The organism is Novosphingobium taihuense, assembly GCF_007830315.1.
Taxonomy (GTDB): Bacteria; Pseudomonadota; Alphaproteobacteria; order Sphingomonadales; family Sphingomonadaceae; genus Novosphingobium; species Novosphingobium taihuense.
In genome coordinates this window covers 280938-393249 of record NZ_VLKJ01000004.1, presented here as the reverse complement: position 1 = coordinate 393249, position 112312 = coordinate 280938, and the positions used below count along the sequence as shown (strand labels likewise).

Genomic DNA, 112312 nt, shown 5'->3' with positions numbered 1-112312 from the left:
TCGTAACCGGCGCACCGTAACTCATTACACTCAAGCTACTTTTGGTGAGCGAAGCGCTGTTCTGCCACGCCTTCAGTTCGGTGACGCCGTTATGCGGCTCCAGCCGGTGAGAGCAGAATACCTTGGCGACGCTGTCGCGAACGTAGTCCACATCGTTCGAGGAGAGCCGACTGTAGGCCTGTAACGGGCTGGCGACCACTGTCATATCGTCTCCTGACAGGTGCGACGTTGGTTGGGCGCCGCACCTGCAATTCTGTCACTTCTGTTTCAGAAAGCAAATCCTTCTATCCAGATCCGCTGCTCGACTGGTTTCAGATCTTCCATTTCATCGTGACGTACCACTCGCGCGGACGGGCATAGAGAGTTTCATAGCTGCGGAACGAGGTTCCGTAGATCCCGCTGTCGAGATAGCGCTCGTCCGTCAGGTTGGTTGCGCCGGCGACGAGGCTCAGGTTCCTGCCCGGGAAATCGTAGGCAATGCTTGCGTTGACGAGGGAGTAGCCCGGCTGGAAGATTTCCCTGGTGTTGAGCGCATCCATGAACTGGCCCGCGCGGTAGGACCAATCGACACGCCCGGTCAGTTCGCCATCGCCGATCTTGACGCTCTTGAGCAAGGAGGCACTGAGCGTCCATTTCGAAATGCGCTCGAACCTTGAGGCCCGGGTGATCTCGGTCGCGGCAGGATCGATGCTGGTATAGCGCGGGTCCAGATAGCCGGCGCTGCCTTCCACAAACCAGCCCCCTCCCGGCGACAGGCGCACCTCGAGTTCCGCACCCTTTATCTCGGCCGCAGCGGCGTTCTTGGTGACCGGGGCCACGCCGGTAAATACCTGGACCTGCAGGTTGTCGTACTTGGTCAGGAACACCGCACCGTTGATGGTCAGCTTGCGATCCAGCAGCTGGGTCTTGAACCCGGCTTCATAGGCCGTCGCCTTCTCGGCGGCGAATTCGGGAGTTGCTGCCAGCGGCGGGAATACGCGCTGCACGAAACCGCCGGACTTGAAGCCCTGCGAGAACGAGGCATAGACCAGCGAATCCGCGGTGACATGCCACGCCAGATTGACCATCGGCGTGACGTCGCTCTCGCTGCGGTTCACCTGCACGAAGGGCAGGATGCGCGTCTTCGGAGTATTCGGGCTCCCGTTGATCAGTTGCTGCCCCGGTGTACGATCGGTGAAGATCGTCTGGTCGGGCAAGAACGACTTGTCATCCTTGGTATAGCGCAAGCCGGCAGTGATATCGAACACGTCGCCAAACGAATAGGTCGCCTGCCCGAACGCAGCATAGCTCTTGGTAGAGAACTTTCCGCCCGACTGGAAATAGACCGGGGTGAAGTCGAGGATGTTGACGTTGTTCCCGGTCTCGCTGAAGTAGTACAGGCCAGCAACGTACTTCAGGCTGCCTCCCATGCCACGGCCAAGCAGCTGCAGTTCCTGACTGAACTGCTTGTCGGTCAGCTCGTCATAGAATTGGCTGACGAGGATCGGCGAATGGTCGCCATCGCGCGAGAACTTGCCATCCAGGCGGCGATAGGCGGTGATCGACTTCAATTGGACCGCACCCAGGTCGAGATCGATATTGCCGCTCGCGCCCCAGATGCGGTTTCGCGAATATTGTGGCGCCGTGCCGAAGTCCTTGGTCGCGCTCGCGTAGCGATCGTCATAGCAAGCCGCAGCCGGACCAGTCGGGCGATAGGGGGCAAAGCCCAGACAGTTCTGCCCTCCAAGGAACGTGGCGACATAATTGTTCAGCAGTGCAAAGTTGTCTACCGGCGCGTCAAACGGCGGGTTGATGACGTAGCTGCCGGCGGTCGGCGGGCTGCCGGGGGGCAGCATCGGCAGATTGGCAGGGTTGAAAATGGCGGAACGCAGATCCACGCCCTTCAGCGTGAGCGCGGGACCGTTGTTGCGCTCCTCGGTTCCGTCGACCGAGAGGTTGATCTCGAGGTTGGGCGCAGCGTCCCAGCGCAGCTGGAGCCTGCCGGTCTTTGTGTTCACATTGCCCAGGTCCTTGTTGTCCACCACCCGCTGGACATAGCCGTCACGCATCATGCTCGCGCCCGAAACGCGAAGCGCCAGCGTATCGGCAAGCGGAATATTGGCCATGATCTTGGCGTCGATGCGATCGTACCGACCGACCGTGATCTGGCCCGAGATTTCGCGCCGGTTGCTTGGCTTCTTTGTCGTCAGGCTCAGCGCGCCGCCGATGGTGTTGCGGCCGAACAAGGTGCCTTGCGGTCCACGCAGAACTTCAACCCGGTCGACATCGACGAGATCGAGCATCGCCCCCACCGAGCGCGCCACATAGACACCATCCACATAGACACCCACGCCAGGTTCGGTGGTCGGCAGGAATTCCTTCTGCCCGATGCCACGAATGTAGATCGCGGCCGATGAGCTTGCGCCGCCGAAGCTGGGGTTGCTCTGGAAGGTCATGTTCGGGGTGAAGGTGGCAACGCCGTTGATGTTGTCCAGCCCACGCGCCTCGAGCGCCTTGCCCGAAAACGCGGAGATCGCCAGCGGGATCGCCTGCGCTTTCTCCTCGAACTTGCGCGCGGTCACGGTGATTTCGCCTGACAGCGCATCCACGCGGCTGCTACTTGCGTCATCCTGCTGCTGCTCGGACTCGGTGACGGGAGCCGCCCCGCCGCCTGCCTTGGCTTCCTGTGCATAGCCTGTGCCTGACACCGCACAAAGCGCGAGCGATACGGCCAGCATTGATACGTGCTTGAGATCTTGCATCACCGATTTCCCCTGAATGCATCCCGTCCTCAGTGGGCGGAAATTACGTGCAAGTAGAAGCAATCGGCGGGACGTGGACTATGCAGTGGCTGCGCGGCATATGCATAGGATGCGTGTTTCTGGTCACCCCAGAAGCTTGGCGACCATATAGCCGGACATGCCGCCAAGACCGGGTCCCGGGTGGGTGGAAGCGCCGATCTGAAAAAGTCCCGCAACGCTCGTGGCATGATTTGCCGGCGTCGCGCCGGGCCGCCACAACATGAACTGGTCCAGCGCGCAATCTCCGCCATAGGGATCACCGCCGACCAGGTTGATGTTCATACGCTGGAGGTCTGCAGGGCTGATCGCATGCCGCGCGAGGATGCTGTCACGCAGGTTCGGGATCAGCGTGCACAGCCGCTCGACAATGCGGTCGGCATAGGCCTCTCGCACGGCCTCGGTCCACCGTCCGTCATCTGGGATGGCGATCTCGCCCAGTGCATCACCGGCAAGGCAGCCGTCGCGAGGCAACTCTTGAAGCTGGATCCAGAAGATCCACTTTCCGTCGGGCGCGCGCGACGGGTCGACCGCAACAGGCTGCGCCACCACGATCGTCGCATCGGCTGGCAAAAGCCCACGCTCGGATTCATTCACAGCGCGGGACACGGCATCAAGCCCGGCCGTCAGGTGCAGCATCGCCACCTCTCGAAGCGCGGGGTCCGGCCATGCGGGCGGTTCCGATAGCGCCAGGTGTATCTGCATTTCGCCTCGGCCATAGCGGAAGGCGGCGGCCTCGTTGCGCGCCACTTCATCCACTGGCGCATCGGCCAACAGACGCTGGTAAAGCTGGGTCGGCGTGACCGAGGCTATCACCGCCTTGCCTGCGCGCACCACCTCGCCATTGCCTAGCCGTACGCCGCGCGCCCGCCCTCCCTCAACCAGTACCCGGTCGACGTCCGCGCAGGTCCGGATCCGGCCGCCTTTCTCGACGATAAGATCGGCAAACGCTTCGACGATGCGGGCACTTCCCCCTTCAACCATCGGACTGCCCACTGCCTCCAGCGAGAACAGCACCAGCCGGTTCATCAGCGCGGACGCCGTACTTTCGGGCGAAAGGCCCACGTGCAGCACCCACGGCGCAAACAGGCCACGCGAAAGGCCGGCGCGGAAATCCTGCTCAAGCCAGGCACGCGATGAACGCAGCATCTGCCCGAACGTGCGGGCAAGGCCGCGAATGCCTTGCCGGCGTGCCTCACCCAGTAGCAGCCTGATCGTCTGCCACGACCACAGACGCCCGCCCAGCAGCCCGAAGACCAGCGGCGCCATCCGCTCGACTTCGGCCATGGCGCGGGCATAGGCCTCCCCGTCGCCGGGCGAGCAGGCATTGAGGGCAGCCATGTTGGCCGCCCGGTCAGTATGGAAGATCAGGCTCGCGCCATCGGGCTGGACAACGGCAGTGGGCGTCGCACAATTGCGAAAAACAAGGCCGTGGCGCGCCAGTTCTGGCCCCAGCTCCGCATAGTGCGGCGCAGTCAGGAACAGGGGATAGAGCGTGGACAGCGTGTCGTGGAGAAAGCCCGGCAGGGTAAGCTCTTCGGTGCGGATACACCCACCCGGCCGTTCCTCGCGCTCCAGCAGCAGCACGCTGTGCCCGCGCAATGCCAGCGTGGCACCGCAGACCAAAGCATTGATGCCACTGCCAATGATGACGAAATCCGCGTCAGCCGCTCCCAGCGCGCCCACGACCGGCTTACCCCTGCCCTGCCAGAAGCGGCATCAGCGGAACGCGCCGCTCAGGCCCGAGCATGCCATAGCCGCCATCGACCGCAGTCTCGCTACCATTCATGTAGCTGGCCGCATCGGACGCGACGAATGCGACCACGTTGGCCACTTCCCCGGCATCTGCGACCCGGCCTAGCAGGTTGAGGTCGGCGGACACCTTGTCGGCATGGGCGCGATCTCCGGTTGTCAGGCCATCGAACGGGTCGGACCAGATATGGCCCAGCGTCACCATGTTCACCCGGATGCCGTCTGCCGCATAATCCATCGCCTGCGCGCGCGTGAGATGGGCAAGCGTCGCCTTCGAGACCGGATAGGCCCAGCGTCCGATGTGCGCGAAGCGGCCCGAGATCGAGCCGATGTTGACGATATTGCCCCGTGCTGCCGCGAGATGCGGCCGCGCCAGTTCGCCCAGGATCGCAGCAGAGACGGCATTGACGTTGAGCGTATCGAGCCAGACGGCACGCGATGTCGCCGGGCCATCATCTCCATACGAACAGGCGTTGTTGATCACGATATCGAGCCTGCCGAATGCGGATGCGGCCCTTGCTACGAGGTTTTGCAGCTCATTGTCGTCAGTGATGTCGGTCGGCACGAACAAGGCTCCCTCGCCCAGCTCGCTCTCGATGGCGCGCCCCTTAGCCTCAGACCGCGCGGCGATAACAACGCGCGCGCCTTCGCTATGCAGCTTGCGGCTGATCGCCGCGCCGATGGAGGCAGCTCCACCCGTGATGATGGCGACTTTGCCAGTCAATTGTCCCATGGTCATTCTCCTGTCAGGCGCGCGCGGTCTGGTGGGCGATGGATGCGGCCGGGCGCTTGGCCGAGACCCCGTGGCGCTTCATCAGGCGGGGCAGCAGGCCACCGTAGTCGGCGGCATCGATCGCCACGAACCAGTGCTTGAGCCGCATCAGCAGAGGAAGCTGCAGGTTCATTTCGTTCAGCAGTTCATCTATGTGGTGGATCGAGAACGGGATGATGTTGGTGCCCTTGCTGTGCTTGCCGTCGGTCCGGGCCTCCATCCATGCGAGACGGCTGTCGACATAGGCATTCTGCTCCGCCTCGCTTGGCAGCTTGATCCCGCCGCCGAGGAAGTCGGCGATCCAGAAGGCCCCGACTTCGGCGTTGAGCTGGCTGAAGAACGACGAATTGTATCCGTTGAAGAGCAGCCCCGGCACGCCGACCGGCACGACCGAGCGGTACAGGCGGAAGTTCCCGCTCTTGTCGGTCACCTTGGCAAGAACCTCGGGCGCCAGGAAATCGCAGCGCTGGTGCCAGCCGGTGCCGCAGACGATCACGTCTGCAGGAACCGTGCTGCCGTCGCTGAGCCGCGCCTTGCCGGGGGTCAGCTCGGCTATCTCGCCCTTGGAGAATGCAATCGATCCATCGGCGACACCTTCGTAGAAGCCATCGGTAACGAGGCTGACGGTCGAACGGGCGATCGTTTCCAGCTTGCCCGCCGGTTCAAGACCGATGCGCTTGAGGCCGAGTTGCCGACTGATGATGCCCTGCACCGTGCCGAGCATGCTGTTGCGCAAGGGCAGGCCCGGGCCGTGCAGGAAGCGTTCGAAACCGCGCACGTTGATGTAGCGGAAAAGCCCCTCGCCCAGCCGATTGAGGAAGAGATGCTTGAAATTGACGACGTTGCCGACCTTCTTCGGGATTTTCCAGATGAGGTGACGGGCTACAACGCGGGTGGAGGCCGCGGTCCGCGCAATGGCGACGGCAGCATCGCACGAGGACTTGCCATAACCGATCACCAGGGCGTGGCGGCGATTGACGAGATCGATGTCAGTGAATTCGCTCGTATGCAGGATCTGCCCGCCCGCGTCCTTGAAGGCGTTGCTCCCGGGGAACTGCGGTATCGACGGGATGGAGAAAATGCCGTTGCAGACGATCACGAGATCGACGATCTGGTCGCTCTCCGCACCGGTTTCCACATCTCGCACCGCAATGCGCCAGCGTTGCCCGGCAGGGGCGACATCGAGCACCTGCGACCCAAGCCGGATCGCGCTGCGGAAGCCGAAGTGATCCACGTAGGATTCAAGATAGGCCTGCATCTGCGTGCCCGAAGGCCATTCCGGATAGGACGACGGCATCGGGAAGTCGGCAAAGGCGTAGGTTTCACGCGGGTTCTGCGTGGTCAGGCCGGGATAGCGGCGCGACGAAGCCCACACGCCACCGACCTCACTTTCCTTTTCGAAGACAATGACGTCATGGCCAAACTGCCTGAGCGTCTTGGCGGTGACGAGACCCGCAATGCCGCCACCGATGATTCCGATTCTTCGAACCATTCTTCATCCCCAAAAGATCGTTATGAGGGGAGGATAGGTGTGGGAGGCTTTGCGGCGATATGCGGCCAGCGCTGCGATTGTTCGTCCAGCGCGGCACTTTTCAAGACGCCTGGCGCACCGGCGAGAGTTGCGAAACCGCGCAGCCCAGCGCCTTCCCTTCTTCATCCTGCAGCGCAGCATCGCGCAACGCGGCGATCCTTGCTGCAGCATCCGGCGTGCCGATAACATGGCTCTCGACAGCGGCGAGAATTGTCTCGAGATTGGCAATGCCGCGCTCGAAGGTGTCCGAATAACCCTTGACCAGCGCCTGGCAGCCGAGGATCTCGACCGCAGCATCGACATCGCTGCGCGCAACATCGCGGACAAGGTCCAGCCAGCGGCCGATACGCTCCTGTTCCATGGCATAGCGCAGGCTGCCGCGGCGAAATGGCCGCATGGCGGCAAGCAGGCGCAGCACAATAAACCAGCGCAGGCCGGTGGTCTCGACATGACGACCGCGCGCGAAGAACGGTTCGAGCCGGCGGCGCCAGCCTTCGCTGGCAAGGATGCGTGAGCCGATGCGGCGCGGCAACGTTTCGCACACTTCCTGCAAGCGAGGATGCATGTATTCGGTTACGCGGAGCAGTTGTCCGCTGCCCACTCGCACTTCGCGCGCGATATGTGCGCTGCGCGTCGCGCGGATCTTGAGATCGGCCACGCGGATCGGATCTTCGTAAGCCATCCACAGTGCGAGGTGCCGCGCCGCCGGGGCAGCCAGAGCCGGGGCGATCGCGGCCAGTTCCTCGACCCGGTCCACATAGACCTCGGCATAGCGCGCATCCTGCCATTCCATCAGCCGGGCGACGCCATCGGTGGCAAGCGCATGCGCCTCTTCGGGCAAGGAGCGGCAAAGACGATCGTGCAGTGCGCGCCCCGCTGCGGTCGTCGGGGCGCGTGGCCCTGCGGCTTCGGCTGGTGCCGGAAGGGCACGCCCAGCGGCATCGAATCCGGAAGCGAAGCCCTTGAGGTTGGCGGCTACCGCCTTGCCTCCATGTCGCACGGCGTCTTCGAAGGCTTCGCGCGGGAACGGCAGAGAGCCGCTGCCGGCCATGGCCCCGAACATGACCGAGCTGATGACGCTGCCCGCAGACTGCGCCGCTTCGGCCATGTCGAAGCCGATGAACCGGGCGGCACGGCGCTCTGCCGCATCGAGAATGCGCGCGTTTGCCCCGGTGCCGTCACCCAGGGCAGACTTTTCCGAAATGGCATAGACGCGGTGCGTCGAACCGATCAGCGTGGTGCGGTCCTTGCTGACAAAACCGCGCAGGATCGCCCTGCCCGCTTCCATCAGTTCCGAGGCTATGACGATGTCGACATCGCCCCGCACGGGCATCATCGCGAGCACAGGATCAGGCCGGTTTCCACCTGCTGCGCCGATACGGACGAGTTCGATATAATAGACTGTCGAGCCGGTGCGCTGGGCAACGCCGGGCACGGACGTGCCCTGTGCGACGTAACCATTCTGCCGGGCAACCACCTGTATCCAGTCGGCAAGGACGCCACCGCCTTCGCCCCCGAGGGCGAGAATGGCGATAGTGATGCGATCGCGGTGTTGATTGAAGATTTCCATCAGAATGCCCTTGCTGCCAAGGTACGCGCGTGACTGCGTTGCAGAGCTCCGATGATCCACTTGCGCGCCTTTGCTGCAACGCGTTCCCATCGGCGCGGATTGGTAATGATGCTGGCCTTCCAGAATGATGGACACAGCACCGCAGCATGGGCGACTTCGCCGCAGTTGCCGCATCCCACGCAACTGTTGTCGATATGGGTGACCGGATGCTGGCGTAGCGGATCCGGATTGGGCCGGATGCTGAGCGAGGGGCAACCTGACAGGCGGATACAGGCGTGATCGCCCGTGCAGGTATCGGCATCGACACCAAAGCGTTCACGCACCACGCGCTTGCCTTCACTGGCGGCCTTGGCCAGCTGCGGCTTGATCCGGCGCTGCTTGTTGAGCATGCATTCGGACTGCGCGACGATGACCTTGGGGCCTTTCTCCGGCGAGGTCAGGGCTTCACGCAGCGTATCGCGCATGCGGGCTACGTCGTATGTCCGGGTCAGGGTGCGCGCCCAGCGTACGCCCATGCCGCGCACAGCCTTTTCAATCGGATGCCGGGTGGTGCGGATATCGTTGTCCGCGCGCGAGGACAGGATGTCCTGCCCACCCGTCGCGGCGGAATAACCGTTATCCACGACGATCGTGACGGTATCGTCCTGGTTGAACACGGCGTTGCCGATGCCCGAGGTGAGGCCGTTGTGCCAGAAGCCGCCATCGCCCATCATCGCCACCGCGCGCTTGCCTCCGGCATTGGGCCTGAACGCCGAAGCGCCCGCCGTGCCGAGGCCATAGCCCATGGTGGTATTGCCGATGTGGAAGGGTGGCAGGATCGAAAAGAGGTGGCAGCCGATATCGGCAGAGACGTGCAGCTCCCCGAGTTCGCGCTGCACCAGCTTCATCGCAGAGAAGATTGGCCGCTCCGGACAACCGGTGCAGAACCCGGCCGGCCGCGCCGGCACATTCGCCGCGAGTTCGGGCTCCACCGGCACAGCCATCTGACGGGCTGGCGCGCGCTCGGGTGACCATTGTTCGAGAAACCGGGCAAGCCCGTCCCCGATCACCTGCCCTGAATACTCTCCAGCGCGCGGCAGAACATCCTTCCCGACGAGGCGCGTGTGCAGATCCGCCCGGCGCAGGATCGTGTTGAGTTCGTGCTCGATGAATTCGGGCTGGCCTTCCTCGAGGACGAGGACCGCCTTCTTGCCTGCGCAGAACTCCACGACCTCGTCGGCAATCAGCGGATAGACCACGTTGAGGCAATAGATCGGCAGCTTCGCGCCACCCCAGGCATCGGACAGGCCGGCAAGCTCGAGGGCGCGGTTGAGCGTGTTGAACAGTCCGCCCTGTACGATGATCCCGATATCATCGCGTTCCGGGCCGAACCATTCGTTGAGGCAGTTGTTGCGGACAAAGGCCTGCGCGGCGGGCCAGCGTTTCTCGACCTTCTCGATCTCGTGCAGGAAGATGGCCGGTGGCAAAACGATCCGGTCCAGATCGCGGGTCGGAGTCTGCGCTGCATCGCCCACGGTCATCGATGGACGGCGATTGTCCTTTGCGACGAAGCTTCCGGTCATGTGGCAGCTGCGCACGCGCATCTCGATCATCACCGGCGTGTTCGAGGCTTCCGAAAGTTCGAAGCCCTTTTCCACCATGTCGACCATCGTCGGCAGGTTCGGCCGGGGATCGAGCAGCCACATCTGCGACTTCATGGCAAAGGCGTGGGTGCGCTCCTGCATGATCGAGGAGCCCTCGCCGTAGTCCTCGCCAATGATGATGAGGGCACCGCCAGTGACGCCGCCCGAGGCCAGGTTGGACAGCGCATCGGAGGCGACATTGGTGCCGACGACAGACTTCCACGCCACCGCGCCTCGAAGCGGATAGTTGACCGAGGCGGCGAGCATTGCCCCTGCCGCAGCCTCGTTTGCGCTGGATTCGAAGTGCACGCCCAGTTCCCGCAGCAGGGGATCTGCATCGGCGAATACGTCCATAAGGTGGCTGATAGGTGAGCCTTGGTAGCCCCCGACATAAGCGACACCAGCCTGCAGCAGCGCCTTGGTGACGGCGAGGATGCCCTCGCCCTCGAAATGCTCACCCGCGCCGAGGCGCAGCTTCTCGACTTCCTTCTTGAACGACCGCTCAGCCATGGATCAGCCCTCGACGAACGCGAGAACGCGCACGGGGCTGCCGGAACCTCCCGCGATCTTGAGCGGCGCAGCAACGATGAAAGCACCGGTCGGCGGCAGGAGATCGAGGTTCTCGAGACACTGCAAGCCATAGAGACCCGCGCCGTGGAGCAGCGTGTGCGCAGGGTAAGGCGGGTCCATGAGGTGCGCCTGGCCAGCATCGGTGCCGATAGTCTCCACGCCGAAGCCGAGGATGCGGCGGGTCTCGATCAGGTAGCGGATGGCCTCGGGATCAGGCCCCGGCGTGTGGGCGCCGTCCTCGCGACGGTTGGTGTAGGCATGGCCGGAACGCTTGGACCAGTCGGTGCGCAGCAGCACCCAGCAGCCTGCGGGAATGGCACCGTGTGCTGCCTCCCAGGCCCGGATGAAATCGGCGGTCAGTATGAAGTCTGCGTCGGCGGTGGCTTCGGCCGAAGCGTCGATCACCACGGCAGGCCCCGTGAAGCGCACGGGCGCAATGGTATCGACTGTATTCTCGGGAAGATCCCTGCCCGTGACCCAGTGGACCGGCGCATCGAAATGGGTGCCTGTGTGTTCGCCGGTGGTAAAGTTGTTCCAGTGCCATGCGACGCCGCGCTCGTCGTAGCAGGAGATTTCCTGGCGGCTGAAGGCGGCGGTCTGGCCGAACGGCTCGGGCAGGACGAGAACCGGGGTGTCTTCCGACAGCGTCTGCGTGAGGTCGATGGTCTTGATTGCACCGCTGCCGACGGCGGCGGCGAATTGGGCGAGCGTGGTTCCCGACATGATTCTCTCCCTGAAGAGGCAAGGACCTGCGGACTGTGACATATTTACGTGCACTTGCAACCAAAAAAGTTGCACATGCACGTTGTATTCATCCCCGATGAAATGTAAGGAACGCGAAACCGGAGGAAATTTCGTTTTGGACAAGCGGCTTCTTGGCGACCCGGGGACCCCTGCTTTTCAGGTCGCCTCCTACCCGTTCTACCTCGTGAACCGGCTTGCCAGCCGCTACAACGCGGTGATCGAGGCGGCGCTGCGCGATATAGGACTGGATATCCCTTGCTGGCGCGTCCTGATGATCCTGGGCGAGGAAAACCCGCGCGGCGTGCGCGATATTGCCGATGCTGCAGTGATCCCGCTTTCGACCATGACGCGGATCGTGCAGCGCATGGCCGCAGCCAACCTCGTCCACTCTGCCCCCAGCCAGCGCGATGCGCGGGTGACTGAAGTCTTCCTGACCGAAGACGGTGAAGCCAAGCTGGCGCAGGCGCGTCAAGCGACGTCGCCCACCTATCACAAGGTCATCCGCAACCTCTCAGCCAAGGATTTCTCGCAACTGATCGACCTGCTCAACCTGCTCTACGATAACCTGGACGAGAGCTGAGCGAAGGGTGGGCAATGTTGCACTGGACAGCCGGTTCAAATTAGTTCAAGTTTAAAACGAATGCGTCCGAACGCGGGCAGCAACAGAATGCACAAGAGCGGGAAACGACGCCAGAACGGCAGTAGACCGGCCATATATTTTAAGTTTGAAATATAGGAGTGTGGTAGATGAGAGTCGCATGTCTCGGCGGTGGCCCAGCCGGCCTTTATTTCGCCATCTCGATGAAGCTGCGCGATCCCGGCCACGATATCGTGGTCCTGGAGCGCAACAAGGCAGGCGATACGTTCGGCTGGGGCGTGGTCTTTTCCGACCAGACCCTTGATAACCTGCGCAGCAATGACCCGGTCAGCGCCGCGACTATTCAGGCCGAATTCGCGCATTGGGACGACATCGAAGTCGTCGTGGGCGACCATGTTGAACGCTCGGGCGGCCACGGCTTCATCGGCATCGGGCGCAAGCGCCTGCTGAACATCCTGCAGGACCGCGCGCGCGAACTGGGTGTGCGGCTGGAGTTCGAGACCGAGTTCGACGCCGACCTTTCCCGATGGTCGGACTATGACCTGATCGTGGCTTCGGACGGGATCAACAGCCGCATCCGCACCCAATACGAAGACCGCTTCGACGTGGACATCCAGACCCGCGCGAACAAGTTCATGTGGCTCGGAACGGCCAAGCTGTTCGATGCCTTTGCCTTCATCTTCGAAAAGACCGAGGCCGGCTGGATCTGGGCCCACGCCTATCGCTTTGACGAGACACGATCGACCTTCATCGTGGAATGCTCGGAAGAGACCTGGCGCGGACTTGGCTTCGACACGATGGAGCAGGCCGATGCAATTGCGGCCTGCGAGCGGATCTTTGCCCGCCACCTCGACGGCGAACCTCTGTTGACGAACGCCGGTCACCTGCGTGGCTCTGCTGCATGGATCAACTTCCGCCGCATCCTGTGCGAGCGCTGGTCGTTCGACAACGTCGTGCTGCTGGGCGATGCTGCGCACACCGCTCATTTCTCGATCGGATCGGGCACCAAGCTGGCGCTGGAGGATGCGATCAAGCTTGCCGAAGTCATGAGCCGCCCGCACATTGCCCACAATCGCGAGAGCATGGCCGCCGCGCTCGAGGAATACCGTGCCGAGCGTCATACCGAGGTGCTCAAGATCCAGAATTCTGCACGTAACTCCACCGAATGGTTCGAGACTCTGGATCGCTACATCGATTTCGCGCCCAAGCAGTTTGCCTATTCGCTGCTGACCCGGTCCCAGCGCGTCAGTCATGAAAACCTGCGCCTGCGCGATCCGGCTTGGCTGGCAGAGGTGGAGCAGTGGTTCCAGCGCGAGTCGGGAGTCGAGCCAGGCAATCGCCCGGCCGAGCCCATGTTCGCGCCGCTGCTGTTGCGCGACCTGACAATTGCCAACCGCGTGGTGGTATCTCCGATACTGACCTATTCGGCAGGCGAGGATGGGGTGCCCGGCGATTTCCACATGGTCCATTACGGCGCAAGAGCCATGGGTGGTGCCGGACTGGTTGTGACCGAAATGACGGCGGTCAGCGAGACCGGACGGATCACACCACACTGTCCCGGACTGTGGAATGACGATCAGACCGAAGCCTGGCGGCGGATCGTCACGTTCGCTCACGCCAACTCGCAGGCAAAGATATGCGTCCAGCTCGGCCATGCCGGCGCGCGCGGCGCAACCGAAGCTGGCCACGTCCAGCCTGACCGGCCCCTGCAGGAAGCGAATTGGCCGCTGATTGCGGCATCAGCCCTGCCCTACAAGCCCGGCAGCCAGGTTCCGCGCGCGATGACCCGGACAGACATGGACGCGGTGAAGGCCGACTTCGTTGCTGCCACCACCCGGGCCAAGGAAGCAGGCTTCGACATGATCGAACTCCAGGCCGGCCACGGCTTCCTGCTGTCTAGCTTCATCTCACCGGTGCTGAACCACCGTGACGATGAATTCGGCGGTTCGCTGGATAACCGGCTTCGCTATCCGCTCGAGGTCTTTCGCGCGATGCGTCATGCATGGGGCGAAGAGCTCCCCTTGGCCGTCCGCATTTCGGCGAACGACTGGGTCGGCAGCGCCGGCGTTACGCCCGACGAGGCCGTACGGATCGCCGCAGCGTTCCGGGACGCCGGAGCCGATATCGTCGACGTCTCTGCTGGCGAAACGGCAGCTTCGGCACGCCCCGTCTATGGTCGCATGTTCCAGACGCCGTTTTCAGACCAGATCCGCAATGAGGCCGGTTGCGCGACGATCGCCGTGGGCAACATCTACGAGGCGGATCATGTCAATTCGATCCTGGCTGCAGGCCGTGCGGATCTTGTCGCGCTCGGCCGTCCGCATCTCGCCGATCCAGCCTGGACCATGCGCGCAGCCGCACGATCCGGGCAGGAGATTGCCGTGCCCCCTGCATATGCTCTAGGGCTCGCGCAAATGACACGCACTCTGCAGCCTCAGGCTCGGTGAGCGCCACGGCAGCCAGCAGGAGGAACCGGCCTTGTTCAGCGGCGACCAGAACGAATCCATTCCCGAAAAGCACGATGGGGAACTGATCGGCCGGCAGGACATCCGTGTCCTGCTGCGCCTGTTGAGCTGTTCGATGACGATCGAGAAGCGTCTGCGTCGTCGTTTCATCGAGCAGTTCAACACGACACTGCCTCGCTTCGATGTGCTGGCCGCGCTGGAACGCAATCCGGACGGCGTGACCATGAGCGAGCTTTCCCGCTTGCTGCTGGTTTCGAACGGCAACGTGACCGTGCTGGTTCGCCAGCTGGAGTCCGACGGCTACCTCAGCGCCGAGGCACCGCCCGAAGACAAGCGACGCACGATCGTGATGATGACCAGGAAGGGCCGGGAACATTTCAAGTTGCTGGCCGACGCGCACCATAAATGGATCGGCAGCATGTTCCGCCAGATGAGCCCTGCCGATATGCAATCACTCTATTTGCTGCTGGCGAACCTTAAGGTTTCGCTCGCTGCAGAGGAAGAGACGGACTGATGACGTTCATTTCTACCCAGTTGGTACGCTTCGCCCATGTCGATGCGGCCGGCATCGTTTTTTATCCGCGCTACTTCGAGATGCTCAACGCCGCGGTCGAGGATTACTTCGCGCAAGGGATCGGCGTGGATTTCGCCGAGATGCATATCCGCCGCGGTTTGGGCGTGCCCACCGTGACGATCCAGACCACCTTCTTCAGCCCGAGCAAACTCGGCGACCTGCTGGATTTCAGGCTCTCCGTCCCACGCGTGGGGCGCAGTTCCATGGAACTGGTCGCAGAAGTGCTCTGCGGTGACGAAAGGCGGCTTGAGGCCACGGCGACGCTGGTCTGCATGGACCTGGAGGCAGGACGTTCGGTGGCCTGGCCAGATGACATGAGGCCCAAGCCGATGACGGGTGAACATGCGGTAGCAGCCGCCTAGCAGCCGCGACCGCAGGCCTCTCCCCGGCAACACAACAGCACAGACGCGCAAGCAAAAGGCGGTGGCAGGCATACTGCTTCCGCCTTTCTGCATGGACAACAGCGCTACCCGGCGTCGCCTCCCTTGCATGACAAGGCCTCTCCCGAACAGGTCCGGGAGAGGCCGTCACACCCCTTTCATGGGAGCAGGGTTCTAGTGTCCAATTCAGCCCGCGACGACGGGGTGCCGCAGCTTGCCGATGCCGGTAGCCTCGGCTTCGATCACGTCTCCCGGCCACACCCATTCCTGCGGATTGCGGCCGGCGCCCACGCCCTCGGGCGTGCCGGTCGCGATGATGTCGCCCGGCTCCAGCGTGATGCCCTGGCTGATGTCGGCGATCAGTTCATCGACCTTGAACAGCATGTGGCTGGTGTTGTTGCGCTGCTTCTCAACTCCGTTGACGGTAAGCCAGAGGTCGAGCGTCTGCGGATCGGGGATCTCGTCGGCCGTGACGATGCAGGGCCCCATGGGGCAATAGCTGTCCTGCCCCTTGGAATAGATCCACTGCCCGGCCCGGCGACAATCGCGCGCGCTCATGTCGATCAGCACGGTATAGCCGAAGACGTGTGACAGCGCGTTCTCGCGCGTAACGCGTTGCGCCGTGGTGCCAATGATCGCCGCCAGTTCAACTTCCCAATCGAGTTGCTGCGTGATGTCTGCCCGGTGGACGATGGGTTCACCCGGCGCGATGACCGACGTTGGCGGCTTGGAGAAGATCACCGGCTGCTTGGGCAGATCGGGCGCGGTATCGAGCGCCGCCGCGCTTTCGGCCACGTGATCGATGTAGTTGAGCCCGATACCGAAGACGTTCTTGTCGGGACGCGGGATCGGCGCAAGCAGGATCACGCCCGCCAGCGGCAGCGCGCCATTGACCGGCCAGCGGCCGCCTGCTTCCTTGAGCAGGAAACCGAGCTCGCTGACGGCGACTGGCCCGAGCTTGATGAAATCGAGCATGCGCGATGGCAGGGGCGAGCCAGCGCGTTCACCCAGCGTGGCAACATCGATGACAAGATCATCGACAAGCACGCCCAGGCGCGCCTCTGCTTCGATGGAGCGGCGATAGGTAACAAGACGCATGGAATGTCCTTTCGGCAATGCGAGGATCAGGAGATGACCGGTTGGAAGCCGCCGTTTTCAGCAAGACCTTCGGCGCGATAGAGGCCGAGTGTGCGCATCGTTGGCAGGTCGTGGAACGAAAACAGGCATGCATCTTCGCTGTCCGAGCCGTTGACGTGCTCGTGCCACATCCATGATGGCACCACGAAGATGTCGCGCTCCTTCCAGTCGAAGCGCCTGCCGCCGATTATCGAATGGCCCGAACCCTTTGCGCACTGGTAGACGAAGCTGCCAACCTCGCGATGTGCCCTGGTATGTTCGCCAGGACGCAGCAGTTGCATCGATGCGCCCATCGTCTGCATCGGCGCGCCGCCCGTGAAGGGATTCACGTAATCCATGTGGATGCCGTCGTAAGGCGATCCGTCTGTGACCCGCGCATACTTCAGCAACGCCTCGTAGGTCGGCTCCCACTCGTATTTGAGCAGCGGCGAATATCGCTTCGACCATGTCTCTCCAGCAGGCCTGAGCGCGGGATTGCCCCAGGTCGCGGTGGAATCGTCGATCGGGAAACTTACCGCCTGCTGCAGATCGGGGTGCACTTCGTAGAAGTTTGCTTCGAGAGCATTCATCAGCGGAATGTCGAGCCCGTCCTGCCAGATGCAGACAGTGCCGTCCTCGGCAACGCCATGTTCGTGCCAGGTGCCGTTGGGCGTGAGCACGAAGTCGTTGCGGCCCAGCGTCATCTTATGCCCGTCGACGTTGGTGAAGGCGCCGCTTCCCTCCATGATGAAGCGCAGGGCTGAAGCGGAATGGCGGTGGCTGGACGCCAGCTCGCCTGGGCCCATGACCTGCAGGCCAGTGTAGAGCCAACCTACCGCGGCGGTCACGTCGCGGCGGCCGGGATTGGCCAGATAGACCACCCGGCGGCCCGCCTGTTCCGGGCTGACGAGTTCCAGAGCGCGCAGCACATGTTCGCGCAGGCGATCGAATTGCCACAGCACCGGCTGCGATTCGGTCACGGGCTCCCAGGGTTCGATCTTGTTTGCCACAGTCCACAAGGCACCGGCATGCTGGCTCTCAAGGTCCTTGTAGAACTCAACAAGCTCCTCGGTGTCGGCCACATTTGCACGGCCGAGCACTTCCTCGCGATATGCATCGTAAACGGCTTCGGCCATCGCCACGTCTCCTCGCCAAATTTGTTACAAGCTTAAAATATCTTGCATCGCAGTGTCAACATGAGGCAAGGGTCACGCAGCGAAAAACTTGCAGACGCACGCAACGACTCGTGCCGACTGGCAGGAAGGTGGATATCCAGATGCTGAACCTACCGAGTTTCAAGGCTGCGGCGGTGCAGACCAGCCCGGTGTTTCTCGATCCGATGGCAACTTGCGCGAAGGCCGCGTCGCTGATTCGCGAGGCGGCGGGCAACGGCGCATCCCTCGTCGTATTCCCCGAGGTCTTCGTTGCAGGATACCCCTACTGGAGCTGGATCGCAGACCCCGTCTCGTGCAGCCCGTGGTTCGAACGGCTGGTGCGCGCTTCGGTCCTGCTCCCGGGCCCCGAGATCGCGATCGTGTGCGAGGCTGCGCGCGAATGCGGCGTCCACGTGATAATCGGGGTCAACGAACGCAGCCCGGTTTCGCTGGGCACGCTGTTCAACACGCTGGTGTTCATCGGGCCCGACGGCGCGATCATGGGACGGCATCGCAAGCTGGTGCCGACCTGGGCGGAAAAGCTGACATGGGCACCGGGCGACGGCGCGGGCCTCGTGGTTTACGACACCGCGATCGGCCCTCTGGGCGGGCTCGCCTGCGGTGAGAACACCAACACGCTGGCGCGGTTCTCGCTGCTGGCGCAAGGAGAACTTGTGCACGCGGCAAGCTATATCTCGCTGCCGGTCGCCCCGCCCGACTATGACATGGCCGAGGCGATCAAGGTCCGCGCCATGGCCCATTCGTTCGAGGGGAAGGTCTTCACCATCGTCTCGTGCTCGACCATCTCTGACGAAATCATCGCAGCGATGGAAACACTCGTTCCCGATGCACGGTCGCGGCTCGAACGGAGCAACAGTGCGTTTTCAGGGGTGATCGGGCCGGACGGGCGCTTGGTGGGCGAGCCGCTCATTGATGCCGAAGGCATCGTCTACGCCGACATCGACCTATCGCGCTGCATCCAGCCCAAGCAGATGCATGACATCATCGGGCACTACAACCGTTTCGATATCTTCGAACTGACCGTGAACCGCAGCCCCCGCGCCCCGGTTACCCTGACCGGCCAGCAGGAAGCGCCCTCCGGCCCTGCCAGCGAGGCCGTAGCCGCGACGGACAAACCTTGATCAAGCATTGCAGGAACCAATCATGAGCATGACCCGGCCCTTCCGCGTGGGACAGATCGTCCCGTCCTCCAACACCACGATGGAAACCGAAATTCCGGCAATGCTGCGCGCTCGCGAAGCTATCCTGCCGGAGCGCTTCACCTTCCATTCCAGCCGCATGCGCATGAAGCACGTGGTAAAGGAGGAACTGGAGGCGATGGACCGCGACAGCGACCGCTGCGCGATCGAACTGTCTGATGCGCGTGTCGACGTGCTCGGCTATGCCTGCCTGGTCGCGATCATGAGCATGGGCAAGGGCTACCACAGGATTTCGGAAGCCCGGCTTCACCAGCGCACGGTCGATAACGATGCTCCTGCGCCGGTCGTCACCAGCGCAGGAGCGCTGATTGAGGGCCTGCACCGCCTGGGTGCCAGAACGATCTCGGTGATCTGCCCCTACATGAAGCCGCTGACGCAGCTGGTGGTTGACTACATCGAAAGCGAGGGAATTACCGTGCGCGACTTCACCGCATTGGAAATCCCGGACAATCTTGAAGTAGGCCGTCACGATCCGCAGCACCTGCTCGAAATCTACAAGCGCGTCGACCGGACGGGGATCGATGCCTTCGTGGCATCTGCCTGCGTGCAGATGCCGTCCCTACCGATCATCCAGAACCTGCAGGATCAGATCGGCGTACCGGTTGTTTCTGCAGCCGTTTGCACGACGCACCAGATGCTCGATAAGCTCGGACTCGAACGCAGGGTGCCCAACGCGGGCGCGTTGTTGGGCGGACAATACTGAGCGAAAGGCATACACGCGATGATCTGGGACATGGCTGAGCTCAAGGCGTCGGAACGATACCGGATCCTCGGATCGTGCATTGTTCCACGGCCCATCGCCTGGGTCAGCTCGCTTTCTCGTGATGGCGTTCAGAATCTTGCCCCGTTCAGCTTCTTCAACGCGATGGGAAACAGCCCGCCCGTGCTGGCAATTGGCATGGTAGAGTCGGCCTTTTCAGGTCTGAAGGACACGCCGGCCAACATCCGCGACACCGGTGAGTTCGTCGTCAATCTGGTGTCAGAGGATCTCGCCGAGACAATGAACCTGACCTCGGCTGACCATCCCCCGGAGATCGATGAGGCAGCGATCGCAAACGTCGCGCTTGCACCTTCGGTCAAGGTGAAGCCCCCTCGCGTGGCTTCGGCACCGGTCGCGTTCGAATGCCGGACCACGAACTTCATCGAAACCGGTCCGAACCAGGTCCTTGTGGTGGGCGAAGTCCTCGTCTCGCACGTGGATGATCGCTTTGTCCTTGATAGCGACACGATCCGCCTTGACATCGAGGCGATGCGGCTCGTCGCACGACTTCATGGCCGTGGCTGGTACAGCAGGCAAACAGATCTCTTCGAAATGCTCAGGCCGCGAAGCTGACGGACTGGTTCCGCAAACCCGATCCGGCAAAACATGTCATCCACCCACTAGGCGGACGAACCACACTCGTCCGCCGTTTTTTCCACGCCCCACCAGTCGCGCATCTGCGGGGGCAAGGAACAGCGGTTTGGCAGGGACGGTCAGGCCACCGCGATATCTCGTCACATCAAATCCGCTTGGCCAAGACCGCTTGAACGCACCTGCGTTCTGATCGACACTCCCACCTGCGCCCTCTCCAGCGAGCGGGCCGGGAGAGGGACATGCGCGTCTGTGTTGTCGGTGCGACAGGTACCATCGGTCGGGCGACCGTGGCAGCCCTCATGGCGCGCGGGCAATCTGTGACATGCCTTGTCCGGCGCGCCGATGCCGATCTGAGCCGCAGCGCAACCGTGGTTGCGGCCAATTTGGCGGACACAGGCAAGCTCGGCGAGGTCTTTGCCAACGGGCGCTTTGACGCGGTCGTGTCGTGCCTCGCTTCGCGCACCGGGGTGCCGACCGATGCCTGGGACGTCGATTATCGCGCCAACCTTAACGTGCTCGAAGCCGCGCAGGTTGCAGGTGTCACGCAGTTCGTGCTGCTCTCGGCGATCTGCGTGCAAAAGCCGCTGCTGGCCTTCCAGCATGCCAAACTGGCATTCGAAGCGGAGCTTGTCGCCTCGGGCCTGCGCTGGTCCATCGTCCGCCCAACCGCCTTCTTCAAATCGCTCTCAGGCCAGATCGAACGCGTCAAGGCAGGGCGGCCGTTCCTGATCTTCGGCAATGGTGAGTTGACCGCCTGCAAGCCGATCAGCGATGGCGATCTGGCGGCCTACATTGCCGATTGTCTGACGCAGGAGGACCGCTGGAACCGCATTCTCCCTATCGGTGGTCCCGGTGATGCAATTACGCCGCGCCAGCAGGGCGAAGCGCTGTTCGCCATGCTCGGCAAACGCCCAAGCTTCCGCTCGGTCCCGCTGGCCATGCTCGACATGATTGCAGGTGCGCTCGGCCTGTTCGGCCGCGTCATCCCCGGCCTTGCCACCAAGGCCGAACTTGCCCGCATCGGCCGTTATTACGCCAGCGAATCTATGCTCGTGCTTGATCCCGTGACCGGCCGATACGATGCCGCCGCCACCCCATCGACCGGCAGCGAGACGCTGTTCGACCATTACCGTGCCGTGCTCGAAGGCAGCGCTGAGGTCGATCGCGGCGATCATGCGGTGTTCTGAGCTTTCTGCTGGAAACGATCAGGATTGATTGCTATTGATCGTTTTCAAGCATTTTAACGGGAGAGCGCGCTTGGCTTCGGGCGCAACCGCCAAAGGCGCAACAATAGTCATCGATCTCGGCAAGACGCTGAGCAAGGTCAGCCTGTGGGACGCAGGCGGGACCATGCTCGATCGTCAGGTGCGCCCCAACGTGCCGCTCGAGATCGGTGGCATCCGCCGCCTTGATGCACCCGCCACGGCCAAGTGGCTGCTGGAAACACTCGCCTCCTACGCCCGCCAGCCGGTCGAGACGATCGTGCCCGTAGGCCACGGCGCAGGCATCGTCGCGCTGGTCAATGGCAAGCTCGCCTTTCCCCCGCTCGATTACGAACAGCCGATCCCGCCCGAGGTCATGGCCGCATACCGTGCGCAACGCGATCCCTTCGCGCTGACCGGCTCGCCCGCCCTCCCCGATGGCCTCAACTTCGGCAGCCAGCTGTGGTGGATGGAGCGGTTTGCGCCCGATGCCATGGCCCGCGCCACCTTGCTCCCTTGGGCGCAATACTGGGCGTGGTTCCTCACCGGCAATGCGGTGAGTGAAGTAACCAGCCTCGGCTGCCATTCCGACTTGTGGTGTCCGCAAGAAGCAGACTTCTCGCCCATGGCCAAGCGCCTGGGCTGGGCGCAGCGCTTCGCCCCGCTCGTCCGCGCAGGAGACACGGTGGGCACGCTCCTGCCCGAAATTGCCGCGCAGACCGGCCTTTCACCAGACGTTCGCGTCCTCGCGGGCCTGCACGATTCCAACGCCGCCCTGCTCGCCGCGCGCGGTTTTGCCGAGATCGCCGAGAACGAGGCAACCGTGTTGTCCACCGGCACCTGGTTCATCGGCATGCGGCTTCCAGCCACGCCGGTGAACACCGCCGACCTTCCCGAAGCGCGCGATTGCCTCGTCAATGTCGATGTCCATGGCCGCCCCATCCCCTCTGCCCGCTTCATGGGCGGGCGCGAGATCGAGACGCTGATCGAGATCGATACCCGCCGCGTCGATATCAAGCCAGACCAGCCCGCGCTTCTCGCGGCAGTGCCCGAAGTGTTGCGCAAGCCGGCCATGATGCTGCCGACGCTCATGCGCGGCTTCGGACCCTTTCCGGCCGGCCGGTTCGACTGGATCAACCGGCCCGAGGACTGGTACAAACGCCGCGCCGCCGCCTGCCTCTATGCCGCGCTGGTGGCCGACACCGCGCTGGACCTCATCGGCTCGTCCGAACGCCTTCTCGTCGAAGGCCGCTTTGCCGAGGCCGAAGTCTTCGTCCGCGCGCTTGCCGCCTTGCGCCCCGACACCGCCGTCTACACCGCCAACGCCCACAACGACGTCTCGTTCGGCGCGCTGCGCCTGATCGATCCCAAGCTCACCCCCCGTGGCGAACTGGTGCGCGTCGAACCGCTCGACGGCGATCTCGACACCTACCGCAACCGCTGGCACGCCGAGATCGACGCCTCGCTCAAGAGAACCGCCGCATGATTGCTGCTTCGATCCCCGATTTCCGCGAGCTCGCCCGCCGCCGCCTGCCGCACTTCCTGTTCGAATATATCGACGGCGGCTCCTACAGCGAGACGACGCTCAGGCGGAACGTCAAGGACCTGCGCGACATCGCCCTGCGCCAGCGCGTGCTGCGCGACGTTTCCGGCCTCGACCTCTCGACCGAACTGTTCGGCCAGAAGGTCAGGCTTCCAGTCGCCCTCGCCCCCATCGGCCTTGCCGGGATGAACGCCCGTCGCGGCGAGTGCCAGGCCGTGCGCGCAGCAGAAACGGCAGGCGTCCCCTTCACTCTCTCCACCGTCTCGGCCTGCTCGCTTTCCGAAGTCGCCAAGGCGGCAGCCAAGCCCTTCTGGTTCCAGCTCTACATGACCCGCGACCGCGGCTTCATGCGCGAACTGCTGCAGGAGGCAGTCGAACTGAACTGCTCGACCCTCGTCTTCACCGTCGACATGCCAGTGCCCGGCAGCCGCTATCGAGACTACCATTCCGGCCTCGCCGGTGCCTCGGGCATGAAAGGCGCGATCCGCCGCGCCCTGCAAGGCGCGATGAAGCCCGCGTGGGCATGGGATGTCGGCGTGATGGGTCGCCCGCACGGCCTCGGCAACGTGATCCGCAAGCTTCAGGGCAAGACCGGCATCGAAGACTTCTTCGCCTGGATGCGGGAGAACTTTGACAGCTCGATCTCGTGGAAGGACCTCGATTTCATCCGCTCGGAATGGAAGGGCCCGCTGGTAATCAAGGGCCTGCTCGATGCCGAGGACGCAGTCGAAGCCGCCAATCTTGGTGCGGACGGTATCGTCGTGTCCAACCACGGCGGGCGCCAGCTCGATGGCGTGCCCTCCACCGCCCGCGCCCTGCCCGCCATTGCCGATGCTGTGGGTGACCGGATGACCGTGCTCGCCGATGGCGGTGTACGCTCAGGCCTCGACGTGGTGCGCATGCTTGCGCTCGGCGCAAAAGGCGTGCTGCTCGGCCGCGCGTGGGTCTTCGCGCTCGCCGCCAACGGACAGCAGGGTGTCGAGCACATGCTCCGCCTGATCGAGGCCGAGATGCGCGTCGCCATGACGCTCACCGGCGTGAAGAACATCAGCGAGATCGACCGCTCGATCCTCGTAAAAACATAACAAAAATGGGACAGGAACCGATGGGCGCGAACCCGCTGCTGGGCGTACTCTTTCACTGGATCGGAGGCTTCTCCTCGGCCAGTTTCTACGTGCCGTACAAGCGCATCAAGCTGTGGTCGTGGGAAGTGTTCTGGCTGGCCGGCGGCCTGTTCTCTTGGGCAATCGCGCCCTGGCTCTTCGCCTCGATCCAGACGAAGGACCTGCTCGGCGTCCTCTCCGCCACCCCGCGCGATACGCTGATGTGGTGCTGGTTCTGGGGCGCGATGTGGGGCTTTGGCGGGCTGACCTTCGGCCTGACCATGCGCTACCTCGGCCTCTCGCTCGGCATGGCAGTAGCGCTCGGCCTCACCACGGTGATCGGCACGATGGGTCCGCCGATCTTCGATGGCACCCTTGGAGCGATCGCGGCGACCACCAGCGGAAAGCTCACCCTGCTCGGCATCCTGATCACGCTGGCCGGGATCGTGGTCGTCGCCCGAGCAGGCAATGCCAAGGAAGCCGATCTCGGCGGCGCGGCGTCCGAAGGCGTGGCCGAGTTCAACTTGCGCAAGGGCCTTCTGATCGCGACCTTCTCTGGCGTCATGTCGGGCTGCTTTGCCTGGGGCCTTGCCGCAGGCCAGCCGATCCGCGACCTGACGCTGGCCGCCGGCACCGATCCGCTTGCCCAAGGCCTTCCCGTCCTGTGCGTCGTCCTTGCCGGCGGCCTCACCACCAACGCGCTGTGGTGCGCCTACCTGATCGCGAAGAACAAGAGCTTCGGCCAGTTCTTCGGCGCGGCCTCGCCCGAGGCACAACCCGGCGAGCGCCCGAACCTCCTCGCCAACTGGCTCCTCGCGGCGCTTGGCGGCACGCTCTGGTACGGCCAGTTCTTCTTCTACACGATGGGCGAAAGCCAGATGGGCGAATACGGCTTCTCCTCCTGGACGCTGCACATGGCTTCGATCATCCTGTTCTCCACGCTCTGGGGCTTCGCGCTCAAGGAATGGAAGGGCGCATCCGCCCGCACCCGCACGCTGGTCTGGACCGGCATCGGCCTGCTTGTCGGCTCGACCATCGTCATCGGCCTTGGCAACATGCTGCAGGCGAGTGCATAAGCGCGGGCGGAAGGGACCCCAGCTCAAATGCACGCGGAAGAACGGGAACGGCGGATATTCGAGGCGCTGCGGCCGACCGGCTTTGTCAGCTATCGCGATCTCGAAGCCCTGCTCGATGCCTCGCCCGCCACGATCCGGCGCGATCTGACGCGGCTTGAGGAAGCAGGCCAGATCGTCCGCGTCCACGGCGGGGCCAAGCTGCCCGACGGGGAAGACGGCACCGGCCCGCGCCTGCTCGGCACCCCGTTCGAACAGAGCATCACCCGCAACCTCGCCGCCAAGCAGGCCATCGGCAAGGCCGCCGCCGCGCTGTGCTCGCCCGGCGAAGGCGTGATGATCGATGGCGGCACCACCACGCTGCAGATGTGCGCGCACCTCGATGGCCTGGGCCTTCAGGTGCTGACCAACTCACTGCACATCGTCACCGCGCTGCTGCCACAACCGACCACGCGCATCCTCGTGCCATCAGGCGCCGTGTTCCGCGAACAGAACATCATTCTTGCCGCAGCGGGCGAGGAATCGATGCCACGCTTTCACGCCCCGCGCCTGTTCATGGGTGCCGCCGCCGTCGGCCCCCAAGGCGCGATGCAGGCAGACGTCGTCCTCGTCGCCGCCGAACGCCGCCTGATCGACCGCGCCGAAGAAGTGATCCTGCTTGTCGACAGCAGCAAGTTCGAAACGCAATCGGGCACCATCGTCTGCGGGCTCGACGAGATCGACACAATCATCACCGACAGCGGGATTTCGCCGCAAGCCGCGCAGATGATCAGCGAGGCACAAGTCAGGCTGATCGTCGCCTGACATCCGGTTTACACCGCACCCGTCGTCAAGGCGATTAGGACGCACGGCGAATACATGGTAACCCACAAGAGTTCGCCAGCATCCTTGCCGACGGGCAACCGGAAATGGCTCTCGCCCTGCGGGTCACCGGCTTTCGGAAAGCCCGGGCCATGGAATTCCTTACGCCCATCCCTCCCCACGAGGCGAGCAGCCTCGGCATGGCGCTTGTCATGTCGTCGGCCACCCCCCTTGTCCTGCTCAGCGACAGTCTGGTCGTGCAGGCGGCCAGCGGCTCGTTCTGCCGCGCCTTCTCGATCAACTGCACCAACATCGTCGGCCGCGAACTTTTCGAACTGGGCGATGGCGAGTGGAACATCCCGCAGCTGCGCTCACTCCTCAAGGCCACGGCAGCCGGCCGCGCAGCGATCGAGGCCTATGAAATGGTTCTGCGTCGCCCCGGCGCAAAACCGCGCACCCTGATCCTCAACGCCCACGTTCTTGCCCATCCCGACAGCGAGCCCCTGCGGCTGGTGCTGGCCATCACCGACATCACGGAGTCTCGCGCCGCCGAAAACCGGGTCCGCCATGCAGAGCTGGAGAAGGAAGCCCTGCTCCGCGAAAAGGAAGTCCTGCTGCAGGAACTCCACCACCGCGTGGCCAACAGCCTGCAGATCATCGCCAGCGTGCTGATGCAGCGCGTGCGCAGCGTCCAGTCCGAAGAAACGCGCGAGCATTTGCGCGATGCCCACCACCGCGTGATGTCCATCGCCACCCTGCAGCGCCAGCTCGCCGCCACCGCCACCGGCGATGTCTATCTTAGGCCCTACCTCTCGGGCCTGTGCGCCAGCATCGGCGCATCGATGATCGCCGATCCGGCAGAACTGACGCTCGAAGTCGTGGTCGACGACAGCTTCACCTCGGCAGACAGGTCGGTCAGTATCGGCCTGATCGTGACCGAACTCGTGATCAACGCGCTCAAGCACGCCTTTCCGGGCGGGCCGAAGAACGGCAAGATCACGGTGGGCTTTGCAACCAACCCGCAAGGCTGGCTGCTGTTCGTGGGCGATAATGGCGTAGGCTTGCCCGGCAACTTCGCCCAGGCCAAGCCGGGCCTCGGCACCGGCATCGTCAACGCACTGGCCACCCAGCTGTCATCGACGGTAACAATCGCAAACGCCAATCCCGGCACGCTGGTCTCGGTCACCCACGTCGATGCCGAGCCTGTAGCAGACCTCAAACGGGTCTAGGGTCAGATTGGGGGGCGAGGACCGCTAATGCGGATCGCTGACAGCCGACCGAACGGCAGGAATGGGGTGGTTAGTTGCCTTTCCACTCGAAGCTTCGCATCAGATCCCGCACAGTCTCGTGGCCGGTCCACAAAGCAGCGGTCCAACCGCACTCTTTCGCCGCTGCGACATTTTCAATTTTGTCGTCGATGAAGAATATGGCGTCGGGCGAAAGCCGCGAGGCTGATTCCACAGCACCGTAAAAAGCATGATCGGGCTTAGAATAGCCGAGTGCCGCTGAATAGTGAATGCTGTCGAAAGTTTCCCGCAGACCCAAATTGTCCCAGATATACTTGGCGCGCTCATGTTCTTGGACAGTCGCGAGATGAAGTTCCAAACCCTCTCGGCGCAGATGCTGCAGCTCTGCGAGGAGGCGGTGATCGACGTGCGCGTCATTGCTGAACCAGTATGCGATCAGATCATCTGGCAATGCCGCTGGTGCAATCTCTGCGAGCGCAGGTGCCAGACGATCCCGAAGGGCAGCGCGTCCGTGCACGACATCGTCCCACTCGCGGCGGAAGAACCTCTCATGCAATGCTGCAGGGGATATGCCCAGATCGATCTCAAGGTTCACCGACCAGCCCTTGAGATGTGGATGCGCGATCAGCACGCCATCCACATCGACCATGATCGCCCTGCGCTGCATATCCGAGCGTGTCAGGCTGTCGGTGCAGGATTGGCAACGACCAACCTGTAGCCTGCGTCATATTCGGTTTCACCGCGAAGATACCCGAACTTGCGATCCCATTCGCCGCTCTCAAGATCTTTTGCCAATCGTGAGCAGCCTGCCTCCAGCCCGGGGAGCGACCAGAACGAAGAACTCCCTGACCTGATCCGCGCGTCCAGATAGGCCTCCGGTCGGCACCAATATGCGTACAGGAATCCGTCTGTGCAATCACGCGGGACCAAGACCGGCTCGATCGTCACTGAACCAAACCACTCTTGATATTGCGACATTTTCGGCATTTGGCCTTCGTCCAGCGACACGAGTTCGGGCAGGTAGTCGGTCAGCCACGGCCGGTGCGACGGGTCGAAGGTCAGCAGCACGAGCGGCCCGCGCGTCACTCTCCTCATTTCGCGCAAGCCCGCAGCCTTGTCGGGCCAATGGTGAATCGTCAGAATTGCCATCGCGGCATCAAAGGACTGATCTTCGAAGGGAAGGTGCTCGGCGCTTGCCTGAAGGACGGGAGCGGCCGACGGTTTTCGCTTACGGATCATTTCAATCGACGGCTCGACAGCTGTGACTTGCCTATCCGCAGGTTCATATGACCCGGTTCCGGCTCCGACGTTCAATACGGTCGAGGCTGATCCCAAAGCATGATTGATCTGCCTGGCGATGCGGGGATCCGGCAATCGTAGCTGGTCATAATTGATCCCGATCGTGTCGTAGCGCGCAGTCATCGGTCAAGGTTAGACCGGACTGCGATACCTCGGCAACAGCAATGGGAAAGCTTCAGAAGCACGACCACATCGGCGTCGTATCCGGAAGGTCCGCTTTCAGCGCGAATAGACAGATAGCTGACGCTGCCCCGCCAAGACGGAACCTGTCCTTCCCCACTAACGCAAGTACCGCTTCACCAGCGCCTGCGCCGCAGCATCGACGTCGGCCCACGCCTGCTCGAAATCGTCCTCGTCACCATAGTAGGGATCGATCACCGCCGTGCCCTTGCGGCCCGGCACAAGGTCCATCAGCAGCCGCACTTCGGCAATATGGCGCGAAGGTTCAATGCGGCGGAGGTCCTTGAGGTTCTGCTGGTCGAGCGCGAAAACGTGGCCGAACTTGTGGAAGTCCGCCTCGGTCACCTGCCGCGCGCGATAGCTCGAAATGTCGAGGCCATGGCGCATCGCGGTTTCCTGTGCGCGGGGATCGGGCGGGCGGCCGACGTGCCAGTCACCGGTTCCGGCGGAATCTATCGTCATCGCCACCCCTGCCTCCACCGCACGACGGCGCAACGCCGCCTCGGCGAGAGGCGATCGGCAGATGTTTCCTAGGCAGACGAACAATATCGACGGTTGACTCACGGGATCACGATACTCCGCTGGCTGGGTCTCCCCAGGCCAATCAGAAACGGATCCTCTCCCTGCCGCGCAGTGAACATGTTACGTGACGCGATGTCCAGCCATTTTCGAGCAATCAGGACCTGCCCAATAGCCCCGCCCAGCGTCTCCCCCGGCCCGAGCAGCACCACGCGGTCCGGCGCAAACTCGCGGATGCCCACGGTCATCGCGGCGGTGAAATCGTAAGGCTGCAGGATCTGGTGGCCGAAGGTGTAATCCCACAGCTCTTGGGCGTCGCTCTCGAACCGCCGCCACACCTTCCCCCGCCCGTCGATCAGCGGCACCTGCGGCTGGCCGAACCAGTCCACCGGAAACTGCGCCCGCGCGGCATCGCTGCTTGGCCACATCAGCGGCGTATGAAACGGCCCATGCCCCGCCAGCCGCATCGGCGAGCGAGAAAGCTGCGGCAGGTCCTTCTCGAACCCATCGAGCGCTGCCACTGATCCTGCCACCACCAGCATCCCGCCCAGCCGGATCGAAGGCAGCACCCCATGCCGCGCCATCGCCGCCTCGACAGTGGCAACGAGCGCCTGGTCGACCGTCCAGTCTTCCCCCGCCAGCACCAGCACCGCCTGCCCGCCCGGCTCATGGCGCTGCGAATTGACGCCCATCCCGTCGGCAATGGCAAAACCATGCTCGCCCGAAACCGCCCCGGCACAGGCCAGCGCAGTGTACCAGCCCATCGAATTCCCGGTCACTGCCACCACCTCGAACCGCTCGCGGTCGATGCTGAGGAAATCCAGATAAGCACAGGCATGGATCAGCGGCGCCGCATTGTCGCCCTTGAGCAAGGCCGGACCAAATTTCGCCGCCCCATCAAGCGCCGAAAGCGTCGCCTTCCCCGCCTCTGCCCGCATCGCATCGAACCGCGCCAGCCATTCAGACCCGCCATGATGCCGCGCCAGATACCCCAGCTCCGGCGCATTGTAGGTGCCGCGACCGGGGCAAACGACGAGGACTGTCTCCTTAGCCACGCACCATCTCCAGCACCTTGGCGACAATCCCGTCCCGGCTCGGCAGCGTATGCGTCGCCGCACGGGCGAGAGGAATGAAGCTGTCGGTCGCCGCCATCCGCGCAATCGCCTTTTCCGGCGCACGTTCGGCCAGCAACGCCATCAGCGCCTCGTTCTGCCCACCGGTAATCCGGCACTCGTCCACCACCAGCACGCGCGAACAGGACGCAACCGCTTCGATCACCGCGTCATCGTTGACCGGCCCCAGCCAGCGCAGATCGATCACCCGCACGTGGATTCCCCGCTCCGCCAGCAGCTTCTGCGCCTGAAGCGAAAGGTAGAACCCGTTGCCATAAGTCACCACGGCAAGGTCGGCCCCCTCACCCGCAACGCCAATCTGCCCGAAAGCAATCTCGCCCTCACCCGGCGGCTGATAGACGCTGGACCAGAGCCCATCGCCCGCCTCATGCAGGTCCCGCGTCATGTAGAGCGCAATCGGCTCCACAAACACCACCACGCGGCTCTCCTCATGCGCCAACCGCACACATTCGCGCAGCATCGCCACCGCATCGCGCCCGTTGGACGGCACCGCCAGCACCACGCCCGGAATGTCGCGGAATACGGCCAGCGAGTTGTCGTTGTGGAAGTGCCCGCCAAACCCCTTCTGGTAGGGCAGCCCGGCGATCCGCACGACCATCGGGTTGGTGTACTGCCCGTCCGAGAAGAACGAGAGCGTTGCCGCCTCACCCCGGATCTGGTCCTCGGCATTGTGGACATAGGCGAGGAACTGGATCTCGGGCATCGGCAAAAGCCCGTTATGCGCCGCGCCAATGGCCAGCCCCAGGATCGCCTGCTCGTCTAGCAGCGTGTTGATCACCCGAGCCGAGCCGAACCGCGAATGCAACTTCTGCGTCGCCGCATAGACCCCGCCTTTCGGCCCCACGTCTTCGCCGCACACGATCGCGTTCGGGTACTGCAGCAGCAGGTCCGCCATCGCCCAGCTGATCAGCTTGGCCATGTGCTGCGGCTTGTCCATCGCCGCAGCATCATCGGAAAACAGCGCGGCGCGATCCTGCGCCGAGGCGAGAGGTCTCTCCACGCCCTCGCGCTTCGGTGGCACGATGCTCGCCATCACCGCCGCCGCATCGGGCAGCTTGGGCCGTCTGATTGCCAGCTCAACCTGCCGTTCCAGCGTCGCCTCGATCTCGTCATAGACCGCGCGCACCTCGCCCGCAGTCATCACCCCTTCCTCGATCAGCAGCGCGGCGCTCGCAAGTAACGGATCGCGCTCCTCTTCAGCGCGCACTTCCTCCTTGCTGCGATAGGCCAGCTGCACGTCGTTCCCGGCATGGCCATAGAGGCGCACCGTCTTCATGTGCAGGAACACCGGCTTCCTCTGCCGCCGCGCGATGACTTCCGCCTCGCGCGCCGCACGCATCGTGTCGACAAGGTCCGACCCGTCGCATGCAATGTAGTTCAGACCTGCCCGGCCCGAGAAATTCGCCTCGATCCACCCCGGCGGCGTGCGCGTGGAAATGCCGATGCCATTGTCCTCGCACAGGAAAATGATCGGCATCGGCGTCCCCTGAAAGGCTGCCCAGCACGCCGTGTTGATCGCCCCCAGCGCGGTCGAATGGTTGGCGCTGGCATCGCCAAAGCTGCACAGCACCACGCCGTCCTTCGCCAGCACTGTATCGCTCCACCCCATCCGCCGCGCGATGCCGATGGAGAACGCGGTCCCCACCGCCTTGGGCAAGTGGCTGGCGATAGTCGAGGTCTGCGGCGGAATGAACAGCCGTTTCGACCCCAGCACCTTGTGCCGCCCGCCCGAGATCGGGTCTTCCATGCTCGCGGTAAAGCTCAGCAGCATGTCCCACGCAGGGTTCTCGCCCGGCACCCGATGCGCGCGGTGGATCTGGAACGCGGCGTCGCGATAGTGCAAGAACGCCATGTCATCCGTGCGCAGCACTTCGGCCAGCACCGCGTTACCCTCGTGCCCCGAGGAACCGATGGTATAGAACCCCTCGCCCCGCGCCTGCAGCTTGCGGCTCATCCGGTCGAGCTGGCGAGACAGCGCCTGCGAGCGAAACAGCGCCGCCGCCCGCTCCGGGCTGAGGCCAACATCCTTCAGCCCGAGGTTCGAACGCCTGCGCGCGGTGCCCTTTTCCAGCGCATCAAGGAACTGCCGGTGGACCTGCTCGGCGGCATCAAGCGACATTGCGGATGGTTTCCCTCGTAACGAACCAGCCTGATAGCCGCGCGCCTAGCGCAAGTCCACGACCTCCACCGGCGGAAGAGCAACCGCCCCCGGCTGCTCCCCCCAATGCCGCGCATTGAGCACGCCACCATCGGCACGCAACTCGGCAACGTGCGCGGTATCGATCTCGGCAAAGACCCATTGCGCCGTCCCTTCGGCGCCCACCACCAGCACGCCGTCCTCCGGCATCCCCCGATCCGGCGGCCCATAGACCCCGGCCGCCCCCCGGTTCTCGTCCACCGCCGGAGACCACGCCGCATCGCCCACCGTCGGCGAATGGACCGCATAGCACTGCCCCTCCAGCGCCCGGGCCTGCGCCCCGATCCGCACCCGCCAATAGCCATGCAGAGTGTCCGTGCACGAAGGCACCAGCAGCACCTCGGCTCCCGCTTCGACGCAGGCCCGCGCCAGCAGCGGAAACTCGCTGTCATAGCAGATCGAAACCGCCAGCCGTCCCAGCGCCGTTTCGAACACCCGCAGCGAGGAACCTGCAGCGATATCCCACTGCTCGCGCTCGAACCGCGTCATTACCAGCTTGTCCTGCACCGACGATTTGCCATTCGGCGCAAACAGACGCGCCGCATTGCGAAAACGCCCGTCCGCATCCTTGCGCGGCGCAGACGCCGCCAGAATATGCATCCCCGTTCGCACCGCCAGCGCGGAATGCAACGCATCCACGCGCGGCAACTGCGCCGACACCGTCTCGATAGACCCTGCCAGATCGCCCATCGTGGCGGGATCAAGGCTCGCCAGTTCCATCGCCCCATATTCGGGAAACACCGCCAGAGCCGCACCCCCCGCAGCCGCCTCGTCCACCCAACGCGTCAGCTTGGCCTCATAAGCGTCCCAACCCTCCAGCCGCTCGATCGGATACTGCGCAGCCGCGACAAGAAACCGCGTCATTCCCCCCTCCCGCAGGCGGGAGGCGCGCTTCTTCCTTCCCCCCTCCCGCAGGCGGGAGGGGTTGGGGGTGGGCATTCGCCGAAAGGCGAACGAGAGCCAATCACCACTGCCGCATCCAGTACTGCATCACATTCACCTTTTCCGCCTCGTCGCCATGCTCCTTCCAGGCCAGCTCGGTCGTGAGCCCCGGTACGACCGCATACCCTCGCTTCGCCCAGAAGCCATCGAGCGGTGTGTACCCCTCCGGTCGTGCCGGATGTTCCTCACCCCGCACCACCGCAGCAAAGCACGCCGCATTCGCCCCGCACCTTACGGCCTGCGCCTCGCGATGATCGAAGAAGGCATGCCCGATGCCAGCACCGCGATACTCGGGCAGCAGCACGCTCTCGCCGAAATAGAACAGCCGCGCGGTATCGATCCCTTTTGCCTCGAACGGAGCCCGGAACTCTGCCTTCTGGTGCATCATCGGCGCCGCCGTCGCCGCGCCCACAATCTTCGCCCCGTCAAACGCCGCCACCAGCACCGCATCGGGCGCGGCAGCATATTCGCTCAGGTACTCCGCCTCGTAAGCCGCATCGCCATCGTAAAGGTAGGGAAAGGCCGCAAACACGGTGATCCTCAAGGTGGCCAGATCATCCAGCGCCGCCGCAATCTCGCCCCCGGTCAGTGGCCGAACCGCGATCCCCATCACCCGACGACCTGTTTCGTCCAGTCTCCCAGATTGTAATACATCGTCAGCCGCGTGATCTTGCCACCCGCGATCGCCAGAAACGCCCCCGCGGGCAGCACGTAAGTCTGACCGTTGGCTTCCGGCAGGCCCTCGTCGGTCGCCAGATACTCTCCGTGCACCACGAACTCCGCCGAGGCGCGCGTGCCATCCTCGCTCGCCATCAGCACGATGTCTTCCAGCCGCTCCTTGTAGCAGCGCTCCATGTGCTTCAGGAACTCGGCAAACGCCGCCTTGCCTACCACGCGCTCGCCTTGGTTGATGTCATGCGCCACATCATCGCTCAGGCACTCGAGCATCCCCTCCCAGTGCCCCGCATTGAACGCGGCATAATAGCGGGCAAGCAGGGCAATCGCATCTGTACGGGCGGCAGGACTGGTCATCGGCAATGTCTCCTTTGCCCGCAGCCTAGCGCCCCCTGTCGCGCCATTCCAGCGCCCTGCCCTGCAAGGCTTCATTGCAGCCGTGCATCCAATTGCACTTTGGCCCATGTTCGCTTATGGGCCGGGTGAACGCCCCGGCGCTTGCGATGGATTCGCCTCCAACGCGATGCCGGGGTTTTGTATTCTGACCGGGCGCGTCAGCCCGGCACCGTGCAGGAAGACGAAACCCATGTCCCGTCGCCGCCAGATCTACGAAGGCAAGGCCAAGATCCTTTACGAAGGCCCCGAACCGGGCACGATCATCCAGTATTTCAAGGATGATGCCACCGCGTTCAACGCGCAGAAGCGCGGCACGATCAACGGCAAGGGCGTGATCAACAACCGCATCAGCGAGTACGTGTTCACGCGCCTCGCCCACATCGGCATCCCCACGCACTTCATCCGCCGCCTCAACATGCGCGAACAGCTTGTGCGGCAGGCAGAGATCATTCCGATCGAAGTGGTCGTGCGCAATATCGCCGCAGGCTCCATCTCCAAGCGCCTCGGCATCGAAGAGGGTGAGCCGCTGCCGCACACCCTGATCGAATACTATTACAAGGACGATGCGCTGGGCGATCCGATGATCGCCGAAGAGCATATCGCCTGCTTCGGCTGGGCATCGAACGAGGAAATGCAGGACATCTCCTCGATGGCCATCCGCGTGAACGATTTCCTCTGCGGCATGTTCGCGGCGATCAACATCAGCCTCGTCGACTTCAAGCTCGAATTCGGCCGCATCTGGGACGGCGATTACAGCCGCGTGATCCTGGCTGACGAAATCAGCCCCGACGGCTGCCGCCTGTGGGACATGACCACCGGCGAAAAGCTCGACAAGGACCGCTTCCGCCGCGATCTCGGCGGCGAAGAAGAAGCCTACCAGGAAGTCGCCCGCCGCTTGGGCCTCCTCGAAAACGATGGCGGCCCGAGCGAAGTCTTCGACCTCGGCGCGCACCGCAAGCTGCGCGGCAAGAAGTAAGGTTTCAGGCCCTGCTCTGAAACACAAGACCCCCTTCGGCAACGGAGGGAGTTTTTGTTTGCCCCAACTCCTCATTGCGCGTTCAGGCCTGACCGGGCACATCCCCATGCAATGATCCTGCGCCGCCTGCTTCCCCCCGCCGCTGCCCTCGCCGCTGCCCTCGCCCTCACCGCCTGCGCCTCGCAGCCTGCGAGCCTGACCAGCGCGCCAAAACCCACCTGGGCCTTCCAGCAAAGCGACCTGCCGCCCGATCCCGCATACCGTTACGGCCAGTTGCCCAACGGCATGCGCTTCATCATCCGCAAGAACGCGACGCCCGCCGGTACCGCGCAAGTGCGCATGGACGTCGCCACCGGCTCGCTGGACGAGCGTGAGAGCGAGCGTGGGTTCGCCCATTTCGTCGAGCACATGGCCTTCAACGGCTCCACCAACGTGCCAGAAGGCGAGATGATCAAGCTGCTAGAGCGCAACGGCCTGTCGTTCGGCGCCGACACCAACGCCCAGACCTCATTCGAGCAGACGCTCTACATGCTCGACCTGCCGCGCAACGACGCAAAGCTGCTCGACACCGCACTGATGCTGATGCGCGAAACAGCAAGCGAGCTGAAGTTCGACCCGCAAGCCGTCGCTCGCGAGCGCGGCGTCGTCCTGTCAGAACTGCGCGACGGGCAGGGCTGGAGCCGCACGAACCTCGAAGACCAGCTTGCCTTCTTCTACCCCGCCGCCACCTACCCCAAGCGCCTGCCCATCGGCACGGTCGAGGCTCTCAACGCCGCTACCGCCGATACGCTCAAGGCCTTCTGGGCGCGCGAATACGTGCCGTCGAAGACCACCCTGATCGTGGTCGGCGATTTCGAGCCGGACGCGGTCGAACAGGCCATCCGCGCCCGCTTCGCCGACTGGCAGCCCAGGCCCGAAACCCCGCGCCCCGCCGAAGGCAAGGTCGACCCGAAGCAGAAAGCCAAGGTCGACATCCACCTCGATCCCTCGCTCTCCGAACGCGTCACCGCATCGCGCCACGGGCCTTGGGCGGACGAGCCAGACACAATCGCCAACCGCCGCCGCAACCTGCTGCGCCAGATCGGCTATGGCGTGGTCAACCGCCGCCTCGCCCGCCTCAGCCGCGCCATCGACCCACCGTTTCGGGGCGCTGGCTTCGGCACCAGCGAGGTCTTCAAGATCGGCCGCACCACCAACCTCATCGTCGACACCGTCGACGGCGGCTGGCAGCGCGGTTTCGCCGCCGCAGCGGGAGTCTATGCCCGCGCGCTGACCACCGGCTTTACCCAGCCCGAGATCGACGAGCAGCTAGCCAACATTCGCACCGGTCTTGAAAACGCCGCCGCCGGGGCCGACACCCGCCCCCACGGTGCGCTGGTCGGCGCAGCCCTCGCCCTGATCCGCGACGATCAGGTGCCGACAACGCCCGAATCCGGCCTCGCCCGCTTCAACCAGTTCGCCCCCACGATCACCCCCGCAACGGTCATGGCCGCGCTGTTGGAGGAGGCGGTCCCGCTCAAGGACCCGCTGATCCGCTTCCAGGGCCGCAACGCCCCCAAGGGCGGCGCCGAAGCCCTCCGCAAGACCTGGGTCAAGGCCACCCGCGCCAAGGCCCCGGCCGGCGAAGTGCCCGCCCCCATCCCCTTTGCCTATACCGACTTCGGCCCCGCCGGCACGGTCGTCTCCGACATCGTCGAACCGCTCTACCGCATCCGTCAGGTCCGCTTCGCCAACAACGTCCGCCTCAACCTCAAATACACCAGCCTCGCAAAGGACCGAATAGACGTCCGCCTCAATATCGATGGCGGCGAAATGCTCGACACCAGGGCCGATCCCCTCGCCACAGAGATGACCGGCGTCCTCGCCCGCGGCGGCCTTGGCAAGCACAGCGAGGATGACCTCCAGACCCTGCTTGCAGGCCGCTCGGTCGCCTTCGGCCTCGGCACCAGTGGCGATACCTTTTCGACCGACGCCGTGACCACCCCTCGCGACCTCGCGCTCCAGCTCCAGCTGATGACCGCGCTGCTGACCGACCCCGGCTACCGCCCCGAAGGCGAAGTGCTCTACCGCCAGAACATCGCCAACTTCTTCGCCCGCCTGCGCTCGAGCCCCGGTGCCGCGCTGGCGAACAGCATCGGCGGCATCCTGTCCGACAACGACCCGCGCTTCACCCTCCAGGACGAAAGCGCCTACACCGCCCTCACCTTCGCCACCTTGCGCGACAGGCTGGCCGACCGCCTCGCCCACGGTGCCATCGAAATCTCGATCGTCGGGGACATCGACGAAGCCGCCGCCATCGCCATGGTCGCCCGCACCCTCGGCGCACTGCCCCCGCGCGAGCCGGACTTCCGCCCCTACCCCGACCAACGCCAGCGCCGCTTCACCGACCAGCGCGGCCTGCGCATCGTCCGCCATACCGGCGAGGCCAACCAGGCGATTGTCCGATACACCTGGCCCACCCGCGACGACAGCGATCTCGACGATGCCATGGCGCTCACCCTCCTCGCCGAAGTCGCCGGGATCGAAGTGCTCGATTCCGTGCGCGAAAAGCTCGGCAAGGCCTACAGCCCCGGTGCATCGAGTGCCCTGAGTCGCGTCTGGACCGGTTACGGCACCTTCACCATGAACGCCTCGGTCGATCTGGCAGACGTTCCGGCCACCCGCGCCGCGCTTGAGGAAACCGCACGCTCCCTGATTGCCGCGCCCATCGATGCCGACATCCTCCAGCGCGCCCGCGCGCCCCTGCTCGAACGCATGGCAAACGCGCTCAAGACCAATGGCGGCTGGAGCTCACTAGCCGAACGCGCCCAGACCCAGCCCGACCGCCTCGTGCGCGCCAAGGCCGCCCGCGCCCGGCTGGAAAAGCTGACGCCCGCCGACCTGCAAGCCGTGGCCCGCCGATATCTCTCACCCGAAAAGGCGGTGCAGGTGCTCGTTGTGCCGGAAGGAGCGGCAGTTCCGTGAGCGAATGAGTGCGGCGATCCCCACTTGGAATCCATAAATCCCAGGCATGTAGAACCGCAAATATAATCTATTTTTCAAATTCTGTCTCCTTATGCATACGACTGCGCAAATCAAAAGCAGTCGATGAAAGGGAGACATAAGTGAGCAATAAATCAGTCATCCGCTGGACCGTGTCACTGGCCGCTCTGTGCGCCGCCAGCCCGCTTTTTGCCCAGGAAGCGCAGGTCACCCAGGCAGATGAAGGCATCACCGACATCGTCGTCACCGCGCAGCGCCGCGAGGAAAGCCTGCAGCGGGCGGCCGTGGCGGTAACCGCCGTGACCGGGGCAGACATTGCCGATGCCGGCATCACCGAGCTTGTCGATCTCCAGAAGCTCGTGCCCGCTCTGGCCGTTGCCCCAACCGGCGGCACCACCAGCTTCTTCCTGCGCGGCGTCGGCACGAATTCGCAGAACTCGTTCTCCGAGAATGCCGTCGCCTTCAACTTCAACGGTGTCTACGTGGCGCGGCCTTCGGCTCCTGCCGGTGCATTCTACGATCTCGCCCGCGTCGAAGTGGTCAAGGGACCGCAAGGCACGCTCTACGGCCGAAACGCAACCGGCGGCGCGATCAACGTCATCCCGCGCAAGCCCGATATCGGCAATTTCGGCGGTGAAGTGCGCGCGGAATACGGAAACTACGACAGCAAGAAAGCATCGGCGGCGCTCAATCTCCCGATTGGCAATTCCGCGGCATTGCGTGTCGCCGGACAAGTCGTGGATCGTGATGGCTTCCTCACGGACGGCTACAACGACGAGAAGGGCGAAGGCGTGCGTGCCTCGTTCCTGGTCGAACCTTCGGCCGACTGGTCGGTGCTGCTGGTCGGCGATTACTTCAACCAGCATGGCAAGGGCTGGGGCAGCGTGCTTCTGCCCAGCGCCACGCTGAACGCGCCCGACCTGAACGATCATGTCGGCATTTCCAGCCCGGCCGCGCTGACAGCGATCCGCAACCTCGCCGCAGGTGTGTTCGCGCCCCCGTTCTGCGGCGGCTTTGGCGGGTTCGTCACCAGCGGCTGCATCGACCTGCCGGCAGATACCGGCTTCCTCGACAACAAGTTCTATGGCCTCAGCGCAACGATCGAGGGCGACCTTGGCTTCGGCAAGCTCACGCTCCAGCCCGCCTGGCGCAAGACCGACATCAACTTCGTCACCTATCTCCCGGGCTTCCGCGGGGAAATCACCGAAAAGGCCGAACAGTTCTCGTTCGAGGCTCGCTTTGCGTCGGATCACGATGGTCCGCTCAACTACGTGCTCGGCGGTTTCTATTTCAAGGAAGACCAGAACGCGCTGAACTTCTTCCGCCAGGGTGATATTTCCACCACCCGCTTCACGCCGAACGTGAATACGGAAAGCCTCGCCGCCTTTGGCCAGTTCACCTACAAGGTCACCGATGCGCTGCGGCTGGTTGCCGGCGGACGCTATACCAAGGAGACGAAGGACCAGTTGACCGCCACGGTGTCTGGCGGGCGGCCCGGACCGGTCAATCCGCCGCTTGGAGCGCCCTTCACCGGCGCCCTCGATTTTGAGAAGTTCACGTGGAAAGCCGGCATCGAGTTCGATGCAGGGCCGTCCTCGCTCGTCTACGCCGATGTGTCTACCGGCTTCAAATCCGGCGGTTTCTTCGTTGCCGCGCCGCCGGAAAATACCTTCGCCCCGGAAACTCTCACGGCTTATACCGTCGGCAGCAAGAACCGCTTCTTCGACAACAAGCTGCAGCTGAATGTCGAGGCGTTCTACTGGGATTACACCAACCAGCAGATCACCTTCGTGGGGGGCGTGCGCACGGCGAACAACATATTCGCCCAAGGCTCCCGCACCGAGAACGCCGGCAAATCCCGCATCTATGGCTTTGAAGCCGAAGTGCGCTTCCAGCCCAGCCGGAACGACAAGTTCGATCTCAACCTGCAGTACCTGAATGGCAAGTACAACAGCCTCCGGACGGCCAACTTCTCGCCCACGGGTGCGCCGGTTGCCACGGGCTGCACCACCTTGGGCAGCCGCCTCGCCAACCCGGGCGTCCCGGGCAACAATGCGCGCTTCTATGATATCGACTGTTCGGGCAAACCGGCTGTAAACGCGCCAAAGTGGTCACTGGGGCTTGGCTACGAACGCGGCTTCGATCTCACCGATTCCCTGCGCCTGCTGCTCGGTGGTCGGACCTCGATCGAATCCGGTCGCTTCCTCAATCCAAACTATCGCCCGGAAGAGCGGCAAGGCGGGTTCATGATGTCCGACGCCTATGTCACGTTTGAAGGAGATGGTGGCCGCTGGACAATCACCGGCTTCATCAACAACATCGAGGATGAAGAAGTGATCGTGCGGTCCGGCTCGCGGCCGATTCTCGACTTCTCGGTCGCGACTCTCGCTCCGCCCAGAACCTACGGTGTCCGCATGGGATACAACTTCTGATGCGCCTGGCCATCATCGCCAGCCTCGCCCTGGCTCTGGGCGCGCCCGGGGAGTTCGCCCGGCTTGCGGCACATGAGCCAGCCAACAATGGTTCGCGCTTCATCACGCTGGGCACAATGGGTGGGCCGGTTGGTGATGGCCGCCGTTCTCAACCGGCCAATGCCTTGGTCGACGGGAAAGATCTCTATCTCGTCGACGCAGGTGACGGGGTCGTGCAACAACTGGCGAAGGCGGGCCTTGCGCTTCCGAACGTCACGGCGGTCTTCCTCAGCCATCTCCATGCCGATCATACCGGCGGTCTCTCGGCGGTCCTGGCCCTGCGCAACCAGACCATGGTGGCGCAGAAGCTGACGGTCTACGGCCCTCCCGGAACACGGGAAATGGTCGAAGGCATGATATCCTCGATGCGACCGGCGGCCCGTGCCGGATACGGAATACCGGGCAAGCCCTGGCCCGATCCTGCAGGCATCGTGTCCGTGGTCGAAGTGGGCGATGGCTTCACGGCCAGCGTGGGCAACATGGTCGTCCGTGCGGCACAGAACACCCACTACGATTTCGCTCCGGGCAGCGAGGAGGACAAGGCCTTCAAGTCCCTGTCATTCCGCTTCGAAACGGCCGGGCGCACGATCGTCTATACAGGCGATACCGGGCCGTCTGATGCCGTCGAAAAGCTGGCAGCAGGGGCAGACATCCTCGTGAGCGAAATGATCGACATTGATTCCACGATGGCAACGGTCGCCCGCAACTCGCCGAACATGCCGGAAAAGGCGAAGGCGGATCTGGTTCGGCACCTGACCACGCACCATCTCGCCCCGCCAGACGTAGGCAAAATGGCTCGGCATGCCGGGGTCAAGGCTGTCGTCGTCACGCATTTCGCAGGCGGCAGCGCAAGCGCCGCGCAAGTCGAAGGCGTCAAGGCAGGCGTCCGCGCCGAATACCCGGGCCCTGTGACGATCGCCAACGATCTCGATAGCTTTTAGGCTCAGGCCCCATTTTTCGCGGCAGGCGGGAGGCGCCCCTTTCCTCCCCCCTCCCGCAGGCGGAAAGGGTCGGAGGTGCGGCTCTTCCCCCCTCCCGCAGGCGGGAGGGGTCGGGGGTGGGCAAGCGGCGAAAGCCCCGCCCGACCGCCCCCGCCTACCCCGTCGTAAGCCCGTAAAGCACCATCGCCGCCTGATTTTCCGCGAGCCAGTCAACGTTGAGCGGCTCTGCCCCCACTGGTTCGAACACGTTGCGCCACAGCGCGGCAAAGATGATTCCGCCCGCCACGCATTGCGCCGCGGTCTTCGGATCGGGGCAGGCAAATTCGCCCCGGGCAATGCCATGGGCAATAAGCCGCTCGATCGCGCCGAGAATGCAGATCATCGCGGTCTCGTGGTAGAACCGGGCAAGCTCGGGGAAATTGCGGCCCTCGCCCACGATCAGGCGCGGCAGGAAAGCCATTTCCGGGCTGGCAATGCGCTTGATGGCGTTCTTCACGAAGGCGCGCAGCAATGCCGGCGCTGGAAGGCTGCCGTAGTCGCTCGGCAGCAGCGCCGGCATCATCTCGGTGATGACTTCGGAAACTAGCGCGCGGAACAACGCCTCCTTGCTGTCGAATGCAAGGTAAAGGGCGGCGCGGCTGATCCCCACGCGCTTGGCGACGTCCTCCATGCGGGCGGCGGCAAAGCCCCGTTCGGCAAATTCCTCGCGCGCTGCAGCCAGAATGCGTTCGCGGCGGTCGATCGGAGTGACACGTGGCATGGGAAGATAATAACTGACGCGTCAGTCATGTAAACAGGCAAGTCGTATCAGGGAAAAAGGGCGGTGGCAGGTGCCGGGATGCGCGTGGGGTGCGTTTGAAGTGCCTGACATCCTGCCACCGCACGGACTTTCGCCTGTCCTGTGGCCCTGTATTCCTAGCGCTTTTCAAAGGCCTGCGCTTCCCCGTTTTCCTACTTACGCATTGCACGCTAAGCTGCGAATCATGACCCGCTTCCCCTTCCCTTCCGCGCATCCGACCATGCGATTTTTCAGGCGCGAAGGGGCCTGACGAAGTTTCTCCGGACAGTGTAAACCCCGTAACCCCCCCAGAATGATCCGCTGATCCCGCCCTTGCTCTTCTCGCCCTCAAGTTGCATAGGCCCCCCGAAATACGAACGCCCAAGATTCTCCAATTCCAGTGTCCGAAAGGCCCCGCCGATGAAGGTCCGCGTCATTGTCACCCTCAAGAACGGTGTGCTCGATCCGCAGGGCCGCGCCATCCATCATGCTCTGGAGGGCCTTGGCTTCGAAGGCGTGAACGATGTGCGCGCTGGCCGCGTCATTGAACTCGACGTGGCAGACTCCACCTCGGACGCCGCGCTTGACGAGATGTGCGCAAAGCTCCTCGCCAACATGGTGATCGAGAACTACCGCATCGAAAAGGCAGCCTGAGCTTAGGAACCCGCGCAATGGCTTTTACCTCCGCCGTCATCACCTTCCCCGGCTCCAACTGCGACCGCGACATGGCCGTGGCGATCGAGCAGGTCTGCGGCGGCACGGTCCATCGCGTGTGGCACGGCGATGCCGACTTGCCCGAAGGACTCGATTTCATCGCCCTGCCTGGCGGTTTTTCCTACGGCGATTACCTCCGCTCGGGCGCCATGGCCGCCCGCTCGCCGGTGATGCAGGCCGTCGTCCGCGCGGCAGAGCGCGGCGTGACCGTGCTCGGCGTGTGCAACGGCTTCCAGGTGCTGACCGAGGCAGGCTTGCTCCCCGGCGCGCTGATGCGCAACGCCGGCATCCGCTTCGTTTGCCGCGACGTGAAGCTGACGGTCGAGAACAACCAGTCGCTGTTCACCGCAGGCTATGACGCTGGCCAGCAGATCACGATCCCCGTCGCCCACCACGACGGAAACTACTTCGCCGACGACGCCACGCTCGACCGTCTCGAGGGCGAAGGCCGCGTGGCGTTCCGTTATGGCGAATCCGTAAACGGCTCGGCGCGCAACATCGCGGGCGTGCTGGGTGATCGCGGCAACGTGCTCGGCATGATGCCCCACCCGGAACGCATGATCGAAGCCGCACACGGCGGCTCGGACGGGCGGGCGCTGTTCGAAAGCGTGGTGCGCGGACTGGTGGCTGCTTGAGCGTCGCCGCTTAAGCTGACTGGCGCTCGCGAAACGCGGTCTTTCCGAACAGGGCCAGCGCATCGATGCTGTTCATCGGACGGCCGAAGAAATAGCCCTGGATCTTCTTGCAGCCGAGGCGACGGATGCAGGCCAGCTCGTCCTCGGTCTCGACGCCCTCGGCGGTGGTCGACATCTCCAGAGCATCGGCCATGGCAACCACGGCGCGGACGATGGCAAGGCTCTCGGGATTGTCCTTCGCCGCCCCTTGCACGAAGCTGCGATCGACCTTGATCGTCGAAAACCGCATCTTGCGCAGGTAGCCGAGCGAGGAATAACCGGTTCCGAAGTCGTCGAGCGCGACACCGCAACCGATGCCCATCAGGTTCTCGAGCGTCAGCTGCGCGGTGGTCCCGTCGCGCACGAAGATGCTCTCGGTCACCTCGATCTCCAGCCGGTGCGGCGACAGGCCGCTTGAGGTCAGCGCGCCGACCACCGTCTCGGCGAAGTAGGGGTCAAGCAGCTGCTCGCCCGAAACGTTGACCGCGATCTTGACGTGTTCGGGCCAGTTCATCGCCTCGAGGCAAGCCATGCGCAGGACCCATTCGCCAATCGGCACGATCAGGCGGGTGTCCTCGGCCAGCGGGATGAACTTCACCGGGCTTACGAAGCCATGTTCGACGCTGTTCCAGCGCAGCAATGCCTCGAAGCTCTGAACTTCCTCGGTCGTCGCATCGACGACGGGCTGGAACATCAGCGAGAATTCATTGCGTTCGAGCGCGTGGCGCAGCGAGAACTCGAGCTTGCGCCGCTCCTCGGCGTGGGCGTGAAGCGAAGGCTCGTACAAGCAGTGCCGCCCACCGCCTTCATCCTTGGCACGGTAAAGCGCAAGGTCAGCGTTGCGCAGCAGCGTCTCGACGGTAGCGCCATCCCGCGGGCCGATGGCCGAGCCGACACTGGCGCCAACATAGAGAGTGTGGTGGTCGATCTCGTAGGGGAGCGACAATGTCGAGATGATCGCATCGCTCAACTCGTCGATCCGATCGGCATCGGCGGCATCGCGGATCACCACGGCAAACTCGTCGCCGCCGAGCCGGCCGCAGACCTCGCCGTCGCGCATGATCAGCTTGAGCCGCTCGGACACGAGTGCCAGCATCTGGTCGCCCACGAGGTGGCCGAGGGTATCGTTGATCGCCTTGAAGCGATCGAGGTCAATCATCAGGAACGCACAACGCGAGCGCCACTTCTCGGCATAGCCCATCGCATCGCCGAGCGCTTCGGTGAGCATCAGGCGGTTGGGCAGGCCGGTCAGCGTGTCGTAGCGCGCAAGGTAGGCAATCTTTTCGGCGCTCTCTCGCTGCTCGGTAACGTCCGAGCCTACGCCGCGGAAGCCGACGAAAGTGCCGTTCTCATCGTACTTTGGCGAGGCCGACAGTTCCCACCAGCGGTGATTGCCATGCAACGTGACGCGGACGAGCAAGTTGGAGAAGCTCTCGCGACGCTTCAGGCGCTCTGCCAGGTCATGCAGGCTCGAGTGGAAGTGGCCGGAGTCCCAGGCCGCTCCGGCAATCAGCTGGATCAGCGGCTTGCCTTCTACGTCCTCCGGGTCCTCACCCAGTGCGAAGGCGAAGCGCGGGCTGACCGAGCGGACGCGACGATTGGCATCGACCTGCCAAAGCCAGTCCGCATCGCCCTCCTCGAATTCGCGAAGCAACAACGAAACGACCTCGGCCTTTTCCGCCATCCCCGCTTCGGCAACGCGCGCGCCAAGGAACGTGCGCGCAGCCTCGACCCCGCCGACGCTGACGATGGCGACGAAGGCGACGGCGACGGCGGCGGCGGTATATTCACCCCAGAACAGGAAGACGGCGACACCCGACAGGCCAACGATGCCCGAGAACATCACCGTGGCCATAGGCATTGCGGCGAAAGTCACGGCCATGCCCGCCATGAGCATCGCGAGGACCGTCCACAGGGTCATCCGCTGCGCCGCATCGCCGAACGGGGCGAAGGCCAGCATCGGGATGGCCCAGACGAGCGCGACGAAGAGCGAGCTCACGGTCTGCCGGTGCATCTCCTGTCGACTGATCCGCCGCCGGTCGGCGTCGATCAGCGTGCGATCGAAACGGGCACCCGAAATGAGGACGCCAACGAGCAGCGCCATCCAGCCGACCAGAAAGACAACGTGGACGCGGGTGGCGTAAGTCTGCAGTACGAGCAACGCGGCAAGTGCATGGGCGAGGAGTCGTGCGAACGTCAGCCGGGCGAGGCTTGAATATTGCAGACCGCGCAAGCGGCCCCAATCTCCCTCCACCGGATCGCGCAAACCGATAACTGCGAGGATCGGCAACTTTGCCGTTGCGGATTCAGAAGGGGGCGCGAACGATGTTTTCACGCTGCAACGAATAGAGGCGATTCATTAGCCAATAGTAAGCGTCAGATAACTTTTCGGTGACGTTTGGCAGAGGCCAAGGATGAAAAATGGCCCGCCGCGCCTGGTGGGGCGCGACGGGCCGGACTTTCCTCCCCAGGAAAGGTCCTTTGAGGCAGCTCTGGCTTATCGGCCGAGAGCGCTGCCGAGTCTGTGGTAGAGGTTCGAGAACTTCACCGATTCCGGCTGGTCCTCGATAGCCTTGAGATAGTGCAGTACGGCTTCGCGGATCAGCTTGAAGTCCTCGGTCGAGAGGACCGCGCGGGCACGTGCAGGTTCAGCCATGGTGGGTCTCCTTCTTGGATCTTCGAGGCGTGATTGCCGCGAGGATTTGCTTCGGTTGGGAGGGCTTTACCCCCTCCCCAACCCTCCCCTTCAGGGGAGGGACTTTCTGTAGTTCGCAGGTTACGCGGCGAACTGGTTCATCGTGTTGTGGATGCCGCCAGCCTTGAGAGCGGCTTCCCCGGCGAAGTATTCCTTGTGATCGTCACCGATGTCCGAACCGGACATGTTCTGGTGCTTCACGCAGGCGATGCCCTGACGGATTTCCTCGCGCTGGACCTGCTTGACGTAGCCGAGCATGCCTTCTTCGCCGAAGTAGCGCTTGGCGAGGTTGTCGGTGCTCAGCGCAGCGGTGTGATAGGTCGGCAGCGTGATCAGGTGGTGGAAGATGCCAGCCTGCGCCGCGGCATCGCGCTGGAACGTGCGGATACGTTCGTCAGCTTCGATGCCAAGTTCAGTGCCATCATAGTCCACGCTCATCAGCTTCGAGCGATCGTAGGCCGAGACGTCCTTGCCGGCTTCGACCATCGCGTCATAGACCTGCTGGCGGAAGTTCAGCGTCCAGTTGAACGAGGGGCTGTTGTTATAAACCAGCTTGGCGTTCGGGATCACTTCGCGGATGCGACTGACCATACCACCGATCTGGCCGATGTGCGGCTTTTCGGTTTCGATCCACAGCAGGTCCGCGCCGTTCTGCAGCGAGGTGATGCAATCGAGCACGCAGCGATCCTCGCCGGTTCCGGTGCGGAACTGGTAAAGGTTCGAAGGCAGACGCTTGGGCCGCATCAGCTTGCCGTCGCGGGCAATCAGCACGTCGCCATGGCCGAGGCTCGTGGCATCGACTTCCTCGCAATCGAGGAAGCTGTTGTACTGGTCACCCAGGTCGCCCGCTTCACGGGTGTAGGCGATCTGCTTGGTTAGGCCGGCGCCCAGCGAATCGGTGCGGGCAACGATCACGCCATCATCGACGCCGAGTTCCATGAAGGCGTAGCGGACTGCGCGGATCTTCGCGAGGAAGTCCTCGTGCGGCACGGTGACCTTGCCGTCTTGGTGGCCGCACTGCTTTTCGTCCGAGACCTGGTTCTCGATCTGGATGCAGCAGGCACCGGCTTCGATGAACTTCTTTGCGAGAAGATAGGTGGCTTCCGCATTGCCGAAGCCTGCGTCGATGTCGGCGATGATCGGAACGACGTGGGTTTCGAACTCGTCGATCTTGTGCAGCAGGCGGTGGGTGTTGACCGCATCGCCAGCCTTCTTGGCTTCGTCGAGATCGCGGAACAGCATGCCGAGTTCGCGCGCGTCAGCCTGCTTGAGGAAGGTGTAGAGTTCCTCGATCAGGTCCGAAACGCTGGTCTTCTCGTGCATCGACTGGTCGGGCAGCGGGCCGAATTCGCTGCGCAGCGCGGCGACCATCCAGCCCGAGAGATAGAGGTAGCGGCCCTTGGTCGTGCCGAAGTGCTTCTTGATGGAGATCATCTTCTGCTGGCCGATGAACCCGTGCCAGCAGCCGAGCGACTGCGTGTAGTTCGCAGGGTCCGCATCATAGGCTGCCATGTCGGCGCGCATGATCTTGGCGGTGTAGCGTGCAATGTCGAGCCCGGTGTGGAAACGGTTCTGCAGGCGCATGCGGGCCACGTTCTCGGGCTCGATGCCATCCCAGGTCTGGGCGAAAGGCGCGATGGCCTTGCCTGCTTCGACGATCTTGCTGTGGTAGGTCATGTCCCGTGTTCCCTCACGTGGTGTGCGTCTGTGTGAGATCGGGGTAACGCGCGAATCGCGACGGGGGAACGGCGCGCGAAGTGATGTTGTCAAACTTTACAGAATATGCTTGTAAAGTTGTGTAGTCGCTACACGAGGCCTGTAAGATGTCGACACGACCGCTTTATCTGGGGCCACGGCTCAAGCGTATCCGCCGAGAACTCGGCCTGACGCAACAGGCCATGGCCGACGAGCTGGGCATTTCACCAAGCTACATCGCGCTGATCGAACGCAACCAGCGACCGTTGACCGCCGACCTGCTGCTGCGGCTGGCGCGTGCGTACAAGCTCGACATGGCGGACCTCGCCAGCGACGAGCGCGACGATTATGCGCGGCGGCTGGCCGATGCGCTGCGCGATCCGATCTTTGCAGACATCGACCTGCCTGCGCTGGAAGTGTCGGACGTGGCGGCTAGCTTTCCCGGCGTGACCGAGGCGCTGTTGCGACTGTACGGTGCGTGGCAGCGCGAGCAGCAGGCGCTGGCCGAGCAGCGGAGCGCGCTACCCGGCCCCGGTGCCAGCGATCCGGTGGGCGAGGCGCGGCGCTTCGTGGCGGCGCGGCGGAACTACTTCCCGACGATCGATTCCAAGGCAGAGGAACTTTCGGGCGAGATCGAGAAGGCGGGCGGTCCGGCGGAATGGCTGCGGCTGCGCAGCGTGCGGGTGCGCTTCCTGCCGCCCGATGTAATGATGGGCGCGATCCGGCGCTATGACCGGCACAACGAACAACTGCTGGTGGACGATACGCTCTCGCCTTCCGGGCGGGCGTGGCAGCTGATGCAGCACATTGCCTATACCGTGCTGCGCAGCGAGATTTCAGGGGTTATCCGGGGTGAGAGCTTTGCCAGCGATACGGCGGCACAGCTCGTGCGGCGAGCGCTTGCGGGATATGCGGCGGCGGCGCTGGTCATGCCTTATGACCGCTTTGCCCGTGCGGTGGATGCGCGGCGATATGATCTCGAAGCGCTTTCCGGGCAGTTCGGGGCGAGTTTCGAGCAGGTGGCGCACCGGCTGACCACACTCAATCGGCCCGGGCAGGAACGCGTGCCGTTCTTCTTCATCCGTGTCGATGCGGCGGGCAATGTGTCGAAGCGGCTGGATGGCGCAGGGTTTCCCTTTGCCGCGCATGGCGGCGGGTGCCCGCTGTGGAGCGTGCACGAGTGCTTCCGCACCCCGGGGGAAATCGTGACGCAATGGCTGGAGCTGCCCGACGGGCAACGCTTCTTCTCGCTGGCGCGGACGGTGACGTCGGGCGGCGGCGGCTTCGATCGGCCGAGGACGACGCGGGCGATTGCGCTGGCCTGCGCGGCTGAACATGCGCCGCGTCTGGTCTATGCGGCGGGGGCCGATCCGAAGGCGGTGCAGGCCACGCCCATCGGCGTCACCTGCCGCCTGTGCCACCGCGCGCAATGCACTGCGCGGGCCGAGCCGCCGATTGGGCGCGAGATCTTGCCTGACGATTACCGGCGCGGGGCCGAGCCGTTCAGCTTTGCGGAGAGTTGAGCCAGAAGCGGATCACCATGGCGACCGCACCGAGAGTCAGCACGCTGCCGAGCCAGATCGCGGCCATCCAGGCAAGGCGTTGCCACAGGGGCCTGGCCTCTGCCCGGTCCGCGCCATCGAGGCGGGGATCAATGATAGCCATGGGTGCCCACCTTACCCCGGAAGACCCAGTAGGCCCACCCGGTATAGCCGAGGATCAGGGGCATGATCAGGCCGACGCCGATCAGCATGAACACCTGCGAGCGCTCGGGCGCGGCGGCGTCCCAGATGGAGATGCTCTGGGGCACGACCCATGGCCACATCGAGACGCCAAGGCCGATCATGCCGAGCAGGAACAGGCCTAGCGCGTAAAGGAATGGCCGCACCGGTTGCCGCTTGTGCAGCGCTCGCAAAAGCGCGACCGCGAAGGCAGCAGTGACCAGTGGTACCGGAGCGAGCCAGAAGATCATCGGCTCTGTGAACCAGCGCTGGAAATACTGATGGGCGAGGAACGGCGTGGCGAGGCTTACCGCGGCCATCAGCGCCAGCGTGCCGAATGCGGCTAATTTGGCGAAGCGGAATGCCTTGTCCTCGGCGCTGCCCTCAACCTTGATCGCAAGCCAGCAGGCCCCGAGAAGAGCGTATCCGGCAACCACGCCAGCGCCCGTCAGAAGCGAATAGGGCGAGAGCCAATCGAGCCAGCCTCCGGCGTAGGCGCGGCCCTCGACGTGGATACCCTGCAGCAGGGCGCCTAGCGTGACGCCTTGTGCCAATGCCGCGACGAGGGAGCCTGCGAAGAACGCCATGTCCCAGAAGGCGCGGTGGCGGGGATCGCGCCAGCGAAACTCGAAAGCGACGCCGCGGAAGACGAGGCCGAGCATCATCGCGGTGATCAGGGGGTAGGTTGCGGGCAGGATGATGGCGTAGGCGAGCGGGAAGGCTGCGAGGAGGCCTCCCCCGCCGAGGACCAACCAGGTTTCGTTGCCGTCCCACACCGGTGCGATGGCGTTCATTGCCTGATCCCGTTCGGCGCCTTCATCGAACCAGGGAAAGAGGATGCCGATGCCGAGGTCGAAGCCGTCCATCACCACGTACATCAGCACGGCGAAAGCGATGATCAGGGCCCAGATCGTGGTCAGGTCGATCATGATGCGGCTCCGTCGGCTTGAGCATCCATGTGCTGGGCAGGCGTGATGCCGGCCGAGCGGATGGGGGCGCGCTCTTCCTCTTCCAGCGCAGGTTCGTGCGGATGCGGGGCATCCTTCATCAGGTGGAGGATGTACCAGGTACCGATGCCGAAGACCGCGAAATAGACCACGACGAAGGCGGCCAGCGAGGCGGCGACGGCGGGCGCGGCGATGGGACTGACCGAGTCCGCTGTGGTGAGTAGGCCATAGACGGTATAGGGCTGGCGGCCAACTTCGGTCGTCACCCATCCGGCAATGACCGCGACGAAGCCCGAGGGGCCCATCAGCAGCGCGAGGCGGTGGAGCATCGGCCAGTCGTAGAGGCGCTTTCTCATACGGGCGATGAGGCTCCACAGGCCGAGGCCGAGCATGAGGAAGCCGAGGCCGACCATGATCCGGAACGACCAGAACACGATCCACACTGGCGGGCGCTTGTCAGGCGCGACGGTGTCGAGGCCTGCGAGCGGGGCGTTGAGATCGTGCTTGAGGATCAGGCTCGATGCCTTGGGGATGGCGATGGCGTAATCGAGCCTCTGGTTCTTGTCGTCGGGAATGCCGAACAGATAGAGCGGCGCGCCATCGGGGTGGGACTGGTAGTGCCCCTCCATCGCCATGACCTTGGCAGGCTGATGCTCCAGCGTATTGAGGCCGTGGGCATCGCCGACGAAGATCTGTACCGGGGCAACAAGCGCTGCCATCCACATCGCCATCGAGAACATCTTGCGGGCGTGGAGGTTGGCGCGGTCCTTGAGCAGGTGCCACGCGCCGACCGCGCCGACGACGAAAGCGGTCGTCAGGTAAGCGGCGATGACGGTGTGGACGAGGCGATAGGGGAAGCTGGGGTTGAAGATGATCGCCGCCCAGCTCGATCCGGGCAGGAAGCGGCCATCCGGGCTCATCTCGAAGCCGGTGGGCGTCTGCATCCACGAGTTGACCGAGAGAATCCAGAAGGCAGAGATGAAGGTACCGACCGCAACCATCAGCGTGGCGCCAAAGTGCAGGCGGCGGCCGACGCGGTTCATGCCGAACAGCATCACGCCGAGGAAACCGGCTTCAAGGAAGAACGCGGTCAGCACCTCGTAAGCCATGAGCGGGCCGATCACGCCGCCGACCTTGTCGGAGAAGACCGACCAGTTGGTGCCGAACTGGTAGGACATCACGAGGCCCGAGACGACGCCCATCGCAAAGGCGACCGAGAAGATCTTCAGCCAATAGCGGAACAGATCGAGGTAGAGTTCCTTGCCCGTCTTCAGCCAGAGCGCTTCGAGCACGGCGAGATAGCTGGCAAGGCCGATGGAGAAGGCCGGAAAAATGAAGTGGAAGCTCACCGTGAAGGCGAACTGCATTCGCGCCAGAACCAGCGCGGTTCCTTGCGGATCAAGCCCTGCGAACATTCTAGCTCCCCTTTCGGGATCAGACGTCTCTTGCGGCGTCTCGGGCGTCGCACTACGCCTATATGAGCAATAGCTAAAGTGATTTTCCCGTTGGATTGATTGCAGTTTCTGCACCTTCCTAACCGACCTGCGGACCTGATGTTCCACCAAACTTGCAGCATTGCCACAGCGAGGCTATCGGCGCGCTTCCTGTCGGTCGACCGGAGCCGAGAACGCCCAGATTCTGAAAGCCGTGCCGTTGTCCAAGATCATTCCGCTTGCCGATGTCGAACCAGCGCTGGTCGAGCAGTTGCTCGATGCCGCGTTCGAGCCCGAGCGGCACAAGCGAACCGCCTACAAGGTGCGCGAGGGGATGGAACCGCTGGGCAACCTTTCATTCGCGGCACTCGACGATTCGGACATGCTGGCCGGCACGATCCAGAGCTGGCCGGTGGGACTGACTGATGCGAGCGGTCGGATGCACCCGATGATCATGGTCGGGCCGGTGGCGGTGCTACCGCACCTGCAGGGCGAAGGCTTTGGCAAGGCGCTGATGACCGCGGCCCTTACCGCGATCGACCCGCGCGCGCCGCTGCCGCAGGTGCTGATCGGCGATCCCGAGTATTACGAGCGCTTCTTCGGCTTCAGCAATGCCCACACCGGTGGCTGGACTCTGCCGGGGCCTTACGAGCAGCACCGCCTGCTGTGCCGCACGGCAAATCCCGCCGTCCTGCCGCAAGAGGGCATGTTGGGGCCTTGGCGGCGCTGATCCGATCTGGCATCGGCATTCCGTGCCCTATGTCCCGCCGCCCGAACTTGCATCGCTGAGCCTTGGCCAACTGGCCGAGCAGGTTGCTGCGCGCAAGATTCCGCCGCTGGACCAGTGGAGCCCGCAAGAGGTGGGCGACAGCGAGATGCGCATTGCCGCTGATGGGCGCTGGTTCCATCAGGGCGGCGAGATCCGGCGTCCGGCTATGGTCCGCGCGTTCTCTTCGCTGTTGATGCGCGAGGATGCCGAGGACGGAGCAGGCCAGCACTGGTTGGTCACGCCGTTCCAGAAACTGTCGATAGAGGTCGAAGACGCCGCCTTCATCGCGACCGACATGCAGGTGAAGCTCGACGAGACGGGCCGCCCCGCCCTCGCCTTCCGGCTCAACAGCGATGATCTGGTGGTCTGCGGGCCGGAGCATCCCTTGCGCGTTGCCGGGACTGACGAGGTGCCAGCATTCTACCTGGCCGTGCGCCATGGCACAGAGGCGCGGCTCAATCGGAGCACGTATGGCCAGTTGATCGACCATGCGCTGACACTTGGCGGTGAGCAACTGGCGGTCGAAAGCATGGGCGAGCGGTTCGCGCTGGTGCCGGGCGCATGAACCTGCTCGAGCGGTTGACCGCGCTCTACGAGGAGGGCCATCGCGAGCCTTTGCAGGACCTCTACGAAGATTGGCGCCCCTTGCCCGAGCACGGGCTGCGGCCAGCTGCCGTGCTGATCGCGGTGACAGACCGCGTCGGCCATCCTGACGGTCCCGGCGTGCTGGTAACGCACCGGCCATCGCATATGCGCGCTCATCCGGGTCAGGCTGCATTTCCCGGTGGCAAGCTCGATCCCGGTGAAACGCCGATCGAGGCAGCCTTGCGCGAGGCCTACGAGGAACTGGGCATCCGGCCCGAGGATGTGAGCGTGATCGGCGCGACCGACCGCTTTCGCACCGGCACCGGCTATGACATCACCCCCGTGCTGGCGATGGTTCCGCCCGATCTGCCACTGCAGCCCAATCCCGCCGAAGTGGCGGGATGGTTCGAGCCGCCACTGGGTTTCCTGCTCGATACCGCTCAGCATGTCTGGCAAGAGGCCGAGTTCAGGGGGCGTATGGGGCGCTACATCGAGATCATGTGGAACGAGCATCGCATTTGGGGCGTGACGGCAGCGATCATTTCCAATCTGGCCAAACGGATAGCTTGGCATGACTGAGCGCCTGCCTTCTGCTGAATGGACCGCGCGCGAGGACCTTGCAGCGCTGGTTGCGGCGCTCGACCCGCAAGCGACAGGCAATTGCCGCTGGGTGGGCGGCGTCGTGCGCGACACGATGCTCGGCATTTCGCCCAAGGATGTCGACATGGCGACGACGCTGGTGCCCGAGGAAACGACCGCGCGCCTTGTTGCCGCCGGGATCAAGGCGGTGCCGACAGGGATTGCCCATGGCACGGTGACGGCGGTACTTGCCGGCGGTCCAGTCGAGATCACCACGCTGCGGCGTGATGTCTCGACCGACGGGCGCCATGCGACGGTCGCGTTCTCGACCGAGTGGCGCGACGATGCGGCGCGGCGCGATTTCACGATCAACGCACTCTATGCCGATCCGCGCACGCTGGAAGTGTTCGACTATCATGGCGGCCTTGGCGATCTGGCGGCGCGGCACGTGCGCTTCATTGGCGATGCCCGCGAACGCATCCGCGAGGATTACCTGCGCATCCTGCGCTACTTCCGCTTCCAGGCGCGTTTTGGCTCGACGCCTGCCGATGCGGAAGCCGAGGCGGCAGTTGCGGAGCTGGCGGCGGGCATGAAGGGGCTTTCGCGCGAGCGGGTGGGCTGGGAGCTGATGAACCTGCTTGGCATGCCTGATCCTTCGCCGACCGTGCATCGCATGGCAGAACTTGGCGTTCTGGAGCAGGTGCTCCCCGAAGCGACAAAGCAGGGTCTGGCGGCACTTGAGGCGCTGATTCTGTGCGAACAGCGCGAACGCGCATGCAGTTCTGCGCTGCGCCGTCTTGCGGCATTGCTGCCGCCCGATCCTCAGTTGGCAGAGCAGGTCGCAGCGCGGCTTCGGCTATCAGTAGCGCAACGCAAGCGACTGGCGACCGTCGCAACGCGCGGCATACCCTCCCCCGATCCCCGCGCGATGGCCTATCGTATCGGGATAGAGGAAGCGCGCGACCGCTTGTTGCTGGCCGGTGAGAGCATTGCCGCGCTGGACGGCTGGAACGCGCCCACTTTCCCGCTCAAAGGCGGGGAGATCGTGGCGCGAGGCGTGAGCGCGGGGCCGGAGGTAGCGCGGACCCTGCGCCACGTGGAGGAACTGTGGATCAGCGAAAACTTCCCCGACGCAGCACGTGTTTCATCAATCCTTGATGAAGTTCTGGCGCGTACCAGCGCAGGACACGGCTGAAACTGACCAGTCCGGTCCGCAAGCCGGGCATAGGCCGGAACCGCTTGAAGCGCTTTCGCTGTTCGTCGGGCAGACCCAGCACAAGCTTTCGGTCCACCACGAGCTTGCGGGCATCGGGTTTGAAGTTGGTATAGTCCGTCCAGAACGGGCGGCAGGCGGTGACGTAGAGCATCGGCCGCGCAGCATCGCTATTGTTGGCCTGGCCGCGATGGCGAACCATGAAGTCCCAGATCATACAGTCACCCGGCTGCAACGGGCTTGTCACCGGTGTTTCCTCATAGCTCTCCCGCCATTCAAGGCGATGCGTACCAAGGAGAAACTCGGTGCCACCGTTGACGGCATTGACCTCGACCAAGGGTATGGAAATGGTCAAGGCATAGGCCGGGAGACTGCCGGCGAAAGGGGTGTCCTCGAAAAGGTGGGCATCGTCTGAATGGATTCGCTGGCTTGGCGCGCCGGGAAAGGAACTGATCACTCCAAACGATTCATAGACCCAGCCTCTTCCGAGCGCCTGGTCGAACAGGGTCTGGAAAGCGGGACTGAGCAACATGTCGATCACGTTCGACATCGACCGGCCAATCGGGACGAGGCCGTTGATTCGCCGATCGCCAACCTTGAGCAGATCTTCCGGTCGTCTGGCGGCAATGTCATAGGCACCCGGAACCACGCGGCGCACTTCGCCTGCGACCTTGGCAATCAGCGCCGGATCGAAAAGCTGATCGAACACGATGACGCCATCGCGTGCCAGCGCCTGAGCGGCATCGGGGGCCTGCTCTGCAGTGAAACGCCCGATCTGCGCCATGCTCACCCCTTCCATTCGCGGCGTTCTTCAGCCGCGCGGAGCACTTCGTAGGAGACCTGCAGCTTCTGGAACTGTTCGGCTGCGGCCTTGTCACCAGGCCGCACGTCAGGATGGACTTCCTTGGCGCGGGCACGCCAGGCCTTTTTCACCGCATCGAAATCGGCATCCGGATCGAGGCCGAGCACTTCGAGCGCGCGCAGTTCGTCACGGCTGCGGGTGCCATCGCCCGACCCGCCCCATTCAGCCCATGCGGCCTGACGATAGCCCGACGCTTCGCCGCGCTCTTCAGCTTCGCGCTGCGCGGCCTCTTCCTTGTCGAGGCCTTCGAAGTAGTTCCAGCCCTGGTTGTATTCGGCAGCGTGGCTCTGGCAGAAATACCACCGGTCCGGGCTGTTGGGAGACTTGGGCGCGGGGCAATCGCCCTTCTGGTCGCAGCCGGCACGATCGCACAGGCGGACGGGCGCGGCATCGAACGAACTGCCGTAGCCGCGCCAGCGGGGGAATCCCCAGTCCTTCGATCGTGTGTTGCGTGCCATCGGTGCAGCCCAAGCCAACCTTGCGGGAAAGGTCAAGATGGGTGTGTTGCCGGAAATGCAAAAGGCCCGGACCTTTGGCGGGTCCGGGCCTTGCTGTTACGGCGGTTTGCCTCAGTTCACCGTGACGGTGACAGCGCGGCGGTTCTTCGCCCACGATCCCTCGTCGGAGCCGAGTGCCAGCGGGCGTTCCTTGCCGTAGCTGACGACGGTGACGCGCGCAGGATCGACGCCGAGGCTGACGAGATAGTTCTTGGCAGCATTGGCGCGGCGTTCGCCCAAGGCGATGTTGTAGTCACGCGTGCCACGCTCGTCGCAGTGGCCCTCGATCGTGACGCGCTTTGCAGGATAGCGGGCCAGCCACGAGGCCTGGCTCTGCAGCACGCCCTGATCCGCAGCGTCGATGTTGTAGCGGTCGGTATCGAAGTTGACCGTGTCCGAAATGACCGAGGCAATGAAATCGGCCTGGCTGCCGGGCACTGGCCCCATCGGCTGCTGGGTCTGTGGCGGAGCCTGGGTGGTGGTCGTGGTGGTGCCAGGCTCGGGCGGAAGCTGCTTGGGCTTGGAAGCGCAAGCGCCGAGCGTGAGGGTAGTCGCGGCAAGGCCGGCTAGCAGGAGGGAACGGTTCATGGGCATTCTCCTGTGGGAGGGATGGGAGAGATGACGACGTATCGTGCAGTTTCAGCGACAGAATGACAAGGGCGAGAGTCCGCACTTTTTGGACCTCAGGGCAGGACGGGCCCCCATGCAGGGTCTGAACCATCGACGGGGGTATTCAGTTTCCGCTCGTTGCGCCCTGTAAGGTCGACCTGCCAGATGCCGGTCTTGCCGCTGCCGCGCTCGGTGCGGAAGAACTGGACGATGCGGCCGTTGGGCGACCAGGTGGGGGCTTCGTCCTGCCAGGAATCAGTGAGGAAGCGCATGCCCTTGCCGTAAGGATCGGTCACCGCGATGCGGAAGTTGCCGCCGATGTGGGTAAAGGCGATCTGGTCGCCGCGCGGGGACCATTCGGGCGTGGCGGCGCGGCCACCGAAGAAGCTGATGCGCTTCTGGTTCGAGCCATCGGCGTTCATGACGTAGATCTGCTGACCGCCCGAGCGATCGCTTTCGAACACGATCTTGCTGCCATCGGGCGAATAGGAGCCGCCGACATCAATGCCGGGGCTGTCGGTCAGGCGCGTGGATTGGCCGCCAGTGGCGGGCACGCGGTAGATGTCGGTATTGCCCGCGATTGCCATCGAATAGAGGATGTACTTGCCATCGGGCGACCAGCGCGGCGCGAAGGTGGGATTGGTGCTCGACGTGACCAACGTCTGCTGGCCGGTGCCGATGTTGTAGACGTAGATCCGCGGCGCGCCGTTGAGGTAGCTCAGGTAGACGATCTTGCTGTAGTCCGGCGAATAGCGCGGCGTGAGCGCGGTGGCCTGACCGTTGGTGATGAAGCGGTGGTTCGCGCCATCGGAATCCATGATCGCCAACTGCTTGCGCCGGCGGTCCTTGGGGCCGGTCTCGGCAATGTAGGCGATCTTGCTGTCGAAGAACGGGCTTTCGCCGGAGAGGCGCGAATAGACCATGTCGGCGCACTTGTGCGCGGCGCGGCGCCATTCTTCGGGCTTCACGACATATCCCTGACGTGCGAGCTCGCTGCCCAGAGCGACGTCATAGAGGTAGCAGCCGACGGTCAGGCGGCCATCGTCGTTGGCCTTGACGAAGCCCTGTACCAGCATTTCGGCCGAACGCCCGCGCCAGGTGTCGAAAGTGGGAGCGGCGACTTGCGGGAAGGCAACTTCGGGCAGCTGGTCGGGGCCGACCGGCTTGAACAGGCCGTTGTTCTTGAGATCGTTGAACACGACTCGGGCGACATTGCGGCCAAGTGCTTCGGTGTTGCCGCCGGTGGCAGCCGTGGCGACGGAGGCATTGGTCGGGAAGGACGGGATGGCAATGCCAAGATCCTGCCATTCGCTTTCGTCGGTGACCGAACCGGTCAGCCCATCGTCCTCGGCAGGTGCCTGTGAGGCGGTGGAGGACGGCACGCTGGCCTGCTGCGCCACGACCATCGCCGGAACCGTCAGCAACGTGCCGAACAGGAGAAGATCACGAAGTTTCATTGGGACAGCCTCTTGTCGAACCGGAACGCAGAAATGCGCTTCCAGTTGCTGTAATATTCGGACGGAAGATCGAACGGCGCGGCGAGTTGCACGGCGCGGATGGCAAGTTCGGCATGACGCTTGGCCTGCGCTTCGTTTGCGGGCGTAATCCCGGTCTGGCTGACCACGCGCGGGCGACCGACAAGGCTGCCATCGGGATTGAGATCCCATGCCAGTACCGTAACCAGCTTGTCGATGTCCACACCCTGCGGACCGACCCAATGTGCCTTGACCTGACGCGCGACGGCGCTGGCAAGTGACGCCTTTACCTCCGGACCCGCAACCGCAGCCGGAGGAGTCTTGGCGGTGCCGGGCTTGGACGAGCCGGGTATGCCGTTCAGGAAGTCCGAACCGATGCGGCTGGCACCCGAGGGGGCGTCGGGACGACGACGCGGGCTGGTGTCTGACGGCTTGGCGGGCGTTGCCTTGGCAGGTGCCGGCTTTGCGGGCGCCGGCTTTGCGGGCGCCGGCTTTGCGGGCGCCGGCTTTGCAGGGGCGGGCCTTGGCGGCACAGGCTTTGGTGGCGCGGGCTTCGGTGGCGCGGGCTTGGGCGGCGCGGGCTTGGGCGGCGCGGGCTTGGGCGGCACCGGCTTGGGCTGCGGTTGCGGCCGGGGTGCGGGCTTGCGTGGGGCTGGCACGGGTTTGGGCTGCGGCGGCGGGGGCACCGGCTTGGGCGGCTCGGGAAGCGGTTGCGGCTCTACCACAGGCTCGGGCTGCGGCTCACCGAGTTCGGGCGCAACATCGGGTGCGGCCGCGGCCATGGGATCGCGCGAGGTGGACTGGTCTGCTATTTCGTCGGAGAAGGTCACTTCCATCCGCTCAGGCGGTGGCTTGACCGTCTTGCCAGGCGGGGAGAGCATGAGGAAGGCAAGCAGACCGGCATGGGCCAGCGCAGCTATCGCCAGCCCAGCTCCTTCCTGCCTGGTCAGCCCTCCGGCAACGGGATCGTGCATTGCCACGGGCCTATTGCGGCGCGGATGAACTGTTGGTGACCAGCGAGATCGACTTGAAGCCCGCCGCGTTCAGCTCGCCCATGACGGCAGCGACGCGGCCCCAGTCGAGCACGCGGTCGGCCCGCAAGGTGACGAGCGGGGGCTTGCTGCCCTTCTGCAGCCCGCCAAGACGTTCGGTAAGTTCGCCGGGGGCAAGCTGCTGGTCATCGAGGAAGACGGTGCCCTGCGCGTCGATGGTGACGGTGATCTGGTCCTGCTGCTGGTCAAGCGGATCGGCCTTGCTGTCGGGCAGATCGACCGGCACGCCCGCGGCGAGCATCGGCGCGGTGACCATGAAGATGATCAGCAGCACGAGCATCACGTCGACCAGCGGGGTGACGTTGATCTCGCTCATCGCGGCGCGACCGCCGCGCCCTCGGCGCCTGCGGCCTCCTCCGCCGCCCGATCCCATGGACATCGCCATGCCTCAGACCTCCAGTTCGCGGCTGAGCGAGGCGTGAAACCGGTCTGCAAAGCGGTAGAGCCGCGTCTCGAAGCGATTCACGCGGTGCGAAAAGCGGTTGTAGGCGATGACGGCGGGAATGGCGGCAAACAGGCCGATGGCAGTAGCGAACAGCGCCTCTGAAATGCCCGGCGCAACGACAGCGAGCGAGGAATTCTGCTGCGCGCCGATGTTGAAGAAGCTGTCCATGATGCCCCAGACGGTGCCGAACAGGCCGACGAAGGGGGCTACCGAACCAACCGTAGCGAGAAAGTTGAGGCGGCTGGCGAGCGTATCGGTCTCGGTCACGACGGCACCATCGAGCGCGGTGGTCAGGCGCTGGCGAGTGCCTTCGCGGTCAATCGCGCTGCCCGACGTGGAGCGCCGCCATTCGGCGAGCGCGGCATTGACGAGGCGGGCAGATGGCAGGTCGCGACCCTTGTTGTCCTTCTGGAACTGGTCGATGTCGCGCGCTTCCCAGAACTCGCGCTCATACTTGTCGCAGCCGCGCTGGACACTGCCCATCTTCAACGAGAAGCCGATGATGATCGTCCAAGTCCAGACGCTCGCCAGCACCAGGCCGATCATCACCGCCTGAACGACATAATCGGCATCAAGGAACAGCTGCACGGGGTTCAGCGAAGTCGGCGCGAAGGAAACGCCATTGGCGAGCATCGGGAAAATCATGCGGGGTCCTGTCCTTCAGGGGCAGTGGTGGCAGGGGCAGTGGTGGCAGGGGCAGTTGTGATGGTCTGGAATGCGGCCATCCACGCGCGCGGCTGGCGGCGTGGACGACCATTGGGAGCGACGAAGGCAACGCGCACCTTCGCTTCGCACAGAAGCGTCTCATCCCTGAACGCACGCTGCACGATCCGGCAGGTGGCGGGCGAAAGTTCGGCGACGTGGCTGCGGACGAGGACATCGTCGTCCAACTTGGCGGGACGCAGGTAGCGCAGGTCCATCTCTGCGACGGCATAGGCCCCCTCGCCTGCCTCGTGCGCCGCGCGCTGGTCTATGCCGAGCAGACGGAGCATGTCGGAACGGGCGCGTTCGAACCAGCGCAAGTAATTGGCGTGGTAAACCACCCCCGAAAGATCCGTGTCCTCGAAATAGACACGGACCGGATAGAGGTGCTGAGGGCCGTCGAACAGGCCGGAGGGAGGCTGGGGTAGAAGCATTCGCCTGCGACCCTACCCTTGCGACGAGTCACAGGGCAAGGGGTGGTTAACGTCTTATCCGTGCCAGATGCCTTTTCAGCGGACGAGCATCGGTCCGAGGGGCTGCCCGGCAAAGAGGTGAACGTGCAGATGCGGCACTTCCTGATGGCTGTTGGTGCCGGTGTTGGCGAGCAGACGATAGCCCGGCGCGACGAGGCCGAGATCGCGTGCGACCTTGCCGACCGCGCGGACGAAGCCTGCAATCTCGGCGTCCGAGGCCTTGGCGGAAAAATCGTCCCAGCACACGTAGGCGCCCTTGGGGATTACCAGCACATGCGTGGGGGCCTGCGGGTTGATGTCGTGGAAGACGAGCGCGAAATCGTCTTCATAGACGGTGCGGTTGGGAATTTCCCCGCGCAGAATCTTCGCGAAGACGTTCTGGTCGTCGTAGGGGAGCGTTGCGTCAACGGCCATGTCAGTTGCTCCGGCTGGCTTTTTCGACAATGCCCGAGGTGCCTTCGCGGCGTTCCAGTTCGGCCAAAACCTCGGCCAGCGGCACGTCCTTGGCCGAGAGCAGCACCATCAGGTGAAAGATGAGGTCCGCTGCCTCGCCAACGAGTTCCTTGCGGTCTCCTGCGAGGGCGGCAATGACGGTCTCGGTGCCTTCCTCGCCGACCTTCTGGGCGATCTTGGCAATGCCCTTGGCGTTGAGCTTCGCCACATAGCTGGCGGAAGGGTCGCCCATGCGGCGCTCGGCAATCGTGGCTTCGAGCCGGGCGAGAATGTCACCGTGTTCCATGGTATGCGCAATGGCGCGGAACAGGCGTGGCGGTCAACCCCGCCGCTTGGCGATATGCCGGCCGACGATGAGACCAACGACGCCCATGGCGAACAATGCACCGTCAGTCGGCTCGGGGATCGAGATGCCGGCCGACTGCGCAAGCGCCGGAGAAGCCGACGCGACGAACGCTAGAAGGATGGTACCGATACGAAGCACAGGACAGGCAGCCTTGGATTGTTAACGCCAAGCTAATGCCAGACCGGACGATTCGGTAAAATCCCTTATAACAGTTGGTTAATGACCCATCTTGGGACTCAGCCTCTAGCGGGCAGTCCTGCGGCCCGAAGCGCAGCGTGCGCTTCTGCGATCGAGTGCGTGCCGAAGTGGAAGATCGAGGCTGCAAGTACCGCGCTGGCATGCCCTTGGGTCACGCCTTCGACGAGGTGGTCGAGCGATCCGACGCCGCCGCTGGCGATGACCGGAACAGGTACGGCATCGGCGATGGCACGGGTCAGTTCGAGGTCATAGCCCTTCTGGGTGCCATCGCCGTCCATCGAGGTGACGAGCAATTCGCCCGCGCCGAGTGTGGCAAGGTTCACCGCGTGAGCCAGCGCGTCGATGCCGGTTGCCTTGCGCCCGCCGTGGGTAAAGATTTCCCACTTGCCCGGACCTGTGCGCCGCGCATCTACGGAGCCGACCACGCATTGCGCGCCGAACTTCTCTGCAATGTCGCGCACCAGTTCGGGTCGGGCGACGGCAGCGGAATTGACCGCAACCTTGTCGGCCCCGGCGAGCAGGAGCGCGCGGGCATCTTCCACCGCCCTCACCCCCCCGCCAACTGTCAGCGGCATGAAGCAGACTTCGGCTGTGCGGGCGACGACATCGAGCAGCGTGCCGCGGCCTTCGTGGCTGGCGGAAATGTCGAGGAAACACAGTTCATCTGCGCCCGCCTTGTCATAGGCGCGCGCCTGTTCGACCGGATCGCCCGCATCGCGCAGATCGACGAAATTGACGCCCTTGACCACGCGGCCATTGGCGACGTCGAGACAGGGGATGACGCGGACGCGGACGGTCATGGATCAGGCCTCTGCCATCTCGATCGCAGCCTTGAGATCGAGGCGACCATCATAAAGCGCGCGGCCGGTGATGACACCCTCGATTCCGTCTGCCTCGTGAATCTTGAGCATGCGGATGTCGTCGATGCCCTTGACGCCGCCGCTGGCAATGACGGGGATGTCGACGCGGCGGGCGAGTTCGACCGTAGCGTCAAGGTTCACGCCCTTGAGCAGGCCATCACGACCGATGTCGGTGAAGAGCAGGCTGGCAACGCCCGCATCTTCGAAGCGGCGTGCAAGATCGACGACCGAAACGTCGGATACGTCGGCCCAGCCTTCGGTGGCGACCATGCCATCACGCGCGTCAACCGCCACGACGATGCCGCCGGGGAACTCCTTGGCCATGTCCTTGACGAACTGTGGGTCCTTCAATGCGGCGGTGCCCATGACGACGCGGCTGACGCCGAGGTCGAACCAGCCCGAGACCGCCTCGCGCGTGCGTATCCCGCCGCCCAGCTGGACGTGGCCGGGGAAGGACTTGAGGATGCCTTCCACGGCCTCGCGATTCTCGGCGCGGCCCGCGAAGGAGCCATCGAGGTCTACGACGTGGAGGTACTGCGACCCGGCCTGCGCGAACAGGCTTGCCTGATGGGCGGGATTGTCGCCGTAGACCGTGGCGCGGTCCATGTCTCCTTCGGCGAGGCGAACGACCTGGCCAGCTTTCAGGTCAATGGCGGGAAAGACGATCATGGAGCGCGCGCCTAGCAGGCGATCACGCGGAACGGAAGGCTTCCTTGGGCACATGGGTGATGCGGCAGGCAAGATCGGCCTCGCCGGAGGCAACGATGTAGCGATCTTCGAGTTCGGCGATGCCGGTGGTGAAGACCACGTCGCGCAAGTAGAGCAGGTCTTCGAGCGGGCGGGTCAGTTCGGCGTTCGGTTCGAGCAGAGGGGTGTGGCTGCCGCCGATGGTCTTCCAAGGCTGATCCGCGTCGAGCAGGGACCAGTAGGTGCGGTAGATGCCGACGATCTCCTTGGGCTCGACGCCGTGCCACAGGGTTAGCCATCCGCGCTTGCCGTCGATCTCGGTGAGAATCGGAGGGGTGCCGCCACCCATGCGCGCCGTGGCTGCAGTCCCGGCATGGGGACGGATGCCGGGCTCCAGATGAGGTTTCCAATGCAGTGCATCGGGAGAGGTCGCGAGGTTGATCGAGGGGCCGGAGCGCCAGTCGCTGCCGGGGGGATAAGCGAAATAGAGATCGCCCAAAGGCCGGGTCTGCGCCCAGTACTCTCCGTGGACGAGGCCTTCGAAGATCAGCATGTCCTTGTTCTGGTGATCGAGGACGATGCCTTCGAACGTCCAGTCGAGGCCGTTCGCTGAGGTATAGAGCGTGGTCGAATGACGTTCGGGGCTGACCGAGCAGGTGGTCATCAGGTAGGCGCCCTCACCCATGCGGGAGATGCGGGCGTCCTCGATGCCATAGCACTGATAGGTTCCTTGCGGGGCGATGGCCTTGTCATAATGGGCCTCAACAACTTCCAAGCCATCCGGCGTCATTTCGACCGGGAGCAGCCATGACAACGAGGTCAGCGCCATGATCTTCCACCCTCCGCCGTGGAGCATGAACTTGCGTGGGTCCGATGTATCGACCAGTTCGAGCGGCCAGCCATCGAGCACATAGCCGCCATCGTGCCAGCGGATCGCGTGGACCTTGCCGTCCCGGATGGGATGGCGCAGCGCCTCGGCAACGCGGACCATGAAGAGCAGATTGCCGTTGTGCAGCACGGTCATGCCGGGATTGAAGGCTCCCAGCACGAATGTTTCGGCCCCGAAGTGGCCCCGGAGCGGCGAGCGCTCGAGATTGACCATGAAGGGCGTGAATACTAAACGATCGAACGGAAACTTGGTCATGCAGGCGAGGCTCCTTCTGGTGAAGGTAAGGCCTCGCGTAGCGATAGGGTTCCCCGACCTATCCCGTCAGGGCTTCCATTCGAGGAAGCGGCCGAGAAGTGCGAGGCCGTAGGACTGGCTCTTTTCCGGGTGGAACTGCACGCCGAGAATATTGTCGCGAGCGACCGCCGCCACGATACCACCGCCATGATCGCTCATCGCTGCCACGTGCGCGCCCTCTTCGGGGACGAAGTGGTAGGAGTGGAGGAAATAAGCTTCACCGGCATCGAGCAGTTCGGCGCCACCCTTGTGCGGCATGGGCGCAACATCGTTCCAGCCCATGTGCGGGACCTTGATCGAAGGGTCCGCCGGTTCGATCACGCGGACTTCGCCGCCGATCCAGCCAAGGCCATCGGTGGTTCCATGTTCTACGCCACGATCCGCAAGAAGCTGCATGCCAACGCAGATGCCGAGGAAAGGCGCTCCGCCCACCAGAACGCGCTCTTCCATAGCCTCGACAAGGCCGGGAACGGCGGACAGCGCACCGATGCAGGCGCGGAAGGCACCGACACCGGGCAGGACGATACGGTCTGCCGCGCGCACAACGCTGGGATCGGCGGTAACGACGACGCCTTCGGCTCCGGCAGCTTTCAGCGCATTGGCGACAGAGCGGAGATTGCCCGCGCCGTAATCGACCAGCGCGAGCGTATCAGCCACCGAGGATGCCCTTGGTGGAGGGGATGGCATCGGCCTTGCGCGGGTCGATGGTGATCGCCTGTCGCATCGCCCGGGCAAAGCCCTTGTAGATGCCCTCGATGATGTGGTGGTTGTTCGAGCCGTAAAGGCTTTCGATGTGCAGCGTGATCCCGGCGGCCTGACTGATCGACTGGAACCAGTGCTCGAACAGCTCGGTGTCCATCTCGCCCAGGCGCGGCTGGGTGAACGCGGCCTTCCAGATCAGCACCGGACGGCCCGAAATGTCGAGCGCGACGCGGCTAAGCGCCTCGTCCATCGGCGAGTAGGTGTGGCCGTAACGGGTGATGCCCTTCTTGTCGCCCAGCGCCTGCGCGATGGCCTGGCCCAACGCGATGGCGCTGTCTTCGGTCGTGTGGTGCTGATCGACGTGGAGGTCGCCCTTCACCCGGCACTCGATATCGATCAGCGAGTGGCGGCTGAACTGTTCGATCATGTGATCAAGGAAGCCGATGCCCGTTTCCACCTTGTAGGTGCCGGTGCCATCGAGGTTCACCGACACGGCGATGTCGGTCTCCTCGGTCTTTCGCGTGATCGATCCGGTGCGCATGGCAAGCGCCTATACGCCGCTCCTGTTGAGAATCAATCACCGTCCCCACTTGACCCGAACGGCCGGTGCAGTCAGTTGTGACGCCATGACCGATGCACCTGACAGCCTGATACCCTACGACGAAATCGTGCAGGAGGCCCTGCGCGCAGTGGTCGGCAGAGTGCTTGGCCAGGTGGCGGCAGGCGGTGGCATGCTGCCGGGTACGCACCATTTCTACATCACCTTCAAGACCGGCGCGCCGGGCGTGGACATTCCCCAGCGCCTGCGCGAACGGTTTCCGGACGAGATGACGATCGTCCTGCAGAACAAATTCTGGGATCTGAAAGTCGAGGAAGACCTGTTCAGCGTCGGGCTTTCGTTCAACCAGATTCCGTCGACGCTGGTGATTCCGTTTTCTGCGATCACCGCCTTTGTCGATCCGGCGGTGGATTTCGGGCTGCAGTTCCAGGCCGTTGTCGATGACGAGGCCGAACCGATCGAACCTGCAGAGAACGATTCGCCGGAACAACTCGACAAGCCGGCTGTTGAGCGGAATGAAGACGGCTCGAATGTCGTCACAGTCGATTTCGGCAAGAAGAAGTAAGGGGCAACGTGCCTCGCTGACATAAGGCAAGGGCATGGCAGGCAAGGGCAAGAAATTGGTGGTGGCGGCAAAGCAGGCTGCCGATAAGGTCCCCGCCCCCAGTCCCAATCCGATGACCAACCTCATTCTCGCAGACGTCGCGTTGCGCACCGGCGGCGCGCTATTGCGCCGGGGCGTCGAGAAGGGGCTGATCGGGTCAAAGCTCGGCTCGAGAAAGGCCGGACGGATTATCAAAGGTCGTTCGATGTTCCAGACGCTGGTTGGCACGGCCATTGCTCGCGTTGCGACCCGTTCCGTCCCAGGAGCCATTGTCGTTGGCGGCGGTTTGCTGGCCAAGACACTCTACGATCGGCGGCGCAGTCGAAAGGCCAAAGCCGCTGGAGAGGTGGCGGTCGATGAGCAGGCAGAGCGCGGCGAGAAGGTCTGAGCGAAGCCTTCCCCACTTGACCGAGCGGGAACCGATGCGCCACTAGCGCACATGGTTCACGAGTCTCATGACGACGATACCCTGCATCGGCGGGGTCTGATGCTCATTCTTTCCTCGCCCTCGGGCGCGGGCAAGACCACGATAGCGCACAAGCTTCTGGCCGAGGATGACGAGATCGCGGCGTCGGTTTCCGTCACCACCCGACCAATGCGGCCGGGAGAGGTCGAAGGGAAGGACTACTACTTCGTCGACAAGGCAGAGTTCGATCGCATGGTCGAGGCCAACGCCTTCTACGAATGGGCAGTGGTCTTCGGCAATTGCTATGGCACGCCCAAGGCGCAAATCCGCGATCGGCTCAAGGCGGGTGGCGACGTGCTGTTCGACATAGACTGGCAGGGCACGCAGCAGCTTTACCAGAAGGCTCAGGCCGACGTGGTGCGCGTGTTCATCCTGCCGCCCAGCCTTGAGGAACTGTACCGCCGCCTGACCGGGCGTGGGACGGACAGTCCCGATGTGATTGATGCCCGCATGGCTCGCGCCCAGGCCGAGATCAGCCACTGGGATGGCTACGACTACGTCGTGATCAATGACGACGTGGACGGTTGCTTCGAAAAGGTGCGCGAGATTCTGGCTGCCGAGCGCATGAAGCGGACCCGGCAGACAGGGCTGATCGATTTCGTGCGCGGCTTGATGCGGGGGTGATTCCCCGCGCAGGCGGGGAACTGAGGCGTTTTACTGAGTGGTTCCCGACCAACACCGAGACCCCCGCCTTCGCGGGGGTGCAGGGTTCAGAAATCGATCAATGCCCGCTTGGATCGATGGCATTCTCCGGGATCCACGCGTTGACGATGCCGCCGTCGATGGGAAGCGGCGTCCCGACGACGTAGTCGCCTGCGCGGCTGGCGAGGAAGATCGCGCCGCCTGCCATGTCTTCGATAGTCCCGACGCGCTTCGAGGGGATGCCCCGCGACGACGCTTCCGGGTTCTTGGCTGCTGCCTTGTTCATTTCCGAGGGGAATGCCCCGGGGCAGATGCAGCTGGCGACGATGTTGTCCCGGATCAGGCGAGCGGCCATTCGCTTGGTCAGCTGGATCACGGCAGCCTTGGACGCCTGATAGCTGTAGGTTTCCCATGGATTTAGACGCAGGCCATCGACCGAGGCGATGTTGATCACCTTGGCAGGCTGTTCCTTGCTGGCGGCTGCCTTGAGCAGGCCGTGCAGCTTCTGGGTTAGAAAGAACGGAGTCTTGACGTTAAGGTCCATGACCTTGTCCCAGCCCACTTCGGGGAAATCCTCGAAATCGGCGCCCCATGCGGCTCCCGCATTGTTGACGAGGATGTCGACCTTCTCCTCGCGCGCGGCAAGGTCGGCGGCAAGCTGCTCGATGCCGGCGACATTGGAGATGTCACCGGCAATGGCGATGCACTTCTCGCCAAGGCGGGCCGCGGTTTCCTCGACAACGGCGACCTTGCGCGCTGTGATGTAAACGCGGGCGCAGCCTGCGGCGATGAAACCTTCTGCGATCATCTCGCCGATGCCGCGCGAACCGCCGGTGACGACCGCGACGCGGCCTTCGAGGCTGAAGAGCTTGGTGAAATCCATGGTGTCGTTCCCTTCCGGCCTTGTCGTTCAGCCGTTCTGCTTGCGTCCTTCGACAGGCTCAGGACCAACGGATCTGGTTTCCAACCTTAGTCCGCTCATGCTGAGCTTGTCGAAGCACTATCCGCAAGGTTTCATCAATAGCCGCTGAGTTGGGCCACGCGTTCGGCGTGGTAGTACTGGTCGCCCATGAATTCGGCCAGCGAACGGTCGCGCTTCATGTAGAGGCCGATGTCATATTCATCGGTCATGCCGACGCCGCCATGCATCTGCACGCCTTCGCGGACCGAAAGGTTGCATGCCTTGGCAGCCTTGGCCTTGGCGACCGAGATCATCAGGTCAGCGCGCTCCGAATTGCCATCCAGCAGTTGCTGCGCCTTGATCACGGCGGCTTCGGCAATCTCGAGTTCGGAATAGAGATGCGCGGCGCGGTGCTGGAGCCCTTGGAACTCGCCGATCAACTGGCCGAACTGCTTGCGGGTCTTGAGATAGGCGGTCGTGATATCGAAAGCGCCTTGCCCTACGCCGGTCAGCTCGGCGGCAGCGCCGATGCGGCCTGCGCGCAGGACCTTGTTGAGCAGTTCGCGCCCGCCATCGACTTCGCCGATCACGCAATCGCCATCAAGTTCGACATTGTCGAAGGTCACGTTGCTAGCCATCGCGCTGTCGACCAGACGCAGGTTCTCGTGGGAAATGCCTGCCGCATCCTTGGGCACTGCGAAAAGCGTGATGCCGTCATTGTCAGTGTCGCTGCCCGAGGTGCGCGCAGCAACGATGATCGCATCGGCCGATGCACCCTGCACCACGAAAGCCTTGCGGCCCTGAAGGCGGAAGCCGTTGCCGGCCTTTTCCGCCTTGCAGGCAATGCGTTCGGGACGGTGCTTCGGGCCTTCATCGATGGCGACGGCCAATACGCTGTCACCCGCAATAACGCCCGGAAGCCAGCGTCCGCGCAAGTCCTCCGACCCACCCGAGAGCGCGGTGACGCCCATGACCGAGGTGGTGAGGAACGGCGAGGGCGTGAGGTTGCGGCCGATCTCGCGCAGGACGATGCCCGCCTCGACGTGGCCCATCGCAAGCCCGCCATCAGCCTCGGCGGCGAGCATGCCGGTCAGGCCCATCTCGGCGAACTGCTTCCACAGGGCATGGCCGAAGCCGTCCTGACAGTTCATGTCGCGATAGTGGCGCAGCTGCTTCTTGATGCCACCTTCGTCGGCCATGAAGCCGGTGACGCTCTCGGCCAGCATGGCCTGATCTTCGGTGTGGTACAGGGGCATGGATCAGGCTCCCGGCAGTTCGAGGATGCGTTTGGCGACGACGTTGAGCATGACTTCGCTGGTGCCGCCCTCGATCGAGTTGGCCTTGGTGCGCAGCCATGAGCGGGCGGGCGTTCCGCCGTTGGTGCGCTCGCTGTCCCACTCCAATGCGGTCGCTCCACCTGCCGACATCAGCAGTTCGTGGCGGCGCTTGTTCAGCTCGGTGCCGGCATATTTCATCATGTTCGGCTGGGCGGGATGCGCCTTGCCGACCTTGGCTTCATCGAGGAACTTCTCGCCCATGCAGGCATAGGCCAGCGCGTCGACATCGAACATGGCGAGGTCTGCGCGCAGGATCGGGTCTTCAAGACCATTGCGCGCCACCACAGCGCCAATCGCATTGAGGCGGTCGCCGCCGCCCGCGCCGGAGATCATCTCGCGCTCGTGACCGAGGAGATACTTGGCGACATCCCAGCCCCGGTTAAGCTCACCAACGATCTGGTTCTTGGGCACGACGACGTTATCGAAGAAAGTTTCGCAGAACGGCGAATTGCCGCTGATCAGCTTGATCGGTTTGGTCGTCACGCCCGGGGTGGTCATGTCGAACAGCAGGAAGCTGATGCCCTGGTACTTGTTTGCCTTGTCGGTGCGGACGAGGCAGAAGATCCAATCGGCCTTGTCTGCATAGGACGTCCAGATCTTCTGGCCGTTGACCAACCAGTGATCGCCCTTGTCTTCGCCAAAGGTCTGCAAGCTGACGAGATCCGAGCCCGATCCGGGTTCGGAATAACCCTGGCACCAGCGGATTTCACCGCGTGCGATCTGGTTGAGGTAATGGACCTTCTGCTCTTCGGTGCCAAACTTCAGCAGCGCTGGGCCGAGCATCCAGATGCCGAAGCTGGAAAGCGGCGGGCGCGCGCCGATGCGGGCGAGTTCCTCGCGCCAGATCTTGGCCTGCGCCGGCGACATGCCGGCACCGCCGTAGGCCTCGGGCCAGTCAGGCACGGTGTAGCCCTTGGCGGCGCAGCGATCCATCCAGGTCTTCTGCGCTTCGCTCTTGAACTCGAAGTTGCGCCCGCCCCAGCAGACGTCGCCCTCGTCGCGGACGGGCTCACGCATTTCGGCGGGGCAATTCTCTTCAAGCCACGCGCGGATTTCCGCGCGGAAGGCATCAAGGTCTGACATGGTTATGCTCCTCTCTTAATCGGAAGGTTAAGGCGAGTCGCGAGGCGATGGCAAGGGCGGATTTTCGGGCGCTTTCCTGCGCTTTGGGGCAAGTCCAGCATGCCGTAGCGTCAACCGCAGCAGCATTGACGCGGGGCCTTTCGCGCCTAAGCTGACGTAAACGTAAAACGACAGAAAATGCGCTGGAGAGAGCATGCGGTTCAACGGAAGGACGGTCGTCGTGACCGGGGCGGCATCGGGAATCGGGCGAGCCACGGCCATTGCCTTCGCGGCTGAGGGTGCCACGGTCTATGCCGCAGACATCGACGAATCAGGTCTTGCCGAAACGGCAGCGGCATCGAACGGCAAGGTCGTCACGGCGCGGTGCGATGTGACCCGCTGCGAGGACATCAAGGCGCTGATGGACCGGGCTGCGGCCGAAACCGGCGGGATCGACTGCGTGTTCAACAACGCGGGCGCGGGTGGCGATCGAACGCCCATCGACGAGATCGAGCCGGAGGGCTGGGACCGCACGATGGACCTGCTGCTGCGGTCGGTGGCATTCGGCATCCGCTACGCCGTTCCACACATGATCGGACGCAAGGGTGCCTCTTTCGTCAACACGTCGAGCGTTGCAGCAGTGGGTCCGGGCTATTCGCCGACCGCCTATGCTGTGGCCAAGGCGGGCGTGCTGCACCTGACCAAGGTTGCAGCTGCAGATCTCGCCAAGCATCAGATCCGCGTGAACGCAGTGCAGCCGGGCTTCATCAATACGAACATCTTCACCGCCTCGCTGGACATGCCGGCAGAGCTGGAAGCGCAAGCCAAGGGCGCGATTGCCGCGATGTCGAGCCAAGCGCAGCCCGTGGCGCGGGGCGGACAAGCGGACGACATCGCGCAGGCTGTGCTGTTTCTGGCCAGCGAGGCAGCAGGCTTCGTCAACGGCACTTCGCTGATCGTCGATGGTGGTATCACCATTGGACCGCGCCATAGCTGGGACCCGAACATGCCGGGAATGTTCGACGCGCTGCAGCAGATGGCCGAAAGCGGCAAAGTTTCATGATCCCGATCGAGGGCAAGGTTCCGACCCGGCTTGCCCTCGCCAATGGGCTGGGCAGCGTGGCCTATGGCGTCAAGGATAACGGCTTCGCCACGTTTCTGCTGCTGTTCTACAATCAGGTGCTGGGCATGGATGCGCGGCTGGTCAGCCTGGCTCTGCTCATCGCACTGGTGTTCGACGGGCTGATCGACCCCATCGTCGGCCATTTCAGCGACCGGACGCGGACGGCATGGGGGCGGCGTCTGCCGTTCCTCTATCTCGCGCCGATCCCGCTGGCGCTCGCATGGGTTTTCCTGTGGTCACCGATTGGCAAGCCGAGCTTCGTGATGCTGTTGGTCTCGGCCATCATGGTGCGCGCACTCGTGGCGATGTGCGAAGTTCCGTCTGCCGCGCTGGTGGCGGAAATCAGCCGCGATTACGACGAGCGCACGCGCCTTACCCGGTTCCGCTTCCTTTTTTCGTGGGGTGGCGGGCTACTGATGCTCCTGCTGGCCTATGGCGTGTTCCTGCCCAACGCGATGCTCGCGCGCGAGGGCTATCGCAACTTCGGCCTGTTCGGTGCGGCCCTGATGGTCACCTGCGTGCTGGTTTCCGCAATCGGCCAGCATCGCGCCGTTGCCGGCTGGCCGCCCGAGCGCGCATCGTCGGGCAAAAGCGCCCTCGCCTCGCTCGGCGAAATCCGCGAGAGTTTCTCGCATCCCGCCTGCCTTATCGTGATGGCTGGCATTGCGGCGGCGCTGACCGCACAAGGGCTGACATTCGCGCTTTCCAACTACCTCTACCTCTACGTCTGGAAATTCACGCCGACCGCACTGCAGGCGTTCCCGTTCCTGCTGTTCGCGAGTGTCGTCGGCGCATCGCTGCTGGTGGGCCGGGCGCAATTGCGCTGGGGCAAGGCCGGAACGGTCATGCGGATGGCGCCACTGGGCATGGTATTCTGGGCCGGACCGCTGCTGCTGCGCTGGCTGGGTCTTTGGGCACCCGATGGCAGCACGGCTTCGCTCGCCGGGATGTTTGCCTGCACGCTGCTGTCGAACACTTTCACCGTGACTGGAACAATGACTTTGTGGTCGATGGTGGCCGACGTGGTCGAAGCATCGGAAGAGCAGACCGGGCGGCGATCCGAAGGCACGCTGTCGGCGGGCGCGTTCCTCGCCTCGAAATGCGCGGGCGGGCTTGGTGTGTTCTGCACCGGCCTGTTGCTGAGCTTTGCGGGACTCGAACCCAACACCGCTCCCGATTCAGTTGCACCGGAAGTGACCTATCGCCTGAGCCTGGCCTACGTTGCGAGCATTGCCGTGCTGGCAGCGCTTACGGCTTTCGTCGTCCGGCGCTTTCCAATCGACAGGGCGACACATCAGGCCCGGCTGGCAAGGCTCGATCAGGTCGCCAAGACCGACCCCGACGCTGCCGGCCTACACCCATGACGGGCTGACATGACCTCGATCAACGACATGACTTAATCGTTCGCTTAATTTCCGCTTGAATTCACCGTCTGCCCGTTGGACACTGCCGGGCAAACAAGGAGAGGCCCATGGATTTCGAACCGACCGACCGCCAGAAGTACTGGCGTGACCGCGTCCGCCAATTCATCGAGAACAACGTCCGCCCCCGCCACAAGGACTACAAGGCCGAGCAGGCCACCGGTGAACGCTGGAAAGTTCTGCAGACGGTCGAGCAGGAGAAGGCCAAGGCCAAGGCCGCCGGAATCTGGAACCTGTTCATGCCGCCACGCAATGGCGGGCATCATCACGTGGAAGACACGTTCGAGTTCGAGGGTCCGGGCCTGACCAACCTCGAATATGCCCTTTGCGCAGAGGAAATGGGCCGCATCGGCTGGGCGAGTGAGGTGTTCAATTGTTCCGCGCCCGATACCGGCAACATGGAAGTGTTCCACCGCTACGGCACGCTTGAGCAGAAGGAGCGCTGGCTGCGCCCGCTGATGAACGGCGAAATCCGCTCGGCATTCCTGATGACCGAACCGGCCGTTGCTTCGTCTGACGCGACCAACATCGAGACATCGATCCGCCGTGAAGGCGACGAGTATGTGATCAACGGGCGCAAGTGGTGGTCTTCGGGCGTCGGCGATCCGCGCTGCAAGATCGCCATCGTCATGGGCAAGACCGACTTCGAGGCGAAGCGCCACCAGCAGCAGTCGATGGTGCTGATGGAGCTGGACGCGCCGGGCGTCGAGGTGGTCCGCCATCTGCCGGTATTCGGCTATGACGATGCGCCGCATGGCCACATGGAAGTGGCGATGAACAACGTGCGTGTGCCTGCGTCCAACATCCTGCTGGGTGAAGGTCGCGGGTTCGAGATCGCGCAGGGCCGCCTCGGGCCGGGCCGCATCCACCACTGCATGCGCACGATCGGCGTGGCCGAGGAAGCAATCGCCAAGATGGCAAAGCGGCTGCAATCGCGCATCGCGTTCGGAAAGCGCGTGGCCGACCAGTCGATCTGGGAATGGCGCATCGCGCAGGCCCGCATCGACATCGAGATGACCCGCCTGCTCTGCCTCAAGGCGGCCGACATGATGGACAAGGTTGGCAACAAGTCGGCAGCGCTCGAGATCGCGATGATCAAGGTGCAGGCTCCGAACATGGCGCTGCGGATCATCGACGATGCAATCCAGGCCCACGGCGGTGGCGGCGTTTCGGAAGATTTCGGTCTTGCCGAAGCCTATGCCCACCAACGCACTCTGCGTCTGGCCGACGGTCCGGACGAGGTTCACGCCCGTGCGATCGCGCGCATCGAGTTCGCCCGCCATTCCGATATGCCGTCCGGGGACAAGGGCTTCAGCTCGGGCGATCTGGGCGTTGCCAGATAGCACTAACACTGTGGCGTCCCTGCGCAGGCGGGGACTTCGCTGTTGTTACGGAACCCAACAGCAAACTGACTGCGGCCCCCGCCCCTATGCAGCTTAGGCGCGGGGGAGCAGCAAAATACAGGACTGCAGCGATGAAAGCCGCCGTACTCGTCGAACCCGGAAAGCCGCTCGAGCTTCACGACCTCACCGTCTCGAAACCCGGCCCGCATGAAGTGCTGATCCGCACCGCAGCCTGCGGCCTCTGTCACTCGGACCTTCACTTCATCGACGGGGCCTATCCGCATCCCCTTCCCGCTGTGCCTGGTCATGAGGCTGCGGGCATCGTCGAGGCAGTCGGTTCCGAAGTGCGCACGGTCAAGGTGGGTGATGCGGTGGTCACCTGCCTCTCCGCGTTCTGCGGGCATTGCGAGTTCTGCGTCACAGGCCGGATGTCGCTTTGCCTTGGCGGAGACACGCGGCGCGGGGCAGGCCAGCCCCCTCGCCTGACCCGAACGGACGACGGCAGCACCGTCAACCAGATGCTCAATCTTTCTGCCTTTGCCGAGCAGATGCTGGTGCACGAGCATGCCTGCGTCGCCATCACCCCCGACATGCCATTGGACCGTGCCGCAGTGATCGGTTGCGCTGTGACGACGGGCGCAGGCGCCGTTTTCAACGCTGCCAAGCTGACCCCCGGCGAGACGATCTGCGTGGTAGGCTGCGGCGGTGTCGGGCTGGCCACGGTCAACGCCGCCAAGATTGCCGGTGCCGGACGGATCATCGCCGTCGATCCCATGCCCGAAAAGAGAGCGCTTGCTCTGAAGCTTGGCGCGACCGACGCGATCGACGCCGGGCCGGACGCCGCAAAGGAAATCGTCGAGATGACCAAGGGGGGCGTGCATCACGCCATCGAGGCCGTTGGCCGTCCCGCATCGGGGGATCTTGCGGTTGCCTCGCTCCGCCGGGGCGGCACGGCCACAATCCTCGGTATGATGCCGCTCAATCACAAGGTCGGCCTCTCGGCGATGGACCTGTTGGCCAGCAAGAAGGTGCAGGGCGCGATCATGGGCGGCAACCACTTCCCGGTGGACTTGCCGCGGCTGGTCGACTTCTACATGCGCGGGTTGCTCGATCTCGACACGATCATTGCCGAGCGCATTCCGCTTTCGGGCATCAACGAGGGCTTCGAGAAGATGAAGCAGGGCCATTCTGCCCGCTCGGTCATCGTGTTTGACCAATGAGCGAGGGGGCTATGGACGCGCAGACAGCTTTCACCGGCACGGTTGCGCCTGAGGGGACCGACAAGCTTGACGATGCCAGCCTGACCCGCTGGTTCGAAGAGCATGTCGATGGCTTCACGGGCCCGCTCACGGTCTCGAAGTTCAAAGGTGGCCAGTCGAACCCCACCTACAGGATCGACAGTCCTTCCGGACCCTATGTGCTGCGCCGCAAGCCCTTCGGAAAGCTGCTGCCTTCCGCCCATGCGGTGGACCGGGAATACAAGGTGCAGGCAGGTCTTTCGACCACTGGCTTCCCGGTCGCACGACAATACGGCCTGTGCACGGACGATACCGTCATCGGATCGTGGTTCTATGTGATGGGCTGCGTTGATGGACGCACGATCTGGGACGGTGCGATGCCGGGTGCCACGCCCGAATTCCGGCGCGCGACCTATGATGCGATGATCGACACGCTGGCGGAATTGCATTCGGTGGATGTCGAGGCTGCGGGCCTTTCCGATTATGGGAAGCCAGGCAACTACTTCGGGCGGCAGGTTGATCGCTGGACCAAGCAGTATCGTCTGTCGGAAACCGAGGCTATGCCCGAGATGGAGCGGCTCATCGAGTGGCTTCCCGCCACTCTGCCCGAGCAGACGCGAACCAGCGTGGTCCATGGCGACTATCGCATCGATAACATGATCTTCCATCCGAGCGAGGCACGGGTTGTCGCTGTCCTCGACTGGGAGCTTTCGACCCTTGGCGATCCGCTGGCAGATTTCACCTACTTCTGCACCGCGTGGGTGCAGGACAACGCAGGCCGCTCGGGCGTGCAGGACCTTGACCGCAAGGCGCTTGGCATTCCGGAGCTGGATGAAGTCGTTGCCCGCTATTGCGAAAAGACGGGCCGGGACGGACTTCCGAACCTCGATTGGTACATCGCCTATAACTTCTTCCGACTCGCAGGAATCATTCAGGGGATAAAGAAGCGCGTGATCGATGGCACGGCATCAAGCGCCCATGCCAAGGCCATGTCGGAGCGGGTGCGGCCGCTTGCGGAACTGGCGATGAGCTTTGCGATCAAGGCGGGGGCCTGACCTTACCCGCCCGGAAAGTGTGTCAAGCAAACGAAAAAGGCTCCGGAAGCAGACCGCTGCCGGAGCCTTTCTCATTCATGTAACCCGACGGATCAGGCAGCTTCGGCCTTGGCCCCTGCCCGCTCTGCATTGAGTGCTTCGGCAAGCAGGAACGCCAGTTCGATCGACTGCGCCGCATTGAGGCGCGGGTCGCAGTGGGTGTGATAGCGGTCAGCCAGACCTTCCTGCGTGATCGCCACGGCACCACCGGTGCATTCGGTCACATCACGGCCGGTCATCTCGATGTGAATGCCGCCCGCGTGGGTGCCTTCAGCGCGATGCACCGCGAAGAAGCCCTTCACTTCGGTCAGGATACGGTCGAACGGACGCGTCTTGTAGCCGTTGTCGGCCTTGATCACGTTGCCATGCATCGGATCGCACGACCACACGACCGGGTGACCCTCACGCTTCACCGCGCGGACCAGCGGCGCAAGGCCCGCTTCAACCTTGTCGTGCCCGAAACGGCTGATGAGCGTCATGCGTCCGGGTTCGCGACCGGGGTTGAGCGTATCCAGCATCTTGAGCAGGGCATCGGGCGTGAGCGATGGTCCGCACTTCATGCCGATCGGATTCTGCACGCCCCGCAGGTACTCGACGTGGGCCGAACCTTCGAAACGGGTGCGATCGCCGATCCACAGCATGTGGGCGCTGGTATCGTACCATTCGCCGGTCAGGGAATCCTGACGTGTCATGGCCTCTTCGTACTGCAGCAGCAACGCTTCGTGACTGGTATAGAAGCTGGTGCCCTGCAATTGAGGCACTGTGCGCGGATCGACGCCGCAGGCTTCCATGAAGTCGAGCGATTCACCGATCTTGTCGGCCATTTCGGCAAACTTGGTTGCCCAAGGGCTCTTGCCGATGTGGTCGAGCGTCCACTGATGGACCTGACGAAGATTGGCATAGCCGCCGGTCGAGAATGCACGCAGCAGGTTGAGCGTCGCCGCGGCCTGGCTGTAGGCGCGCAGCATGCGCTCAGGATCAGGGATGCGCGATTCCGGGGTGAAATCAATGCCGTTGATGTTGTCGCCGAGGTAGCTCGGCAGTTCGACATCACCAACCTTCTCGACCGGCGAGGAGCGCGGCTTGGCGAACTGGCCGGCCATGCGACCGACCTTCACCACGGGCTGCTTGCTGGCGAACGTCAGCACGACGGCCATCTGCAGCAGCACGCGGAACGTGTCGCGAATGTTGTTCGGATGGAATTCGGCGAAGCTCTCGGCGCAATCTCCGCCCTGGAGCAGGAAACCCTTGCCCGCCGCCACTTGGGCGAGATCAGCCTTCAGTGCACGGGCTTCGCCAGCAAAGACCAGCGGCGGAAAGCTCGTCAGGGTCTTCTCGACCTCGTTCAGCTTTTCGGCGTCAGGATAGGTCGGCAGATGCCGTCCTTCATATCCGCGCCACGAATCCGCAGTCCAGTTCTGTGCCACTTGCTCTTCCTTTCAAGAGGCGGCCCCATACGCCCGGCGCGCAAGAAATGCAAAGGAAGGGTTGCGTTCACGGCAATCGAACTTCCCGATGAAGCAGGACGGCCGCGCTAAGGAACTTTCCTTATCAGGTGCATGAGAATCTCTTGGTGGACGGTCTGTTAACCCTGCACTTCCACCACAGGCTTCCCACCCAATGCTTGCCCTCCGCCGTTTCCTGACCGCTCTTGCCCGAAGCCGGACAGGGAACATCCTGCCGCTTTCGGCCATGGCGATCTTTGCCGTGGCAGCGCTGATCGGCGGAGCAATCGACATAAGCCGGGCCTGGCGAACGCAGACGAGACTGCAGGCGGCGTGTGACGCCGGCGTCCTTGCCGGACGTCGTGCCGTGACGACCAACGGCTTCGATGCAACGGCAAAGGCCCAGGCCGACAACTACTTCTTCGCAAACTTCGATGAGGCCCATCAGGATTCGCACGATACAACCTTCGTGCCTTCATCGGCAGACAAGGGCGGTACCATCGATGCGGTGGCGACGACTTCGCTTCCACCCTTGATGATGCAGTTGTTCGGGTTTCCGGGGTTCGAGCTGAGCGTGAGCTGCACGGCTTCGATGGGTGTCGGCAACAGCGACATCATGATGGTGCTCGATACCACAGGATCGATGAGTTCTCTGCTGGCCGGAAGTTCGCAGACCCGGATCGAGGCGCTGCGCGTCGCGATGAAGAACTTCTACAGTACGGTCGAGAACGCCCTGTCAGGCACGAATGCCCGTGTCCGCTATGGCTTCGTGCCTTACAGTTCGTCGGTTAACGTCGGGGCACTGCTGCGCAATCTGGATCCCAACTACCTTGTCGACAGCTGGACGATCCAGTCGCGCAAGGCGATCTATCGATCGGTGCAGACACTGACGGGTTACGGCACCCCGACAGCAGGGTCCTCGTCGACGACGACTACCTCCCCCACTTATTCACTCTGGGCCAACTTCGGATCGTCCACATACCTGACAACGACCTCGTGCAATGCCGCCAAGCCTGCAGATACGGCGTGGGCCAATTCCGGAAGCGCGACGACCACATCCACAACCACGACGAACTCATCAGGGCAGCAGGTTGTAACGACCGTAGTCACTCAGCCGCAGACCGCGACTTTCTATCAATGCTCGTGGCAAATCCTCTACTTCCGGGTTCAGTCCCGCACAGGTAGCCGCAACTCGGTTACCACGACAACGACGACTGCGGATCCCATCTACACCACGTCACAGGTCTTCGACCGCTGGGAGTACCGCCCCGTTACCTATGACACGAGCCGATTCAAGAATTTCGAGTCGGTTTCCACCCCAACTGGCGAAAACGGTGCTTCCGTATCGTCGACCTGGAAAGGGTGCATCGAAGAACGATCCACCGTTTCCGAACCCAGTTTCACCTGGTCGTCGCTAGGCGGCTTCAACCCGGCAGGCGCCCAAGACCTCGAGATCGATGCGGCACCCGACAGTTCCACTTCGAGCAAATGGGCGCCGATGTGGCCGAACGTCGCATACATCAGAACGGTGACGTACAGCGGCGTGGTTTACATGAACAGCGCAATGCCGTCTCCGACGGGACTGCAGGCAGGTTCCTACTGCCCGACCGCAGCGCGGCTGCTGGCAACGATGAACAGCAGCGCGTTCAACGCCTTTGCAGATTCGCTGGTGCCCGAAGGCGGGACCTATCATGACATCGGCATGGTGTGGGGTGCTCGCCTAGCCTCCCCCGATGGCATGTGGTCGAGCGTTGTTCGAGATCCGCCTGCAAATGGAGGTGAGGTGTCGCGGCACATCATCTTCATGACCGACGGGGAGATGGCACCAAGCTATTCGATCCAGTCGGCTTGGGGGATCGAGTATCATGACCGGCGGATTACGGAAGACGGACACAGTGAGGATACGGCGCGCCACAACTCTCGCTTTCTTGCGTTGTGCGAAGCGGTAAAGGCCAAGGGTATCCGCGTGTGGGTCATTGCCTTTGCTCAGGCCATGACGCCCGAACTGCAGACGTGCTCCTCAACCGACAGCGCTTTCACTGCCGCCAACGCAAGCCAGCTTGACGCAGCCTTTCAGGCTATCGCCAAGCAGGTAGGCGAACTGCGGGTGGTTCAATGATTGCTCGCCGCCTCATCGAAGACAGGGAAGGCGCGACGATCGTCGAGTTTGCCATCGTCGTGCCGCTTTTCCTGATGCTGCTTCTCGGCATCATGGACGTGGGTCAGATGGTCTACGGCAAGTCGGTGCTGACCGGTGCGGTCCACCGCGCGGCCCGCAGCGCATCACTGGAAACCCGCAACACGAGCGAAGCTGACGCTTCGGTTCTCGACGCCATCAAACCGGTCCTGCCCGGCGTAACCATCAAGACAAGCCGCACGAGCTATTACGACTTTGCCGACGTGGGCCGTGCGGAAAAGTGGAACGACAAGAACGCAAACGCGGTTTGCGACGCGGGCGAGACCTATACCGACGAGAACCGGAACGGGCAGTGGGACCAGGATGTCGGGCAAAAGGACAGCTCCGGCTCAGCCAATGACGTGATCGTCTACAAGGTTACCGCGACCTTCAAGCCCGTCTTTCGGGTGCCCCTGCTGCCGAAACTCTGGGGCGATCGGACTCTTACGGCAACCGCCGTTACCAAGAACCAGCCTTTTGGCAATCAGACGAGCTACGGGGCTGCGGCCGGGAGTTGTCCATGAGCCGTCTTACTGAGCCGTTGCGTAAGTTGATCAAAAACCGCGACGCTGTTTCGACAACAGAGTTCGCGCTGGTCGTGCCCTTGTTCATGACTCTGGGCATGTACGGGGCAGAGATCGCCTGGATGAATGCGGCAGCAATGGAAGCCAGCCAAGTCGCCTTGGCCCTTGCTGACAATGCCTCGCGCCTTGGCCAGACCGACAACAGCGGCGTCACCCCGACCATAACCACAAGCGACGTGGAGTCGGTACTCAAAGGAGCGCTACAGGAAGGCGAGAACATCGCGCTGGCGGACAACGGACGCGTCATCCTTTCCAGTCTGGAAGTGCACCCGGTGACCGGGCGTCAGTACATCCATTGGCAACAGTGCATGGGAGCAGGAAGGCAGAACTCTTCCCACGGCAAACCCGATCAGACTGGCAGTGCGCTGGCACGAATCGCACCCGGCATCTCACTGGGCGGCAAGACCATCACTTCTCCAAACAAAAGCGCGGTCATGGTTGCCGAAGTCTGGTACGAGTACCGCGGCCTGTTCGGAACGATGTTCGTCAAGCCGATCACCATTCACGAGCAGGCTGCGGTTATCGCACGCGATGACCGTAACGTCGGGCCGGGTCTGAGCGGCGCAAGCAATCGCCAAACCGCCTGCTAACTCAGCGTTTCTCCGGTACCACTTCCAGACGCCAGCTCTTGTCCTGCTTCAGGTACTTTTGCGCAAGTGCCTGCATCCGCTCTGGCGTTGTCTGGCTGTAGTCATTGAGGATCGTTCTGATCGCAGCGATCTTTCGCGGATCATAAGCCGCGCCTTCCAGCTGGAACATGTAGAAGCCATTCCCGGTACTGGCGCGCGTGATGAGTTGCTTGAGCGGCTCGGTCACGCGGCCGATCTCGTCGGCCGTCGGCGGCGTGGCGGCAAGGTCGGCAGCGATCTTGTCAGCCGAGGCGAAGAACGTCTCGAAATCGCCGGGACGTAGCTGGACCATGGCCGAAATGTAGCCACCGGACGGCAGGTCCAGCGGCCAGCTCGATCCGACCTGCGGCGCATAGCTGGCACCCACCTTCTCGCGCATCGCATCGAACAGGCGATTGTTGAAGATCTGGGCAAGGATCTCGAGCTGACGACTTTCGCGCACGCCTGCCTGACCGCCGCCGGTAGGCCAGGCGACGACAGCTGCCGCCTGCGACGGATCGCCGCGATGGGTCAGCACCAGCGGCTCAACATTGTGCGCGGGAATGTTCGGTGCAAGGCTCTGCGCCGTTGCCTGTGCTCTCGCAGGCAGGGCGCCGAAGGTTTTCTCCAGCGCCGCCAGTGCCTGTTCGCGCGTAAAATCGCCGAACATGTCAATCTCGATCGGCCCCTGTGCCAGCAAGGGCTCCCACGTCTTGCGGAAGCCTTCAGGCGTGACCCGGTCAAGTTCCGCCGGATTGGGCGTGGCATAGCGGGGGTCGCCATCGCGCAGCAACCAGGTGAGATCACGGTTCAGCACCGCGGTGGGCGAGGAATTGTAGCTTTCATACTGCAGCTTGGCCGCAGCCTTGGCGCGCAGCACCGGATTGGCATCCCAGCGCGGCATGCCGAGCTTCGCCGCCATCAGGTAAAGCTGGTCGGCAAGGTCGGCAGGGCGAGTGTCTGCCGAGAGCACGAAGGCGGTATCGTCGATGTCGAAATCGAGGCTGAGCTTGCGCCCGGTAGCCAGTCGGTCAAGGTCGTCACGCCCCAGCGTGCCGATGCCGCTGTCCATCAGCGCGACTTCGCCCAACGGACCATAGACGGCATCCTGCGGCTGGATTGCGGCATAGCCACCACCGAAGCGCGCCTTGACGATGATGCGTCCGGGCTCGGCATCGTTGGGCCAGAGCAGCACACGCACGCCGTTTGAAAGCTCGATCTGTTCGATGCCGAGCAGCCCGATCGGGCGGGCCGTCGCGACCGTACCGGGCGTTCCTACGGGCGGCAGATCCGAGAACTTGAGCGCGTTTGCCGCGACGCGGCTCTCGGACGCAGCCTTCACGGGCGCCGTGAGCGTCGCGCGCAGCGAAGCCTCGTCGGCCTCCCCTGCCTTGGGCGTGATCATCATCGGGCGGATTACGGTGCCCTGGAACAGGCTGCGGGTATGTTCGAGCACGGCTTGGGGCTTGAACAGCGGGATAGAGCGCCTGAAGATGTCATAGACGGTATCGGGGTTCGCCACCGTCTCGCGAATGTCGACGGCGTTGACGATGTCGTCAGCGGCCTTCGATCCTGCGATCGTCGATTGCGTTTCTACCGAGACCTTGAACGCCACCTCGAATTCGGCAACTTCGCGGTCGATCTCTTCCTGCGAAGGCGGGGTGGCAAGCGCATCGGCGATGACCGAGCGAACATCGGTCACGGCGCTCTTCCAGTCTTCGCTCAGCGGCGTGACGGTCACGATCGTGGCGTCGGCAGACCGCGAAAGCTCCTGCTTCATCTCGTCGACCGAAGCGACCAGATAGCTACCGCCGCCACGCGCCCGCGCCTCGAGCCGCCGATTGATTAGGGCCAGGGCCAAGCGGTCCACCATCAGCCCCTGATTGTACGCGATGGTATCGTTTACCTTCTTCCAAGGCCGCAAGATCGCCCAGTTCACCAGACGCGGGAGGTCCGGTTCGACCAACACCTTGGACTCGCCGACCGGGTTCTTTGGATCGATCCCTGCAGGCGCGATGGGCTTGCCGAAATCGGGCTGGAGCGGTTTCTTGCCGGTGGCCTTCCAGCCGCCGAACCACTGCTCGATCCGCGCGACCAGCGCTGCCGGGTCGGCATCGCCCGCTACGACGATCACCGTGTTGTCGGGACGATACCACTTGTCGTGGAAAGCCTTGACCGCCGCCGCATCGGCCGCCTCAAGCGTTTGCACCGTGCCGATGGGGTTGCGCGAAGCCAGAAGCTGGCCCTTGAAGAACAGGTCCCGCGTCTGGTCGAGTACGCGAGACTGCGGGCTGGTCCGCTCGCGCATTTCGGCGAGCACGATCGGCACCTCGGTCTTGACGCCGTGATCGGTAAAGATCGGGGCGGTGACCATTCCGGAGAGCAGCTTGAACGTCTCATCCAGCTTTTCGGAAGTCGCGTTGGGGATGTCGAGCTTGTAGACAGTCTGCGTCGGGCTGGTTTCGGCGTTGGTATCGCTGCCGAACGTCGCGCCAAGGCGCTGCCAGGTCGGAATCGTCTCACCTTCCTTGAGATATTTGGATTCGCGGAAGGTCAGGTGCTCGATAAGGTGCGCATAGCCGCGTTGCGGCTCGGTCTCGTACATGGAGCCTGCATCGACCAGCACGCGGATCGAAACCTGATCGGGCGGCACGCCATTGTGGGATACGGCATAGCGGATGCCATTGGGCAGGACGCCAAACGTCCACGCCTTGTCCTGCGGAACGTCAGAGCCCTTGTAGAGCCATGGCACCGCAGCCTTTGCGGCGGTCGCCGGGGCTTTTGCAGGAGCCTCGGCGACAACAGGTGCCGCCGAGACGAGCAGGAGGGAGAGGAACAGGCCAAAGCGCCGGGCGCGCGTGTTACGGGATTGCATTGCCCGACTATAGGAAGCCTTCTGATGAAGGACCAGTGAATAGACCCGTTACTGCTGCGGTGCAGACTGCACTGGGGGAGTAGCCTGTGCAGCCGCCTGCGCGGCACGCATTGCCTCCACTTCGGCAGCTGTCTTGAAGTCCACCAACTCGACCTGGAACACCAGATCGGCATTCGCACCGATGGGACCTGAACCTTCCGCGCCGTAACCAAGCGCCGCAGGAACGCACAGGCGCATCGTGCTGCCCTTGGCCGTCAGTTGCAGGCCTTCGGAGAAACCGGGAATTACGCCGTCTACCGGGAATGCAGCCTGCATGCCCTGATCAAACACTTCGCCATTGGCAGAAAGATACCCGACGTAGTTCACCAGCGCGAAATCGCCCTTGGCCGGCTTGGCGCCGTCTGCTGCCTTGAGCACCATCGTGCCAAGGCCGCTGGCTGTCTTGGCCGTGCACAGACGCTGAGCAGGCGCAACGACCGGGTTCAGGGGCATCGGGATGGCCACGGCCGAGGGCGCGACCGGCTTGGGCGTGGGCTTTGGCGGCGTAGCCGCGAGCGCCAGCGGAGCGCTCGCGGCGCAAAGGAAAAGGGCAGAAGCGAAGCGGCTCAGCGCGCGTGCGGTCGTGATCATCCCACCGCCTTAGCGTCCGACAGCCGCTTGCGCCATGGACCGTTTGGCCGAAATTGCATTCGATGGTCACGCAAACCGGTCGAGCCGGCCCCTTTCCGGCCCTTGACCAGCCCCGTGATCACCCTACATGCGAATCATGTTCATCGAGACCGAAACCACGCCCAACCCCGCGACGCTCAAGTTCCTCCCCGGCGAGCAGGTCATGGCGACCGGCACGCGCGAGTTCACCTCGCCAGAGGCCGCCGAGGCTTCGCCCCTCGCTCAGGCGCTGTTCGATCTTGGAGACGTGACCGGTGTCCTCTTCGGTCGTGATTTCGTTGCAGTGACGGCAGCGCCGGGCGTCGAATGGGCCAGCCTGAAGCCGCAGGTGCTCTCGATCCTTCTCGACCACTTCGTTTCGCAGGCCCCCCTGTTCACAGGTGGGACGGCCGCAGGCATAGCAGTCCCCGCCGAGGCCGACGAACGGTTTGACGACGATCCGGCCGATGCCGACGTGATCGAGCAGATCAAGGATCTGATCGAAACCCGCGTCAGACCTGCCGTTGCCAACGATGGTGGCGACATCATCTATCGCGGCTTCCGCGAAGGCGTGGTCTATCTGCAAATGCAGGGTGCCTGCTCGGGCTGCCCGTCTTCCACCGCGACGCTGAAGAACGGGATCGAGAGCCTCTTGAAGCACTACGTCCCCGAAGTCAGCGAAGTGCGCGCCGCCTGATCGCGCACCCATGCGCAAACTCGTGATCGACTGCGCGACCGAGGCCTGCTCCGTTGCGTTGATCGAGAATGGCTCGCTCGTGTCGGGGACGCACGCAGTTCTTGGCCGTGGCCATGCAGAGCGCCTCGTACCGATGATCGCGGAACTGCCGGACAAAGGCCGCGCCGCCGTCATTGCCGTCGACATTGGCCCGGGCAGCTTTACCGGGATTCGCGTGGGCCTTGCTGCCGCCCGCGCCCTGGCGCTGGCGTGGGGCGCGCAGCTCGAGGGTTATGAGAGTCTCACGCTTATTGCAGCCATGGCTCTCGCCGAGCACCCCGACCATCCGGTCGATGTCTGTATGACAGGCGGTCACGGAGAATGGTTCTTTCAGCCCTTCGCGCAAGATGGCACACCGCTTGCGCCTCTGGCGTCCTTGACACCGGAAGCAGCGATCGAACGCTCGTCAGCTCCAGTCGTTGCCGGCAGCCAGGCTCTCGCGCTTTGCGCAGCACGCACCGGCGTGATCGCGCTGGACTTGCGCCCCGATGCGCGGTGCGTTCCGTTGCTGGCCGCCGGAGCATTTCATGATGACCCCCGACCCAGCTACGGTCGCGCTCCGGATGCGCGCCTTCCGTCAGCAGCCTGATCCCCAGCCTCACGAGCAAAGATGATCCCTCCAGCCGACGATATCGACCGGATCATGGCGGTGATGGGGCAAGCCTTTCCGGCCGAATACGGCGAGGCATGGAATCGCAGACAGGTCAGCGATGCATTATTGCTAGGCAATTGTCGCTATGGCCTGATTTCTCCGGACGGTGCCGAGGACTGCGAAACTAGCTCTGAAACGGCTGGATTCTTCATGAGTCGTGCCGTTCTGGATGAAGAAGAACTACTTCTTTTCGCAATTGCGCCCCAATATCGTCGGAGAGGATTGGGTCACCAGTTGCTTGCGAGGTTCATTTCCACCGCGCGATCCGGAGGTATGAGCCGGGTTTTCCTTGAGATGCGTCGCGATAATCCAGCGGGATTTCTGTATGCGGCACATGGATTTAGGGAAATCGGGTTAAGACCAGCTTACTATCGCACGCCGGGTGGCGCTCGGATCGATGCGATCAGTCAGGAACTGACTTTCGACGATTGACCAGATACTTGTGTGATCTGTGACAAAGCTATGCCGGATTAAAATTTCATCCCAGAAACGGTTGTATCCGGACGCAGTTGGACTATAGAAGGTGATCTGGATCACCTAGCAAGTTATCAGTCCCTTCGAGTCCCTAAACGATCAAAACAGAAAGCTGTGCGCAATGAGTGAAATTCAGAATGATATGCGGGAGACCCTGATCACCCTGACGTCCGACATCGTCGCGGCACACGTGAGCAACAATAGCGTTGCTGTAAGCGATCTCCCCACGCTCATCTCCAATGTCTACACCGCGCTTGCCGGTCTCGAAAAGCCGGTGGTGGCTGAAGAGCCTGCGCCAGAGCCTGCAGTTTCGATCCGCTCTTCTATCAAGAACGATCACATCGTCTGTCTTGAAGACGGCAAGAAGTTGAAGATGCTCAAGCGTCACCTCGCCACGCGCTACAACATGACCCCGGATCAGTACCGTGCCCGCTGGAACCTGCCGGCTGACTATCCGATGGTCGCACCTGCCTATGCCGAAAAGCGCCGCGAACTGGCCAAGAAGATCGGCCTCGGTCGCAAGCCCGCACCCAAGCGCGGTCGCAAGCCTGCTGCGGCCTGAGGTCGTCGGCTGAAGTGACGAGAGCTGTGCGCAATACGTTTGCGTGCGGTTGAAGATTTGGCCCGCCGGTCTATAGATCGGCGGGCCGATCCTTTCTTGAAGAGTTCACCTTGCACCAGGCGATCGACATTGAAGCTCTCTGCGCAGAACGTGGCCTGCGCATAACGGACCAGCGCCGCACGATCGCGCGCGTCCTGTCCGAGAGCGATGATCACCCTGATGTCGAAAAGCTGCACGAGCGCGCAAGTTCGATCGACCCGCGCATTTCGATCGCCACGGTCTACCGCACGGTGCGCCTGTTCGAGGAAGCAGGCATCCTTGATCGCCACGATTTCGGTGATGGCCGCGCCCGCTATGAAGCCACGCCTGAAGCGCACCACGACCATCTGATCGATGTCGAGACCGGCAAGGTGATCGAGTTCGTCGACCCCGAGCTTGAACAACTCCAGCGCCAGATTGCCGAGAAACTGGGCTATCGCCTCGTCGATCACCGCATGGAGCTTTACGGCGTCAAACTTGAACGCGACGGCTGAAGCGGTGCCGCGTCCGGCGTTTTCGCTGGCCGGACGACTGCGCATTTCCTTGCGCATTGGCGCTATGCTGTTGCTTCTGCTGGGCTGCGTGCCGCTTTACTACGTCTGGCGCATACTGCGTCTTCGCAATCCTTGGCCCCGCCTGTTCCTCGGCAGCATTGCTCGCGTCGCAGGAGCGCGCGTCCGACTGTCCGGCGAAAAGGTCAAAGGTGGCGCCTTTCTTCTGTCCAACCATGTCAGCTGGCTGGACATTCCCGTTATCGCCGGGGCAAGCGGGAGCGCCTTCGTCGCACATTCCGGCCTGGCCGATATCGGTCTGCTCAAGTGGCTTTGCGAGATGAATGACACGGTCTTCGTCGCCCGCCACGATCGCCGCTCGGTCCATGCGCAGGTAGAAATGGTGCGCGCCGCGCTTACCGATACCGGCGCGCTTACCGTCTTCCCCGAAGGCACCACCAGTGACGGCAATGGCTTGCTGCCGTTCAAGTCCTCGCTGCTCTCCGCACTCGACCCACCACCGCCAGGCATCGCGATCCAGCCGGTCTGGGTGGATTACGGACCGAACGTGGCGGCCATGGCCTGGGTCGGTGAGGAGCATGGTCTGGACAATTTCCTCAAGATCCTGGCCCGGAAGCGCGGTCTACCGGTCACCGTGCATTTCCTGCCACCTTTGACGCCACAGGAAACGACCAGCCGCAAGACCATGGCCGTCGCCGCACGCGACCGTATCCTCACCGCGATGAGCGCGCTGCGTTAGACAAAGGGCCGCAAATCCACTATCGGCGCGGCCCATGGCCACCACCCCTGCCCCCAAGACATTCCGCGTCAAGAGCTTCGGCTGCCAGATGAACGTCTATGACGGCGAGCGCATGTCCGAACTGCTCGCAGCCGATGGCATGTCGGCAGCCGCAGAGGGCGAGGACGCCGATCTTGTGGTACTCAACACCTGCCACATCCGCGAAAAGGCCACCGAAAAGGTCTATTCAGACATCGGCCGCCTGCGCCGTGAAGACGGTTCGGCGCCACTGATCGCAGTCGCAGGCTGCGTCGCGCAGGCCGAGGGCGAGGAAATCATGTCTCGCGCGCCAAGCGTGAAGGTCGTCGTCGGCCCGCAGTCGTACCATCGCCTTCCCGAAATGGTCGCCGAAGCCGCCTCGGGCAAGCGCGCGACCGAAACCGACATGCCGGCCGAAGCGAAGTTCGCAGCCCTGCCCAAGCGCCGCAAGTCCGGGCCAACAGCTTTTCTCACGGTGCAGGAAGGTTGCGACAAGTTCTGCACGTATTGCGTCGTGCCCTATACTCGCGGTGCCGAGATCAGCCGCCCCTTTGCCGACTTGGTCGAAGAAGCGAAGCTGCTGGTTGCGGGAGGCGCGCGTGAGATCACGCTGCTGGGTCAGAACGTCAACGCCTGGTCCGGCGAAGACGAAAAGGGCCGAGCCATTGGTCTCGACGGTCTGGCCCGTACGCTGGCAGCAGATCCAGACCTCGCCCGTATCCGCTACACCACCAGCCACCCCAACGACATGACCGACGGCCTGATCGCGGCCCATGGCGAACTCGACAAGCTGATGCCATTCCTGCACTTGCCGGTTCAGGCAGGAAACGACCGCATTCTCAAGGCAATGAACCGCAGCCACAGCGTCGAGAGCTATCTCAAGGTGCTGGAACGAATCCGCGCCGAACGGCCGGATATCGCGCTATCTGGCGATTTCATCGTCGGCTTTCCCGGCGAGACCGATGCCGAGTTCGAAGACACGCTGCGACTCGTCGATGCCGTCGGCTACGCGCAAGCCTTCAGCTTCAAGTATTCAGCCCGCCCCGGCACGCCGGCGGCCACGATGGCGGACCATGTGCCGGTAAGCGTGATGGACGAGCGCCTGCAACGCCTTCAGGCAGCGCTCAATCGTGACCAGTTCGCGTTCAATAAGGCCAGCGTCGGCAAGACCTGCGAGGTTCTCGTCGAACGAAAAGGCAAGCACCCCGGCCAGTGGTTGGGCAAGTCGCCCTGGCTCCAGTCGGTGCACTTCACCGGTAACGCGGAGATCGGCCAATTGGTCACGGTCAAGCTCGTCGAAGCAGGCCCGAACTCGCTGGCGGGTCAACTCGTCTAATTGGGCTGTGCAAAGAGTTGCCGCACGTCTTGTGCGCGCAACATCCATTCCTATGCTTCTACACAGGCCCCAACCCTGAAAGGAGCTCATGGCCCGGAAACTCCACCGCGCTGACGAAGCGCACCATCGCCCGGAAACGCCACACCGTCGCGCCCGGGTCGAAGTCGAGTTCGACGAACAAACCGTGCTCGGCGCACTGTTCGGCCAGTTCGACACCAATCTCGTGCAAATCGAGAACAGGCTTGGAGTTTACATATCGGCGCGCGGCAACCGCGTGCTGATCGAAGGGCCCGACGATGCCGTTGCGCGCGCGCGCGATGTGCTCAAGGGAATGCACCAGCGCCTTCTCTCGGGTCAGGAACTTGATGCCGGCGCGGTCGAGTCGCTCATCGCGATGAGTGTTGAGCCGACGCTTGAAGGTATCATCACCGGCGCCCCGGGTGGTGCTCCGCCGATCATGATCCGCACCCGCAAGAAAACGATCATTCCGCGCAGCCCGACGCAGATCGAGTACATGAAGGCGCTGATCAGCCATGACGTGATCTTTGCGCTTGGCCCGGCTGGCACCGGCAAGACCTACGTCGCCGTCGCGCAGGCCGTGGCGCAGCTCATTTCAGGCTCGGTGCAGCGGCTAATCCTCTCGCGTCCGGCCGTAGAGGCTGGCGAGCGGCTGGGCTTTCTTCCGGGTGACATGAAGGAGAAGGTCGATCCGTACCTGCGTCCGCTCTACGACGCGCTGTACGATTGCATGCCGCCCGAACAGGTTGAACGTCGCATCGCCAGCGGGGAGATCGAGATCGCGCCGATCGCCTTCATGCGCGGACGAACGCTGGCTGATGCCTTCGTGATCCTCGACGAAGCGCAGAACACCACACCTGCCCAGATGAAGATGTTCCTCACCCGCTTCGGCCAGAACAGCCGGATGGTGGTGTGTGGAGATCCCAAGCAGGTCGATCTTCCCGGCGGAGTCGGCGCAAGCGGCCTCAACGACGCGGTGCAGCGCCTCGAAGGCGTGGACGGCATCGCCACGGTACGGTTCAATACAGCCGACGTCGTCCGCCACCCCATCGTCGGCCGCATCGTCGAAGCCTATGAGGGGAAGGACGGTTGAGCGCACCGATCCTCGAAATCGACATCGACCCGATCTGGGGAGACGATACAGACTGGGAAGAACTGGCCAATCGTGCCGCTGAGGCAACCGGACAGATCGCGCCCGAACTCGCGCACGAAAACCTCCTCGTCAGCCTCGTCATGGCCGATGACGAGGAGGTCCATGCCCTGAACAAGCAGTGGCGGGCCAAGGACAAGCCAACCAACGTCTTGTCCTTCCCGATGCTCAGCCGCGAGGAAGTGCTGCACGCGGCGCGCGACACCGATGCACCCGGTATGCTTGGTGACCTCATCCTCGCCCATGGCGTCTGCTCGCGCGAGGCGGCGGAGAAAGGCGTGAGCGTCGAAGTTCACGCCACCCACCTGGTTGTCCACGGCCTGCTTCATCTGGCGGGCTACGATCATGAGCTTGGCGAGGCCGAGGCCGAGGAAATGGAGAATCTGGAGCGGAAGGCGCTTGCGCTCATGGGTATCGACGACCCATATGCGGTCGAAGACTGACCACCAGGGGGAATAAGACAGTGCCCGAGGGCAATGACTCGTCCGGCGAAAGCCGCTCGGGAGACGGAGACAGTAGCAGTCCCGCATTGTGGCGCGTGCTGTGGCGCGCGATCAGGGCCTTCTTCCGGGGCCCCGACCACGACCAGTCGCTGCGTGCGCAGATTGAAGAAGCAATCGACGAACACGAGGGCGAGGTACATCACCACAGCAAAGGCAACGGCGATCTTGTTCCGCTCGAACGCCAGATGCTGCGCAATCTGCTCCATTTCAGTGAACACGACGCTGATGACGTAGCCATCCCGCGGGGCGAGATCATCGCCATCCCGGCCGCAGCCTCGTTCGAGGAACTCGTCGCCGCCTTTGCGGAAAACGGCCACAGCCGCATGCCAGTCTACGGCGAATCGCTCGACGAGATCGTGGGAATGATCCACGTGAAGGACGTGTTCGCAATTGTCGCGGGGATGCTCCTTTCGGGCAAGCAGCCCCCGAAGGACTGGACCTCGTTGATGCGCCAGCCTCTTTTCGTACCGCAAGCACGGGGCGCGCTTGACGTATTGGCCGACATGCGCAGCCGCCGTACGCACCTTGCCGTGGTGATCGACGAGTATTCGGGAACCGATGGCATTATCACCATCGAGGACCTGGTCGAGGAGATCATTGGCGAGATTGAGGACGAGCACGACGATGCACCTCAGGAACTCCTGCGCCGGATCGATCCCGACACCTGGGATGCCGATGCGCGCGCAGAGCTCGATGACGTCGCGGAAACGGTCGATCCGAGGCTTGCGGAAGTGGAGGAAGACGTGGATACGCTCGGCGGTCTTGCCGTGGTACTGGCAGGTGAAGTGCCGCCAGTCGGGCGTGTTCTCGAACATGCCAGCGGATGGCTCCTGGAAGTGACAGGGGGCGACGAACGCCGCCTGACCCGCCTCAGGCTCCACGCGCCGCAGGCCGCAGAAACTGAAGCAGAATAGGACTAGACGATGATCCGCCGCCTTCCCCCACTGCGCTCGCTCGAGGCGTTCATACGCGTCGTGCGCGCAGGGTCGGCCAAGACGGCAGCGGCGGAACTGGCACTCAGCCCGTCAGCCCTGTCCCGCCGCCTCGGCGCGCTCGAGGAATTTGTCGGCAAGCCCCTGTTCGAGCGCAAGCATCAGGCCTTGAAGCTGACCGAGGAAGGCCAGCAGCTTTACGAAGCGGTCGCGCCCCTGATCGACGAGATGTCAGACCGGGTCGACCGCCTCATCGATACCGGCAAGGTCATGAGACTGCGTCTTGGCGTGCTGCCGCTCTTTGGCAGTCAGCGCCTTTTCCCGCGCCTTGGCGAACTGCGCAAGCTTCACCCTCAGCTTCATATCGACATCGACTCGGGCCATGCCGCAGAAACCAAGCTGGGCGACACAATCGACGCGGCCATCGTCCTGTCGGAGGGCCCTGACGCTGCGCTCCACTCGGTCCGCCTCGATCACAACCGCGTCCACGCGATCACCTCGCGCGAACTGGCAGCCGAACTCGGAGATCGCCCCGATCTGGCCAAGCTCTCGAAGCAGACGTTCCTCGTGCATAACGATCTGCCAGCAAGTTTCGAGGCGTGGAAGAAGGCGCTTCATCTTGAGAAGATGGAGCCCGCCGCGATCGACCATTTCGATTCGGGCCAGCTTATCCTCGAGGCGGCAGCCCAAGGCCTTGGCATCGCGATCATGCACGATGACCACTACCATCGCAGCCACGATTCGCGTCTTGCCCGATTATACGACATCGACGTCGACAGCCCCTATTCCTACTGGTTCGTCTGCCGTCCCCGCGCTCTGCAGTCGCGTCCGGTGCGCCTTTTCCACGACTGGATGCTGAAGGCCGGCCTGTGATGGCGAACCTGTGAAGCGCCGCCGCGCCATCGCGGTGAAGATCCATTGTCCGATCGCCGCTGAAACCCTGGCCGCGCTGATTGCGGGGGACCAAGCCACGCTGGAGCGTGATGCCACCGCCGCTGCGATTCTGGCCGTGATTCGTGCCGAAAATCCGCTTGGCGATTTCGATCTCTACAAGGGTGTCTGCGAGATTGCGCCAGGCTGGGAAAGCTTCCAGCCTGGCGCCGCTGCCAGACCAACGCTTGGCACTTCGGGCGAGCGCAGCCTGTCCCCGACCGCAATTCTCACGACTTATGCAGACGCCGGAGCCGATATCTCAGAGTCCTTGGCTGCGCTCATGGATGTACACCCGTGGGAAGTCCCGGTAATCGAACTGTCGGAAGTCGATCTGCTGGTTCGCTAACGCCGCCGGGCACCTTCAAGCCCGGCACCCAGCGCACGAAGCCTGCGATTGCGCAGGAACGCTGCAAAGTCTCCACCAGCGATGACGGGCAGCCCCGGATGCCATGCCCGGTTGTGGACATAGACCTGCGCCATGACCCAACCGCCGCTCGCAATCCGCACCCGCAGCGCTTTCCTCAGGTATTCGGATCGGGCGCTGGAGCGCGGATCGAAGTTCTCATAAGCATCCAGCAGGCGCAGTTGCCTTGCACTGAAGCTTCGACCCGAGCGGTAGATTCGCCCGACTACCCTGCCCGCCCCCTGCTGAAAAACTGGATACCATCCGTCGCCCGTGCGCACAGCCCGCAAACGACCGCGCAACGACGCACATTGCCCACCTTGCATCAGCGGCATCACCTGCTGTGCCACAGGATTGTCGTGGTCCCCGGTCAGCGTCCCGTAGAAGAAGAACCAGACGCCGCGCACGATACCCTCAGTGCCCGCAGGCCAGCGCCTCGACCACGTCCTCAAGCCGCGCCGGATCTCCCAGAGCGATCACGTGACCATCGGACCCGGCGTGCAATGGATCGCCGTTCCAATCTGCCATGGTGCCGCCTGCCCCTTCGACGATCGGTACGAGCGCTGCCCAGTCATGCAGCTTGAGCCCCGCCTCGCACACAACGTCGAGCTGGCCGGTCGCGAGCATCGCATAATTGTAGCAGTCGCCGCCCATGACCATGCGCTTGTGGTCGGTCTTGGCGGCAAGGCCCATGAAATGGCCGCCATCGTGATCGTCGAAGTAGTGTGGCCCCGTCGTCGCCAAGGTCGCGTCGGAAAGCTCACGGCACAGTCGCGTGCGCACCGGCTTGCCATTGAGCGTGGTCGGCTTGCCCATCGCACCGACCCAGCGCTCTCCGGTGATCGGCTGGTCCAGCACGCCCAGAACCGGAAAGCCTTCTACCACCAGCGCGATCAGTGTTCCAAAGATCGGCCGCCCGGCAAGGAAGCCCGCCGTCCCGTCGATCGGATCGAGCACCCAGCTGCGGCCAGACGTTCCCGCCGTCGAGCCGAATTCTTCGCCGATGATCGTATCGCGCGGGACTTCGGCGGTGAGAATGCGGCGCATGGCTTCCTCGGCCGCGCGGTCTGCCAGCGTCACCGGGGTTGAATCGCCCTTGCGCTCGGCGGCAACGGTGCGGAAATGCGGGCGGATCGCTGCAGCAGCAGCGTCGGCCAGGCGCATGGCGAGTGCGATGTCGTTTTCCAGCTTCATGCCCCGGCTCTGCCCTTCCCTCCGGGACAAGGTCAACCCGAAGTACGTAATTCGTCATTGGACAAAGACTGCATAGGAAATTTAAGGGGGGCGTGACGGTCGACACGCATGGACGAGTTGGGGGCAGCTAAAGTTCCGTGCATGGACAGACCCAGGGGGCATGGAATGAGTCGCAGCAACAGGCCGGGGGTCGACAGAGCGATCGTATCGCCGATCGCCACGCGCGACGGTCAACCGATCTCCTACAGCCGCGCACCAGCGGCTGACCTCGAACGATGGGTGGGACGGTTCTACGTCACGATTGTCGGCGCTCCGCCTGAACACCGCCTCGATTGCGGACTGCTCAGCGATTTTGCCAGCATTCGCATCCAGTTACGCGGAAAGTGGGAGGCGTTGACCGCCGACGGACTGCAACGGTCCGAACGCGCCGTCATGCTGTTCGGACCGCACTCGAAGCGCATGCCGATCAGCGTTACAGGCAGCTTCATCAGTGTCGGCGTGTTCCTCCGGCCTGGCGTTTGCCACGCTCTCAACGGCCCTGACATCGCAAAACTGACGGACCGGCTCGCCACCTTCAGCGATCTTGGAATGCCGGAAGATCGCTGGCTCAACCTGTTCCATCCTTCCGATTCGCCCGAAGACTGGGTCAAGGCCATGGAACACGAAATGCGCAGCCTGATCGCGGATCGCGCGGTGCGTGAGCCTGATCCGATTTCAGCACGGTTCGAGGCTGCCGCCTTCTCCGATCCCACCGTAAACATCTCAAAGCTGGCAAGCGACCTCGGCGTCGAACAGCGGCGTCTTGAACGGATCGTCCGGCGCGATTTCGGCATCACCCCCAAACAGGTGCTGAAACGCGCGCGCGCACTCGACATGGCCAGCCACTTGCGCGGTGTTGCAGACCATGACGAGGCCGAGGCAATCGCCCTGCGCTATTACGACCAGAGCCACCTGATCCGCGAATTCACCGCCCTGTTCGGCATGAGTCCGCGCCAGTTCGTTGACCGCCCCCAGCCTCTGATGACACTTGGCCTCGAAACCCGTCAGGCGCGCAGGCTCGAGGCCATTCGCAGGCTGGAACCGGGCGAAGTGAAGCCTTGGGAATGAGCGCCATTGCGCATGCCAAGCGCCCGGCCTAGTCCGGGGCATGGCCAGAGCTGACCGTCTCGAACGTCTCGACAAGCGCCGCTCCGAAATGGAAGCGGACTATCTCGCCGCGCTCATCGAAGCGCTTGAAGTGACCGCTGCCGGCAAGTGGGGCCTGTTTGACCACAATGCCGACAAGATCATGCGCGCCGCCACCGCGCCGGTGATCGAAAGCCTTACCGATCTTGCAGATGAGATTGCCGATGCACGCGAGGCCTTGTTCATGGAGCCTTTCACGCTCCACGACGAATTCATGGCATCCCGAGGGAAACCTGCTTCCAATGCCGTGGGCGAGCCGAAGCAGGCGCGCGCTTGGCTCGAGCGCCTGAAGAACGCCTGAGCGGTACTTCGATCAGTCGAACAAGCTGGAGACCGAGCTTTCGTCGGCAATGCGGCGCACAGCCTCGCCGATCAGCGGGGCAATCGTCAGCACGCGGATGCGGTCGGATGATGCGGTCGCCTCGGTCGGCATGATCGTGTCCGAGATCACCAGTTCCTTGAGCGCCGAATTGCTGACCCGCGCCACTGCGCCGCCCGAAAGGACGCCGTGGGTGATGTAGGCCGAAACGCCTGCCGCGCCCGCATCCATCAGCGCCTGCGCCGCGTTGCACAGCGTGCCGCCCGAATCGATGATGTCGTCGATCAGGATGCACATGCGGCCCTTCACGTCGCCGATGATGTTCATCACTTCGGACTGGCCCGGACGGTCACGGCGCTTGTCGACGATGGCCAGCGGCGCGTTGTTGAGACGCTTGGCCAGCGAACGGGCGCGGACCACACCGCCGACGTCCGGCGAGACGACCATCAGTTCCTGCGTGCCGTAGCGGGTCTGGATGTCGGCGGCCATGACGGGCGCGGCAAACAGGTTGTCGGTAGGAATGTCGAAGAAGCCCTGGATCTGCCCGGCGTGGAGGTCCACCGCCAGCACGCGATCGGCCCCGGCCTGGGTGATAAGGTTTGCAACCAGCTTCGCCGAAATCGGCGTGCGCGGGCCGGGCTTGCGGTCCTGGCGGGCATAGCCGAAGTAGGGGACGACCGCCGTGATGCGCTTTGCCGAGGCACGACGCAGCGCATCGATGCAGATCAGCAGTTCCATCAGGTTGTCGTTCGCAGGGTAGCTGGTCGACTGGACGACGAAAACGTCCTCGCCGCGCACGTTCTCGTGAATTTCGACGAAAACTTCCTCATCCGCAAAGCGGCGCACGCTGGCGTCGGTCAGCGGCATTTCGAGATAGGCCGAAATGGCGCGAGCGAGCGGCAGGTTCGAGTTGCCGGCCATGATCTTCATTGCGTGCGATTCCCTCGGATTCGATCCCCACCGCGCCCTTAGCCCAAGATGACAGGTTTGCAACTCTTGCAGCCCATGGGTTTTGCCGCCTAGTGGTTACAACATGTCCGATACGCTCCGCATCACCCTCGCCCAGCTCAACCAGTCGGTTGGCGATCTCGCTGCAAACGTCGCAGCCATGCTCGCCGTGCGCGAGAGCAATCCGGACTCGGACCTGATTGTCTATCCGGAGCTGATGCTGATCGGCTATCCGCCCGAAGACCTGATCATGAAGCCTGCGCTGATCGAACGCGCTGCGTCGGAACTCGAAAAGCTGGCCAGGGTCACCGCCGATGGCGGTCCCGCCATGCTGGTCGGTTCGGTCTTCATCCGCGATGGCGATCTGCACAACGGCGTCGCCCTGCTCGAAGGTGGCCGCATCGCCGCAACCCGCTTCAAATACGAACTGCCCAACTACGGCACCTTCGACGAGAAGCGCTACTTCATGCCCGGCCCCCTGCCAGAACCGGTGCTGTTCAAGGGCGCAATGCTCGGCCTGCCGATCTGCGAGGACATCTGGCACCCTGATGTCTGCCGCCACCTTGCCGAACTCGGCGCGGAAATCTTCATCTGCATCAACGGCAGCCCTTACGAGATCGACAAGGACGTGCTGCGCATCGATGGCGTGGCCAAGCGCCGCGCGATCGACACCGGCATCCCCCTCGCCTACCTCAACCGCGTCGGCGGGCAGGACGAGATCGTGTTCGATGGCGCCAGCTTCGTCGTCGGCCCGGAAGGTGCGCTGTGGGTGCAGATGCCGGACTGGGAAGAATCGGTCGTCACCACCGTATGGACGCAGACCGCGCGCGGCTCCGGCTCGCGCTGGCGGTGCGAGGCGGGAGAAGAGCACGAACTGGCCGAACATCCCGAAGACATCTACTGCGCGATGGTCATGGCCCTGCGTGACTATGTGAACAAGAACCGCTTCCCCGGTGTGGTCCTCGGCCTGTCAGGCGGCATCGATTCGGCGATCTGCGCGGCGATTGCAGTCGATGCGCTCGGGCCGGATCGCGTGTGGTGCGTGATGATGCCCAGCCGCTACACCAGCCAGGAAAGCCTCGAAGATGCCGAGGGTTGCGCCAACATGCTCGGCGTCCGCCTCGATACCGTGCCGATTGCGCCCGCCGTCGATGCCTTTGGCGACATGCTGGCCCCGGTGTTCACCGGCAAGCAGCCCGACCTCACCGAAGAGAACATCCAGTCCCGCATTCGCGGCGTGACGCTGATGGCGCTGTCGAACAAGTTCGGCCCCATGCTCGTCACCACCGGCAACAAGAGCGAGATGAGCGTCGGCTACGCCACGATCTATGGCGACATGAACGGCGGCTACAACCCGCTCAAGGACGCCTACAAGACCACCGTCTTCGCCGTCTCCGAATGGCGCAACGCGCATCGCCCCAAGATCGGCCTCGGTCCCGACGGCCCTGTCATGCCGCAGCGGATCATCACCAAGCCACCCAGCGCCGAACTGCGCCCCGACCAGAAGGACTCGGACTCGCTTCCGCCCTATGACGTGCTTGATGCCATTCTGGTGGGCCTTGTCGAGAACGAGAAAAGCGTCGACCAGATCGTGGCCGAAGGCCATGATCGCGCCACCGTCAGCCGCATCGAACGGCTCCTCAACATAGCGGAATACAAGCGCCGCCAGGCCCCTCCCGGCGTGAAGCTGGGTGCGCGCAACTATGGCCGAGACCGGCGTTATCCGATCACCCACGGTTTCCGGACAGGCTGAATTATTGCGAACGATTCGCATTGACCTGAGAGAAGGCGCGACCTAACTTGCGAATCGTTCGCAAGAAAGGATGTGCGATGCCGGCAGGCGAATCTTCAACCCGCTTCTCCGCCCTGATCGAAAGCATGGCGCGTCCGCAGGACGTGCGCGGCCTCTCGCTGAAAGGCCTGCACGTGACCATGGCCATGCGCCTTTGCGCGCTGTTCGATGCCGCCGGTCGCGATCCGGTACCCGACCTCGCCCGCCGTTACCGCAGCATCGAAGCGGCCTGCGCGGTCCACGGTCTGGTGATGACAATCAAGCAGGTCTGGCCCGAACCCTTCATGGTCAACCGCCCCTGCTGCCTTGCCATGACGCCGGACGAGGTCACGCTCGCTGCCCTCGCCCGCGCCGCCATCAGCGGCAGGCGCGAAGCCTTTTCCGAGGCGATCGCGGGCTTCGTCCGCGCCGAACGCCACGATGCACTCTACAACGCCACGATCCACGCCGTAGCCCTGATTCCGTGAGGACTCCGCCTTCCCCTTGATTGAGTGGCGCGCTAGGGGAGCGCCCATGACCACAGTAACCCGCTTCGCCCCCTCGCCCACCGGCAAGCTCCACGTCGGCAACGTCCGCACCGCGCTCCACAACTGGCTGCTGGCGAAGAAGACCGGCGGCAGGTTCCTGCTGCGCATCGACGACACCGATGCCGAACGCAGCCGCGAGGACTACGTCGAGGCGATCCGCGCCGATCTGGCATGGCTGGGCCTGACCTACGACGGCGAGGAACGCCAGTCCCTGCGCACCGATCGCTACGAGCGTGAGTTCCAGCGTCTCGTCGAACAGGGGCGCATCTACCGCGCCTACGAAACCGCGCAGGAACTCGACCTCAAGCGCAAGATCCTGCTCGGCCGCGGCCTTCCGCCGATTTACGACCGCGCCGCGCTCAAGCTCACCGAAGCCGATCACGAAGCGAAGACTGCTGCTGGCGAAAAGCCGCACTGGCGTTTCCTGCTCAACCACGACCAGCCGATCACGTGGGAAGACGGCATCCGCGGCCCCCAGAACTTCGATCCACGTCAGATGTCCGACCCGGTGATCCGCCGTGCGGACGGCTCCTGGCTCTACATGCTTCCCTCGGCGATCGACGACATCGCGATGGGCATCACCGACGTCCTGCGCGGCGAAGACCACGTCTCCAACACTGCCACGCAGATCCAGATGTTCACCGCATTGGGCGCCACGCCGCCGCGATTTGCCCATGAAGCCCTGCTGACCGGGAGCGAAGGCAAGCTGTCCAAGCGCCTCGGCGCATTGGGCATGGCCGATTTCCGCGAACAGGGCATCGAGCCCGAGGCAATCATTGCGCTGCTCGCACGCCTCGGCACCTCCGATCCGGTCGACGCTACGCTTGATGCGGCCGCGCTCGCAGAGACTTTTGACCTGTCCCGCTTTGGTCGCGCTCCTGCTCGCTTCGATGAGGCCGACCTCCACCGAGTCAACGCCCAGATCGTCCATCGCCTGCCTTACGGACGCGTCGCGCACCTACTGCCCGAAGGCATGGGCGAGCGCGCATGGGACGCAATCCGCCCCAACCTCGCCCACATCGACGAAGCGCGCGACTGGTGGCAGGTCATCACCGGACCGATCGCCGCCCCTGCGTTCGATGATGAAACCCGCGCTTTCCTCACGCAGGCTGCCGAGATCGCTGCCGGGCTAGACTGGTCGGCCGACCCATGGCGCGCCCTGACCGGAGCGCTCAAGGAAAGCACCGGCCGCAAGGGCAAGATGCTCTTCCTCCCCCTGCGTCAGGCGCTGACCGGTCACGATCACGGACCCGAAATGGCGGCCCTCCTGCCGCTGATAGCCCAAGGCGAGGCCGTGCGGCGGCTCGCTTCCTGACAAGAAAAAGGGGCGGTAGCCAATCGGCCCCGCCCCTCTCCAATTCAGTCGTCCAATCCGATCAGGCGGCAACAACGCTCGCCTTGCGGATCACGCCCGGGTTTGCCGGCGGCTCGCCCTTGGGCAGCGCGTCGATCAGGTCCATGCCGCTCTCGACCTGGCCCCAGACGGTGTACTGCTTGTCGAGGAAGCGCGCGTCATCGAAGCAGATGAAGAACTGGCTGTTGGCCGAGTGCGGATAGCTGGTGCGGGCCATCGAGCACACACCGCGAACGTGCGGTTCGGCGTTGAATTCGGCCTTGAGGTCCGGCTTGTCCGAACCGCCCATGCCGGTTCCCTGCGGACAACCGCCCTGCGCCATGAAGCCGGGGATCACGCGATGGAACTTCACGCCATCGTAGAAGCCTTCGCCGGCCAGTTCCTTGATCCGCTCGACATGGCCAGGGGCCAGATCGGGGCGCAGCTTGATCACGACATCGCCGGAGTCGAGCGTGAGGACCAGTTTTTCGTCAGCCATTGGTAGCAATCCTTGCTTGTTTGCGCGCCGATATAAGGGCTGAAAAAAGAAAGTCACGCGTATCCGCTTTGGTCGGGCGGCACCGGCCCGCTCCCCCACCCGGCCGCCCACGAGAGTATCCTGAATGGGTGGCCGGGTGGGGGAGCGGGCCGGTGCCGAAAGCCGGAGACGGATGTCTTGGGCGCACTCCCAAATAAACTCACGCATAGGTCTGCTAGGCGGTTGCAATTGACGCCTCAGGGGTTAACCCGCCCCCATGGAGCGCGACGAGGACCTCATCGAATCCTACGCCCCCGACGTGGACGATGCGCCCGCGCCGGTCGAGCTAGCGCGCAATTCCGAAAGCCTTGACGAAGAAGACAATACCCTTCGTCCCGGCTTCGTGCGCAAGGTTGCCGAAGCGCTCGAAGCGGGCGACGACGAGACCGTCTACAATCTCGTAGAACCGCTCCACCCCGCAGACATCGCCGACCTTTTCGAGCTGATCGACCGGGATGACCGCGTAACCCTCGCCCGCGCGATCAACGACCTGATGGGCGGCGAAGTCCTTGCCGAGCTCAACGATCACGTCCGCGAACTGCTGGTGGAGGAGCTCGAGCCCGAAGAGGTCGCCGACCTTGCCGAGCAGATGGAGACGGATGATGCCGTCGCCCTGATCGAAGACCTTGACGAGGAAGACCAGCAGGCCGTCCTCGCCGAGATGGAGCCGGAAGACCGCGCTGCCATCGAATCGGCGCTCTCGTATCCGGAAGAAACCGCCGGCCGCTTGATGAGCCGCGACCTGATCGCGGTGCCCGAGGCAATGACCGTGGGCGACCTGATCGATTACCTGCGGCGCGACGACGAACTGCCCACCGAATTCTGGGAAGTGTTCATCGTCGATCACAAACACCATCCGGTCGGCACCTGCAGCCTCTCGTGGATCCTGCGCGCGCCGCGCAGCGTGCCGCTGGCCGACGTGATGAAGCGCGACCAGACTCTGATCCCGGTCTCGATGGATCAGGAAGAAGTCGCGCTGCGCTTCCAGAAGTATGCGCTGATCTCGGCTGCCGTGGTTGACGAAAGCGGGCGTCTCGTCGGCCAGATCACCGTCGACGACATTGTCCACATCATTCAGGAAGAGGCGAGCGAGGACATCCTGCGTCTGTCCGGTGCAGGCGATGGCGACATCAACGAGCCGATCCTGCTGACGGTCCGCACGCGCCTCACGTGGCTGGTGGTGAACCTCGGCACCGCGATCATCGCATCGTCGGTCGTCGGTCTGTTCCAGGGCGCAATTGCCAGGCTTGCTCTCCTCGCCGTGCTCATGCCCATCGTTTCAGGCATGGGCGGCAATGCCGGGACACAGACACTGGCAGTGGTCGTCCGCGCCATCGCCACGAACCAGTTGACCAGTTCCAACACCGTGCGCATGATCCTGCGCGAATTGCGCATAGCCGCCACCAACGGTGCCGCTCTCGGCCTGCTGATCGGCGGTGGCACTGCGCTGATGTTCGGCAACCCGCTGCTGGGCGCAGTGATCGGCTCGGCCATGGTCATCAACAACCTGGTCGCTGGCCTTGCCGGAATCATGGTCCCGGTCACACTCGATCGCCTCAAGGTGGATCCGGCTGTCTCTTCGGCCGTATTCGTGACGATGGCGACCGATGTCATGGGCTTCTTCTCGTTCCTCGGCCTCGCTGTGTTGAGCGGTCTGGCCTAGTTCGGAAGAAGATCATGCCCCTGCATATGACCAAGGTGGCCTACGGAGCCCAGTCGCTCGCTGAGATCCACGAGTGGTTCTCCGCCGAAGGCCGACGGGGCGGCGCCAAGTACGCGTACCTCACCACCCGCAACCGCCCCAAGCGCGCCGAGGAAATGATTGGCGGCTCGCTTTACTGGATTCACAAGCACCAGCTTGTCGCCCGCTCGGAAATCGTCGGGTTCGAGGAAGCCGAAGGCGGGCGTACCAATATCGTCGTCAGCACGAAGCTGGTTGAAGTCCACCCCAAACCCCGGCGCGCTCACCAAGGCTGGCGCTATCTGGAAGAAGCCGACGCGCCCGCCGACCTGGGTGAAGGAGAAGCAGGCGAAGTCCTGCCCGCACAGATCGCCTCGGAGCTAGCGAAGCTGGGGCTGGTGTAGTCCTTGACTACTATGTAGCCATGCGCTACAAAGCGCTGTGAAGGCGATAACCTACACACGCGCTGCGATCCGGTCGCTCAGGCGGATGCCCCCCAACGAATCCGCACGCGTAATAGACAAGATTGAGCTATACGCGACAGACCCTTCTGCGCTAGCCAACAACGTCAAGGCCTTGAAAGGTCGTAATGGCATCCGGTTGAGAGTAGGCGATTGGCGCGTAATCATGGAAGACGGCGTCATTCTGGCCGTGCTTTGGTGTGCGCGGGTCGATCTATGACTGATGGAGGCAGACATGGGTGAGATGATCACCATCCCGCTTGATGAGTATCAGGCCCTGCGTCACGCGGCGGAGGAATTGGGCGACTTGCGCGCTTTTGACCGCGCCAAGATGGCCATCGCTTCTGGTGACGATGAACTCGTTCCTGCCGAAACGCTCAGGCGCCTGCTAGCGGGCGAAGCTCCCTTGCGCGTCTGGCGCAAATTGCGAGGACTGACGCAGTCCGCACTCGCCCGGGCATCAGGTGTGAACCGCGTCCAGATCGCAGATATCGAAGCGGGTCGCCGAAAGGGCTCGCTCGAAACCGCCCGCAAGCTGGCGGACGCCCTTGGCGTTTCCATCGACGATCTGGCCTGACCTCAAGCCTTCCCGGCAGCCTCGCGAGCCAAAACCTTCCGGATCAGGTCGGCATAGACTTGAGGCTCCTGCGCCCCCGGCACGATGAGCTTGCCGTTGATCACCACCGCCGGAACGCCGGTCACGTTCCAGTCCCAAGCCTGCCGCTCCTCAGTCGTCACGATCGCGTCAAGCTGCGGGTCGATCAGAGCCTGCAGCGCGTTCAGCCGCGGCAAGCCTATGGCTTCTGCAACTTCGGCCAGCACTTCGGGATCTGACACGTTCCTCCGCGCCTTGAAGTGCGCATCGAACAGGGCACGCTTGAGATCCACCTGCCGCCCCGGCCCGTAATCGCGCAAGGCCCAGGTCAGCAGCCGATGCGCCATCCGAGTGTTCCACATCATCGCAGGGGGCGCTTCGCCCTCTCCGGTGTAGTCGAACGAATAGCCTGCACGCTCGGCCGCACCCTTCAGCGTCTCGCGCACCCCTGCCGACTGTTCCGGTGTTCGGCCATATTTGCGCTGAATGTGAGCGGACTGCTCCTCACCTTCCTCGGGCATGTCGGGGTTCAGCTCGAAAGGATGGAAGCGAACTGTCGCGTCCACTTCCCCCGCCATTCCGGCCAGTGCCTTGTCGAGCTGCTTCAGCCCGATCACGCACCACGGGCACATCACGTCCGACCAGATGTCGAGAGTGACCTTGGCTGGCGTGGAAGCCGTCATTGCGACAGCCACCACTTGAGCAGATGGTGCGCTACGGCAAAGGGTGGCGGGGCGATGAATGCGCCATCCTCGGCCCCGCTCATGGCGTAGCGAACCTCCTCACGCGTGAACCATCGGGCATCGTCAAGTTCGGTCGCGTCGATCGTGATCTCGCGCTGCGTGGTGAAGGCATGGCACGCGATCATCAGCGATGACGGGAACGGCCAGGGCTGGCTCGCCACGTAATCGACGACGTCGACCTTGATCCCTGCTTCTTCCAGCACCTCGCGCCGCACCGCGTCTTCCAGTCCCTCGCCCGGTTCTACGAAGCCTGCCAGCGCCGAAAAGCGCCGTGGCGGAAAGCGTGGCTGACGGCCAAGCAGCAACTCGCCCTCGCACTCCACGGTCATGATCGTCACCGGATCGACGCGCGGGAAGTGTTCGGCCTTGCAGGCATCGTTGGTGCATGTCCGCTGCCAGCCGCCCTTTGCCAGCTTCGTTGCCGAACCGCACCGCGCGCAGAAGCGGTGCCGCGCATGCCAGTCCACCAGACTGCGCGCACCGCCATAGATCGAAAGATCACCGGGCGTGAGCGATCCCATCGCTGCCCACAGGCGCGGATTTGGCGGCGCAACGCTGCCCATGATCGCCGGAGTCACTTGCGCAAAGCATCCGCGCCCGTCCTCGCTAAGTCCAAGGAACACCAGCTCCGCATCAGGGTCGGCATCGGCCAGCGTGCCCCAGTCGAGCCCGCCATCGGGCGCGATCACCGGGTCGATCCCCTCAAGCTTCAGCAGCCGGGCGCGCCAGTTCATCAGGCTGCCGAGCTTGTCGGCATCGCCCCGGATATGGTCGGCGCGGTCGAGCCCGCCGCCCGCAAATGCAATCGTCGTAGTGTCCATCAGGCTGCGGCCTTCTTCCCCGTTACGTCGGCCAGCACGGCCTGCGCGAATTCCCTGTGCACCGGATAGGCTTCCGAAGGCATGTACTGGGTGTAGACCCCCGCGCGCAGCCCCACCCGGTAATTGACGAAGCCGACGGTCCCTGCCGCCCCCGCCCAGCCATAAGTCCCGGCATCGACGCCCAGCCCCACCGAGCCGCCTGCGCCAAAGCCGTTGCCCTTGATGAAGGACTGCGAAAGGTCGGTACCCTCGGGCAGGAGATTGCTTGTCCCCAGCCGGACAGCCGCCTCACTCATCACCTGCGTGCCGTCTATCTTCCCGAAGCCCAGCAGCATCCGCAGGAAGCGATCATAGTCGCGAGGGCTTGATACCAGCCCTGCCCCGCCGAACGGGTAGGGCGGCTGATCGAGATAGATCGAGGCTTTTGCCGGATCGACCGGAAACAGCATGCCACCCACCGCGGCATAGTTGGTGGTCAGCCGCCCGACCTCGCTTGCGGGCACGCGGAACCACGTGGAACTCATTCCGCAAGGTCCGAACACCCGCTCGGCCAAGAATGCATCGAACGGCTTGCCCGAGGCGACCTCGATCACCCGTCCCAGCAGGTCAAGCCCGACCGAATAGCTCCACACGCTCCCCGGTTCATAGACCAACGGCATCGTTGCGAGCACATCGGCAAACTCGGCCAGGCTCTTCAACGGCTTGGGCGCGTCCATCCCGGGCATCGGCATCCGGCTCGCTTGCCCCGGCACCAGTCCTGCCTTGATATAGGCGTCCTTGATCGGCCCCTTCTGGATGATCGAATAGCCAAGGCCCGCCGTATGCGTCAGCAGATGACGCACGGTGATCTGGCCCCTTGCCGGACGCAGATCCGTCAGCGAGCCGTCCGGCGTCACCTGCACCTGCATCTTGCCGAACGCTGGCAACAGGTCGGCAATCGGCTGGTCGAGCCGCAGCTTGCCCTCGTCCACCAGCATCATCGCCGCCATCCCGGTGATCGGCTTTGTCATCGAATAGATGCGGAACAGGCTGTCCATGTCGACCGGCAGCGCCAGCCCCTTGGCCAGCGTCCCGCGTGCAATGTCCAGCGGTGCCTCGCCCGCACCCCAGCCCAGCGCCGCGATCATCCCTGGCAGCTTGCCCGAGGAAACATAGCCATCGAGCATCGCCGTCACCGCCGGAAACCGCGCCTCTGCCGCCGCGCTTGCCCAGGCCATGCGCGGGAGCAAAGCACTCCCCGCCACCAGTCCCAGCGATCCGATGAATCCCCGCCGCGAAACCGCCATTCTTTGCATGTGTCAGTCTATCCTCTCGGCAATCGCCAGCCGCGCCGCCTTGGCGAACACGGTCGGCAATCCGGCGGCCTCGATCGTTTCGACCGGCCACCATTCTCCCTCGGGCAGACTAACCGCTTGTGCCTGAACCGAAAGCATCAATTGCAATTCGAGATCGAAATGCGTGAACCCGTGGCGGACGATCCCGCCCGCGCGCCATTGCCCCTCCAGCGCCTCTGCCCCATCGCCCCGTGCCGACCAGCCGTCGTCAGGTAGCGCGCGCATTCCGCCCAGCATTCCGCGTCCCGGCCGCTTGATCAGCAGCACCTTGCCTTCGCGCTCGATCCAGTAGGCCCGCCCCTGCCGCACCGGTTTGGCCTTCTTCGCCGCCTTCACCGGCAAGCGCTCGGGCGATCCCTCTGCATAGCCCCGGCACACCTCGCGCAAGGGACACAGCATGCAGCGCGGGCTTCTGGCGGTGCAGATCGTCGCGCCAAGGTCCATCATCCCTTGCGCGAAATCCCCCGCCCGCTCGTCCGGCGTGACCTGCCCTGCCGCGAAACGGATCGCCGCCTTGCCCGCTGGCAATGGCTCGTCGATCGCGAAGAGCCGCGCCACAACGCGCTCGACGTTCGCATCGACCACCACCGCGCGCCGCCCGAAGGCAATCGCCGCCACGGCAGCCGCCGTATAGTCTCCCAGCCCCGGAAGCTCCCGCAAGGCCGCCTCGGTATCGGGAAATGCCCCGCCCATTGCCGCCACCGCGCGCGCGCAGGCCAGCAGGTTGCGCGCCCGGGCATAGTACCCCAGTCCCGCCCAGGCCGCCATGACATCGGCATCGTCCGCCGCCGCGAGATCGGCCACAGTCGGCCAGCGTTCGGTGAATTTCGCGAAATACGGCCCCACCGCCGCCACCGTCGTCTGCTGCAGCATCACTTCGGAGAGCCAGACCTTGTAAGGGTCCTGCCGCTCTTCCCCCGGCAAACTGCGCCACGGCAGCCGCCGCGCATTGGCATCGTACCACGCCAGCAAAGCCGGGGCGATTGCCTCGGTATCGAACGACTTTGCGGCTTCCTCTCTGGCTTGCATCGCGCACCTATGGCATGGCGCGAAGCGATATGGAAAGCACCCCTTCGGACGCGCCCAAACGCAAACCCCGCCCGGCAACGAAAGCGGGGGCAAAGGCCGATGCGGGCAGGCTGTACGAGCGCCCCCGTGGCGGCGAAGCGCGCCAGATCGCCGATCTCATGCCCGCAATCGGCCGTACTGCCTTCCGCCGTTTCGGCTTCGTGCAATCGAGCGTCGTCACCCGCTGGCCCGAGATCGTGGGCGAACGGCACGCCCGCAATTGCATGCCTGAATCGATCCGCTTTCCACCGGGCGAGAAGACCGAAGGCATTCTCCAGCTTGTCGTCAGCCCTGCCCATGCGCCGATGATCCAGCACGTCACGCCCGAAATCATCGAGCGGGTGAACCGCTTCTTCGGCTATCGCGCCGTGGCCAAGGTCAAGATCCGGCAAGGCGCTGTTCAGGCACCAAAGCCCAAGGATCAGCTGCGCGCGGCGCCCCCTTCATTGAAGCCCATTCCGATGGAGCTGGGGGATTCGCTGCGCGACATCGGCGATCCGGAACTGCGCACCGTTCTGGAATCGCTGGCGCGCAGTCTTGATAGTGCAACCGGGGGGAAGAAAGTCGGATGATCCGCAAGCTCGTCACAGCCGCAATTGCTGCCACAGCGCTCATTGCATCGGGCTCGTTCGGCCAGCCTGCGAAAAAGGCGCCGCCGCGCCCTGCTGGCGGCCTCAATTGGGCCGTCACCAGCACGGCCACGCCCGAAGGCAACCACCTGCTCGGCAATCCTGCGGCCAAGCTGCGCCTGATCGAATTCGTCAGCTACACCTGCCCGCACTGCTCGCATTTCGAGACCGAGTCCGAAGGCCAGCTCAAGATCGGCATGATCGCGCCGGGCAAGGGCGCGGTCGAGGTGCGCAATTTCGTGCGCGATCCGGTCGACATGACCGTGGCGCTGATCACCAACTGCGCCCCGCCCAGCCGCTTCTTCCAGCTGCACACTGCGTTCATGCGCCTGCAGCCGCAGTGGATCGGCCCGCTCACGAACTCAACCGAAGCGCAGCGCCAGCGCTGGTTCACCGGCCCCTTCGCCACCCGCACCCGCGCCATCGCCAGTGATTTCAAGTTTTACGAGTTCATGGCTGCTCGCGGCATGAACCGCCAGACGATGGACCGCTGCCTTGCCAACGAGGCGCTGGCCAAAAAGCTGGCAAAGCAGACCGATTACGCCTCCGAAACCCTCGGCGTCACCGGTACCCCAAGTTTCATGATCGACGGCATCCTGCTCGCCGGCACCCACGACTGGGACAGCCTGCGCCCCCAGATCCTCGCCAGGATGAACTGATTCGCCGCTCTTCCCCCCTCTCGCTAGCGGGAGGGGTCGGGGGTAGGCATGGAGCCCAGAGACTGCTCATCCACACCCCCGCCATCGCGGCCCTTCAAACCCTCGCCACAATCCGCTAGCGTCCGCGCAAACCGCATGAACACGGGAATCTCCAGACGATGAACTTCGCCCGCGCCCTTCTCCTCGCCACTCTGCCGCTGACCCTCGGCCTCGCCGCCTGCGACAAGAAGGACGCTGCTGCCACCGGCGAAGTGGCAAGCTCCGAACCCATCGCCAAGGTTCCGGCACCTGCGGGCACCTCATGGACCGAGACCTTCTCGGCCACGCCAGAGGGCGGCTACCTGATGGGCAACCCCAACGCGCCGATCAAGCTGATCGAATTCGGCGCGCTTTCGTGCTCGCACTGCGCCGAGTTCTCGGAAAAGGGCTTCCCCAAGCTGCGCGATGAATACATCGCCTCGGGCCGCGTTTCCTACGAACTGCGCCTGTTCCTCCTGAACGCGCTCGACATGCCAGCTGTGCTGCTTGCCACTTGCGGCGCGCCTGAAGCTGTCATCCCGCTCTCCGAACAGTTCTGGGCCTGGCAGCCCAACATGTTCACCAACCTGCAGAAGGATGAAGCCGCCTTCCAGCAGATCCAGAACCTGCCTGTCGACAAGCGCTTTGCCGGCATCGCCCAGCTCGGCGGGATGAGCGAATTCTTCGCCTCGCGCGGCATCGCAGCAGCACAGGGTTCCACCTGCCTGGCTGACAGCGCCAAGGCCACCAAGCTCGCCGCAACCAACGAGCAGTGGAGCAAGGAGTTCGACATCACCGGTACGCCCACCTTCTTCCTCAACGGTAGCAAGACCGGCGTTGCCAGCTGGCAGGAACTCGAGCCGATGCTGCAGAAGGCCGGCGCGCGCTAAGGCCGCCGGGGGCAAGGCGGTTCGACGGGGGGCCTGATCGGTGCAATTCAAGCGCTTGAAGCTGTCGGGTTTCAAGAGCTTTGTCGAGCCTGCCGAACTGCGCATCGAACCCGGCCTCACCGGTGTCGTCGGCCCCAACGGCTGCGGCAAGTCGAACCTTCTCGAAGCTATCCGCTGGGTCATGGGCGAAAGCTCGGCCAAGTCGATGCGCGGCGGGG

The 112312-nt window shown here is 63.6% G+C and carries 114 protein-coding genes (2 of these 114 only partly in view); 59 read left to right on the top strand and 55 right to left on the bottom strand.

Annotated features, from left to right (window positions below):
- The 8 genes from IQ25_RS11280 to IQ25_RS11245 all read right to left on the bottom strand — a co-directional run.
- Positions 1–205, bottom strand: partial view of an AraC family transcriptional regulator gene (locus tag IQ25_RS11280; RefSeq protein WP_144905785.1) — the start only. The gene continues 779 nt to the left of window position 1, outside the view; only the first 205 of its 984 coding nucleotides appear in the window; its start codon is at positions 203–205; its stop codon lies beyond the left edge, outside the window.
- A 106-nt stretch (positions 206–311) separates the two neighbouring features.
- Positions 312–2741, bottom strand: a complete 2430-nt coding sequence (locus IQ25_RS11275; RefSeq protein WP_246415496.1) for a TonB-dependent receptor — start codon at positions 2739–2741, stop codon at positions 312–314.
- A 123-nt stretch (positions 2742–2864) separates the two neighbouring features.
- A complete protein-coding gene (locus IQ25_RS11270; protein ID WP_258537010.1) occupies positions 2865–4463 on the bottom strand; it encodes a phytoene desaturase family protein in 1599 nt (532 codons plus the stop codon).
- Between the two features lie 7 nt (positions 4464–4470).
- Positions 4471–5262 carry an SDR family oxidoreductase gene (locus IQ25_RS11265; RefSeq protein WP_144905783.1) on the bottom strand — a complete coding sequence of 264 codons (792 nt, stop codon included), beginning with the start codon at positions 5260–5262 and terminating at the stop codon, positions 4471–4473.
- Positions 5263–5275: 13 nt separating this feature from the next.
- A complete protein-coding gene (locus tag IQ25_RS11260) occupies positions 5276–6793 on the bottom strand; it encodes a flavin-containing monooxygenase (protein WP_144905781.1) in 1518 nt (505 codons plus the stop codon).
- 100 nt (positions 6794–6893) lie between these two features.
- Positions 6894–8402 (bottom strand): indolepyruvate oxidoreductase subunit beta family protein, encoded by a 1509-nt coding sequence (locus IQ25_RS11255; RefSeq protein ID WP_144905779.1) that lies wholly within the window; start codon positions 8400–8402, stop codon positions 6894–6896.
- Positions 8402–10534 (bottom strand): indolepyruvate ferredoxin oxidoreductase subunit alpha, encoded by a 2133-nt coding sequence (locus IQ25_RS11250; RefSeq protein WP_144905777.1) that lies wholly within the window; start codon positions 10532–10534, stop codon positions 8402–8404. Before IQ25_RS11250 ends, IQ25_RS11255 begins: the two co-directional genes overlap by 1 nt.
- A 3-nt stretch (positions 10535–10537) precedes the next feature.
- Positions 10538–11317 carry a cyclase family protein gene (locus tag IQ25_RS11245; RefSeq protein ID WP_144905775.1) on the bottom strand — a complete coding sequence of 260 codons (780 nt, stop codon included), beginning with the start codon at positions 11315–11317 and terminating at the stop codon, positions 10538–10540.
- A 136-nt stretch (positions 11318–11453) separates the two neighbouring features.
- Between IQ25_RS11245 and IQ25_RS11240 the strand changes: the two genes are divergently transcribed.
- The 4 genes from IQ25_RS11240 to IQ25_RS11225 all read left to right on the top strand — a co-directional run bounded on the left by IQ25_RS11240 (position 11454) and on the right by IQ25_RS11225 (position 15337).
- Positions 11454–11918: a MarR family winged helix-turn-helix transcriptional regulator gene (locus IQ25_RS11240; protein ID WP_246415495.1), complete on the top strand. Its 465-nt coding sequence runs from the start codon at positions 11454–11456 to the stop codon at positions 11916–11918.
- A 167-nt stretch (positions 11919–12085) separates the two neighbouring features.
- Positions 12086–14383 (top strand): bifunctional salicylyl-CoA 5-hydroxylase/oxidoreductase, encoded by a 2298-nt coding sequence (locus IQ25_RS11235; protein ID WP_144905772.1) that lies wholly within the window; start codon positions 12086–12088, stop codon positions 14381–14383.
- Between the two features lie 31 nt (positions 14384–14414).
- On the top strand, positions 14415–14915 hold the full coding sequence (locus IQ25_RS11230) for a MarR family winged helix-turn-helix transcriptional regulator (protein WP_246415494.1): 501 nt from the start codon (positions 14415–14417) through the stop codon (positions 14913–14915).
- A complete protein-coding gene (locus tag IQ25_RS11225) occupies positions 14915–15337 on the top strand; it encodes an acyl-CoA thioesterase (RefSeq protein ID WP_144905770.1) in 423 nt (140 codons plus the stop codon). The genes IQ25_RS11230 and IQ25_RS11225 overlap by 1 nt, the downstream gene beginning before the upstream one ends.
- A gap of 204 nt (positions 15338–15541) precedes the next feature.
- Here IQ25_RS11225 and IQ25_RS11220 read toward each other — a convergent pair whose 3' ends face one another.
- Complete coding sequence (locus IQ25_RS11220; RefSeq protein WP_144905768.1) at positions 15542–16453, bottom strand: fumarylacetoacetate hydrolase family protein; 912 nt, start codon at positions 16451–16453, stop codon at positions 15542–15544.
- A gap of 26 nt (positions 16454–16479) precedes the next feature.
- On the bottom strand, positions 16480–17607 hold the full coding sequence (locus IQ25_RS11215; protein WP_144905766.1) for a cupin domain-containing protein: 1128 nt from the start codon (positions 17605–17607) through the stop codon (positions 16480–16482).
- Between the two features lie 140 nt (positions 17608–17747).
- On the opposite strand from IQ25_RS11215, the gene IQ25_RS11210 reads away from it, so the two are divergent.
- The 9 genes from IQ25_RS11210 to IQ25_RS11170 all read left to right on the top strand — a co-directional run bounded on the left by IQ25_RS11210 (position 17748) and on the right by IQ25_RS11170 (position 27150).
- Complete coding sequence (locus IQ25_RS11210; protein ID WP_144905764.1) at positions 17748–18767, top strand: carbon-nitrogen hydrolase family protein; 1020 nt, start codon at positions 17748–17750, stop codon at positions 18765–18767.
- A gap of 22 nt (positions 18768–18789) precedes the next feature.
- The gene (locus tag IQ25_RS11205; RefSeq protein WP_144905762.1) at positions 18790–19548 is read left to right on the top strand and encodes a maleate cis-trans isomerase family protein; all 759 of its coding nucleotides are present in this window, start codon (positions 18790–18792) and stop codon (positions 19546–19548) included.
- A gap of 30 nt (positions 19549–19578) precedes the next feature.
- Complete coding sequence (locus tag IQ25_RS11200; RefSeq protein WP_246415493.1) at positions 19579–20178, top strand: flavin reductase family protein; 600 nt, start codon at positions 19579–19581, stop codon at positions 20176–20178.
- Positions 20179–20438: 260 nt separating this feature from the next.
- Positions 20439–21386 carry an NAD(P)H-binding protein gene (locus tag IQ25_RS11195; RefSeq protein WP_144905758.1) on the top strand — a complete coding sequence of 316 codons (948 nt, stop codon included), beginning with the start codon at positions 20439–20441 and terminating at the stop codon, positions 21384–21386.
- A 70-nt stretch (positions 21387–21456) separates the two neighbouring features.
- The gene (locus tag IQ25_RS11190; RefSeq protein WP_144905756.1) at positions 21457–22887 is read left to right on the top strand and encodes an FGGY-family carbohydrate kinase; all 1431 of its coding nucleotides are present in this window, start codon (positions 21457–21459) and stop codon (positions 22885–22887) included.
- Positions 22884–24029, top strand: a complete 1146-nt coding sequence (lldD, locus tag IQ25_RS11185; protein WP_144905755.1) for an FMN-dependent L-lactate dehydrogenase LldD — start codon at positions 22884–22886, stop codon at positions 24027–24029. The genes IQ25_RS11190 and lldD overlap by 4 nt, the downstream gene beginning before the upstream one ends.
- 20 nt (positions 24030–24049) lie before the next feature.
- Complete coding sequence (rhaT, locus tag IQ25_RS11180; RefSeq protein ID WP_144905835.1) at positions 24050–25123, top strand: L-rhamnose/proton symporter RhaT; 1074 nt, start codon at positions 24050–24052, stop codon at positions 25121–25123.
- Positions 25124–25150: 27 nt separating this feature from the next.
- Positions 25151–25924: a DeoR/GlpR family DNA-binding transcription regulator gene (locus IQ25_RS11175; RefSeq protein ID WP_144905753.1), complete on the top strand. Its 774-nt coding sequence runs from the start codon at positions 25151–25153 to the stop codon at positions 25922–25924.
- 149 nt (positions 25925–26073) lie between these two features.
- Positions 26074–27150 carry a sensor histidine kinase gene (locus IQ25_RS11170; RefSeq protein ID WP_144905751.1) on the top strand — a complete coding sequence of 359 codons (1077 nt, stop codon included), beginning with the start codon at positions 26074–26076 and terminating at the stop codon, positions 27148–27150.
- A 70-nt stretch (positions 27151–27220) separates the two neighbouring features.
- Here IQ25_RS11170 and IQ25_RS11165 read toward each other — a convergent pair whose 3' ends face one another.
- The 8 genes from IQ25_RS11165 to IQ25_RS11130 form a co-directional block, all read right to left on the bottom strand.
- A complete protein-coding gene (locus IQ25_RS11165) occupies positions 27221–27817 on the bottom strand; it encodes an HAD family hydrolase (RefSeq protein ID WP_258537009.1) in 597 nt (198 codons plus the stop codon).
- A 29-nt stretch (positions 27818–27846) separates the two neighbouring features.
- The gene (locus IQ25_RS11160) at positions 27847–28590 is read right to left on the bottom strand and encodes a class I SAM-dependent methyltransferase (protein WP_144905747.1); all 744 of its coding nucleotides are present in this window, start codon (positions 28588–28590) and stop codon (positions 27847–27849) included.
- 156 nt (positions 28591–28746) lie between these two features.
- A complete protein-coding gene (locus tag IQ25_RS11155; protein ID WP_144905745.1) occupies positions 28747–29211 on the bottom strand; it encodes a low molecular weight protein-tyrosine-phosphatase in 465 nt (154 codons plus the stop codon).
- Positions 29208–30221 carry an ACP S-malonyltransferase gene (locus IQ25_RS11150; RefSeq protein ID WP_144905744.1) on the bottom strand — a complete coding sequence of 338 codons (1014 nt, stop codon included), beginning with the start codon at positions 30219–30221 and terminating at the stop codon, positions 29208–29210. The genes IQ25_RS11155 and IQ25_RS11150 overlap by 4 nt, the downstream gene beginning before the upstream one ends.
- Positions 30214–32418, bottom strand: coding sequence for a dehydrogenase E1 component subunit alpha/beta (locus IQ25_RS11145; RefSeq protein ID WP_144905742.1), 2205 nt, complete (start codon positions 32416–32418; stop codon positions 30214–30216). Before IQ25_RS11145 ends, IQ25_RS11150 begins: the two co-directional genes overlap by 8 nt.
- 45 nt (positions 32419–32463) lie before the next feature.
- On the bottom strand, positions 32464–33360 hold the full coding sequence (locus tag IQ25_RS11140) for a carbon-nitrogen hydrolase family protein (protein ID WP_144905740.1): 897 nt from the start codon (positions 33358–33360) through the stop codon (positions 32464–32466).
- Positions 33361–33460: 100 nt separating this feature from the next.
- Positions 33461–34048 carry a GNAT family N-acetyltransferase gene (locus IQ25_RS11135; RefSeq protein WP_181447229.1) on the bottom strand — a complete coding sequence of 196 codons (588 nt, stop codon included), beginning with the start codon at positions 34046–34048 and terminating at the stop codon, positions 33461–33463.
- Entirely contained in the window at positions 34048–34470 is a 423-nt protein-coding gene (locus IQ25_RS11130) for a ketosteroid isomerase-related protein (RefSeq protein ID WP_144905736.1), read from the bottom strand. Before IQ25_RS11130 ends, IQ25_RS11135 begins: the two co-directional genes overlap by 1 nt.
- A gap of 229 nt (positions 34471–34699) precedes the next feature.
- Between IQ25_RS11130 and purC the strand changes: the two genes are divergently transcribed.
- The 4 genes from purC to IQ25_RS11110 all read left to right on the top strand — a co-directional run bounded on the left by purC (position 34700) and on the right by IQ25_RS11110 (position 41879).
- Positions 34700–35485, top strand: coding sequence for a phosphoribosylaminoimidazolesuccinocarboxamide synthase (gene purC, locus IQ25_RS11125; RefSeq protein ID WP_039332937.1), 786 nt, complete (start codon positions 34700–34702; stop codon positions 35483–35485).
- A gap of 111 nt (positions 35486–35596) precedes the next feature.
- Positions 35597–38449: a M16 family metallopeptidase gene (locus IQ25_RS11120; protein WP_144905734.1), complete on the top strand. Its 2853-nt coding sequence runs from the start codon at positions 35597–35599 to the stop codon at positions 38447–38449.
- A gap of 140 nt (positions 38450–38589) precedes the next feature.
- Complete coding sequence (locus IQ25_RS11115) at positions 38590–40899, top strand: TonB-dependent receptor (protein WP_144905732.1); 2310 nt, start codon at positions 38590–38592, stop codon at positions 40897–40899.
- On the top strand, positions 40899–41879 hold the full coding sequence (locus tag IQ25_RS11110) for an MBL fold metallo-hydrolase (RefSeq protein WP_144905730.1): 981 nt from the start codon (positions 40899–40901) through the stop codon (positions 41877–41879). Before IQ25_RS11115 ends, IQ25_RS11110 begins: the two co-directional genes overlap by 1 nt.
- A gap of 154 nt (positions 41880–42033) precedes the next feature.
- On the opposite strand, the gene IQ25_RS11105 is transcribed toward IQ25_RS11110, so the two are convergent.
- Entirely contained in the window at positions 42034–42639 is a 606-nt protein-coding gene (locus IQ25_RS11105) for a TetR/AcrR family transcriptional regulator (RefSeq protein WP_144905728.1), read from the bottom strand.
- 438 nt (positions 42640–43077) lie between these two features.
- On the opposite strand from IQ25_RS11105, the gene purS reads away from it, so the two are divergent.
- Positions 43078–43311: a phosphoribosylformylglycinamidine synthase subunit PurS gene (gene purS / locus IQ25_RS11100; protein WP_144905726.1), complete on the top strand. Its 234-nt coding sequence runs from the start codon at positions 43078–43080 to the stop codon at positions 43309–43311.
- A 17-nt stretch (positions 43312–43328) separates the two neighbouring features.
- A complete protein-coding gene (purQ, locus tag IQ25_RS11095) occupies positions 43329–44006 on the top strand; it encodes a phosphoribosylformylglycinamidine synthase subunit PurQ (protein WP_144905724.1) in 678 nt (225 codons plus the stop codon).
- Between the two features lie 10 nt (positions 44007–44016).
- Here the strand turns inward: purQ and IQ25_RS11090 are convergent, their stop codons facing one another.
- The 3 genes from IQ25_RS11090 to IQ25_RS11085 form a co-directional block, all read right to left on the bottom strand.
- On the bottom strand, positions 44017–46380 hold the full coding sequence (locus IQ25_RS11090) for a putative bifunctional diguanylate cyclase/phosphodiesterase (protein ID WP_258537008.1): 2364 nt from the start codon (positions 46378–46380) through the stop codon (positions 44017–44019).
- A gap of 162 nt (positions 46381–46542) precedes the next feature.
- The gene (locus IQ25_RS21165) at positions 46543–46701 is read right to left on the bottom strand and encodes a hypothetical protein (RefSeq protein WP_011444689.1); all 159 of its coding nucleotides are present in this window, start codon (positions 46699–46701) and stop codon (positions 46543–46545) included.
- A 120-nt stretch (positions 46702–46821) separates the two neighbouring features.
- A complete protein-coding gene (locus IQ25_RS11085) occupies positions 46822–48417 on the bottom strand; it encodes an isocitrate lyase (protein WP_144905720.1) in 1596 nt (531 codons plus the stop codon).
- A 146-nt stretch (positions 48418–48563) separates the two neighbouring features.
- Here IQ25_RS11085 and IQ25_RS11080 point away from each other — a divergent pair, with 146 nt between their 5' ends.
- On the top strand, positions 48564–49958 hold the full coding sequence (locus IQ25_RS11080; protein ID WP_144905718.1) for a helix-turn-helix domain-containing protein: 1395 nt from the start codon (positions 48564–48566) through the stop codon (positions 49956–49958).
- Here IQ25_RS11080 and IQ25_RS11075 read toward each other — a convergent pair.
- Genes IQ25_RS11075 through IQ25_RS11065 form a run of 3 tightly spaced genes read right to left on the bottom strand, consistent with a single transcriptional unit; the run spans position 49939 to position 52518 of the window.
- Entirely contained in the window at positions 49939–50100 is a 162-nt protein-coding gene (locus IQ25_RS11075) for a DUF2474 domain-containing protein (protein WP_144905716.1), read from the bottom strand. The genes IQ25_RS11080 and IQ25_RS11075 overlap by 20 nt on opposite strands.
- Positions 50087–51085 (bottom strand): cytochrome d ubiquinol oxidase subunit II, encoded by a 999-nt coding sequence (gene cydB / locus IQ25_RS11070; protein ID WP_144905714.1) that lies wholly within the window; start codon positions 51083–51085, stop codon positions 50087–50089. Before cydB ends, IQ25_RS11075 begins: the two co-directional genes overlap by 14 nt.
- Positions 51082–52518: a cytochrome ubiquinol oxidase subunit I gene (locus IQ25_RS11065; protein WP_144905711.1), complete on the bottom strand. Its 1437-nt coding sequence runs from the start codon at positions 52516–52518 to the stop codon at positions 51082–51084. Before IQ25_RS11065 ends, cydB begins: the two co-directional genes overlap by 4 nt.
- Positions 52519–52756: 238 nt before the next feature.
- Here IQ25_RS11065 and IQ25_RS11060 point away from each other — a divergent pair, with 238 nt between their 5' ends.
- From IQ25_RS11060 to IQ25_RS11045, 4 genes are read left to right on the top strand one after another with little or no spacing between them, the layout of a single operon-like run.
- Positions 52757–53266 carry a GNAT family N-acetyltransferase gene (locus IQ25_RS11060; RefSeq protein WP_144905709.1) on the top strand — a complete coding sequence of 170 codons (510 nt, stop codon included), beginning with the start codon at positions 52757–52759 and terminating at the stop codon, positions 53264–53266.
- Positions 53267–53288: 22 nt separating this feature from the next.
- Positions 53289–53870, top strand: coding sequence for a DUF1285 domain-containing protein (locus IQ25_RS11055; protein ID WP_144905707.1), 582 nt, complete (start codon positions 53289–53291; stop codon positions 53868–53870).
- A complete protein-coding gene (locus IQ25_RS11050; protein WP_144905705.1) occupies positions 53867–54469 on the top strand; it encodes a CoA pyrophosphatase in 603 nt (200 codons plus the stop codon). Before IQ25_RS11055 ends, IQ25_RS11050 begins: the two co-directional genes overlap by 4 nt.
- A complete protein-coding gene (locus IQ25_RS11045) occupies positions 54462–55664 on the top strand; it encodes a CCA tRNA nucleotidyltransferase (protein ID WP_144905703.1) in 1203 nt (400 codons plus the stop codon). The genes IQ25_RS11050 and IQ25_RS11045 overlap by 8 nt, the downstream gene beginning before the upstream one ends.
- Here the strand turns inward: IQ25_RS11045 and IQ25_RS11040 are convergent.
- The 16 genes from IQ25_RS11040 to hisB form a co-directional block, all read right to left on the bottom strand.
- A complete protein-coding gene (locus IQ25_RS11040; protein WP_144905701.1) occupies positions 55582–56481 on the bottom strand; it encodes a phytanoyl-CoA dioxygenase family protein in 900 nt (299 codons plus the stop codon). The genes IQ25_RS11045 and IQ25_RS11040 overlap by 83 nt on opposite strands.
- A complete protein-coding gene (locus IQ25_RS11035) occupies positions 56469–57002 on the bottom strand; it encodes a J domain-containing protein (RefSeq protein WP_144905699.1) in 534 nt (177 codons plus the stop codon). The genes IQ25_RS11040 and IQ25_RS11035 overlap by 13 nt, the downstream gene beginning before the upstream one ends.
- Positions 57003–57113: 111 nt before the next feature.
- Complete coding sequence (gene pal / locus IQ25_RS11030) at positions 57114–57635, bottom strand: peptidoglycan-associated lipoprotein Pal (RefSeq protein ID WP_144905697.1); 522 nt, start codon at positions 57633–57635, stop codon at positions 57114–57116.
- A gap of 89 nt (positions 57636–57724) precedes the next feature.
- Positions 57725–59107 (bottom strand): Tol-Pal system beta propeller repeat protein TolB, encoded by a 1383-nt coding sequence (gene tolB, locus IQ25_RS11025; RefSeq protein ID WP_144905695.1) that lies wholly within the window; start codon positions 59105–59107, stop codon positions 57725–57727.
- On the bottom strand, positions 59104–60099 hold the full coding sequence (locus IQ25_RS21030) for a hypothetical protein (RefSeq protein ID WP_158637732.1): 996 nt from the start codon (positions 60097–60099) through the stop codon (positions 59104–59106). The genes tolB and IQ25_RS21030 overlap by 4 nt, the downstream gene beginning before the upstream one ends.
- A gap of 10 nt (positions 60100–60109) precedes the next feature.
- The gene (locus IQ25_RS11010) at positions 60110–60562 is read right to left on the bottom strand and encodes an ExbD/TolR family protein (RefSeq protein ID WP_181447228.1); all 453 of its coding nucleotides are present in this window, start codon (positions 60560–60562) and stop codon (positions 60110–60112) included.
- Between the two features lie 3 nt (positions 60563–60565).
- Complete coding sequence (gene tolQ, locus IQ25_RS11005) at positions 60566–61267, bottom strand: protein TolQ (protein ID WP_144905689.1); 702 nt, start codon at positions 61265–61267, stop codon at positions 60566–60568.
- Positions 61264–61758, bottom strand: a complete 495-nt coding sequence (locus tag IQ25_RS11000) for a YbgC/FadM family acyl-CoA thioesterase (protein WP_144905687.1) — start codon at positions 61756–61758, stop codon at positions 61264–61266. The genes tolQ and IQ25_RS11000 overlap by 4 nt, the downstream gene beginning before the upstream one ends.
- A gap of 75 nt (positions 61759–61833) precedes the next feature.
- Positions 61834–62211, bottom strand: coding sequence for a histidine triad nucleotide-binding protein (locus IQ25_RS10995; RefSeq protein WP_144905685.1), 378 nt, complete (start codon positions 62209–62211; stop codon positions 61834–61836).
- Position 62212: 1 nt separating this feature from the next.
- Complete coding sequence (locus IQ25_RS10990) at positions 62213–62536, bottom strand: phosphoribosyl-ATP diphosphatase (protein WP_144905683.1); 324 nt, start codon at positions 62534–62536, stop codon at positions 62213–62215.
- A 33-nt stretch (positions 62537–62569) separates the two neighbouring features.
- Positions 62570–62734: a hypothetical protein gene (locus IQ25_RS21160; protein ID WP_181447227.1), complete on the bottom strand. Its 165-nt coding sequence runs from the start codon at positions 62732–62734 to the stop codon at positions 62570–62572.
- A 98-nt stretch (positions 62735–62832) separates the two neighbouring features.
- Entirely contained in the window at positions 62833–63594 is a 762-nt protein-coding gene (hisF, locus tag IQ25_RS10985) for an imidazole glycerol phosphate synthase subunit HisF (RefSeq protein WP_144905681.1), read from the bottom strand.
- Between the two features lie 3 nt (positions 63595–63597).
- Complete coding sequence (gene hisA, locus IQ25_RS10980) at positions 63598–64323, bottom strand: 1-(5-phosphoribosyl)-5-[(5-phosphoribosylamino)methylideneamino]imidazole-4-carboxamide isomerase (protein ID WP_144905679.1); 726 nt, start codon at positions 64321–64323, stop codon at positions 63598–63600.
- Positions 64324–64345: 22 nt separating this feature from the next.
- Positions 64346–65485: a glycoside hydrolase family 130 protein gene (locus IQ25_RS10975; protein WP_144905677.1), complete on the bottom strand. Its 1140-nt coding sequence runs from the start codon at positions 65483–65485 to the stop codon at positions 64346–64348.
- A 66-nt stretch (positions 65486–65551) separates the two neighbouring features.
- Complete coding sequence (hisH, locus tag IQ25_RS10970) at positions 65552–66181, bottom strand: imidazole glycerol phosphate synthase subunit HisH (RefSeq protein WP_144905675.1); 630 nt, start codon at positions 66179–66181, stop codon at positions 65552–65554.
- Positions 66174–66767, bottom strand: a complete 594-nt coding sequence (gene hisB, locus IQ25_RS10965) for an imidazoleglycerol-phosphate dehydratase HisB (protein WP_144905673.1) — start codon at positions 66765–66767, stop codon at positions 66174–66176. Before hisB ends, hisH begins: the two co-directional genes overlap by 8 nt.
- A gap of 85 nt (positions 66768–66852) precedes the next feature.
- Between hisB and IQ25_RS10960 the strand changes: the two genes are divergently transcribed.
- Genes IQ25_RS10960 through gmk form a run of 3 tightly spaced genes read left to right on the top strand, consistent with a single transcriptional unit; the run spans position 66853 to position 68479 of the window.
- A complete protein-coding gene (locus tag IQ25_RS10960; protein ID WP_144905671.1) occupies positions 66853–67350 on the top strand; it encodes an SspB family protein in 498 nt (165 codons plus the stop codon).
- A gap of 34 nt (positions 67351–67384) precedes the next feature.
- Positions 67385–67777, top strand: coding sequence for a hypothetical protein (locus IQ25_RS10955; RefSeq protein ID WP_144905669.1), 393 nt, complete (start codon positions 67385–67387; stop codon positions 67775–67777).
- 51 nt (positions 67778–67828) lie between these two features.
- A complete protein-coding gene (gene gmk / locus IQ25_RS10950; RefSeq protein WP_144905667.1) occupies positions 67829–68479 on the top strand; it encodes a guanylate kinase in 651 nt (216 codons plus the stop codon).
- Between the two features lie 97 nt (positions 68480–68576).
- Here the strand turns inward: gmk and IQ25_RS10945 are convergent, their stop codons facing one another.
- The 3 genes from IQ25_RS10945 to IQ25_RS10935 all read right to left on the bottom strand — a co-directional run bounded on the left by IQ25_RS10945 (position 68577) and on the right by IQ25_RS10935 (position 71818).
- The gene (locus IQ25_RS10945; RefSeq protein WP_144905665.1) at positions 68577–69380 is read right to left on the bottom strand and encodes an SDR family oxidoreductase; all 804 of its coding nucleotides are present in this window, start codon (positions 69378–69380) and stop codon (positions 68577–68579) included.
- A 134-nt stretch (positions 69381–69514) separates the two neighbouring features.
- Positions 69515–70654 (bottom strand): acyl-CoA dehydrogenase family protein, encoded by a 1140-nt coding sequence (locus IQ25_RS10940; protein WP_144905663.1) that lies wholly within the window; start codon positions 70652–70654, stop codon positions 69515–69517.
- 3 nt (positions 70655–70657) lie between these two features.
- The gene (locus IQ25_RS10935; protein WP_144905661.1) at positions 70658–71818 is read right to left on the bottom strand and encodes an acyl-CoA dehydrogenase family protein; all 1161 of its coding nucleotides are present in this window, start codon (positions 71816–71818) and stop codon (positions 70658–70660) included.
- Between the two features lie 193 nt (positions 71819–72011).
- Between IQ25_RS10935 and IQ25_RS10930 the strand changes: the two genes are divergently transcribed.
- The 5 genes from IQ25_RS10930 (at position 72012) to IQ25_RS10910 (ending at position 77977) form a co-directional block, all read left to right on the top strand.
- Positions 72012–72860: an SDR family NAD(P)-dependent oxidoreductase gene (locus tag IQ25_RS10930; protein ID WP_144905659.1), complete on the top strand. Its 849-nt coding sequence runs from the start codon at positions 72012–72014 to the stop codon at positions 72858–72860.
- Complete coding sequence (locus IQ25_RS10925; RefSeq protein ID WP_144905657.1) at positions 72857–74284, top strand: MFS transporter; 1428 nt, start codon at positions 72857–72859, stop codon at positions 74282–74284. The genes IQ25_RS10930 and IQ25_RS10925 overlap by 4 nt, the downstream gene beginning before the upstream one ends.
- A 107-nt stretch (positions 74285–74391) precedes the next feature.
- Positions 74392–75684: an acyl-CoA dehydrogenase family protein gene (locus IQ25_RS10920; protein ID WP_144905655.1), complete on the top strand. Its 1293-nt coding sequence runs from the start codon at positions 74392–74394 to the stop codon at positions 75682–75684.
- Between the two features lie 131 nt (positions 75685–75815).
- On the top strand, positions 75816–76904 hold the full coding sequence (locus IQ25_RS10915; RefSeq protein WP_144905653.1) for a Zn-dependent alcohol dehydrogenase: 1089 nt from the start codon (positions 75816–75818) through the stop codon (positions 76902–76904).
- Positions 76905–76915: 11 nt separating this feature from the next.
- Positions 76916–77977, top strand: coding sequence for a phosphotransferase family protein (locus IQ25_RS10910; RefSeq protein WP_144905651.1), 1062 nt, complete (start codon positions 76916–76918; stop codon positions 77975–77977).
- Positions 77978–78069: 92 nt separating this feature from the next.
- Here the strand turns inward: IQ25_RS10910 and IQ25_RS10905 are convergent, their stop codons facing one another.
- The gene (locus tag IQ25_RS10905) at positions 78070–79443 is read right to left on the bottom strand and encodes a class II 3-deoxy-7-phosphoheptulonate synthase (protein WP_144905649.1); all 1374 of its coding nucleotides are present in this window, start codon (positions 79441–79443) and stop codon (positions 78070–78072) included.
- Positions 79444–79636: 193 nt separating this feature from the next.
- Here IQ25_RS10905 and IQ25_RS10900 point away from each other — a divergent pair, with 193 nt between their 5' ends.
- The 3 genes from IQ25_RS10900 to IQ25_RS10890 are packed head-to-tail and all read left to right on the top strand — an operon-like array spanning position 79637 to position 82811.
- On the top strand, positions 79637–81580 hold the full coding sequence (locus tag IQ25_RS10900) for a pilus assembly protein (RefSeq protein ID WP_144905647.1): 1944 nt from the start codon (positions 79637–79639) through the stop codon (positions 81578–81580).
- Positions 81577–82161 carry a TadE/TadG family type IV pilus assembly protein gene (locus IQ25_RS10895; protein ID WP_144905644.1) on the top strand — a complete coding sequence of 195 codons (585 nt, stop codon included), beginning with the start codon at positions 81577–81579 and terminating at the stop codon, positions 82159–82161. Before IQ25_RS10900 ends, IQ25_RS10895 begins: the two co-directional genes overlap by 4 nt.
- The gene (locus tag IQ25_RS10890) at positions 82158–82811 is read left to right on the top strand and encodes a TadE/TadG family type IV pilus assembly protein (protein ID WP_144905642.1); all 654 of its coding nucleotides are present in this window, start codon (positions 82158–82160) and stop codon (positions 82809–82811) included. The genes IQ25_RS10895 and IQ25_RS10890 overlap by 4 nt, the downstream gene beginning before the upstream one ends.
- 1 nt (position 82812) lies before the next feature.
- Here the strand turns inward: IQ25_RS10890 and IQ25_RS10885 are convergent, their stop codons facing one another.
- Together IQ25_RS10885 and IQ25_RS10880 are read right to left on the bottom strand one after the other, a co-directional pair.
- Entirely contained in the window at positions 82813–85704 is a 2892-nt protein-coding gene (locus IQ25_RS10885) for a M16 family metallopeptidase (RefSeq protein WP_144905640.1), read from the bottom strand.
- 48 nt (positions 85705–85752) lie between these two features.
- Entirely contained in the window at positions 85753–86334 is a 582-nt protein-coding gene (locus IQ25_RS10880) for an FKBP-type peptidyl-prolyl cis-trans isomerase (protein ID WP_144905638.1), read from the bottom strand.
- Between the two features lie 136 nt (positions 86335–86470).
- On the opposite strand from IQ25_RS10880, the gene IQ25_RS10875 reads away from it, so the two are divergent.
- The 12 genes from IQ25_RS10875 (at position 86471) to IQ25_RS10820 (ending at position 95302) form a co-directional block, all read left to right on the top strand.
- Positions 86471–87049: a NifU family protein gene (locus IQ25_RS10875; RefSeq protein WP_144905831.1), complete on the top strand. Its 579-nt coding sequence runs from the start codon at positions 86471–86473 to the stop codon at positions 87047–87049.
- A gap of 10 nt (positions 87050–87059) precedes the next feature.
- A complete protein-coding gene (gene tsaB, locus IQ25_RS10870) occupies positions 87060–87677 on the top strand; it encodes a tRNA (adenosine(37)-N6)-threonylcarbamoyltransferase complex dimerization subunit type 1 TsaB (protein ID WP_144905636.1) in 618 nt (205 codons plus the stop codon).
- A gap of 21 nt (positions 87678–87698) precedes the next feature.
- Positions 87699–88172: a GNAT family N-acetyltransferase gene (locus IQ25_RS10865; protein ID WP_144905633.1), complete on the top strand. Its 474-nt coding sequence runs from the start codon at positions 87699–87701 to the stop codon at positions 88170–88172.
- Between the two features lie 163 nt (positions 88173–88335).
- Positions 88336–88776 carry a MucR family transcriptional regulator gene (locus tag IQ25_RS10860; RefSeq protein ID WP_144905631.1) on the top strand — a complete coding sequence of 147 codons (441 nt, stop codon included), beginning with the start codon at positions 88336–88338 and terminating at the stop codon, positions 88774–88776.
- A 110-nt stretch (positions 88777–88886) separates the two neighbouring features.
- Positions 88887–89309 (top strand): Fur family transcriptional regulator, encoded by a 423-nt coding sequence (locus IQ25_RS10855; RefSeq protein WP_144905629.1) that lies wholly within the window; start codon positions 88887–88889, stop codon positions 89307–89309.
- The gene (locus IQ25_RS10850) at positions 89293–90066 is read left to right on the top strand and encodes a lysophospholipid acyltransferase family protein (RefSeq protein WP_246415491.1); all 774 of its coding nucleotides are present in this window, start codon (positions 89293–89295) and stop codon (positions 90064–90066) included. The genes IQ25_RS10855 and IQ25_RS10850 overlap by 17 nt, the downstream gene beginning before the upstream one ends.
- A 34-nt stretch (positions 90067–90100) precedes the next feature.
- Positions 90101–91420 (top strand): tRNA (N6-isopentenyl adenosine(37)-C2)-methylthiotransferase MiaB, encoded by a 1320-nt coding sequence (gene miaB / locus IQ25_RS10845; protein WP_144905627.1) that lies wholly within the window; start codon positions 90101–90103, stop codon positions 91418–91420.
- An 88-nt stretch (positions 91421–91508) separates the two neighbouring features.
- Positions 91509–92531 (top strand): PhoH family protein, encoded by a 1023-nt coding sequence (locus tag IQ25_RS10840; RefSeq protein ID WP_144905625.1) that lies wholly within the window; start codon positions 91509–91511, stop codon positions 92529–92531.
- Positions 92528–93031, top strand: a complete 504-nt coding sequence (ybeY, locus tag IQ25_RS10835) for an rRNA maturation RNase YbeY (protein WP_144905623.1) — start codon at positions 92528–92530, stop codon at positions 93029–93031. Before IQ25_RS10840 ends, ybeY begins: the two co-directional genes overlap by 4 nt.
- A 20-nt stretch (positions 93032–93051) precedes the next feature.
- Positions 93052–94005 (top strand): CBS domain-containing protein, encoded by a 954-nt coding sequence (locus IQ25_RS10830; protein WP_144905621.1) that lies wholly within the window; start codon positions 93052–93054, stop codon positions 94003–94005.
- A 9-nt stretch (positions 94006–94014) separates the two neighbouring features.
- Positions 94015–94896: a LysR substrate-binding domain-containing protein gene (locus IQ25_RS10825; RefSeq protein WP_144905619.1), complete on the top strand. Its 882-nt coding sequence runs from the start codon at positions 94015–94017 to the stop codon at positions 94894–94896.
- A 10-nt stretch (positions 94897–94906) separates the two neighbouring features.
- Positions 94907–95302, top strand: coding sequence for a hypothetical protein (locus tag IQ25_RS10820; protein WP_258537007.1), 396 nt, complete (start codon positions 94907–94909; stop codon positions 95300–95302).
- Here IQ25_RS10820 and IQ25_RS10815 read toward each other — a convergent pair.
- Together IQ25_RS10815 and IQ25_RS10810 are read right to left on the bottom strand one after the other, a co-directional pair.
- Positions 95299–95766: a gamma-glutamylcyclotransferase family protein gene (locus IQ25_RS10815; RefSeq protein ID WP_158637731.1), complete on the bottom strand. Its 468-nt coding sequence runs from the start codon at positions 95764–95766 to the stop codon at positions 95299–95301. The two genes, IQ25_RS10820 and IQ25_RS10815, sit on opposite strands and share 4 nt — an antisense overlap.
- A 7-nt stretch (positions 95767–95773) precedes the next feature.
- Entirely contained in the window at positions 95774–96553 is a 780-nt protein-coding gene (locus tag IQ25_RS10810; RefSeq protein WP_144905615.1) for an inositol monophosphatase family protein, read from the bottom strand.
- Positions 96554–96718: 165 nt separating this feature from the next.
- Here IQ25_RS10810 and IQ25_RS10805 point away from each other — a divergent pair, with 165 nt between their 5' ends.
- Positions 96719–97660, top strand: coding sequence for a helix-turn-helix domain-containing protein (locus IQ25_RS10805; protein WP_144905613.1), 942 nt, complete (start codon positions 96719–96721; stop codon positions 97658–97660).
- Between the two features lie 40 nt (positions 97661–97700).
- Positions 97701–98039, top strand: coding sequence for a hypothetical protein (locus IQ25_RS10800; RefSeq protein ID WP_144905611.1), 339 nt, complete (start codon positions 97701–97703; stop codon positions 98037–98039).
- Between the two features lie 12 nt (positions 98040–98051).
- Here IQ25_RS10800 and IQ25_RS10795 read toward each other — a convergent pair whose 3' ends face one another.
- Entirely contained in the window at positions 98052–98987 is a 936-nt protein-coding gene (locus tag IQ25_RS10795; protein ID WP_144905609.1) for a ribose-phosphate pyrophosphokinase, read from the bottom strand.
- Positions 98988–99090: 103 nt separating this feature from the next.
- Here IQ25_RS10795 and IQ25_RS10790 point away from each other — a divergent pair, with 103 nt between their 5' ends.
- From IQ25_RS10790 to gltX, 3 genes are all read left to right on the top strand, one after another.
- On the top strand, positions 99091–100758 hold the full coding sequence (locus IQ25_RS10790; RefSeq protein ID WP_144905607.1) for an NAD+ synthase: 1668 nt from the start codon (positions 99091–99093) through the stop codon (positions 100756–100758).
- Between the two features lie 77 nt (positions 100759–100835).
- Positions 100836–101264 carry a hypothetical protein gene (locus tag IQ25_RS10785; RefSeq protein WP_144905605.1) on the top strand — a complete coding sequence of 143 codons (429 nt, stop codon included), beginning with the start codon at positions 100836–100838 and terminating at the stop codon, positions 101262–101264.
- 46 nt (positions 101265–101310) lie between these two features.
- On the top strand, positions 101311–102639 hold the full coding sequence (gltX, locus tag IQ25_RS10780; RefSeq protein ID WP_144905602.1) for a glutamate--tRNA ligase: 1329 nt from the start codon (positions 101311–101313) through the stop codon (positions 102637–102639).
- A 61-nt stretch (positions 102640–102700) separates the two neighbouring features.
- On the opposite strand, the gene IQ25_RS10775 is transcribed toward gltX, so the two are convergent.
- Entirely contained in the window at positions 102701–103156 is a 456-nt protein-coding gene (locus IQ25_RS10775; RefSeq protein WP_144905600.1) for a peptidylprolyl isomerase, read from the bottom strand.
- 256 nt (positions 103157–103412) lie between these two features.
- Here IQ25_RS10775 and mgtE point away from each other — a divergent pair, with 256 nt between their 5' ends.
- From mgtE to IQ25_RS10755, 3 genes are all read left to right on the top strand, one after another.
- Positions 103413–104858 (top strand): magnesium transporter, encoded by a 1446-nt coding sequence (gene mgtE, locus IQ25_RS10770; RefSeq protein ID WP_221236615.1) that lies wholly within the window; start codon positions 103413–103415, stop codon positions 104856–104858.
- 14 nt (positions 104859–104872) lie between these two features.
- Positions 104873–105280: a DUF1489 domain-containing protein gene (locus IQ25_RS10765; RefSeq protein ID WP_144905598.1), complete on the top strand. Its 408-nt coding sequence runs from the start codon at positions 104873–104875 to the stop codon at positions 105278–105280.
- Between the two features lie 292 nt (positions 105281–105572).
- On the top strand, positions 105573–105914 hold the full coding sequence (locus IQ25_RS10755; protein WP_144905596.1) for a helix-turn-helix transcriptional regulator: 342 nt from the start codon (positions 105573–105575) through the stop codon (positions 105912–105914).
- A gap of 2 nt (positions 105915–105916) precedes the next feature.
- Here the strand turns inward: IQ25_RS10755 and IQ25_RS10750 are convergent, their stop codons facing one another.
- From IQ25_RS10750 to IQ25_RS10735, 4 genes are read right to left on the bottom strand one after another with little or no spacing between them, the layout of a single operon-like run.
- The gene (locus IQ25_RS10750) at positions 105917–106615 is read right to left on the bottom strand and encodes a DsbA family oxidoreductase (RefSeq protein ID WP_144905594.1); all 699 of its coding nucleotides are present in this window, start codon (positions 106613–106615) and stop codon (positions 105917–105919) included.
- Entirely contained in the window at positions 106612–107496 is an 885-nt protein-coding gene (gene nudC, locus IQ25_RS10745; RefSeq protein WP_144905592.1) for an NAD(+) diphosphatase, read from the bottom strand. Before nudC ends, IQ25_RS10750 begins: the two co-directional genes overlap by 4 nt.
- Positions 107496–108791: a serine hydrolase domain-containing protein gene (locus tag IQ25_RS10740; protein WP_144905590.1), complete on the bottom strand. Its 1296-nt coding sequence runs from the start codon at positions 108789–108791 to the stop codon at positions 107496–107498. The genes nudC and IQ25_RS10740 overlap by 1 nt, the downstream gene beginning before the upstream one ends.
- Before the next feature lie 3 nt (positions 108792–108794).
- The gene (locus tag IQ25_RS10735; RefSeq protein WP_144905588.1) at positions 108795–109859 is read right to left on the bottom strand and encodes an A/G-specific adenine glycosylase; all 1065 of its coding nucleotides are present in this window, start codon (positions 109857–109859) and stop codon (positions 108795–108797) included.
- Between the two features lie 29 nt (positions 109860–109888).
- Between IQ25_RS10735 and IQ25_RS10730 the strand changes: the two genes are divergently transcribed.
- From IQ25_RS10730 to IQ25_RS10715, 4 genes are all read left to right on the top strand, one after another.
- Complete coding sequence (locus IQ25_RS10730) at positions 109889–110470, top strand: DUF721 domain-containing protein (RefSeq protein WP_144905586.1); 582 nt, start codon at positions 109889–109891, stop codon at positions 110468–110470.
- Positions 110467–111186 carry a DsbA family protein gene (locus tag IQ25_RS10725; protein ID WP_144905584.1) on the top strand — a complete coding sequence of 240 codons (720 nt, stop codon included), beginning with the start codon at positions 110467–110469 and terminating at the stop codon, positions 111184–111186. The genes IQ25_RS10730 and IQ25_RS10725 overlap by 4 nt, the downstream gene beginning before the upstream one ends.
- Positions 111187–111344: 158 nt before the next feature.
- Complete coding sequence (locus tag IQ25_RS10720; protein WP_144905582.1) at positions 111345–112094, top strand: thioredoxin domain-containing protein; 750 nt, start codon at positions 111345–111347, stop codon at positions 112092–112094.
- A gap of 40 nt (positions 112095–112134) precedes the next feature.
- On the top strand, positions 112135–112312 hold the 5' portion of the coding sequence (locus IQ25_RS10715; protein ID WP_144905580.1) for a chromosome segregation SMC family protein. 3263 nt of this gene lie beyond the right edge of the window; only the first 178 of its 3441 coding nucleotides appear in the window; its start codon is at positions 112135–112137; its stop codon lies beyond the right edge, outside the window.

Excerpts from the sequence above, each read along its gene's own strand:
- IQ25_RS11275 (WP_246415496.1), bottom strand. The coding sequence starts at position 2,741 with ATGCAAGATCTCAAGCACGTATCAATGCTGGCCGTATCGCTCGCGCTT.
- IQ25_RS11265 (WP_144905783.1), bottom strand. The coding sequence starts at position 5,262 with ATGGGACAATTGACTGGCAAAGTCGCCATCATCACGGGTGGAGCTGCC.
- IQ25_RS11260 (WP_144905781.1), bottom strand. The coding sequence starts at position 6,793 with ATGGTTCGAAGAATCGGAATCATCGGTGGCGGCATTGCGGGTCTCGTC.
- IQ25_RS11255 (WP_144905779.1), bottom strand. The coding sequence starts at position 8,402 with ATGGAAATCTTCAATCAACACCGCGATCGCATCACTATCGCCATTCTC.
- IQ25_RS11250 (WP_144905777.1), bottom strand. The coding sequence starts at position 10,534 with ATGGCTGAGCGGTCGTTCAAGAAGGAAGTCGAGAAGCTGCGCCTCGGC.
- IQ25_RS11245 (WP_144905775.1), bottom strand. The coding sequence starts at position 11,317 with ATGTCGGGAACCACGCTCGCCCAATTCGCCGCCGCCGTCGGCAGCGGT.
- IQ25_RS11235 (WP_144905772.1), top strand. The coding sequence starts at position 12,086 with ATGAGAGTCGCATGTCTCGGCGGTGGCCCAGCCGGCCTTTATTTCGCC.
- IQ25_RS11225 (WP_144905770.1), top strand. The coding sequence starts at position 14,915 with ATGACGTTCATTTCTACCCAGTTGGTACGCTTCGCCCATGTCGATGCG.
- IQ25_RS11220 (WP_144905768.1), bottom strand. The coding sequence starts at position 16,453 with ATGCGTCTTGTTACCTATCGCCGCTCCATCGAAGCAGAGGCGCGCCTG.
- IQ25_RS11215 (WP_144905766.1), bottom strand. The coding sequence starts at position 17,607 with ATGGCCGAAGCCGTTTACGATGCATATCGCGAGGAAGTGCTCGGCCGT.
- IQ25_RS11210 (WP_144905764.1), top strand. The coding sequence starts at position 17,748 with ATGCTGAACCTACCGAGTTTCAAGGCTGCGGCGGTGCAGACCAGCCCG.
- IQ25_RS11205 (WP_144905762.1), top strand. The coding sequence starts at position 18,790 with ATGAGCATGACCCGGCCCTTCCGCGTGGGACAGATCGTCCCGTCCTCC.
- IQ25_RS11200 (WP_246415493.1), top strand. The coding sequence starts at position 19,579 with ATGGCTGAGCTCAAGGCGTCGGAACGATACCGGATCCTCGGATCGTGC.
- IQ25_RS11195 (WP_144905758.1), top strand. The coding sequence starts at position 20,439 with ATGCGCGTCTGTGTTGTCGGTGCGACAGGTACCATCGGTCGGGCGACC.
- lldD (WP_144905755.1), top strand. The coding sequence starts at position 22,884 with ATGATTGCTGCTTCGATCCCCGATTTCCGCGAGCTCGCCCGCCGCCGC.
- rhaT (WP_144905835.1), top strand. The coding sequence starts at position 24,050 with ATGGGCGCGAACCCGCTGCTGGGCGTACTCTTTCACTGGATCGGAGGC.
- IQ25_RS11175 (WP_144905753.1), top strand. The coding sequence starts at position 25,151 with ATGCACGCGGAAGAACGGGAACGGCGGATATTCGAGGCGCTGCGGCCG.
- IQ25_RS11170 (WP_144905751.1), top strand. The coding sequence starts at position 26,074 with ATGGAATTCCTTACGCCCATCCCTCCCCACGAGGCGAGCAGCCTCGGC.
- IQ25_RS11165 (WP_258537009.1), bottom strand. The coding sequence starts at position 27,817 with ATGGTCGATGTGGATGGCGTGCTGATCGCGCATCCACATCTCAAGGGC.
- IQ25_RS11160 (WP_144905747.1), bottom strand. The coding sequence starts at position 28,590 with ATGACTGCGCGCTACGACACGATCGGGATCAATTATGACCAGCTACGA.
- IQ25_RS11145 (WP_144905742.1), bottom strand. The coding sequence starts at position 32,418 with ATGTCGCTTGATGCCGCCGAGCAGGTCCACCGGCAGTTCCTTGATGCG.
- IQ25_RS11140 (WP_144905740.1), bottom strand. The coding sequence starts at position 33,360 with ATGACGCGGTTTCTTGTCGCGGCTGCGCAGTATCCGATCGAGCGGCTG.
- IQ25_RS11135 (WP_181447229.1), bottom strand. The coding sequence starts at position 34,048 with ATGGGGATCGCGGTTCGGCCACTGACCGGGGGCGAGATTGCGGCGGCG.
- IQ25_RS11130 (WP_144905736.1), bottom strand. The coding sequence starts at position 34,470 with ATGACCAGTCCTGCCGCCCGTACAGATGCGATTGCCCTGCTTGCCCGC.
- purC (WP_039332937.1), top strand. The coding sequence starts at position 34,700 with ATGTCCCGTCGCCGCCAGATCTACGAAGGCAAGGCCAAGATCCTTTAC.
- IQ25_RS11120 (WP_144905734.1), top strand. The coding sequence starts at position 35,597 with ATGATCCTGCGCCGCCTGCTTCCCCCCGCCGCTGCCCTCGCCGCTGCC.
- IQ25_RS11110 (WP_144905730.1), top strand. The coding sequence starts at position 40,899 with ATGCGCCTGGCCATCATCGCCAGCCTCGCCCTGGCTCTGGGCGCGCCC.
- IQ25_RS11105 (WP_144905728.1), bottom strand. The coding sequence starts at position 42,639 with ATGCCACGTGTCACTCCGATCGACCGCCGCGAACGCATTCTGGCTGCA.
- purS (WP_144905726.1), top strand. The coding sequence starts at position 43,078 with ATGAAGGTCCGCGTCATTGTCACCCTCAAGAACGGTGTGCTCGATCCG.
- purQ (WP_144905724.1), top strand. The coding sequence starts at position 43,329 with ATGGCTTTTACCTCCGCCGTCATCACCTTCCCCGGCTCCAACTGCGAC.
- IQ25_RS21165 (WP_011444689.1), bottom strand. The coding sequence starts at position 46,701 with ATGGCTGAACCTGCACGTGCCCGCGCGGTCCTCTCGACCGAGGACTTC.
- IQ25_RS11085 (WP_144905720.1), bottom strand. The coding sequence starts at position 48,417 with ATGACCTACCACAGCAAGATCGTCGAAGCAGGCAAGGCCATCGCGCCT.
- IQ25_RS11080 (WP_144905718.1), top strand. The coding sequence starts at position 48,564 with ATGTCGACACGACCGCTTTATCTGGGGCCACGGCTCAAGCGTATCCGC.
- IQ25_RS11075 (WP_144905716.1), bottom strand. The coding sequence starts at position 50,100 with ATGGCTATCATTGATCCCCGCCTCGATGGCGCGGACCGGGCAGAGGCC.
- cydB (WP_144905714.1), bottom strand. The coding sequence starts at position 51,085 with ATGATCGACCTGACCACGATCTGGGCCCTGATCATCGCTTTCGCCGTG.
- IQ25_RS11065 (WP_144905711.1), bottom strand. The coding sequence starts at position 52,518 with ATGTTCGCAGGGCTTGATCCGCAAGGAACCGCGCTGGTTCTGGCGCGA.
- IQ25_RS11050 (WP_144905705.1), top strand. The coding sequence starts at position 53,867 with ATGAACCTGCTCGAGCGGTTGACCGCGCTCTACGAGGAGGGCCATCGC.
- IQ25_RS11045 (WP_144905703.1), top strand. The coding sequence starts at position 54,462 with ATGACTGAGCGCCTGCCTTCTGCTGAATGGACCGCGCGCGAGGACCTT.
- IQ25_RS11040 (WP_144905701.1), bottom strand. The coding sequence starts at position 56,481 with ATGGAAGGGGTGAGCATGGCGCAGATCGGGCGTTTCACTGCAGAGCAG.
- IQ25_RS11035 (WP_144905699.1), bottom strand. The coding sequence starts at position 57,002 with ATGGCACGCAACACACGATCGAAGGACTGGGGATTCCCCCGCTGGCGC.
- pal (WP_144905697.1), bottom strand. The coding sequence starts at position 57,635 with ATGCCCATGAACCGTTCCCTCCTGCTAGCCGGCCTTGCCGCGACTACC.
- tolB (WP_144905695.1), bottom strand. The coding sequence starts at position 59,107 with ATGAAACTTCGTGATCTTCTCCTGTTCGGCACGTTGCTGACGGTTCCG.
- IQ25_RS21030 (WP_158637732.1), bottom strand. The coding sequence starts at position 60,099 with ATGCACGATCCCGTTGCCGGAGGGCTGACCAGGCAGGAAGGAGCTGGG.
- IQ25_RS11010 (WP_181447228.1), bottom strand. The coding sequence starts at position 60,562 with ATGGCGATGTCCATGGGATCGGGCGGCGGAGGAGGCCGCAGGCGCCGA.
- tolQ (WP_144905689.1), bottom strand. The coding sequence starts at position 61,267 with ATGATTTTCCCGATGCTCGCCAATGGCGTTTCCTTCGCGCCGACTTCG.
- IQ25_RS11000 (WP_144905687.1), bottom strand. The coding sequence starts at position 61,758 with ATGCTTCTACCCCAGCCTCCCTCCGGCCTGTTCGACGGCCCTCAGCAC.
- IQ25_RS10995 (WP_144905685.1), bottom strand. The coding sequence starts at position 62,211 with ATGGCCGTTGACGCAACGCTCCCCTACGACGACCAGAACGTCTTCGCG.
- IQ25_RS10990 (WP_144905683.1), bottom strand. The coding sequence starts at position 62,536 with ATGGAACACGGTGACATTCTCGCCCGGCTCGAAGCCACGATTGCCGAG.
- hisF (WP_144905681.1), bottom strand. The coding sequence starts at position 63,594 with ATGACCGTCCGCGTCCGCGTCATCCCCTGTCTCGACGTCGCCAATGGC.
- hisA (WP_144905679.1), bottom strand. The coding sequence starts at position 64,323 with ATGATCGTCTTTCCCGCCATTGACCTGAAAGCTGGCCAGGTCGTTCGC.
- IQ25_RS10975 (WP_144905677.1), bottom strand. The coding sequence starts at position 65,485 with ATGACCAAGTTTCCGTTCGATCGTTTAGTATTCACGCCCTTCATGGTC.
- hisB (WP_144905673.1), bottom strand. The coding sequence starts at position 66,767 with ATGCGCACCGGATCGATCACGCGAAAGACCGAGGAGACCGACATCGCC.
- IQ25_RS10960 (WP_144905671.1), top strand. The coding sequence starts at position 66,853 with ATGACCGATGCACCTGACAGCCTGATACCCTACGACGAAATCGTGCAG.
- IQ25_RS10955 (WP_144905669.1), top strand. The coding sequence starts at position 67,385 with ATGGCAGGCAAGGGCAAGAAATTGGTGGTGGCGGCAAAGCAGGCTGCC.
- gmk (WP_144905667.1), top strand. The coding sequence starts at position 67,829 with ATGGTTCACGAGTCTCATGACGACGATACCCTGCATCGGCGGGGTCTG.
- IQ25_RS10945 (WP_144905665.1), bottom strand. The coding sequence starts at position 69,380 with ATGGATTTCACCAAGCTCTTCAGCCTCGAAGGCCGCGTCGCGGTCGTC.
- IQ25_RS10940 (WP_144905663.1), bottom strand. The coding sequence starts at position 70,654 with ATGCCCCTGTACCACACCGAAGATCAGGCCATGCTGGCCGAGAGCGTC.
- IQ25_RS10935 (WP_144905661.1), bottom strand. The coding sequence starts at position 71,818 with ATGTCAGACCTTGATGCCTTCCGCGCGGAAATCCGCGCGTGGCTTGAA.
- IQ25_RS10930 (WP_144905659.1), top strand. The coding sequence starts at position 72,012 with ATGCGGTTCAACGGAAGGACGGTCGTCGTGACCGGGGCGGCATCGGGA.
- IQ25_RS10925 (WP_144905657.1), top strand. The coding sequence starts at position 72,857 with ATGATCCCGATCGAGGGCAAGGTTCCGACCCGGCTTGCCCTCGCCAAT.
- IQ25_RS10920 (WP_144905655.1), top strand. The coding sequence starts at position 74,392 with ATGGATTTCGAACCGACCGACCGCCAGAAGTACTGGCGTGACCGCGTC.
- IQ25_RS10915 (WP_144905653.1), top strand. The coding sequence starts at position 75,816 with ATGAAAGCCGCCGTACTCGTCGAACCCGGAAAGCCGCTCGAGCTTCAC.
- IQ25_RS10910 (WP_144905651.1), top strand. The coding sequence starts at position 76,916 with ATGGACGCGCAGACAGCTTTCACCGGCACGGTTGCGCCTGAGGGGACC.
- IQ25_RS10900 (WP_144905647.1), top strand. The coding sequence starts at position 79,637 with ATGCTTGCCCTCCGCCGTTTCCTGACCGCTCTTGCCCGAAGCCGGACA.
- IQ25_RS10895 (WP_144905644.1), top strand. The coding sequence starts at position 81,577 with ATGATTGCTCGCCGCCTCATCGAAGACAGGGAAGGCGCGACGATCGTC.
- IQ25_RS10890 (WP_144905642.1), top strand. The coding sequence starts at position 82,158 with ATGAGCCGTCTTACTGAGCCGTTGCGTAAGTTGATCAAAAACCGCGAC.
- IQ25_RS10885 (WP_144905640.1), bottom strand. The coding sequence starts at position 85,704 with ATGCAATCCCGTAACACGCGCGCCCGGCGCTTTGGCCTGTTCCTCTCC.
- IQ25_RS10880 (WP_144905638.1), bottom strand. The coding sequence starts at position 86,334 with ATGATCACGACCGCACGCGCGCTGAGCCGCTTCGCTTCTGCCCTTTTC.
- IQ25_RS10875 (WP_144905831.1), top strand. The coding sequence starts at position 86,471 with ATGTTCATCGAGACCGAAACCACGCCCAACCCCGCGACGCTCAAGTTC.
- tsaB (WP_144905636.1), top strand. The coding sequence starts at position 87,060 with ATGCGCAAACTCGTGATCGACTGCGCGACCGAGGCCTGCTCCGTTGCG.
- IQ25_RS10865 (WP_144905633.1), top strand. The coding sequence starts at position 87,699 with ATGATCCCTCCAGCCGACGATATCGACCGGATCATGGCGGTGATGGGG.
- IQ25_RS10860 (WP_144905631.1), top strand. The coding sequence starts at position 88,336 with ATGAGTGAAATTCAGAATGATATGCGGGAGACCCTGATCACCCTGACG.
- miaB (WP_144905627.1), top strand. The coding sequence starts at position 90,101 with ATGGCCACCACCCCTGCCCCCAAGACATTCCGCGTCAAGAGCTTCGGC.
- IQ25_RS10840 (WP_144905625.1), top strand. The coding sequence starts at position 91,509 with ATGGCCCGGAAACTCCACCGCGCTGACGAAGCGCACCATCGCCCGGAA.
- IQ25_RS10825 (WP_144905619.1), top strand. The coding sequence starts at position 94,015 with ATGATCCGCCGCCTTCCCCCACTGCGCTCGCTCGAGGCGTTCATACGC.
- IQ25_RS10810 (WP_144905615.1), bottom strand. The coding sequence starts at position 96,553 with ATGAAGCTGGAAAACGACATCGCACTCGCCATGCGCCTGGCCGACGCT.
- IQ25_RS10805 (WP_144905613.1), top strand. The coding sequence starts at position 96,719 with ATGAGTCGCAGCAACAGGCCGGGGGTCGACAGAGCGATCGTATCGCCG.
- IQ25_RS10800 (WP_144905611.1), top strand. The coding sequence starts at position 97,701 with ATGGCCAGAGCTGACCGTCTCGAACGTCTCGACAAGCGCCGCTCCGAA.
- IQ25_RS10795 (WP_144905609.1), bottom strand. The coding sequence starts at position 98,987 with ATGAAGATCATGGCCGGCAACTCGAACCTGCCGCTCGCTCGCGCCATT.
- IQ25_RS10790 (WP_144905607.1), top strand. The coding sequence starts at position 99,091 with ATGTCCGATACGCTCCGCATCACCCTCGCCCAGCTCAACCAGTCGGTT.
- IQ25_RS10785 (WP_144905605.1), top strand. The coding sequence starts at position 100,836 with ATGCCGGCAGGCGAATCTTCAACCCGCTTCTCCGCCCTGATCGAAAGC.
- gltX (WP_144905602.1), top strand. The coding sequence starts at position 101,311 with ATGACCACAGTAACCCGCTTCGCCCCCTCGCCCACCGGCAAGCTCCAC.
- IQ25_RS10775 (WP_144905600.1), bottom strand. The coding sequence starts at position 103,156 with ATGGCTGACGAAAAACTGGTCCTCACGCTCGACTCCGGCGATGTCGTG.
- mgtE (WP_221236615.1), top strand. The coding sequence starts at position 103,413 with ATGGAGCGCGACGAGGACCTCATCGAATCCTACGCCCCCGACGTGGAC.
- IQ25_RS10765 (WP_144905598.1), top strand. The coding sequence starts at position 104,873 with ATGCCCCTGCATATGACCAAGGTGGCCTACGGAGCCCAGTCGCTCGCT.
- IQ25_RS10755 (WP_144905596.1), top strand. The coding sequence starts at position 105,573 with ATGGGTGAGATGATCACCATCCCGCTTGATGAGTATCAGGCCCTGCGT.
- IQ25_RS10750 (WP_144905594.1), bottom strand. The coding sequence starts at position 106,615 with ATGACGGCTTCCACGCCAGCCAAGGTCACTCTCGACATCTGGTCGGAC.
- nudC (WP_144905592.1), bottom strand. The coding sequence starts at position 107,496 with ATGGACACTACGACGATTGCATTTGCGGGCGGCGGGCTCGACCGCGCC.
- IQ25_RS10740 (WP_144905590.1), bottom strand. The coding sequence starts at position 108,791 with ATGCAAAGAATGGCGGTTTCGCGGCGGGGATTCATCGGATCGCTGGGA.
- IQ25_RS10735 (WP_144905588.1), bottom strand. The coding sequence starts at position 109,859 with ATGCAAGCCAGAGAGGAAGCCGCAAAGTCGTTCGATACCGAGGCAATC.
- IQ25_RS10730 (WP_144905586.1), top strand. The coding sequence starts at position 109,889 with ATGGAAAGCACCCCTTCGGACGCGCCCAAACGCAAACCCCGCCCGGCA.
- IQ25_RS10725 (WP_144905584.1), top strand. The coding sequence starts at position 110,467 with ATGATCCGCAAGCTCGTCACAGCCGCAATTGCTGCCACAGCGCTCATT.
- IQ25_RS10720 (WP_144905582.1), top strand. The coding sequence starts at position 111,345 with ATGAACTTCGCCCGCGCCCTTCTCCTCGCCACTCTGCCGCTGACCCTC.